This is a genomic window from Lentzea sp. NPDC020367 (assembly GCF_044387305.1).
Taxonomy (GTDB): Bacteria; Actinomycetota; Actinomycetes; order Mycobacteriales; family Pseudonocardiaceae; genus Lentzea.
Genome location: NZ_JBIRVV010000005.1, coordinates 341,647 through 453,660 on the forward strand (window position 1 = coordinate 341,647; position 112,014 = coordinate 453,660).

The window sequence follows — 112,014 nt, forward strand, 5'->3', positions numbered from 1 at the left end:
GCGATCATCGCGCGCTGCCGCATACCGCCGGAGAACTGGTGCGGGTAGTCCGAGACGCGACCCTTGGCGTTCGGGATCTTCACCTGGTCGAGCAGCTCGATGGCGCGTTTGCGGGCGTCCGCCTTGGACATCCCGCGGCGGACCTTGAGCTGCTCCTCGATCTGGAACCCGATGGTGAACACGGGGTTCAGCGCCGAGAGAGCGTCCTGGAAGATCATGGCGATGCCCTCGCCACGCACCTGACGCCGCTCCTCCGCCGACTGGGTCAGCAGGTCCTCACCGCGGAACTTGATCGAACCGTTGGTGATGAACCCCGGCGGCGTGTCCAGGATGCCCATGATCGTCTGGGCGGTCACGGACTTGCCGGAACCGGATTCACCCAGCACAGCAAGGGTTTCGCCCGCCGAGACGTGGTACGAAACGCCGTTGAGCACCTTCGCGACACCGTCGCGGGTGCGGAATTCCACGTGGAGATCCTCGACCTCCAGCAATGGCTGAGTCACAGGATTCCCCTAACGGGACTTGGGGTCGAGGGCGTCGCGCACGGCGTCGCCCAGCATGACGAAGGCCAGCACGGTGATCGTGACGAAGCCCGCGGGGAACAGCAGCATGTGCGGAGCCGACTGGAAGTAGTCGCGCGACTCCGAGATCATCACGCCCCACGACACGACCGGCGGACGCAGGCCGATGCCGAGGAACGCCAGCGTCGCCTCGGCGCCGATGAAGGCACCCAGGGCGATCGTCGCGTACACCAGCACGGGCGCCACGGTGTTCGGCAGCAGGTGCCGGAACACGATCCGCAGCGGGGACGCGCCGAGACCGCGGGCGGCCTTGACGTAGTCCTGCTGCTTCGCCACGAGCGTCGCGGAACGCATGATGCGCATCGCCACCGGCCACGACAGCACGGCGATCGAGAGCACCACCTGCGTGATGATCTGCACGACGCCGGGGTTCTCCGTGGGCGCGTTGAGCGTCGTCAGGATGACGATCGCGCCGAGCACGAACGGGATGCCGGCGAAGATGTCGCTGAACCGCGAGAGCACCGAGTCGATCCACGTCTTCGCGTAGCCCGCGATGATGCCGACGGTCGAACCGATCAGCACGGTCAGCACGGTCGCGAAGATCCCGACGAGCAGCGACGCGCGGGCGCCGTGCATCGCACGGGCGTAGACGTCGTAGCCCTGCAGGTCGTAGCCGAACCACGCGTCACCGGAGGGTGGCTGCAGCGACTTGTCGAGATCGGCGTGGCGCGGGTCGACCGACGTGAACAGCGTCGGCCAGATCGCCATCAGCACGATGATCGCGATGATCACCAGCGAGATGATGAACGTGGGCTTCGTGCGCAGCTCGCCCCACGCGTCGCTCCAGAGCGAGCGCGGCTTCTTCTGCTTCTGCGACGAGTCGTCGACGTGGCTGAGCTGGTCGACACCTGCCGCCGCGGACGCTTCGAGTCCGGTTCCGCCGGACACGGATCCTGGGTCACTCATAGCGAATCCTCGGGTCGAGAACGGCGTACAGGAGGTCGACGAGCAGGCTCATCAACAGGTAGACGAGCACCAGCAGGGTCACGATGCCCGTGACCATGACGCCTTCCTTCTGCGAGATGCCGCGGAAGATCAGGCCGCCGATGCCGTTGATGTTGAAGACGCCCTCGGTGACGATCGCGCCGCCCATGAGACTGCCGAGGTCGGTGCCGAGGAACGTGATCACCGGGATCAGCGAGTTGCGCAGCAGGTGGATGCCGACGACGCGGGACTGCGGCTGGCCCTTGGCGATCGCGGTGCGCACGTAGTCGGCGCGCCGGTTCTCGACGATGCTCGTGCGGGTCAGCCGGGCGACGTAGGCCATCGAGAGGCTGCCGAGGACGAAGCCGGGCAGGATCAGCTCGCCGAACGTCGGATCGGAGCTGACCGAGGTGTCCATGATGTCGAAGCCCTGCGGGCCGAGGTAGAGCCGCAGCACGAAACCGGTGACGAAGACCGGCAGCGAGATCAGGAACAGGGTCGAGACCAGGACCAGGTTGTCCAGGAAGCCCTGCTTGCGCAGACCGGTGAGGACACCGGCGATGATGCCGATGATCGCCTCGATGATCAGCGCGATGATGCCCATCTTGAGCGTGATCGGCCACGAGGTGGCGATCTGCTCACCGACGGAGACCCCGTTGAAAGTGGTTCCGAAGTCGCCGGTGAGAAGGTTGCCGAGGTACTTGAAGTACTGGATGACCAGCGGGTCGTTGAGGTTGAGCTTCTCGCTCATCTGCGCGATGTAGGTCGGGTCGCACGCCCGCTGGCCGCACTTGCCCGCGAAGGGGTCCTGCGGGATCGCCCAGACCAGGGCGTAGATCAGGAAAGTGGTCCCCAGGAAGACCGGTATCAGCTGCAGCAGACGGCGCAGCACATAGCGACCCATGAGGTCGGCTCCTTGCGTGGTGGGAGGCGTCTGAGCCTGAACACCCCTCCGGCCCCGCGCCCGTGACGCTTGATGGACGCGAGGCCGGAGGGTTACTGCTCAGATGTGTTCGGCTGTCAGCCCTTGACGCGGAACGCCGCGAGCTCGGCGTCACGGGTGAAGGTCAGCTTGGCGGCGAGCAGGTTCTTCGAACGCGCGCCAATGCCCTTCTCGTTCCAGGTCGGGATGGACGGCAGGTCCTTGGCGATCAGCTTGTGCGCTTCCTGGTACTTCTTGATCGCCGCGGCCGAGTCCGCAGTGGCGTCGGCCTCCTTGAGGATCTTGTCGACCTCGGGGCTCGAGTAGTTCGAGTCGTTGGACGAACCACCCGTGCGGTACAGCGGGTTGAGGAAGTTCTCGATCGACGGGTAGTCAGCCGACCAGTCGGAACGGCCCATGCCGGTCAGCTGCTTGCCGTTGACGATCTGGCGGTACGCACCGAAGTTGGTGGCGCCCACGAACTCGCAGTCGATGCCCAGCGCCTGCTTGATGCTGTTGCACGCCGCCTCGAGAGGCTCCTTGCGGCCACCGTCCTGGTTGGACTGGATGGTCAGCTTGCCGGTGAAGCCGGACTCCTGGAGCAGCTGCTTGGCCTTCTCCGGGTTGTACGTGCAGTACTCGCCGCAGACACCCTTCTCGTAGCCCTCGATGCCCGGCGGCACGAAGCCGTCCGCCGGCACGTAGGAGCCCGCGAGCACGGTCTTGGTGATCTGCTCCCGGTTGAGGGCCATCGAGACGGCCTGACGGAGCTTGACGTTCTGGAACGCCGGCACGTACAGCGGGAACGCGATCGCGCTCTGGCCGAGCAGGTTCGCGTTCAGCACCTGGTCACCCAGGTCGGCCTTGTACTTCTCGCCGACCTTGGCCGACGGCGGCAGGGCCTCCATGAAGTCCAGCTTGCCCGCGACCAGGTCCTGGTAGGCGGTCTCCTGGCTGGAGTAGATCTTCACGTCCAAGGTCTTGAAGTGGACCTTGTCCTCGCCCTTGTAGTCGTCGAAGCGGTCGAGCTTGATGAGCGCGTTCGGCGTGCGGGAGACGAACTTCATCGGGCCGTTGCCGATCGGCTTGGCCTCGAAGGCCTTCGGGTCCGCGAAGAACGAGTCCGGAAGCGGCGAGAACGGCGTGTAGCCGATCATCGTCTTGAAGACCGAGTTGGGCGCGCTCAGCGTGACCTTGAACTCGGTGTCGGAGACGACCTCGAGACCGGACATCTTGTCCTTGGTCGGCTCGGCCTTCTCGTCGTCGGGGTGCACGTCGCTGTAGCCCGCGATGGGCGCGAAGAACGTGCCGGCCTGCTGGGCGTTCTTCGCGTAGGCGCCGTAGTTCCAGGCGTCGACGAAGTTCTTCGCCTTCACCGGGGTGCCGTCGTGGAACGTCCAGCCCGACTTGATCTTGATGTCGTAGACCTTGGCGTCGGTCGTCGTGATCGAGTCCGCCATCAGGTTGTAGGTCGAGCCGTCTTCAGCCTTGTAGCCGACCAGACGCGAGTAGAGCGCGTCGACGATCTTGCTGCCGCCCGCCTCGGTCGTAGCGGCCGGCAACAGCTGGTTCTCCGGCTCGGTGCCGTAGATGGACACCGTGCCGTCCGGGTTCTCGTTGCCCGTCGAGGTCGTTCCACCCCCGCCGCCGCACGCAGTAAGCGTCATGGCGAGCGCGGCCGGCAAAGCCACCCACGCAACCCGTGATCGCGACATCAGTCTCTCCCGCCTTTCCCCGGCGCCGCTCCGCAGATATTGCGTGCGCGCGCCTCCCCGGGAGGTCTCGTCCACCTCCCAAAACGTGAGAGGACGTTAACCGGGGCGTCGAGCAGTACGCGCACCGAAATCGGTCACAAAATTGTCACGATCAGCTCAAGCGCACCTTAATTCGGCGCTAGACCAGCGAAAACGCGATGCCGTCGAGGATGTCGTGCTCGCTGCACACGAGCGTGCGAATTCCCGCGCGATTCTCCAGCTCCTCGGCAATCGCACGCAGTACCACCGCTCCACCGCAGATCACATCCACTCGACCGGGGTGCATGGGCCCCAGCGAGGCACGCTCATCATGCGTCATGGAGAGGATACGGTCGGTGATTTCGCGAACATTGTCAAGTGTGATGCGGGAGAGGTGAATATCGTCGCTGTTGTACACCTCCAGCCCCTGGACCAGGGCTGACAATGTCGTAACCGTGCCGGCGACCCCGATCCACGTCTTCGCCTTCTCGACGGGGACGACTTCGAAAGCCTCTTTGACCGCCGCGCGCGCAAACGCTTCCGCTTGTTCGATTTCGTCCTTGTTAGGCGGATCGGAGCGGATGAACCGCTCCGTCAGCCGCACGCAGCCGATGTCCATCGACCTCGCGGCCTCCACCTCGGCGCCCGTGCCGAGGACGAACTCGGTGCTGCCACCACCCAGATCGGTGACGAGGAAGGGTCCCTCGTCCGGGTCCAGATCGGCCACCGCGCCGAGGTAGGACAGCCTTGCCTCCTCGTCCCCGGTGATCACCTCCGCGGGCGCGCCGAGGATCTCCTGGGTCATGCCGAAGAAATCGTCGCGGTTGCTCGCGTCGCGCGTGGCGCTCGTCGCGACCATCCGTGCGACTTCCACGCCCTTGCGCTGCATCGTGCGCGCGTAGTCGAGCAAGGCCTGGCGGGTGCGTTCGATCGCGTCGGGGTGCAGCCGCCCGGTCGCGTCCACGCCCTGCCCGAGCCGGACGATCTTCATCTCGCGATGGACGTCCCGCAGCCACGCCGTGCCGTCCTCGCGCTTGGTCACGTCCGCGATCAGGAGACGGATCGAGTTGGTTCCGCAGTCGATGGCCGCGACCCGCGACATGGGCACTCCTCAGTGGTTCCGATGTTCTTCGGCAAGCATCGCGTACACGAAGCAGTCGGCCCACTCGCCCTTGAAGAACTCGTGGTGCCGGAAGTGCGCCTCCCTGCGCATGCCCAGGCGTTCCATCAGCCGCCACGACGGCTCGTTGCGCACCTCACATTCGGCGATGATCCGATGCAGCCCGAGCCCTTCGAACCCGATCTCGAGCGTCACCTCGGCCGCCTCCCGCGCGTACCCCTTGCCCTGGAACGCGGGGTTGAAGATGTAGCCGACCTCGCCCTGCCGGTGCTCCTCGCTGCGCCAGGTGATGTCGACCTCGCCGATGACGCGGCCGTCGAGCGTGACCGCGATGGCCAGCCACTGGCCCTCCTCGATGATCTCGCCCTGCCCGATCCACTTGGCCAGGTTCTCCGCGGCCTGCGCGCGGGTGTACGGCTCGTCGTGGAGGTAGCGGGTGACCTCGGGCAGGCTCCGGTAGGCGAGTACGTCGTCGAGGTCGCTCGTGCGGAAGGGCCTGAGGACGAGCCGGTCGGTCCTGATCGGGAAGTCAGGCCTGAGCACGGTCGTACTCCTCTTCCAGGAGCGCGTAGACGAAGAGGTCACCCCACTCGCCCTTGAAGATCTCGTTCTGCCGGAAGTGGGCCTCGCGGCGCATGCCCAGGCGTTCCATGAGGCGCCACGAAGGCTCGTTGCGCGGGTCGCACTCGGCGACGATCCGATGCAGGCCGAGGTGCTTGAACCCGAGTTCGAGCATGGTCGCGGCGGCCTCGGAGGCGTAGCCGTGGCCCTGGAAGTCGGGGTTGAGGCTGTAGCCGATCTCGCCCTGCCGGTCCTTCTCGCTGCGCCACTTGAGGACGGCGCTGCCGATGACCCGGTCCGCCTCCGGCAGGTGCACGGCCAGCGCGAGCCGTTGGCCCTCCGCGGTGAGCTCGTTGTCGCTCACCAGCTTGGCCAGCAGGTCCGCGCACTCCTCGCGGCTGGCCGGCTCGTCGTAGAGGTAGCGGAAGACGTCCGGGCGGGAGCGGTAGGCGTAGAAGTCGTCGAGGTCGGTCTCCTCGAAGGGGCGGAGGTGGAGGCGGGCGGTCTTCAGCGGGTAGTCGAGACGCACACCCGCACCATGCCAAGGACCGCCGCCTCACGCCTCACGATTTCAGCGGTGGAGGGACGACAGACGCAGGCGGAAGACGTCCTGTTCGTCCATCACTCCCGACCAGACGCGGGGATCGTCAATGGCGCCCGTGACGCCACCGCCCACCAAGAGGTCACCGGTTCCGTTGAGCGACTGGAGTCCGGTCAGGTCATCCTGGTAGTGCTCACCGTTGATGTAGAAGGCGGCTGTGCCGGTGGTCGCGTCGTACGTCGCCGCGAGGTGCACCCAGGTGTTCGCCTCCGCCGGATAGACGGAGTGCACGATCGCCTCGCCCATTTGAAGACCCCAGCGGTGGACGTCCGGCCGGTAGCTCAGGATGAACGAGCCGTCGCTCGTTCCCAGCACGGTTCCCGCGGTGTCACCGAGTTCGCTGGGCCGCACCCACGCGGACACGGTGAAGGATCGGTCCGTGCGCAGGTCTGCAGGACGTGGAACGGCGACCTGACCCGACGGGTCGAAGCGCGCCCACTTGTCCTCGCTCGTCAGGTACTGGTTCGGGTCGTCGGGGTCGATCGGCGTGCCCGCCCAGGTGACGCCGTCGGACAGCGTGCCGCTCGCGCCCGACACCTCGTCCTTGGTCGTCACGCCCTCGCGCTCGTCGAAGAGGTAACGGGCGCGCGGCACCACGAAGTTGTTGTGCTTGATCGCTTCGGCCGCGCTCAACGCGCGGTCCCACACCTGGACGTGGTCGATCGTCGCCGTCGCCTGACCAGGGCCCAGGACGAACGGGCCGGACGCGTTCGCGAGCGTCGCGGTTGCGGTCCCTTCGAGCTTTCCGTTGACGTACAGGGAAACCTGGCCCGGCTCGTAGGTGCCGAGCAGGTGCGTCCACTCACCGGCCTGCGGCGACGTGGTAGAAGACGCCGTGCCGAACGACCAGCGGCCGTTGGCGTAGCCGAGGGAGAAACCGTTGCCCTGGCCGGCGATGGTGTAGCTGGAGTCCTCGTCATCGAGCTTCACCCAGGCCGACACGGAGAAGGCGCGCGAGGTGTCGATGACCGCGGCGGAGGTCGACGCGAACGAACCCGCGGCGTTGACCTGGCCGTTGTTCGAGTAGCCAGGGCCGAAAGTCGCGCCGTTCAACGTCAGCGCGTGGCCGTGACCGGTGGTGTCGGCCGCGGTCGTGCCGTCGGTCTCGTCGAGGTTCCACGCCGCCACCGGCCTGGAGAGGTCAGCGACCATGAAGAGGTAGGTCGCCACCGGCGAAGGAGTTCCAGCCTGGTCGTACGCACGCACGTAGAGCGCGTTCGGACCGCTCTGCGACGGCGTGACCGGCACGTCCACCGGACCGTTCGCTTCGACCCGGTTGGCGGTCGTGTCGGTGTTCAGCGACCAGCCGTAGCGGACGACGTCCGCCGAACCGTCGGGCGAGAACGTGAAGATGCCCGTACGGCCAGGACTGCCGTGGAAACCGCCGGTCGGGTAGTCGATCGACGAGACCACAGGCTTGTTCGGCGCGACGGGCTCCACCGCGAATGCGGTTCCGGCTGAGCCCATGAGCATCAGGACAGCAGTGAACGCGGGCAGAGCAAAGCTCCGCCCTCTGGCGTTGATCAACTTTTGCTTCCCCCAAGAAGACGGTCCCCGACCCGTGCTGAAGAACTATGGCCGAGCCGGGACCGAAACGGAACACCCTCGCAGGACGGACAGGCCCGGCTGTTCGAACAGGCACCGTTGGGCCCCGCCCGTCGCTGCTCCACCTGCACCAACGCCAGTTCGTCCACCAGCGCACCCGTCCTCTCGTTGTCCCGTCACCTCACAGCTCCTTAACGTCGCTGGGAACACATATGCGGATGCTGTTCACATACGTAGACGAGGTGCTGCGATGAACTGGACGCGACCACGTTCCACTCGGATCGGGAAGGCAGCGGCGGCGCTGGGTGTCACCGCGCTCGCGATCTCGATCACCGCCACCACCGCCGGTTCCGCTCCGCCTCCGACAGCCGTGCGGTTCAGCGCCGCGGCCGACGAGACGGTGACCATCGCGGCCGTCGGCGACATGTGCGGGTCGGCCTGCAACCAGACCGCCGCGCTGGTGACCGCTATGAACCCGACGGCGCTGCTGCTGGCGGGCGATCTCGCCTACAGCACCGGGTCGGCGTCGGAGTTCAAGAACAACTACGACCCGCAGTACGGCAAGTTCAAGAGCAAGACCATCGTGATCCCCGGCAACCACGAGTACGGGACGTCCGGTGCCAAGGGGTACTTCGACTACTTCAACGGTGTCGGGGTCAACGACGGTATGGCCGGTGTGCGGGGCAAGGGCTGGCACAGTCACGACGTCGGGGCGTGGCACGTCGTCGCGTTGAACTCCGAGGTGTCGACCAGCGCTGGGTCCGAGCAGGAGAAGTGGCTGCGGGCCGACCTCGCGGCGAACACGAAGCCCTGCACGATCGCCACCTGGCACAAGCCGCGGTTCACGAACGGCGACCACGGCGACAACACGTCGGTGGCGCCGCTTTTCCAGGCCCTGTACGACTTCAAGGCCGATCTGGTGATCACCGGTCACGACCACAACTACGAGCGGTTTGGTCCTGCGCGGCCCAACGGCACGCGGGATGACGTCAACGGCGTGCGGTCGTTCGTCGTCGGTACCGGCGGTATCAGCTTGCGCAGCATGGGAAGCGGGTCGTCCGGGCCGTCGGAGAAGCAGAACTCGAACACGCACGGCGTGCTGAAGCTCGCCCTGAGCCCGACCGGGTACAAGGCCGATTTCGTTCCCGTCGCCGGGCGGACGTTCACCGACACGACGTCGGGCAACTGCAAGAAGGCCAACCAGCAGCCCGGAATCGGCGTTGCCGTGAATCCCGCTGCGGTGTCGGTGGCCAAGGGCGGTACGGCCACGAGCACCGTGACTGTCAGCAGCCGCAACGGTTTCAGCGGCGCGACGACGTTGACGGCCGCCGGGCTGCCGTCCGGCGTGACCGGCTCGTTCAGCCCCGCGACGGTGACGCCGGCCGCGAACGGGTCTGCCACCTCGACGCTCACGTTGTCCGCGTCCAGCACGGCTTCCGGCAACGGGACGGTCAAAGTCACTGGTACGTCAGGGAGTGTGAGCGGTTCGGCGGATCTCGCGGTCACGGTGGGAGATCCGCCTGCCGGAGGGTTCACCGACAACTTCGAGACCGACAAGGGCTGGACGATCAACCCGTCCGGCACCGACACGGCGACGACGGGCAAGTGGGAGCGCGGTGATCCCGAGCAGACCGCGAACGCGGCGGGCGTGAAGCAGCTCGGGACGACGGTCAGCGGGGTGTCGGCGTTGAGCACCGGCAGGCTCGCGGGCACGGGGTACGGCTCGAACGACCTGGACAACGGCTCCAGTGCGATCCGTTCGCCCGCGTTCACCGTGCCGGGTGGGGCGCCGAAGTTGTCCTTCTCCTACAACGTGGCGCACGACCAGAACTCCGCTGCGGACGACTACCTCCGTGTGCAGGTCGTGGACGGCACGACGGTGACGACCGTCTTCGAGAAGCAGGGCACGGCGAGCGATGTGCTCGGTGCTTGGAAAACGGCGAACGCCGACCTGAGCGCCTTCGCGGGTCGTTCGGTGCGGCTGCTGGTCGAGGCCAGGGACGGTGGTGCGCCGACGCTGTTCGAGGCGCAGGTCGACGACGTCGTCGTGAGCGGCTGACCTCGCGATGTACGTGGCCACGAGCAGGCCCCCGGCTGCCGAACACCGTCGCGGCGCGGTGCCCGCGACGGTGTTCGGGCTGGGTGTCGTCAGTCTGATCACGGACGTCTCCGCCGAGATGGTGACGGCGGTCCTGCCGCTGTACCTCGTGTACGGCGTGGGCGTCGGGTTCCTCCATCTCGGTGCGGTGGAAGGCTTCTACGCCGGATCGACGGCGTTGTTGCGCCTGCTCGGCGGCTACTGGGCCGACCGCCTCGGCCGGCAGAAGACGGTCGCGGCGGTCGGGTACGGGCTCTCCGCCGTGGCCAAGCTCGGCCTGCCCGCGGCGGGCGGTTCGTTCGCCGGGATCGCGGCGGTGCTCGCGGTCGACCGGGCCGGCAAGGGCATCCGCACCGGCCCGCGGGACGCGATGATCACGCTGGCCACCCCTGCCGACCAGCTTGGACGCGCGTTCGGCGTGCACCGCACGATGGACACCGCGGGCGCGATGCTCGGACCACTGGTGGCCGTCGCGTTGCTCGCCGCCTTCACCGGATACGGGCCGGTGTTCGTGAGCAGCTTCTGCCTCGGGCTGATCGGGCTGCTCGTGCTGGTGTTCTTCGTGAACGCCCCCGCGACCGCACCACCGCCCAGGGAACGGGTCTCGGTCCGTCGGGCCCTGGCCGCGGTGTCGGCGGCGGGCCCGCGCCGGGTGTGCCTCGCGGCGGGACTGCTCGGCCTGGTCACCGCCGGCGACATGGTGCTTTACGTTGCGCTGCAACGGCAGGGCGGCCTGCCCGCCGGGGTGCTGCCGTTGCTGCCACTGGGCACGGCGGCGACGTTCCTGCTCGCCGCGACCCCGTTCGGCAGGCTCGCCGACCGGTTCGGCCGGTGGCGGATGTTCCTCGCCGGACACGTCCTGCTGGGCGTGGTCTACCTGCTGGTCGGCCTGAGCACCGGCGGCTGGGCGATCGCGGTGGCGGCGTTGTTGTTGCACGGACTCTTCTACGCAGCGACGGACGGCGTGCTGATGGCACACGTAGGTCCGTTGATCCCCGCCGAACTGCGCTCGACCGGTCTGGCCGCCGTCCAGACCGTGCAGGCGCTGGCTCGCGCGGGCGGTGCGATCGCGGTCGGCGCGGCCCTGCAGTTCGGCAGCCCACAGGTGTCGTTCGGACTCCTGGCCGTGCTGCTCGGCGTGGGCATCGTCGCTGGTCTGAAGCTCGGAGCGGTCCGATGACGGCCCGTTCGAAGCTGGTCGGCGCCGCCCTGATCGTGGTGACGGTCGCGACGGGCGGCGGCTACCTCGGCTGGCAGGCGGCGCACCCCGAAGCGGGCGCGAGCCTCGACCTGGCCCGCGCGGGCTCGCTCGTCTACGTCGAGAACGACGTGGTGCGCCAGGCCGAGGGGGAACGGGAGGTGGGTGTCGGCCCGTCCTGTCAGCGGGCCCACGCGGCCGGCGGCAAGCTGTCCTGCCTGCGGCCCGCCGCCATTCCCGGCGGGTTCGAGGTGGCCGTGTTCGACGCGGAGTTGCGCGAGCAGCAGGTCATCCAGGTGTGGGGAACGCCCAGCCGCACCAGGGTCTCCGCCTCGGGCCGGTGGGTGGCCTGGACGGTGTTCCGCTCGGGCGACTCCTACCTCGCCGACGGCGGCTTCTCCACCACGGCAGGCGCCTACGACCTGCAAACCGGTGCCCACCACGGTTCCCTGGAGGACTTCACGTCCATTGTGGACGGCAAGCGGTTCGAACTGGAGGACCGGAACTTCTGGGGCATCACCATCGCCGCGGACGACCGGACCTTCTACGCCACCATGGCGTCGGGCGGGAAGACCTGGCTCATGCGCGGAGACTTCGAGGCCCAGCGGATGGAGTCGATCCGCGAGAACGTCGAGTGCCCGTCCCTGTCCTCCGACGGCCGCCGCATCGCCTACAAGTTCCGCACCGGTGATCGGTGGCGCCTGCACGTCCTCGACCTGGATGCGGGCACGGACATCGCACTGGCCGAGACAGAACACGTCGACGACCAGCCGGCGTGGCTCGACGACACCACGATCGGTTATGCGCGGCCGGTCGACGGGCGGCCCGTGCTCTTCGCCGTGCCGGCGGACGGGTCCGGGAGCCCGCGTGAGCTGCGGCCGGGCACGTCGCCCTCGATCATCGCGCCGAAGTAGGAGCCTTCACGAGGCCGAGGAACGCCGTCCACGCCTGGTCCGAGACTGGGAGGTGGGCGGCGGGGGCCTTGCTGTCGCGGATGCCGACACCGTGCCCGACTTCGACGCAGTCGCTCACGTTCCCGCTATAGCTGCTCTTCCGCCAGATCGACAAGCGAAACGCCCCCTTGAGCCTCAAGGCTGCTGATCAGTCTCCTCGACTCTTCAGCATCCAACGCGTGCTTGTCGAGCCACTTCAGCACATCGTCGTAGGCATCCAGGCTCTCCTTGTCGTCCAGGAACAAGCCGGTCCGCAAGGCTTCGACCCAGACGGCTGGCTCGTACTTGTTGTACTCCAGCTTGACGAACGGGCCAGCCCCACCAGCATGTGCGCCGATCGCCGCAGGCACGACTCTGATGGTGATGTACGGGCGCACCGCCATCATCAGGATGTGGAGCAACTGGGACCGCATCACGTCCGGGCCGCCGACCTGCAAACGGAGCGCGTTCTCATGGATGTAGAAGAGGAACGCCCGACTGCGGTCGAAGATCACCTGCCGGTCGAGCTTCAACCGGATCAGATCGTCGAAGTCGGACGGCTTGATGATCGCCGAACTCTCCAACTGCGCGCGGATGTAGCCGGCGATCTGAAGGAGGCCCGGCACGTAGGTCAACGACCATGTCGTGATCTTGCTCGCGAGCCGTTCCTGATCGATGAGAGCACGCAGTGGGACCGGCTCTCCGCCTTCGTAGAACTGAAGCCAGCCCTTCTCCCGTGTCTCGCGGTAAAGCGCGACCATGCGGTCGACTTCAGCGTGCGGGACGCGGCAGTAGGAGAGCAGCCGGATCAGGTCGACCTCACTGATGCCGCCCTTGCCGTTCGCCGCGTCTGAGAGCTTTGCTTCCTGCCAGTCCACCAGTTCGGCGAGTCCGCGTTGGGTCATGCCGCTCTGTTCGATGGCGTCGCGGACGCCCTGACCGAACTCCCGGCCCACCACGCTCGAGTTGCGCTTCGGCATGCAGACGAAGCTAGGAGACGGGATCCCCTTCGTCCCAACGTTTCTGCCCGAATCGCCCCGAACGAAGTACGGGTTGGAATCGTTCCAACCCGACACGCCGGGCTAGCTGGGCGTACTCGTGACCAGGCTCTGCGAGATGGGCGCCGACGAGCTGTTGGCGCTGGTGCTGCCGGCGGGGGTCGTGGACGACGTCGTGGCACCGGTGGACGAGTTCTGCTGCGGCGGCGTCGTGGTCGTCGTCGTCGTAGTGGTGGTCGTCGTGGTCGTGGTGGTGGTCGTCGTCGGCGTCGTAGTGGTCGTCGTCGTGCACGTGGACGGCGGCGTCGTGGCCGACGTCGTGGTTGACGTCGTCGTCGAGCTGGTGGTGCTCGTCGTCGTGGTCGGGCAGTTCGGCAGCGTCGTCGTGGTGGTCGTCGTGGTCGTGGTCGTCGGCGGCGTCGTGGTGGGCGGGGTCGTCGGCGTGCCCGGATCCGGGTTGCCCGGCGTCGGGTTCTGCGCGTTGTCCCCGGTGCTCGGGAGGTTCGGCAGGATGTCGACGTTCTCGCTGTACTGCTTGGCCCACTTGAGGACGGTCTCGACGTACGTCGTGGAGTGGTTGTAGCGGAAGACGGCGGCGGCCCGCTCGGCCTGCTTCGTCAGGTCGCCGCCGCCTGCGCAGAGGTAGCGGCCGGCGCCCAGGGCGGCGTCGTAGATGTTGTTCGGGTTGACGTTGCCGTCGTCGTTCAGGTCGCCGCCGAAGCTCGCCCACGTCGAGGGGATGAACTGCATCGGGCCGACCGCGCGGTCCCAGGTGCTGTCGCCGTCGTAACGGCCGGCGTCGGTGTCGCTGATGGCGGCCATGCCGGGGGCGCCGTTGAGGACCGGGCCGAGGATCTTGGGGGTGGCGTCGCCGACGGCGTTCACGCGGCCGCTGTTGGCGTGGTTCGACTCGACCTTGCCGATGCCCGCGAGCAGTGCCCAGTCGAGGTTGCAGCCGGGGACGAGCTCGGCCATCTTGTCCTCGGCGCGGAGGTAGGCCTCGACCATGACGCCGGGGATGTCGTGCACGCCCGGGATGCCGTCGACCAGGCCGCCGTCGTCGAGGTCCAGGCCGCCGTCCTCGAGGTCGGCGAGCAGCGCGGCGCTCAGTTCCTCGGACAGCGGCAGGCGGCCGGACGCGCCGAGCTCCGCCGGGTCGCGGTGCAGCGCGCCGAAGACGTCGGCGGGGCCGAGCGAGACGTTGATGTCGTTGTGCTTCGCGAGGTTGACCCAGTCGACGAGCTTGGTGCCGACGATCATCGCCGGGGCGAGCATCGCAGCCAGCGCAGCGACGGCGAAGCCCTTTTGCCTAGGCGTCAACGCCGACGGTCCGCGCAGTTTGGCCATTGCCACGAATTCTCACCTCTCGTGTGTCATCGCGGCTCGCCGTCCTGCAGTTACGGCGAACGCCCCCGTCGGTGACCTGTTCCACCCTGCCCCACTACGAAGCCTAGGTGTACCCAAGACGGAGTGAAGCGTGCGTTCGGTTCCGTTGACCGTTAACTCGTAGCGCATTCACCCGCGGGCCAGAGTCCCTGCTCGCCCAGAAGCGCCAGCGCCTCGTCCCCCATGGGGTTGACGCCGGGGCCCTTCGCGAGGGCGTGCGCGACGTGCACGTGCAGGCACTTGACCCGGACCGGCATGCCGCCCGCGGTGACCTGGGTGCCCAGCGACTCGATGGCGTCGCGCTCGGCGAGGTACGCCTCGTGCGCGCGCTGGTAGGCGGCGGCCAGATCGGCGTCCACCGCCAGACGCTCCTGCTGCTCCTTCATCAGCCCGCCGCCTTCCAGCGTGCTGACCAGCGAGTTCAGCTTCGGGCAGGTCAGGTAGTACAGCGTCGGGAACGGCGTCCCGTCGGGCAGCCGCGGGTTCGTCTGAACGACGTTCGGGTGCCCGCTGGGGCACCGCGAGGCGATCGCACGTGTCCCGCGCGGCGTGCGGCCGAGCTGCTGAGCGACCGTTTCCAGGTCAGCAGCACTTACTTGTGCGTCACCGATTCCCACAGTTCCTCGTACCAAGACCCTTGTGCCGCCTGCTTGCCCGACGGCCTCTCCGTTTCAGTGTTGCGACTCTCGTCACCCGGCAGTTGCACGATGTAGGGCGTCTCGCCGGGCCGCACCCAGTGCAGCCGCTTGCGCGCCTCGATCTCCACGTACGCCGGGTCTTGCAGTTGCGCTTTGCGCTGTTCCAGTGCGGCGACCGTCTCCCTGAGCTTCTGCTGTTCGGCACCCACGTCGCGCAGCTCGTCGCGCTGCGAGAGGTAGGTCCGCAACGGGACCGCGATGCTCAGCGCCAGTGCGCACAGCACCATCGCGAACATCGCGGCCCGTCGCGTGCCGGTCATGCCGAACGCGCCACCCGTGCCCTCACTGCGCCTCGACGGCGCCTTCGGACGGGGAGGCTTGCGCGCGCGTGCGGGCCTCGCCTCCCGCTCTTCGCGGGGGCGACGGGGACGACGCGCGCGCTCGGCCATTCCTTAAGCCTCTCAGCTCTCCGGGGTGTAGCGCGGGAACGCGAGCTCGCCCGCGTAGCGCGCCGCGTCGCCGAGGCTCTCCTCGATGCGCAGGAGCTGGTTGTACTTCGCGGTGCGCTCACCACGCGCCGGAGCACCGGTCTTGATCTGGCCGGCGCCGGTCGCGACGGCGAGGTCGGCGATGGTCGTGTCCTCGGTCTCGCCCGAGCGGTGCGACATCATCGACTTGTAGCCGTACGACGTGGCCAGCGAGACCGCGTCGAGCGTCTCGGACAGCGTGCCGATCTGGTTGACCTTCACCAGCAGCGCGTTGGCGGCGCGGCGGGAGATGCCCTCCTCCAGGCGCTCCGGGTTCGTGACGAACAGGTCGTCGCCGACGATCTGGACCTTCTCGCCCAGCTCGGCGGTCATCTGGACCCAGCCGTCCCAGTCGTCCTCGGACAGCGGGTCCTCGATGGAGACCATCGGGTAGTCGCGCACGAGCTCGGAGTAGTAGCCGATCATCTGCTCGGCCGACCGCTTGTTGTTCTCGAAGGAGTAGGCGCCGTCCGAGAAGAACTCGGTGGCGGCCACGTCGAGCGCGAGCGCGATGTCGCGACCGGCGCGGTAGCCGGCCTTCTCGATGGCCTCGAGGATGAGGTCGAGCGCGTCGCGGTTGCTGCCGAGGTTCGGCGCGAAGCCGCCCTCGTCACCCAGACCGGTCGCGAGGCCCTTGCTCTTCAGCACGGACTTCAGCGAGTGGTAGACCTCGGTGCCCCAGCGCAGGCCCTCGCGGAACGTCTCCGCGCCGATCGGCGCGATCATGAACTCCTGGATGTCCACGTCGGTGTCGGCGTGCGAGCCACCGTTGAGGATGTTCAGCATCGGCACCGGCAGCACGTGGGCGTTCGGTCCGCCGATGTAGCGGAACAGCTCCAGGCCGCTGCTCGTCGCCGCCGCCTTCGCGACCGCGAGGCTCACGCCGAGGATCGCGTTGGCGCCGAGACGACCCTTGTCCGGCGTGCCGTCCAGGTCCACGAGCTTCTGGTCCACGATGCGCTGCTCGACGGCCTCGATGCCGACCAGCTCGGGCCCGATCTCGTCGAGCACCGCGGTGACCGCGCGCTCGACGCCCTTGCCGCCGTACCGCTTGGCGTCGCCGTCCCGCAGCTCCACCGCCTCGTGCTCACCGGTCGAAGCACCGGACGGAACAGCCGCACGCTCCAGCGTGCCGTCGTCCAGCGCCACCTCGACCTCGACGGTGGGGTTGCCGCGAGAATCCAGGATCTCGCGTGCTCCGACCTGCTCGATGACCGCCACTTGCGCTCCCTGTTTCTCCTGCGTCTCGTCTCGCGACGAGCCTACTTGGGCCAGGTGACCGGCTGGGGCTCGACACCGTCAGATCACAGTGGGCCCTTCACGCCTGTCTACTGAATCGTGCCAGACGCTCTACGTGCTGCCCACCCGCGCTTCAGCCGACCTCGGCCAGAGTCTTCGCGGCACGCCGCACCGCCTCGGGCAGGTGCTGCCTCGCCGTCGACTCCTCGGCGGCCACGACCCGGAGGCCGACGACCAGATCCCCGCGCACGAGGAAGGCCTCGCAGCCCCAGACGGAGATCTCCGTGAGGCTGCTGCAGAACGCGTACGAGCCTTCGACGCCTTCGAGTTCGGGCAGCTCGACATCGGCCTTGACCTCACGCTCCGGCTTGCCGGCCTCGTCGGCCCAGGTCCGGCAGGATCGAGCCTTGTCCCGCACCGTGCCGAGGACGTGCCGCGCATCGGCACCCACCAGCCCGAACACGATCTGGTCGATGATCACGGCCCCCATCCACACCCGTTTGCGCGAGGTCGAGACACCGGAGTCGATCTTCGCGCCCTCGCACACCCGGCTGAGGTCGCCCTTGCCGGCGGTGGGCTCGGCGGTGAGCTTCGGCTTGTCCGACTCGAACCGGCCACCGAGGTCGTCGAAGGTCTGCGGCGGCATCAGGGCCGCTTTCACCTTCACGTCGATCGCCTGCATCAGGTCCGTGGTCGACGCCGTCGACGTGGTCGTCGGTGCGGACGACGAGGGTGCCGGCTCGGCCGGGGATGGTGAACAGCCAGCCAGAAGTCCAGCACAAACAAGCGTGATCGCGTGACGCATCACTTCAGTCCCCCCAGGACGGTGCGTGAGTCGAGCGCTCAGGCTAGACGAGCCGGGACGACCTCCGTGCCGCCTGCAGCACGCAGGCGTGCCAGCAGCACCTCCTGCGCGGGAAGCTCCAACGCGAGCAGTTCGCGCAGACGCGCGTCGTCCGGCAGGACCCAGGTGTTCACGTGGCGACCCTGAGAGGCAGGTGCTTCACGCCGTTCTGGAAGTTCGACCGCAACCGGCTGACCTCCCCGTCCAGCTCCAGCATCCCCGGCAGGTCCAGCACCGCGTCGAACACGGCCCGCATCTGCGTCCGCGCCAGTTGCGCGCCCAAGCAGAAGTGCGGCCCGTGACCGAAGCTCAGGTGATCGGCCTCCCGCCGCCCCACGTCGAACCGGTCCGGCTCGGTGAACACGCGCTCGTCCCGGTTGGCCGAGGAGAACCAGACCACGACCTTGTCCCCCGCCTTGATCTCCTGTCCGGACAACGAGGTGTCCTGGACACACGTGCGGCGGAAGTGCATGACCGGCGTCCACCAGCGCAGCATCTCTTCCACCGCAACGGGAAGCAGTGAACGGTCGGCGCGCAGGCGTTCGTACTCGTGAGGGTGCGAGAGGAGCGCGATCATGCCGCCCGGGATGCCGTTGCGCAGGGTTTCGTTGCCCGCCACGGAGAAGAGCCAGAAGAGGTTCTCGAACTCCTCCAGCGAGATGTCCTCCTGCATGAGGTTGCTCAGGACGTCTTCGGACGGGTGTGCGCGCTTGTATGCGCCCAGGGCGTGCGCGTAGGCGTAGAGGTCGGGCATGCCATCGCGGGCTCGTGGGTCACGGCCGTCTTCGGGGCGCAACGACAACGCTTCCAGTGCCATGTCGGTCATGCCGGCCGTGGAGCTGGACGACAGCGCGTAGTCGGGGTCCTGGAAGCCGATCACGCGGTTGCTCCAGTCGTAGAGCAGCGCTCTGTCCTGGCGCGGAACGCCGAAGACGTCGGCCAGGGTCAGCAGCGGCAGGTCGGCGACGGCGTGGGCGAAGTCGCCGGACAGGCCGGCCACGATCTCGCGGGCGTTCGCGCGGATGCGGTCTTCCAGCCTGGAGACGGCTCGGGGCGTGAAAGCCCTGGTCAGCATGCGACGCAACCGCGAGTGCGAGGGAGGGTCCTGGTTGAGCATCATGCGTTGGACGTACGCCAGGTCGGCGGGCAACGGGTCGCGGATCTGGGTGGCGCCGCGGTGCGAGGAGAAGACAGCGGGCGTTCTCAACACCGTGCGGACGTCCTCGTGGCGGAAGACGGCCCAGAAGTCGTCGATGCGCACCACGTTCTTTTCGCGCAGCCGGGTTAGTGCGTCGTACGGGACTCCCGAGGTATACGTGTCCGGGTCGACGATGAGGTCGGCATCGGTCCTGGGCATAGAACGGATTCTGACGTGCTTCATGTCGAACGTGGTGGAAGCGGGCCGATGCTGGTGCTGCTGCACGGGCTGGGCGCTACCGGCGAGGTGTGGCAGGACGTCGTGAAGGACTGGTCAGGCAGCTGGCTCGTGCCCGATCTGCCCGGTCACGGACGCTCGAGCCGCATCGACCGGTACTCGTTCGGCGCGTTCGCCGCGGCTGTCGCGGACGAGATCCCGCGCGAGCCCGTCACGATCGTCGGGCACTCGCTGGGCGGCGTCGTCGGGCTGACGCTGGCGAGCGGCTGGTTCGGGGTCGAGGTCACCACGTGCGTCGGCGTCGGGATCAAGGTCCAGTGGACCGACGAGGAGCTCGCCAAGGCCTCCGCGCTGGCAGCCAAACCCGGGAAGGTCTTCGCCACCGAGGAGGAAGCCGTCGAGCGGGCGTCCAAGATGGCGGGCGTACCACTGACACACGGCGTGTCCGAAGTGGACGGTGGATGGGCGCCTTCGCTGGACATGAGGGCCTTCGGCGTGGGCCGGCCGGACATGGCCGGGCTGATCATGGCGGCGCAGGCCCACGTCGTGCTGGCGGCGGGTCAGAACGACCCGATGAGCCCTCAGGAGCACCTGCGGGAGCTGGTGCCCGAGCCGGTGGTGTTCCCCGGCGCGGGCCACAACGTGCACGTCGAGTCGCCCTCGTCCCTGCGCACCGTGCTGGCTCAGCTCGCCACGTAGCCGCCGTCGGCCGTGATCACCGAGCCGGTGATGAAGCTGGCCTTGTCGGAGGCCAGGAACAGCACGGCCTCCGCGATCTCCTCCGGCTGGCCGACGCGCTGCAGCGGGAGGTCCTTCGCGATCGAGTCGAACACCTCACCGGCTTCCGCCAGGGCCTTGTCGGTGGCGACCGGGCCGGGCGCCACGGAGTTCACGCGGACGCCGGCGGGGCCGAACTCGATGGCCCACGAGCGGGTCAGCGCGTCCATCGCGGCCTTGGAGGCGTTGTAGACGGACCCGACCGGGGTGCCGACCACGGCCGCGATCGACGAGACGTTGACGATCGAGCCCTTGCCCTTGGCGACCATCGCCGGGGCGAGGGCGGCGGTGAGAAAGTAGGTGCCGCGGACGTTGACGTCGAACACGTTCTGGTAGACGTCGACGGACTGCTCCGGCGTCGGCGAGAACGGGAAGATGCCCGCGTTGTTGACGAGCACGTCGACCTCGCCGACCTCCTCGGCGAGCTTGCGGACGTCGTCGACGCTGGCGACGTCCGAGACGATGAAGTGACCGGTGCCGCCGGCCTGCTCGATCAGCGCGACGGTCTCCTTGCCGAGCTCGGCGCGGCGACCGGAGACGTAGACGGTGGCGCCCGCCTCCGCGAGCTTGACCGCGATGGAGCGGCCGATTCCGGAGGTGGCGCCGGTGACGAGTGCCTTCTTGCCTGCGAGTTCCTTCGTTGACATGTCTACGAACTTGCCGACGCCACATCGTCAGGCCATAAATTCCGAATGAATCAGCTGGTCAGCACGGGTGCGCGCCATCCGAAGTACATCCGCACGAACTGCGGCAGCCGGTACCGGCCGAGCACCAGCGGTTCGATCAGGTGCACGTCGGCGAGCGCCTCCAGCACGAACTCGATCGCGCCGGGCTCGGCGCCGGACATCTCCGCCGCCTCGCACACGTCGATCACGTCCGTCTCGCGGCGCGCGAAGCACCGCAGCATGTGCCGCTCCTGCTCGCCGAGCTGCTGCTCCGCCTTGATCATCGGCGCCAGCACCGCCGTGCAGTCGGACGGGATGGCGTCGCCGAGCTGCGTCTCGCGCTTCATCTGGGCCAGCAGCATCGCGACGGTCCAGTTCGGCCGGCCGGAGAGCTTGCCGCCGAGCACGCGGATGGGGTTCGGCAGGTACGAGACGCGCGCCAGCACCTCGTCCGTGACCCCCGCCTCGGCGTCGGCCCTGGCGGGATCGAGGACCCTGCGGAAGAACTGGTTCGCCTCGGCCTCGGTCAGCCCGGAGAGCTTCACCCACGTCACGCCGGGCAGCTCGTTCCACCGGCGCACGCTCGTGAGGATCATGGCCGAGCCGGGGGTGTGCAGGTCCGCGATCTGGGCGGGGTCGTGGACGTCGTCGACGACGATCAGGAACCGCTTGCCGCGCGCCTTTTCCCGCCACAGCGCGGCTTTGTCGCCGTGGGGGTTCTCGACGCCGACCGCGCGCAGCAGCTCGTTCGCGACGTCCTTGCCCCGCACGAAGATCTGCCCGTCGGGGTAGCCGTGCTTGGCGAGGTGCGCGACGTGGGTGGCCAGCGCCGTCTTGCCGCTGCCGTGCATGCCGGTGATGCCGACGGTCCGCGGAAGGGCCCGGAGTGCCTGCGCGATCTCCTCCGCGCGACCGGTGAAGTCGGGCAGGCCGGGCGGCAACTGCTCCGGCCGGCGCGACAGGTTCAGCTCGCCCCGGAGGATCTGCGCGTGCACCTCGCGCAGCTCAGGGCCGGGTTCGAGGCCGAGTTCGTCGTTGAGCAGGGCGCGCGCCTGGTGGAACTGCTCCAACGCGTCGGCCTGCCTGCCGTCGCGGTAGAGGGCCTGCATCAGCAGGGCGCGCGTCCGTTCCCTGAGCGGGAAGGCGGCGACGTGCTTCTGCAGTTCGAGGATGTTCATCTCGCGTTCGAGCAGGGCTTCGCGGCAGTGCAGCCGTTCGTTGGCGATCCTGGCCCGCTGGGCCTCGAAGTAGGTGCTGCTCAGGCCTTCGAGCGGCTCGTCTCGGCAGTCGTCGAAGAGTTCGGCCCGCAGCGTGTAGCCACCGTCCTTGGACTTCAGGTCCAGCTCGGGGATGGCCTTGCGGATCTTGTACGTGTACGTCCGCAACGCCATGACGGCGCTCGGCGTCGGGTCGTCCCAGACCATGCCGATCAGCTGGTCGTTGCTCAGCCGCATGCCGTTGTTCAGCAGCAACGCCGCCAGCACCGCGCGCTGCTGGCGCGGCCCCAGGTCGATCTCCTCATCATCTCGCCAGGCTCGTACCGGACCCATCAGTGAGAAGTGCAGGCTCATGCAACGTGACAACGCCCGCGGGCATTCCTCGCTTCCCGTCTCACGGGTTGGCGGGCAACGGGCGCGGTTCGATCACCTGCTTCATCACGATCGTCGACGTCAGCCCGCGCACCCCCGGCAGCTTCGCCAGCGTCTCCTCGTACAACCGCTGGTACGACGCGAGGTCCGCGGTGACGACGCGCAGCAGGTAGTCGGGGCTGCCGAAGAGGCGTTGCGCCTCCACCACGTTCGGCACGTCGACGAGCGCGCGGTCGAAGTCGTCCATGGTGTCCAGGCGCAGTTTGGCGAAGACGAGGGCCTCGAAGCCGAACCCGAGGGCGGCCGCGTCCACGACGGCCCGGTAGCCGTGGATGACGCCGTCGCGTTCCAGTTCGCGCAGGCGGCGCTGGCAGCGCGAGATGCTCAGCTGCACGCGCTGGGCGAGGTCGGTGACGGTGATCCGCCCGTCGCGCTGCAGTTCAGCAAGAATTTTGCGGTCCACGGCGTCCATGAGCAAAGAACGCAAACACCTTGCCCGCGAGTTCCCCTAGCTTTTGCTGCATGACCAACCCGTTGCGTCAGCTGACCCTCGACCAACTGCGCACCCGCACCAGCATGAAGTGGCGGTACTACGAGGAGGACGTGCTGCCGCTGTGGGTGGCCGAGATGGACGTCCTGCTCGCCGAACCGGTGGCGCGGGCGATCACCGAGGCGGTCCAGCGCGGCGACACCGGCTATCCCGTCGGCACCGGCTACGCGGAGGCGCTCGCGGAGTTCGCGAAGCAGCGCTGGGGCTGGGCGCCGGAGATCGAGCGGACGAGGATCGTGCCCGACGTGATGATGGGCGTCGTCGAGATGTTCCGGCTGGTCTCCCACCGGGACGCGCCCGTCGTCGTCAACTCCCCCGTCTACCCGCCCTTCTACATGTTCATCGGGTCTCTGGGCCGGTCCGTCGTCGAGGCGCCGCTGGACGCGGACTGGCGGATCGACTTCGGCGCGCTGCGCAGGGCGTTCGAGGAGGCCGGGCGGGGAGCGGTGTACCTGCTGTGCAACCCGCAGAACCCGACCGGCACCGTCCACACCGCCGCCGAACTGAGCGAGGTCGCCGAACTGGCGCGCGAGCACGGCATCCGCGTCGTGGCCGACGAGATCCACGCGCCGATCATGGCCGCGGGCGCGCGGTTCGTGCCGTACCTGAGCGTCGCGGGCGACGGGCTGTCGTTGATGTCGGCGACGAAGGCCTGGAACCTGCCAGGGCTCAAGGCCGCGCTGGCCGTGGCGGGGCCCGAGTCGGCCGACGACCTGGCGCGACTGCCGGAGGAGGTGGCCGACGGGCCCAGCCACCTCGGGGTCATCGCCCACACCGCGGCGCTGCGGGAGGGCGGCGACTGGCTGGACGCGCTGCTGGCCGGGCTCGACGACAACCGGCACCTGCTCGCCGAACTGCTCGCCGAGCACCTCCCGGCCGTCCGGTACACGCCGGCGCAGGGCACCTATCTCGCCTGGCTGGACTGTCGCGCGCTCGGTGACAACCCCGCCAGGACGTTCCTCAAGCGCGGCAAGGTGGCGCTGAACCCGGGGCACTCGTTCGGCACCGGCGGCGCGGGCTTCGTGCGGATGAACCTCGCGACCTCGCCGGAGATCATCACCGAGGCGGTCCTGCGGATGTCCAAGGCGTGGAACGAAACCCTCGCCCCGTAGCGGCGTGGCTGGTAGTGCTGGAGTCCGTGCGGATCAAACCCGGCTTCGCGGCCGCGACGGTGCTGGTCTGGGCGTCCGGCTATCCGGTCGGCGCCCTCGCGGTGGCCGTGGCGCCGCCGTTCCTGATGACCACGATCCGGTTCGCCATCGCCGCCGCGCTGATGGCGGTCGTGGCACTGGTGACGAGCGCGAGCTGGCCGCACGGACGGCAGCTCGTGCACACCTGCGTGGCCGGGTTGCTGGTGCAGGCGTGCCAGTTCTCCGGTGTGTACCTCGGACTGCGGATGGGCGTGCCGGCCTCTGTGACCGCGTTGGTCATCTCGTGCACGCCGGTGCTCACGGCCGTGGTGGCCGCCTGGGTGTTCCGTGTCCGAATAGGACTGAGGCAGGTCGCCGGGCTGGTGCTCGGGGTCGCGGCGGTGCTGGCGGCGTTGTGGGACCGGCTGGGATCGTTCGGGACCGGCGCGGTGTTCACGGTGCTCGGCATGCTCGGGTTCGTCGCGGGTGGCGTGTACCAGCAGAGGTTCTGCCGGGACACGGACTTCCGCAGCGGCAACGCCGTGCAGCACGCGGTGTCGGTGCCGGTCGTCGGGTTGCTGGCGCTGACCGAGAGCTCCCCGGTCACGGACTGGCGGCAGCTCTGGCTGACCCTCGTGTTCCTGGTGCTGGTCAACTCGATGGGCGGCGCGTCGCTGTTCCTGGTCGGGGTGCGCAGGGGCGGCGCGGCGGCGATGACCACGCTGTCCTCTGTGGTCCCGTCCGTCACGGCGTTGATCGCGTGGCCGTTGCTCGGGCAGGTGCCGACGGCCGGAGTCGTGGCCGGACTGGTGCTCGGTTTCGGAGCGTGCTGGCTCGGCACCGCCACTCATTCAGGTCCTGTCGCCCGGACGGCAGTCGAAGAACCGGCGGACGGTAGGTAACGTTGATCGAATGACGGACGGCACCTTCGAAGCGTTTCGGAAGGCCGAGGCGTTGATGGCTCAGCGCAGGCCGCTCGACGCGTTGCGCGAGCTGAAACAGGTGCTGGCCGAAGCCGGGGAGGCGCCGTCGGTGCAGCTGCTGGCCGGCCGGGCCTATCTCGGGTCCGCGCAGCTCAACAGGGCTGAAGAGGCGTTCCGCAAGGTGCTCGACCTCGATCCGAGCGACCACTACGCCCGGTTCGCCCTCGGCAAGACCCTGCAACGGCAGGGCCGCCTCACCGAGGCGCTCGCCCAGTTGCGGATGGCGGTCGCGATGCACCCGTCACCCGAGTACCAGGAAGCGCTCGGCGAGGTCAAAGCCCGGCTGGCCCTGGGGAACTGATCACCGGAACAGGGTGTCGCCCCAGAACCCGCCCTCCTGCACGCCCGGTGGCACCGCGAAGTGCCCGGAACCGGTGTGCTCCACGTACTCCATCATGTCGTCCTTTGTGGACAGCGCCTGCTGCATCGGCACGAACTGCGTGCGCGAGTCCCGGTTGAACGCCACGAAGAACAGCCCGGCGTCGAGGTGCCCGAGCCCGTCGGAGCCGTCGGTGAAGTTGTAGCCGCGGCGCAGGATCCTGGCCCCGTTCAACGACTCCGGTGACGCGAGCCGGATGTGCGCGATCTCGCCGATCAACGGGATGCCGCCGGCGCCCTTGACGTGCAGGTCGGGTTCGTCGAACTCCTTGGCCTGCCCCAGCGGCGCGCCCTCGCCCTTGGTCCGGCCGACGATCTGCTCCTGCTCGACCAGCGAGGTGCGGTCCCAGATCTCGATGTGCATGCGGATCCGGCGCGACACCAGGTACGTGCCGCCGACGAGCCAGTCCGGCCCGTCCTCCTTCGACACCCACACGTGGTTCTTGAGGTGGTCGGTGTCCTCGGCCTTGATGTTGCGGGTGCCGTCCTTGAACCCGAACATGTTGCGCGGCGTCGCCTGGTCCCGCGTCGTCGAGGAGGTGCGGCCGAACCCGAGCTGCGACCAGCGGACCGCGACCCGCCCGAACCCGATGCGCACCAGGTTGCGGATGGCGTGCACGGCGACCTGCGGGTCGTTCGCACAGGCCTGGATGCAGATGTCCCCGTTGCTGCGCGCGGGATCCAGGTCGTCCTGCGGGAACCGCGGCAGGTCGATCAGCCGCTCCGGCCGCTTGTCCTTGAGCCCGAACCTGTCGTCGAACAGCGACGGCCCGAAGCCGATGGTGATCGTCAGCGCGGAGGCGGGCAGGTCGAGGGCCTCGCCGGTGTCCTTGGGCGGCGCCTCGGCGTTGCCACCGACCGCACCGTTCTCCGCTGCCTCCTGACCGGCCGTCATGCGTTCCGCGGCGAGCGTCCACTCCTTGAGCAGGCTGATCAGCTCGTCCCGGTTCTTCGTCTTCACGTCCAGCGCGACGAAGTGCATGTGGTCCTGCGCGGGCGTGGTGATGCCGGCCTGGATGTCTCCCCGGAACGGGACCTTCGCCGCGGAGAGGTTCTCGATCTCAGGTGATCCGGACGCCAGGACACCGGCGGCGGCGCCCGCGCCCGCGAGCGCCACCCCGGCGCCCGCGAACCCGAGCAGCCTGCGGCGGGGAACCCCCGTCACTTGGCCGACACCACTTCCGCCACCTTGCTGACCGGCTCGCCGAGCGCGTCGACGGCCTCGGCCAGCGCCTTGATCTCGTCCTGCGTCAGCTCGGTGTAGAGCTTGAAGCCGTCACCCTTGCGCTGCTTCTCGAGCGCCTCGTCGAGCGCCTTGAACTTCTCGTCCAAAGTGGACACGAGCGCCTTGTCCTTCTGCTCCACCACGGGACGCAGCGCGGCGATCGCGGCCTGCGACCCGTCGACGTTCGCACGGAAGTCCCACAGGTCGGTGTGCGAGTAGCGGTCCTCCTCACCGGTGATCTTGCCGGTGGCGACCTCGTCGAGCAGTTCCTTGGCACCGTTGGCGAGCTGCACGGGCGTCAGCTCGACGGTCTTCGCCTTGGACACGATCTCCTTGACGTCGGTCAGGAGCTGGTCCGCGATCTTGTCCGAGTCGGCCTGCAGACCGGACTCCCACAGGTCCTTCTCGAGGCGGTGGTAGCCGGTGAACGCCATGCCCTCCTCGATGACGTCCTCGCGGCCGTCGATCTTGGGGTCGAGGTCGCCGAAGCTCTCCGCGACGGGCTCGATGCGCTCCCAGTACAGGCGCGACACGGGGAAGAGCACCTTGGCATCGTCGACCTTCTTGGCCTTGACGGCGTTGACGAACTCCTCGGTCTTCACCAGCAGCTGGTCGGCCTGCGAGCTGACGTACCGCGCGTAGCTCTTGGTCGCCTCGGCCAGCAACGCGTTGCCGTCGGTCGACTTCTTGGCGTCACCGGTCACGGTGAAGTCGCCGCGGATGCCGTCGCCCTTCATGCCGGGCTTGCACGCGGTCTGGAACTTGCCGGACTCCGTGACCTCGACGATCAGCTTGCGGGTGAGCCCCGGCCCGATGTTCTCGACCTCGCCGAGGATCCGGTCGCCCTCCGCGTAGAGGTAGAACTCGGTCACCTTGGTGCCCTTGTTGGCCACCTCGAACGTGACGTTGCCGGTGCCCGCCTCGGTCTTGGCGACCTTGCACGCGTCGTCGGTGGCCTCGACCGCGATGCTGCCACTCGCGCCGCTCGTGCCCCCGTTGCTGCTGCACGCCGCCAGCATCGCGAGTGAGCCCAGGATGACTGCTGTCTTGCGCACGGTTTGCTCCAGTAGATGATCAGTTGGCCACGGCGGCGCGACGGCGCGGCCGGATGAGGAACAGGGACAGCACCACCGCCACGTAGCCGACCCACGCGATGGCCTGCAGCACGGACGTCCGTTGCGAGTAGTTGAAGAAGCCCTTGAGCAGCGCCCCGTACCAGGAGTCCTCCGGCAGGGTGTCGCTGATGTCGAACGCCAGCGTGTTCAGCCCGGGCAGGATCGCGGCTTCCTGCAGGTCGTGGATCCCGTAGCTGAGCACGCCCGCCGCCACGAACACGAGCAGCACACCCGTGACGGTGAAGAACTTGCCGAGGTCGAACCGGATCGCCCCTTGGTACAGCAGCGCGGCGATCACGACGGCCACCAAGATCCCGGCCAGGAACCCGAGGAGCGGCTCCGTCGTTCCCCCGCCGGCAGCCTGCACGCTGGAATAGAAGAAGACCGCCGTCTCGAGCCCTTCCCGTCCAACGGACAAAAGGGACACAAGAACGATGGCGAAGGGTCCGATTTTGAGCGCTTCGTCCATTTTGCCGCGCAACTCGACGGCAATCGTCTTGGCCGCGCGCCGCATCCAGAAGATCATTCCGGTGACGAACGCGACCGCAATGATCGACATCGTCCCGCCGAACGCTTCCTGCTGCTCAAACGTCATGCCGGCAGCACTGAACGTGATGACCGCCCCGGCCGCTACGGACAGTGCCACCGCCGTCGCAACACCGACCCAAACCCACTTGAGCGCGTGCCTTCTGTCCGTCTTCACGAGGAATGCGATCAAGATGCTCACCACGAGCGCGGCCTCAAGGCCCTCACGCAGCCCGATCAGCCCATTGGCAAACAGCATCCCGACGCCTCCACAAATTAGGTCGGCCTTATTTAAGGTAAGCCTCACCTGATTGTCTAGACGCCATCAGTGCCGGTTGCGTCACGCTTCACCCCGCCACCTGCTCCAGGAAGCACGTAACCTGGGTGCAATGGTCCCGCCGCCGCCCGTCCAGGAACCCGCCCGCCGCAACCGCTCCGGCAACATCTTCGGCCGCATCGTCCTGGTGCTGCTGCTGATGGTCGTAGTAGCCGCGGGCGCCTGGGGCCTGGGCGCGCTGAACCGCAAAGGCGCGGCCCCGCTGGGCCCGCCCCCGTTCCTGGTCCCCATCCAGCAGGTGGAACCAGGCGCAGCGGCCCCGGGCAACGCAGCCTCCCCAGGAACCACCCAAACAGCCAACCCACTGGCCGAATGGGCAACCCGAGTAGCGTCGAAAACCGACATCCCGGTCCGAGCCGTACACGCCTACGCGGCAGCGGACCTGACGATGCAACAGGAGTTCCCGGCCTGCCGAATCAGCTGGGCGACCCTCGCGGGCATCGGCCGAATCGAGTCGCACCACGGCAACATCAACGGCGCCCGCCTGCAGGAGAACGGCCTACCGTCCCGCCCGATCATCGGCATCCCTCTAGACGGCGCCCCAGGCGTAAAGGCGATCAAGGACACCGACGGCGGCCGCCTGGACGGCGACACCACGTGGGACCGAGCCGTGGGCCCGATGCAGTTCATCCCGGGCACCTGGAACCGCTGGGCAAAACGAGCAGCGGGCGACGGCCTACCGGCAGACCCGCAGAACATCGACGACGCGGCCCTGACCGCAGCCCGCTACCTGTGCGGAGGCGGCGCCCGCGACCTGGGCACGGGCCAGGGCTGGTGGGCAGCCGTGCTGGCGTACAACAACTCCGTGGAGTACGGCCAGAACGTGTTCAGCGGGGCAGACGCCTACGCACGGGCAAGCGTCCCGCAGTAGCCCACGGGCAGGCTCACGCAGGGGTCCCCTTGGGTTGAGGATCCCCCGCGACCCAACTTAGCCGCGAGGTCTGACAGTCCCGCGATGCCGAAGTAGCGGGTCAGGCAGGCGGACGGGTGGCGCGAGGCCGGGCAGGCGGATGAGGATGAGGGCGGACAGCCCAAGCGCGCGGTCACGGCAAGCGCCCACTCGTCCGCGACGCCGAAGGCGAGCCGTCCTTACCGTGCGGTCTGGGTGGGGTGGCTTCGTCACGAGTCGTGCCATAGCTCTTGCTGCATCAGGGAAGGGGTGTCAAGCGGGCACGCTTTTCGCCCGCTTGACACCCCTTCCCTGATGTGGCCCGCTCTTGGTACGGCTCGTGACGAAGCCACCCCACCAACGCGCCCCTCAAAGCAACGCGCCTCCGCCCAACGCAACAGGCGTGCCATCTACCTACGCATGGCGTGGACCCCGGCTTTTGATCAGATTGGCGGGGTCTGGGGCGGAGCCCCAGGAATCAGCGCACGGCGACGCCCGCAAGGTGACCCACCTACGAACTCGAAACAGGAAGCCGCCAACGCAACCGGGGGACGACCCACAAAACCGACGCGAAGAAACAGGGGGAGGCTGAGGCCGGGCGGAAAACGGCCTCAGCCCCACCCTCAAACCCCTGCCAAGGGCGCGGAGGACGTGGCCAGTTCCTCAGCAGGGAAACCCGTTTCCTCCGAAGGAGGGACCTCAGACCGATCACAAGGAGGCTCAACAGGCGAAGCAACAGGCGAGGTGACAACAGGCGGAACAGGATCCTCAGCCCGAGGCGTGGAAGGCGGAACCTCAGCAGGCGGAGCCGTGGACCCAGGCGGCACAACCACCGGAGTCTCCACCACAGGCGGAGGCTGAACACTGGACACAGTGGACGGAACCGAAGTCGTGACCACAGGCGGCGAAGCCGCCCCAGAAGACGACGGCGAAGCCGGCTCTTCTTCTTCAGGCGACTCAGGCCCCTCAGGCGAGTCAGGCTCATTCCGCCCAGTAGCAGCAGGCTTAGCACCAGAAACCCGAACAGTCTCAGTAACCGTAGCCCCGACAACCCGAGTCTGAGTGGCAAGCCGAGCCGCCCGAACCTCCCGAGCCGCCCCCTCCACCACCACAGTCTCCGTAACGGTGGCCAGCGAATCCCCGGTCTCAAAGGGCTCAGTCCACCACTGAGAAGCAGAAGGCCGAGCAGGCGGAGGCGCGGCCAACGGCGCGTCCTCAGGCGACCCCGTCAAGGCGATCAACGCGAACATGCCGCCCAGTGCCAGGAACGGCACGACGACCACGGCCCCGAAGCACCCACGGCCACTGCGCGGCTCTTCACGGTGACTCATCTCCAGCACACCCCCGAACGGTGAGAACTGTTCCATCTGGTTGATCGTCCACATGGAACAGTCCGTCACAGTTCTTTAGTCACACGATGGGGTGTTCAGCCCAGCGGCGGCAACTCCGGAGCGTGAGCGGCAGGGGAAGATGAAAGGGTTTCCAGAGCCAACGAAACGGCCTTTTCCAGCTGCGGGTCGCGGCCGGAAACACGGTCGGACGGCGTCATGACCACCTCGATGTCCGGGTCGACACCGTAGTTCTCCACGGCCCACCCATGGCCCTTGAAGTAGGACGCGTACCTCGGTTGGGTGACCATCGTGCCGTCGACCAGCGTGTACAGCATGTCGATACCGATGACACCGCCCCAGGTACGCACCCCCACAACGGGCCCGATGCCGAGCTCCTTGATGGCCACGTTGACGATGTCGCCGTCCGATCCGGCGTACTCGTCGGCCACCGCCACCACAGGACCACGAGGCGCGTCCTGCGGATAGGACTCGGACGCCGTGTAGCCGCGGGCGACAGACCAGCCGATGACCTTGCGGCCGAGCTTCTCGATCACCAACTGCGAGGTGTGCCCGCCGCCGTTCTCACGAACGTCCAGGACAAGCGCCTCACGAGCCAGCTCGACCCGCAGATCGCGGTGCAGCTGAGCCCAGCCGGCGCCCATCATGTCCGGCACGTGCAGGTAGCCCACACGGCCACCGGACTGCGCGTGCGTGAACGCACGACGGTTGGCGACCCAGTCGTGATACCGCAGAGGTTCCTCATCAGCCAGAGGCACCACCACGACCCGACGCAGCTCGCCACCACCACCGGGACGCACGGTCAGCTCCACGGGCTTCCCAGCCGTGCCGACCAGCAACGCCCCAGGCCCGGCCAACCCGACCGGACGCCCGTCCACGGCCACAAGAGCATCACCAGCGCGCACGGCCACCCCTGGCGCGCACAAAGGCGAGCGAGCGTGCGGGTCGGACGTCTCGCCGGGGATCACGCGCTCGACGATCCAGTCAGAACCAGAACGCCGCAGATCCGCGCCCAGCAGGCCCTGCCGGCGCGAGGCGGGGACGTGCGGCGACGAACCCCAGACGTAGGCGTGCGAGGTGCCGAGTTCGCCCTGCACCTCCCACAGCAGGTCGACCAGGTCGTCGTGGCTGCCCACCTCGGCCACCAGCGGCCGGTAGCGGTCCAGTTCGCCCTGCCAGTCGACGCCGCCCATGTCGGTGCGCCAGAAGTGGTCGCGCATGAGCCGCCCGTTCTCGGCGTACATCTGCGCCCACTCCAGCGCGGGATCGACGACGACGCGCACGCGGGCGAGGTCGATCTCCACGTAGTCGGCCGAGTCCTCGTCGGCCTTGCTGTCGGACGGCACGACCCGCAGGTCACCGCGGTCCTCGACGACCATCCGCTTGCCGTCGCCGGACACCGCGAACGCGTCCGCGCTGTCCGCCAGGCACTCGGTCTTCTGCTTGGTGAAGTCGTAGCGCTCCAGCACGGTGCGCGGCGGGCGGGCGTCGGGCGACGCCAGGTTGTCCCCCAGCACGCCGAGCAACGGCCGGCGCAGCCACAGCAGACCGCCGCGAGCCGCCTTCAACGACAGGTAGTCGGCGGCGGCGACGGGCACCGGCACCACTCGGTCGGCGAGGCCTTCGAGGTCGACCTTCGTGACCGAGGCCTTCTCGTCGTCGTCCTCGGAGTCCTTGTCCTCGTCGCCGACCGGGCGGCCGCCGTGCATCGGGGCGAACGGCGACGGCGTCGTGGCGGCCAGCGGCACGAGGTGCGGGCGGCAGCCGGTCGGGAACGACAGGTCGAACACGTGCGCGTCGTAGACCGGGTCGAACGTCCGGATCGACAGGAACGCCAGGTACTTGCCGTCCTCGGTGAAGGTCGGCGCGAAGTCGGCGAACCGCAGCGGCGTCACGTCCACAACGGACAGATCCGCCGCGTTCACCATCTTGATGTGCCGCAACGGAGTCGGTCCGGGATGCGACCACGCGAGCCACGCGGAGTCCGGCGAGAAGGCGAGATGCGTGATGTGCGCGTTCGCACCGCTGACGACCTCGCGCACCTCACCGGAAGCGATGTCCACCAACAACAAACGGCCGTCGTGCGTGGCAACGGCGACGCGCGAACCGTCCGGCGCGGCGGCCAGGGACATGACGCGACCCAAAGCACCAGAGGCAAGACGGCGCGCGGTGTTGCCCGGCTCGACCCCGCCGACGGGCGCGACCTCCAGGGCCTCCTCGCCCTCGACGTCGGTCACCCACACCACGTGATCGGTCTCGCCGAGCACCTTCGGCAGCCGCGCGCGGACGTCGGAACGGTCGGCCAGCACGCGCACCGGTCCGTCGCGATGCGTCACCCAGTGCACGGAGCCGCGGACCTCGACGGCCGAGGCGCGGCCGGTGTGGTCGACGCTGAAGGACTCGATGTTGCCGGAAGCCTTGACGTGCCGGGGTTGCAGGCCGGTGCGGGGGCCGCCGAGCTTGATGTCGAGCTTGCGCAGTTCCGACAACCCGTCGAGCAGCCACAGCTCGCCCGCCTGGTGGAAGATCACCCGCGAGCCGTCGGTGGAAGCGTTGCGGGCGTAGAACTCCCCGGAGGTGTGGCGCTGCAGGTCGGTGCCGTCCGGCAGCACCGAGAACACGCTGCCGACGCCGTCGTGGTCGGAGATGAACGCGATCCGCCCGTCGACCCACATCGGGTTCGCCAGCGACGACTGCAGACCGGACAGCACCCGGACGAAGTCGCCGGACCCTTCGGTGTCCACCCAGAGCTTGCCCGCGGTGCCACCGCGGTACCGCTTCCACCACGCCGGTTCCTGCATGTAGCTGGACGACGTGACGACCTGGCCGTCCGGGCCGAACGACACGTCGTTGACCCACCCGTACGGCAGCACCTCGGCAGGTCCGCCGTCCAGCGGAACGGCGTGCGCCTGCTTGCGGTGCCGCGACATCTGACCCGTGGCGGACACGGCGAGCACTCGCCCGTCCGGCGTCCACCCGGACACGGCCGTACGGGCCACGCCCCAGTGCGTCAACCGGCGTGCGGGGCCACCGTCCACAGGAGCCACGCGCACTTCCGGGGCGCCGTCGATCCAGCTGGCCCAGGCCAACTGCGTGCCGTCGGGCGAAAACCGCGGCGTGCGCGCCGGTACCTGGTCAGCGGACGCGCGCCAGGCCCTTCCTCCGTCGACGGGCGCGAGCCACACGTCGTCCTCGGCCACGAACGTCACCAAGTCACCGCGCAGATGCGGATACCGAAGGTAAGTCACGAGATCGACGTTAGCCCACGCTCACCGTTTCAGGAGGGCAAAAAACGCCGCCAGTCCTCAGCCGCAAGAGAAACTAGACCTTCGGCCCGCGCCTTGGCCTCCGCCTCGCGAACGTTCGCGGCGAAACGGCGGCAGACCTGGCGGAGTTCCGTCTCCGGGTCCTCACCGGCGAGCTTGGACAAAGCGGTCACGGCGAACAAGGTCGTGCCCGTGTCGTCGCCCTCGGGCAGCAGGTCGACGGGGAAGCCGGCGCGTTTGGTGCGCTGCACCAGTTTCGCGGCCAGCGCGACGGCCGGCTGGCCCAGCGCGACACCGTCCACACTGGACTCGCGCTGCTTCTCGGCCTGCTTGAGCTCCTCCCAGCGGTGCTGCTGCGAGGTCGCGTCGTGCACGGCCGGGTCGTTGCCCTCGAAGACGTGCGGATGCCGTCCGACGAGCTTCGCGACCAGTTCGGACGCGACGGCGTCGATGTCGAACGGGTCCTCGGGGTCCTCGGCGGCGACGCGGGCGTGGAACAGCACCTGCAGGAGCACGTCACCGAGCTCCTCGCGCATCGACGCGCGGTCGCCGTCCTCGATCGCCTCCAGCAGTTCGAAGGTCTCCTCGACGAGGTACTGGCGCAACGAGTCGTGGTCCTGTTCGGCGTCCCACGGACATCCGCCCGGCGACCGCAGCCGGTGCATCACCGCGGCCGCGTCGAGCAGTGCGGCACCCAACGGCTCCGGCGTCGTGATCACGGTCGCGTCCGGGTACTGAGAGGCGTTGGTCGTGATCACCACCGCGCCGTCCTCCACGACGGCGGGCGCGGGACCGTCGACGCCGAGCGAGGACCAGAACTCCAGCGGCACGCCCTCGCCCGCGTAGACGGCCTTGGCCGTGCGCAACGCGGGCAGGGCGGCGGCGGGCAGTACCGCGTCGAGCCGCTCGCTCAGGACGACGACGGTGATCAAGACTTGTTCTTGGTCGAGCTCACACCGACGAAGCCGGCGCGCTCGCCGGGGTTGCCGACGATCTGCGCGTTGGTCGGGTCCCACACGCCGTAGCGGGGGTTGACCTCGATGTTCAGGTCCGCGGTGAGGAACTGCGCGATCCGCAGGCCGAAGGCGGCGAGCAGCTGCGGGTCGATGCGCTCGATCAGGTCGTCCTCGCCGGGCGTCGGCGAGACCTTGTTGCGCTCCTTGACCAGCGCGACCATCCAGCTGGACTGCTGCTCGTCGGCGGGGAAGGCGACGACGGTGCCGGGCTTCACGCCCCACAGCATCGTGTGCACCAGCGACGGGTTCTCGGTGACGCGGACCTTCTGGTTCGTCGCCGAGGCCTGCTGGCCGCTGGTGGTGCGCGGCGCTTCCTGCACGAACTTCGACATCTTCGAGGAGTCCGCGGTGACCTCGGCGGCCTTCTCCTTGGCCTCCTTCGGGTCCTGGACCTGGAAGAAGTCGATGACGACCTCGAGCGTGGAGAGGTTGCGGCGGGCGAGCTCACCCATCACCAGCACGTCGCGCTGACGGCGGTAGATCGTGGTCTCGTCCTGCTCGCTCTGCTTGGCGGCGGCCTCGGGGCCGCCCTTCTCCTTGATCGCGTCGAACACCTTGGTCTCGTCGACCGTGATGTTCTCCAGCTGACCGGCCCGCTCGGCGATCTTGTGGTTGATCTCGTCGGCCAGCACCAGCTTCGAGACCTGGTCGAGCTTGCCCTGGTCCTGCATCTGCTGGGCCGCGGGCTCCTTCTTGAGCACCTTCACGGTCCGGTCCTGGACGGTCTGCAGACCGATCGCCTGGTCCCCGACGATGGCGGCCGAGGTGGCCTTCGCGGGCCCGGTCGCGCATCCGGTGGCGAACAGCGCCACAGCCACACCGACCAGCGAGAAACGCTTCAGAACAGTGCTCACGAGGATCTACCCTCTCACGCCTTGGTGACCGGGGTCACGGGAGTCCCCACGAGTGAGTCGAGGAACGCACCGCACCAGTTCAACAGCTCCTGGTCGCGCAGCTGCGGTGCACCCATCCGGCCGCCCGCCGCTCCCTCCGTCGGCCTAGGCACGGTGACCGTCCCCATGGCCTGCTTGTAGACGGCCTTCGGGAACAGCCGCCGCAGCCTGACCAGCTGCGAGTCGAGCAGCTCGAGCTTCGCGAACCGCAGGTTCTGGCCCATCGCGATCACCTCGGTGACCCCGTGACGACGGCAGGCGTGGCGCAGGCGGGCCACGCCGAGCAGGCGCTCGACCGGTTCCGGCGGCGTGCCGTAGCGGTCCTTGAGCTCGTCCCAGACGGACGTCAGCGCGGCCTCGTCGGACGCGCCCGCGATCTTGCGGTACGCCTCCAGCCGCAGCCGCTCGCCCGGCACGTACTCGTGCGGGATGTGCGCGTCGACCGGGAGGTCGACGCGGACCTCCGCCAGGTCCTCCTCGACCTCGCCGCCGTCCGCTCCCGCGTGCTTGCGGAACGCCTCGACGGCCTCGCCGACCAGCCGGATGTAGAGGTCGAAGCCGACGCCCGCGATGTGACCGGACTGCTCGGCGCCGAGGATGTTGCCGGCGCCGCGGATCTCCAGGTCCTTCATCGCGACGGCCATGCCGGCGCCCAGCTCGGTGTTCTGCGCGATCGTCGCGAGCCGGTCGTGCGCGTGCTCGGTCAGCGGGGTCTCGGCCGGGTACAGGAAGTACGAGTACCCGCGCTCGCGGCCACGGCCGACCCGGCCGCGCAGCTGGTGCAGCTGGGCCAGGCCGAGCAGGTCGCCGCGCTCGACGATCAGGGTGTTGGCGTTGGAGATGTCCAGGCCGGTCTCGACGATCGTCGTGCAGACGAGCACGTCGTACTCGCGTTCCCAGAAACCCTGGATGAGGTGTTCGAGCTTGTCCTCGTTCATCTGGCCGTGCCCGGTCACGACCCTGGCCTCGGGCACCAGCTCGCGGATGCGCTTGGCGGCCTTCTCGATCGTCGAGACCCGGTTGTGCACGTAGAAGACCTGGCCGTCGCGCATCAGCTCGCGCCGGATGGCCGCGCCGACCTGCTTGTCGTCGTACGCACCGACGTAGGTGAGGATCGGGTGCCGTTCCTCCGGCGGGGTCAGGATCGTGGACATCTCGCGGATGCCGGCGAGCGACATCTCCAGCGTGCGCGGGATCGGCGTCGCGGACATCGTCAGCACGTCGACGTGCGTGCGCAACGCCTTGATGTGCTCCTTGTGCTCCACACCGAAGCGCTGCTCCTCGTCGACGATCACGAGGCCCAGGTCCTTGTACCGCACGGTCTTCTGCAGCAACCGGTGCGTGCCGATCACGATGTCGACCTCGCCGTCCGCGAGACCGGCGATCGTCTGCGCGGACTCCTGCGGGTCGGTGAAGCGGCTCAGTCCCTTGACGACCACCGGGAACTGGCGCATGCGTTCGGCGAACGTGTTGAGGTGCTGCTGGGCGAGCAGCGTCGTCGGCACCAGCACGACGACCTGCTTGCCGTCCTGCACCGCCTTGAACGCCGCGCGGACCGCGATCTCCGTCTTGCCGTAGCCGACGTCGCCGCAGATGACGCGGTCCATCGGCACGGACCGTTCCATGTCGGCCTTGACCTCGTCGATCGCGGCCATCTGGTCCTGCGTCTCGGTGAACGCGAACGCGTCCTCCAGCTCGCGCTGCCAGGGCGTGTCACTGGCGAAGGCGTGGCCGGGGGCGCTCTGCCGGGCCGCGTAGAGCTGCACGAGCTCGGCCGCGATCTGCTTGACCGCCTTGCGCGCCTTGGACTTCGTGTTCTTCCAGTCGCTGCCGCCGAGCTTGTTCAGCGTCGGCAGCTCACCGCCGACGTACCGGCTGACCTCGTCGAGCTGGTCGGTCGGCACGAACAGCCGGTCGCCGGGCTGGCCGCGCTTGCTGCTGGCGTACTCGAGGACCAGGTACTCGCGGGTGGCGCCGGCGACCGTCCGCTGGACCATCTCCACGTACTTGCCGATGCCGTGCTGCTCGTGCACCACGAAGTCGCCGGACCTGAGCGCCAGCGGGTCGACCGCGTTGCGCCGCTTGGACGGCATCCGGCGCATGTCCTTCGTGGACGTACCGCCGCGGCCGCCGGTCAGGTCGGTCTCGGTGAGCACCACCAGCGCGAGGTCCGGCAGCACGAACCCGTCCTCGAGCGCGCCGCGCACGACCGTGACGGTGCCCGCTTTCGGTGCCGCGTCGAGGGATTCGACGCAGACGGCCGAGACTTCGGCTTCCTTCAGCCGTTCGACGGCGCGCTGCGCGGTACCGGCGCCGGGCACGACCAGCACGGCCGCGCCACCCGTCGCCGTGTGCGCCTTGAGGTCCGCGAACGCGCGCTCGACGTCGCCCTGGTAGGCCTCGACCGGCTTGACGTCGAGGTGCACGACGTCGCTCGCGTCGGTGGTCAGCTGGCTGAGCGTCCACCACGGACGGTCGTTCGCCTTGGCGTGCTCGGAGATCTCGCCGATGCCCTGGTACCCGCTGCGGCCGAGGTCGATCGGCGCCTTGCCACCGGCGGCCGCCGCCATCCAGGACGCCTCGAGGAACTCCTGCCCGGTGCGGACCAGGTCGGCCGCGCGGGCCCGGATCTTCTCCGGGTCGTTGAGCAGGACGTGGGTGCCCTTCTCGACCACGTCCGTGAGCAGCTGCAGCTCGCCGGGGCACAGCGCCGGGATGAGCGCCTCCATGCCCTCGACCGCGATGCCGCCCGAGATCTTCTCCAGCATCTCCGCGAGGTGCGCGTCGGACCGGTGCTCCTCGGCCAGCTCGGCCGCGCGGTGCCGCACGTCGTCGGTCAGCAGCAGCTCACGGCACGGCGGCGCGACGAAGTCGGTGACCTCGACCGGCAGCGAACGCTGGTCCTGCACCGAGAACGGCCGGATCTCGCTGACCTCGTCGCCCCAGAACTCGACGCGGAACGGGTGCTCGGCGGTCGGCGGGAAGAGGTCGAGGATGCCGCCGCGGGTCGCGTACTCGCCGCGCTTCTCGACCATGTCGACGCGGGTGTAGGCGTTCTCGGCCAGGCGCGTGATCAGCTCGGCGAAGTCCTGCTCCTCGCCGACCTTCAGGTGCACGGGCTTGAGGTCGCCCAGGCCCGGCGCCATCGGCTGGATGAGGCTGCGGACCGTCGTGACGAGGACCCGCAACGGGTTGCCCTCGGGATGCTTGAGGCGGCGGAGGATCTGCAGGCGCGCACCGACCGTGTCCGCGCGCGGGCTCAGGCGTTCGTGCGGCAGCGTCTCCCAGCTGGGGAAGAACGCGACCTTGTCCGCGCCGATCAGGTCCTTGAGGACGTTCGTCAGCTCTTCGGCCTCCCTGCCCGTGGCGGTCACGGCCAGCACCGGCCGGACCGTGGACAGCGCGGCGGTGACGAGCGGGCGGGCGGCCAGCGGACCGTCCAGCTCCAGCTCGGGGACACCGGCGGAGTCGATCAACGTGCGGAGGGCTTTGTCGGGCAGGACACCATCGAGCAGGCCGAGCAGCGGCATGTGAGAAACCCCGGTCGAGTGCGGAATGGGCGCACGAACACCGAACGCCGGACAGACCCCTGCCTGGGACGAGGGGTCTCACCATCCACCTTAGCTCGTTCCGCGACCCCTTATCGGGTGGCTCGAGCGCGCCCCCAGCAGGCACGCTGTGCGCGTGTCAACGAAAGAGATCAGGGCTGACTACGACGATCAGTCCATCGTGGTCTACCAGGCCTATTCACCGGCCATCGCCGACCCGGCCGTGGCGGCGCAACGGTTCGTGCCGCCGTTCAAGGCGGAGCGGATGACGTGGATCAAGCCGTCGTTCCTCTGGATGATGTATCGCTGCGGGTACGCCCGGAAGGAGGGCCAGGAACGCGTCCTGGCCGTGCGGATCACCCGCGCGGGGTTCGATTGGGCGGTCGCCAACGCGGTCAGCAGCAGGATCAGCGGCAAGCCGTCGGTGCGCGTGCAGTGGGACCCGGAGCGCGGGCTGAACCACGAAGCGTTGGAGCACCGCTCCATCCAGATCGGACTGACGCGTGAGGCCTCGGCCATGTACGTCAACGAATGGACGTTGGGCATCACCGACGTGACGGCCCTTGCGCGCGAGATCCACGACAAGGTGCGTGCGGGAGATCTGGACGGAGCGTGCGCGTTGCTGCCCGTTGAACGGCCTTACGGAACCTCCACGGCACAAATCGCATAGTTAGGACATGCGCGCACTCGTGGCTACTGGGTTGGTGCTGGTCGTCGCGGCGTGCTCGTCGCCGGAACCTGGCGGCAACGCGCCGTCGAAGGCTCCCGCACCGGCCGGGCTCAAGGTCGAGGAGGTCGCGGGCGGCCTCCAGCACGCCTGGGACGTCGGGTTCCTGCCCGGCGGCTCCGTGCTCGTCACCGAACGGCCCGGCACCATGAAGCTCGTCAGGAACGGCCAGGTCACGCCCGTCGACATCGACCTCGACGACATCCAGGTGCGCGGCGAGGGCGGGCTGATGGGCCTGGTGATCCACCCCGACGACCAGCGCTTCACCGTTTGCTACAACACGTCCAAGGACGTGCGACTGGTGACGTTCCGGCTCGACGACGCCAAGGCCACGAAGGTCAAGGACCTGGTCACCGGCATGCCGTCGAACTCCAGCGGACGCCACTCCGGCTGCCGGCCGACGCTGGCGCCGGACGGCTCGATGTTCGTCGCGACCGGCGACATCGCGCAGGCCCGCAACCCGCAGGACAAGACCAGTCTCGGCGGCAAGGTGCTGCGGATCGACCCGGAGACGGGCGAGGGCGCGGCCGGCAACCCGTTCATCACCTCGGCGAACGCCAACGAGCGCCGCGTCTACACCTACGGGCACCGCAACGTGCAGGGCGTGGTGTTCCGGCCGGGCGGCGACCAGATCTTCTCCAGCGAGCACGGACCGGACGTCGACGACGAGGTCAACCTGCTGCGGAAGGGCGCCAACTTCGGCTGGGACCCGTCCAAGGGCGGCACGCAGAACAGGTACGACGAGAGCGTGCCGATGACCGACCTGCAACGGTTCCCGGACGCGGTGCCCGCGGTGTGGTCTTCCGGGTCGCCGACCGAGGCGATCTGCCAGGCGGCGTTCTGGAACGGCAAGCTCGCGATCACCGCGCTCAAGGGCTCGAAGCTGCTGCTCTTCACGCTCGACGCCGCCGGCAAGGTGCAGAACGTGAGCATCCCCGACGAGCTGAACGACAAGTACGGCCGCCTGCGCGCCGCCCGCACCGCGCCGGACGGGTCGCTCTACCTCACGTCGTCGAACGGCACTGACGACAAGCTGCTCAGGCTCACCGGGACCGCATAGGGAACAACTCGCCCGAGCCGTTCGACCCCTCGACGAACGGCTCGGACGCAGGCTCCACTGGGAACCATCGCTCAGCCGTACCCGGACCGTTTCACGTTTCGCCCCTTATTAGGCGCCATGCACTAACGCGGGGCCACTCATGCGTGCAGATGCACTAAGAGCAGCAGCTCAGGAACGGCTGCGCAGCTTCGGCTTGTGCTCCATCGCGGACAGCCCGTTCCACGCGAGGTTGACCAGGTGCGCCGCCACCTCGTCCTTCTTGGGCTTGCGCGCCTCCAGCCACCACTGGCCGGTCAGCGCGACCATCCCGACCAGCGCCTGCGCGTACAGCGCGGCGAGCTTGCGGTCGTAGCCCTGCTTGGCGAAGTGCAGCCCGAGGACGTGCTCGACCTGCGACGCGATGTCGTTGAGCAGCGACGAGAACGTGCCGGAGGACGACGCGACGGGCGAGTCGCGCACCAGGATGCGGAACCCGTCCGTCGAGCCCTCGATGTAGTCGAGCAACGCGCAGGCGGCCTGTTCGAGCAGCTCACGCGGGTGCGAGCCGCCGTCGAGGGCCGTGATGATCTGGTCCATCAGGCGCTGCATCTCGCGGTCGACGACGACGGCGTAGATGCCTTCCTTGCCGCCGAAGTGCTCGTAGACGACGGGCTTCGACACGCTGGCGCGGAGGGCGATCTCCTCGATCGACGTCGCGTCGAAGCCCTTCTCGGCGAACAGGGCGCGGGAGACGTCCAGGAGCTGCTCTCGGCGTTCCTTGCCCGTCATCCTGACCCTGACCATGCGAATCAGCCTACGAGGCTCACTTCTTCGCGGTGATCCTGGCCAGCCGCTGTTCACTCGGCCAGCGCACGTTCGTCGCCCAGCCGAGTTTCTCGAACACCCAGATCAGGCGGGCCGAGATGTCGATCTGGCCGCGCTTCACGCCGTGCCGCGCGGAGGTCGGGTCGGCGTGGTGCAGGTTGTGCCACGACTCGCCGAAGCTCAGGATCGCGAGCGCCCAGACGTTGGCGGAGCGGTCGCGGGCGGCGAACGGGCGGTCGCCGACCATGTGGCAGATCGAGTTGATCGACCACGTCAGGTGGTGCAGGAACGCGACGCGGACGAAGCCGCCCCAGAAGAGCGCGGTCACGCCACCCCAGACCGACCACGTGAGCAGGCCGCCCAGCACCCCCGGCGTCGCCAGCGAGATCGTCGTCCACAGCACGAAGTGCCTGTCGACCCACACGATGTCCTTGTCGGCCAGCAGGTCCGGGGCGAAGCGCGCGTGGTTGGTCTTGTCGCGTTCGAACAACCAGCCCATGTGCGCGTGCCAGAAGCCCTTGGCCAGCGCCACGGGGCCGCTGCCGAACAGCCACGGCGAGTGCGGGTCGCCCTCGCGGTCGGAGAAGGCGTGGTGGCGGCGGTGGTCGGCGACCCAGTCGATCACCGGGCCCTGCAACGCCATCGAGCCGGCGATCGCGAGCGCGATCTTCAGCGGGCGCTTGGCCTTGAACGAGCCGTGCGTGAAGTACCGGTGGTAGCCGATCGTCACGCCGAGGCCGGAGAGGTAGTAGAAGCCGACGAAGAGGGCCACGTCGACCCAGCCGAGGCCCCAGCCCCACGCGAACGGGACGGCGGCCAGCAGGGCGATGAGGGGAACGATGACGAACACGTACACGCCGAACTGCTCGGCGTTGCTCCGTCGTTTTCCGAACAGCGGCTTGGGGCCCTGGTCCGTGGACTGGTTGATCGTCGTCGTCATGCGCGAACCTCTGGGGGTGAGAGGGCGGACGTACCTACGCGACCGTAACTTACGGAAGCGTAGGTTAGGGCCCCCTGCTTTCGCCATACCCCGCTTGGAAAAGTCTCGGACAGTTCTCAGGATCAGCACGCTGTGTCGCCTGGAATCGAGACCTCGACCCGGCATCATCGGAAGATGGCCAGACGCAAGATCATCCGGATCGCCGTGACCTCGTTGCTCGTCGTGCTCGTGCTGGTCACAGCGGCTCTGGGCGTCGTCGGCTGGTACTACAGCGGTGAGCTGCTCATACCCGACAGGTGGGCGGGGCGGTACCCGGACACGGCGCTGGGCGAGGACGACAGGTCCGTCGTGCTGGCCGAGTCGGTGTCGAGCGTGCAGCCGGGCACCCTCGGCCTGATCTGGCCAGGCGGCCAGGCCAAGATCGGCGAGATCACGAGCCAGAAGAACGGGCGCGTCGAACGGCCGTTGCTGGACGGCAACGCGCCCCCGGACGGCACGAAGGTGCGCATCGAGACCGCCCTCTACGAGGGCAACCCGAAGACCGCGCTCGGACTGGTCTACAGCGACGTCGCGGTGCCCACCGAACTCGGCGACATGCCGGCGTGGCTGGTGCCCGCCGCGAACAACGACACCTGGGTCATCAACGTCCACGGACGGGGCGCGAAGCGCGAGGAGGGCCTGCGCGTGGTCCCCCAGTTGCACGCCGCCGGCCTGCCCGTCCTGATGATCACCTACCGCAACGACGAGGGCTCTCCCGCGTCCCCCGACGGCCTCTACCACCTGGGCGACACCGAGTGGCACGACGTCGAGGCCGCCATCAGGTACGCGCAGGGGCAGGGCGCGAAGAAGGTCGTCCTGTACGGCTGGTCGATGGGCGGCGCGATCGTCGGCCAGACGCTGGCCCGGTCCGGTCTCGCGGCGGCCGTCAGCGGCGTGGTGCTCGACTCCCCCGTCACGAACTGGACGCAGACGCTGAACCTCCAGGCCCAGAACCGGGGCGTGCCGACGTGGCTCACGCCCGTGGCCGAGCTGGTGTCCGGCTGGCGCGCCGACATCGACTTCGACCGGTTCGACCTGGTCCGCAACCCGCCCGCGCTCAAGCCGCCGACGCTGCTGTTCCACGGCTCCGCGGACGAGACGGTGCCGGCCCAGTCCTCCCGCGACCTGGCGACGGCGGCGAGCGGGCTCGGCTGGCCGCTGCAGTACGTCGAGATCCCTGGCGCCGACCACACGTCGGGGTGGAATGTGGCGACGGACACGTATCGGGGTGCTCTCGGCGACTTTCTGACCAGGTCAGTCGGCGCCAAGCCGTGATCTTGAACTGAGCCGAGCGAGTGGTGGTTGGACAAGAAGAGGACCACTCGTGACAACATGTGCCCTGAGCGGACGCGAGTTCGCTCATTCCGCCATGGTGTAAAGGCAGCACCTCTGATTTTGGTTCAGATGGTCCAGGTTCGAATCCTGGTGGCGGAGCTGGGCACGAGTCAGTGTGGTCTTTGGGAGGTGCGAAGCTGCCCGAGGAAACGGTCGACGAGCAGGGCAACGTGGGCCACCGCCATCACGAGATGTCCGACGCGTGGCTGGTTGGTCGCGCGTCCGAACTCGTCGCCGTGGCCCAGAGCAGCCACCTCGCCGCACAGCTCGACGCGGCCTCCGAGATCGACCACATCCTCGCCGAGGCGCAGGGTCGTGGTGAGCCCCGCATCGTCGCGCAGCTGCTCAGAGCCGCCGCCGTGGTCAGGCTGGTCACGCCGGGGCTCGTCGACATGTCCGACCCGCAGCTCGACGAGATGCTCGCCCACTGCCGCCGCCACGGCCTGATCGTGCTGGAGGCGGACGCGCGGGCGTTGCGCGGCCGCCGGTTCCTGCTGGGCAACGCCGAGGACAAGGCGCTGACCGAGATCGCGTCGGCGCTCGCGATGATGCTCGACGAGGAACCCGAGGTCGACCCGGTCTTCGACAAGCGGATCTGGGACCAGCTGCTCGCCACGACGCTGCAGGACATCGCGCTCGTGCTGACCCAGCTCGGCGTCTACGAGATGGCGGACGACGTGCTGGCGGGCGCGAACAACGCGTTGCGCGAGAGCGGCCAGCCGCACCAGATCTACGTGCACCTGGTGAACCGCGCCCGGCTGCGGATCGGCTGGGGCCTGCGGCTCGAACGGGTGAACCTGCACGACGCCGCGCACGAGCAGTTCAAGGTCGCCTCCGGGCTCGCCGAGGCCGCCGAGGTGCCGTTCCGGCAGTCGCTGCACCCCGGCAGGCGCGACATGGACGCCGCCGAGCAGGTGCCGATCCTCGGTGCCGCCCACGCGCTCACGAACCCCAAGGAAGGCCACCTCGACCGGCTGTGGTCGTTGCGCGGCCTGTCGATGTACGCGCGGGAACTGATCATCGTCGCGATCGCGCTGGCCCGGTGCCTGGTCGAGGCGAACCGGCTCGACGACGCCCTCAAGGTGCTCGACGACACGCGCACGCAGATGGAACACGACACGTCCGAACCGTCGCTGGTGCTGTCGCTGGAGCGCGAGTACGCGCACATGTGCGGACCGCACACGACGTCGGCGTTGCAGGCCTACAACGCGGCCCTGGAGCTGGAGTTGTGGCAGATGCGGGAGTCCCGCGTGGCCACGTTGCAGACGCGCCGTGAGCACGAACGGCTGACGCGCGCGCACGGTCAGATAGCGCAGCAGGCGTTGCAGGACCCGTTGACCGGACTGCCGAACCGCCGCGCGCTCGACGACAAGATGGGCGAGCTCATCGCCGGTCAGGTCGATCCGTTCTCGATCGCGCTGGTCGACCTCGACGGCTTCAAGGGCGTGAACGACCGGCATTCACATGCCGAGGGTGATGATGTTCTTCGGGTGATTGCCAGCACACTCCGGCAGGCCCTGCGGGGTGACGACATGGTGGCCCGCTACGGCGGCGACGAGTTCGTCGTGCTGCTGCCGGGGGCCCCTCTGCACGCCGCGGAAGCGGCACTCGGCCGGGCCGTGGATGCCGTGGCAGGCTTGCCAATCGACCTCTCCCGGGGCGTGACGCTGTCGGTCGGCGTCATCTCGCTGCGCCCCCGCGAATCCGCCAACCAGGCCCTGTCAAGGGCGGACTCGGCGATGTACGTGGCGAAGCGTCAAGGTGGCTGCCAGGTTGCGGCCGTGGCCGGGGAGCCGTCCGCGGAGGCTTAGGCTGGTCCGCGGACTTCGAAACACCCAGCCTGTTAGGGAGAGCATTGATGCTCGAGGGCCCTGTCAGCACGGTCGTGCTCGCCGCCGGGGAAGGCACCCGCATGCGGTCGTCCACGCCCAAGGTGCTGCATCGGATCGCCGGACGCTCACTCGTCGAACACGCGGTGCGCGCGGCGGCCGGCACAGATCCCGACCACCTGGCCGTTGTCGTCGGTCATGGCCGTGAAGCCGTCACCGAGCATCTGGACACCCTCGCCGGTGCGCTGGGCCGCAAGGTCACCGTCGCGGTGCAGGCCGAGCAGAAGGGCACCGGGCACGCCGTCTCGTGCGGCCTGGCCGAGCTGCCGGACGACCTGGGCGGCACGGTGATCGTCAGCTACGGCGACGTGCCGCTGCTCGACACCCAGACGTTCACCGCGCTGCTGGCCGAGCACTCCTCGGCGGGCAACGCGGTCACCGTGCTCACCGCCGTGCTGGAGACCCCCACCGGGTACGGCCGGATCGTGCGCGACGCCGACGGCACCGTGCAGCGGATCGTGGAGCAGAAGGACGCCTCCGAGGCCGAGCAGCTGATCACCGAGATCAACTCCGGCGTCTACGCGTTCGACGCGGCGGTGCTGCGCGACGGCCTCTCGCGGTTGTCCACCGACAACGCGCAGGGCGAGCTCTACCTGACCGACGTCCTGGGCATCGCCCGCGGCGACGGCCTGCGCGTCGGCGCGCTGATCGCGTCCGACCCGTGGCTGGTCGAGGGCATCAACGACCGCGTGCAGCTCTCGGCCGTCGGCGCCGAGATGAACCGCCGCATCGTCGAGGGCCTCATGCGCTCCGGCGTGACCGTCGTCGACCCCGCCTCGGTGTGGGTGGACGCGGACGTGCAGGTCGGCCAGGACGCGCTGATCGAGCCGAACGTGCAGCTCCGCGCGGGCACGGTGATCGGCTCGCGTGCCGTGGTCGGCCCGGACACCACGCTCTCCGGCGTGACCGTCGGCGCCGGCGCGTCCGTCGTGCGCACTCACGGCAGCGACTCGGTGATCGGCGACAACGCGTCCGTCGGCCCGTTCGCCTACCTGCGCCCCGGCACGTCGCTGGGCGTGAAGGGCAAGATCGGCACGTTCGTCGAGACCAAGAACTCGCAGATCGGCGCCGGTTCGAAGGTCCCCCACCTGTCCTACATCGGCGACGCCACGATCGGCGACCACAGCAACATCGGCGCGGCTTCGGTCACCGTCAACTACGACGGCGTGAACAAGCACCGCACGATCGTCGGATCCCACTGCCGCACCGGTTCGGACAACATGTTCGTAGCGCCGGTGACCGTGGGCGACGGCGCGTACACCGGCGCGGGCACCGTCCTGCGCCGCAACGTCCCGCCGGGCGCGCTCGCCGTGTCCGGAGGCCCGCAGCGCAACCTCGAAGGCTGGGTCCTCAGCCGTCGTGAGGGCACCGCCGCCGCCCAGGCAGCGGCAGAGGCCCTGGCGAAGCAGAATGCCGACGAGAACACAGAGGAGGGTCGCTGACCGTGAACCCGCAGATGCCCGGCACACCGAAGAAGAACCTGATGCTCTTCGGCGGGCGTGCCTACCCGGAGTTGACGGAAGAGGTCTCGAAGCACCTCAACGTCACGGTGACCCCCCAGTCGGCCTACGACTTCGCGAACGGCGAGATCTTCGTCCGCTTCGAGGAGTCCGTGCGCGGCTGTGACGCCTTCGTCATCCAGTCGCACACCGCGCCCATCAACCAGTGGCTGATGGAACAGCTGATCATGGTCGACGCCCTGAAGCGCGCCAGCGCCAAGCGCATCACCGTGATCATGCCGTTCTACCCGTACAGCCGTCAGGACAAGAAGCACCGCGGCCGCGAACCGATCTCGGCCCGCCTGGTCGCAGACCTGTTCAAGACCGCAGGCGCCGACCGCCTCGTCTCCGTCGACCTGCACACGGCCCAGATCCAGGGCTTCTTCGACGGCCCGGTGGACCACCTGTGGGCCATGCCCCTCCTGGCGGACCACATCCGCGGCAAGTACGCGGGCCACGAGATCACCGTCGTCTCCCCCGACTCTGGCCGCACCAAGCTGGCCGAGAAGTGGGCGGACACCCTCGGCGGCACCCCGATCGCGTTCATCCACAAGACCCGCGACCCGCTCCGCCCGAACGAGGTCGTCTCGAACCGCGTCGTCGGCAAGGTCGAGGGTCGCCTCTGCATCGTGATCGACGACATGGTCGACACCGGCGGCACCATCGCAGGCGCGGTGAAGCAGCTCCTCAACGAGGGCGCCTCCGACGTGGTGATCGCAGCCACGCACGGCATCCTCTCGGGCCCCGCAACCCAACGCCTGCAGGACTCGGGCGCCCGCGAGGTCGTGTTCACCGACACGCTGCCGATCCCGGCGGAGAAGCGCTTCCCGAACATGACCGTGCTCTCGATCGCACCACTGCTCGCACGCGTGATCCAGGAAGTGTTCGAAGACGGCTCGGTGACGTCACTGTTCGACGGCAACGCCTGACCCAGGCCAAGCACCACGGAGGGGCCTCCCGCAGTCCACAGGACGCGGGAGGCCCTTTCGCTTTCCGCGAAGCCGAAGGCGAGCCGTCCTTACCGAACGGGCTGGGCGGTGGGGTCCCGTCACGAGTCGCGCCACAGCTCTTGCTGCATCTGGAAGGGGAGGTCAAGTCGACACGCTTTTCGTCGACTTGACCTCCCCTTCCAGATGTGGCCCGCTCTTGGTGCGGCTCGTGACGGGACCCCACCGCCAACGCAACTCTCTACCCAACCGGCGGCCGCCCAACGCAACAGGCGTGCCATCTACCCGCGTGTGGCGCTATCCCCCGATCAGATTGCCGGGGGTCTGGGGGCAGAGCCCCCAGGGGAAGCACGCAACGCAAGCTGGCCGCCCGCAAGGTGACCCACCCGCCCGGTCGCCGCCCCCAAGGTCGCCGCCCGCAAGCCAACCACCCGACAAGCCCGCGGAACGCAAAACGGGCGCGCACCCCGAAAAGGGGTACACGCCCGTTCAAGCACTGCAAGGCAAAACGCCAGCCCCCAAGGGGGCAAGGATCACTTGACGGTGATCTTGGCGCCCGCAGCCTCGAGCTTCTCCTTGGCGGCGTCGGCAACATCCTTCGCCACGCCCTCGAGGATCGCCTTCGGAGCGGACTCGACGAGCTCCTTGGCCTCCTTCAGGCCCAGGCCCGAGACGACCTCGCGGACGACCTTGATGACCTGGATCTTCTTGTCGCCGGCGGACTCGAGGACGACGTTGAAGTCCGTCTGCTCCTCGGCCTCTTCGGCGGCGGCCGCGGGGCCGGCGGCGGCAACGGCGACGGGCGCCGCGGCGGTGACCTCGAAGGTCGTCTCGAACTGCTTCACGAACTCGGACAGCTCGAGGAGGGTCATCTCCTTGAACGCGTCGAGCAGCTCTTCGGTGCTGAGCTTCGCCATGATCGGCGGTCCTTTCTAATCTCCCGCGCGAAAGCGTCGGGCGTGTCTTTGGGTGATCAGCTTTCGGCGGGAGCGTCGGCTTCGGCGGCGGGAGCCGCGGCGGCCTTCTTCTCCTGCAGGGCAGCAGCCAGGCGAGCGACCTGGGAAGCCGGGGCGTTGAACAGACCCGCAGCCTTGGCCAGGTTGCCCTTCATCGCGCCCGCGAGCTTCGCGAGCAGCACCTCACGGGTTTCGAGGTCCGCGATAGCGGTGACCTCGTCGACCGAGAGCGGGCGGCCATCCATGTAGCCGCCCTTGATGATCAGGGCCTTGTTGTCCTTCGCGAAGTCGCGGATCGCCTTGGCGGCGTCGACGGGCTCGCCCTCGACGAACGCGATGGCGGTCGGACCGGACAGAAGGGCCTCGAGGCCCTCCACACCGGCGTCCGCAGCAGCGAGCTTGACGAGCGTGTTCTTCGCGACGGTGTACTTGGTGCCCGCGCCGAGAGCGCGACGCAGCGTGGTGAGCTGCGCCATGGAGAGGCCACGGTACTCAGTGACAACCGCTGCCGAGCTGGTGCGGAACGAATCCGCGAGCTCAGCGACCGCCGTAACCTTCGTGGGCTTCGCCATGATCGCCTCCTCTCTGGGCTGGGTTAGACCCCTGGTGAGAAGGCTCCGAAACAACAAAAACGCCCTCGCGCACAAGCAGCACGGGGCGTCGCAAGACTGACCTCGTCCTCCCTGCGCGGGCCGCCCGTGTTGCAACGGGGCCTTCGCTCTCCCTGGGGAGAACACCTGCGGTCTTCGGTAGAACCAGGCAAAACAGTACTCGACTGTGTACCGCGGTTCCAAATCGGCATGATGTGACCTGTGACCGACGAGCCCGGCAAGGACCTCGCGCCCCGCCAGCCGCAGCCGCCCACTCCACCGGTGGATCCGGAGCAGATGCGGCAGTTCCAGGAGTTCCAACGCTTTCAGGAGTACCAGCGCTACCAGGAGGCGACGGGCCAGGCACCCCAGGCCCCGAAGCAGCCCGGCGGCAAGCGCTGGTGGCTCGTCGTGCTCGGCAGCGGTCTCTTCTGGCGCGCGCTCTTCTTCCTGCTCGTCGTCTTCTCCGCGGTTTGGGCCTACAACCACTTCTTCGGCGTCGACGACCCCGGCGACATCGCCCAGGACAGCGGCGGCGTCACCGGCGCGGCGCAGGGCCTGTCCGCACCGGCCGGCCTGCAGGGCACCGTCGGCATGTTCTACAAGCACGTGTCGTTCGCCGACACGACCCGCGCCTGCACGCTCTTCCTGCGCGACGACACCCGCCAGAAGTTCGCGAACGCTTACGGCGCAAGCGATTGCGCCGCGGCGGTCAAGACCCTGAAGACGCAGGTCACCAGTGTCGACAAGTACCAGCAGGTGATGTTCCCGCCGGACATGCTCAAGACCCCGACCACCACCAAGGTCACCATCGACTCCTGCGCACTGACCGTCGAGGGCGGCCCGCGCCTCGGCACGTTCGTCGTGGAGAAGATCAACGCGGGCTGGGTCATCACCGACTGGACGCCCAGCGCCTGCGGCTAGAACGACTCGACGGCGCGGGCGAGGCTCTCCTTCCCGCGCCCTTCGGCGACCTGCCGATCGACCAACGACTTGACCGCGTCGAGCGCCGCGAACGGCACCCCCTGCGCCCCAGCCGCGCGGGTCAGCGTGGCCAGCCCCGACTGGTTCATCGCCAGGCTCGACTCCCCGCCGGCGTAACTCCCGCCGTCGATCTCCCCCGCGAACGTGGTCAGGGCGGGCTGGAGATCGGTCAGCCACGACAACAACATCGGCGTGAGCTCACCGACCTCGATCCCGTTGGCCCGCGCCAGCGCGGCCGCGTGCAGGAACCCGCCGAGCAGCCCGTACATCCCGGACAGGATCGCCACGTCGTAACCGGAGGCACGACCGGCGTCCTCCCCGAGGAACGTGACCTTTCCCAGCAGCGCCAACGACTTCCGCCACCGCTCGTGCGCCACCGCGGATCCGCTGTAGATGATCGACGACGCCTCGGTGCCGATCGTCTGGGGCACCGCGTACGCCGCGCCGTGCAGGTACTCGGCCCCGTTCGCCGCGGCCCACCGAGCCAGCTCACGAGCGTCATCAGGAGTGCCGGAGGTGAGGTTCACCAACGCCTTCCCGCGCACGTCCACGCCACTCAGAACCTGTTGTGCCGCTTGATGATCCAGCACGGCGACGACCACGAGCCCGCTCTCCGCCACCGCGTCCGCAGCGGTGCTCGTGACGGTCGCGGCAAGTCCCTCCGCCTTCGCGGCAGACCGATTCCAGACCGAGACGCGGTGACCCTCACCCGCGAAGGTCTCCGCCAGCGCGCGTCCAAGATTGCCCAGCCCCAGCACGGTGATCGCTTCAGAAGTCATGAATCCAGCTTCGCCGCGTGTGATCAACTCGACCAGTGACCGGAATGACCCCTATCACCAAATTCCTGCCATAGGCTGGATCCCATGAGTGCCGGCTCCGTCGCCCTGATCGTGCCCAGCGACTTCGGCGTGCCCGACCTCTACGAGCTGGGCATCCCCGCCGCCGTCTTCGGCACGCCGCAACCCGACCTCGCCGACCCCTGGTACGAGTTGTGGTTGTGCGGCACCGGTTCCAGCACGCGAGGCACCGGTCCCGGGTTCACCCTGCACACCACCCACAGCCTCGATGACGTCGTGCACGCGGACACCGTCTTTGTGTCGTGGGTGCCGGAAGAGGTGATCGAGGACAACGCACCCGTGCCACCAGAACTGGTCTCCGCGCTGCGCAAGGCTCACGACAACGGCGCGCGGATCGTCTCCCAATGCGTTGGGGCGTACGCACTCGCCGCGGCCGGCCTGCTCGACGGCCGCAGGGCGACCGCGCACTGGATGCACACCGCGCTGCTGGCCGAGCGCCATCCGAAGATCGAGGTCGACGACTCGGTGCTCTACGTCGACGAGGGCGACGTGCTGACCAGCGCGGGCATGACCGCCGGGCTCGACCTCTGCCTGCACCTGGTGCGCCAGGACCTGGGCGCCCACGTCGCCGACCAACTGGCACGCCGGATGATCGTGCCGGGGCACCGCCCGGGAAACCGGAGCCAGGTCATCGACCTGTCGGTCCCGCCGGACAACAGCGAAAGCCTGGAATCGGCGCTCGACTGGGCGCGCACCCGTCTCGACGAACCGCTGACCATCGACGACCTGGCACGCAGAGCCGCGATGAGCCCGCGGACCTTCTACCGCAAACTCCAGGCCGCGACCGGCACGACGCCGTTGCAGTGGCTGCTCAACGAACGCGTCGCGCGGGCGCAGGCGTTGCTGGAGTCCACCGGCCTGTCCGTGGAGAAGATCGCGGGCCTGAGCGGCATCGGCACGGCCAACAACCTCCGCCACCACTTCCTCAAGCTGGTGGGGAAGTCCCCGAGCGACTACCGGCAGACGTTCCAGCGCTGAGACAGCAGAAAGGCCCCCGGCGAACCGGGGGCCTTTCTCAGCTAGCTAAAAGAACCGGGGAGGCTCAGGCCTCGTCCACCAGCATGTTGCGGGTGCGGTTCGGGTCGACCGGGATGCCGGGGCCCATCGTCGTCGAGACGACGACCTTCTTGACGTACCGGCCCTTGGCCGCGGACGGCTTCGCACGGAGGATCTCGTCCAGCGCGGCCGCGTAGTTCTCGACCAGCTTCTCGGAGTCGAACGAGACCTTGCCGATGACGAAGTGCAGGTTGGCCTGCTTGTCAACGCGGAAGTTGATCTTTCCGCCCTTGATCTCGTTGACGGCCTTCGCGACCTCGGGGGTCACGGTGCCGGTCTTCGGGTTCGGCATCAGGCCACGCGGGCCCAGGATGCGGGCGATGCGACCGACCTTCGCCATCTGGTCGGGGGTCGCGATCGCGGCGTCGAAGTCGAGCCACCCACCCTGGATGCGCTCGATCAGGTCCTCGGAGCCAACGGCGTCCGCACCGGCGGCCTCGGCCTCAGCGGCCTTGTCACCGGTTGCGAAGACGATCACGCGGGCGGTCTTGCCCGTACCGTGCGGCAGATTCACGGTGCCGCGGACCATCTGGTCGGCCTTGCGAGGGTCGACGCCGAGGCAGATCGCAACCTCGACGGTCGCGTCCAGCTTCACCTTGGACGTTTCCTTGGCGAGCTTGGCGGCCTCGAGCGGCGAGTACAGCCGCTCCCGGTCCACCAGCTCTGATGCGGCCTTGTAGGCCTTGCTGCGCTTCATAACTCTGTCCTTCGTGGATCAGTTCGTGGTGAATGAGCCGCGCTCGGCTCTCCCACGCTTGCTAGAAAAGAGGGTGTGGTCAGCCTTCGACCGTGATGCCCATGGAACGGGCGGTGCCGGCGATGATCTTCGCGGCCTGGTCGATGTCGTTCGCGTTCAGGTCGACCATCTTGACCTGGGCGATGCTGCGCACCTGCTCCATGGTCACCTTGGCGACCTTGACGCGGTGGGGCTCGCCCGATCCCTTGTCGACACCAGCGGCGGCGAGGATGAGTCGCGCGGCCGGCGGGGTCTTCAGCTTGAAGTCGAACGAGCGGTCTTCGTACACGGAGATCTCAACCGGCACGACCTGACCGCGCTGCGACTCGGTCGCGGCGTTGTAGGCCTTGCAGAACTCCATGATGTTGACGCCGTGCTGACCCAGCGCGGGACCAACGGGAGGCGCCGGGTTGGCGGCACCAGCCTTGATCTGCAGCTTGATGATCGCTGACAGCTTCTTCTTCTTGGGAGGCATTGTCCGTACTTCCTGTTATTGCAGTGTCCGCGCGCGGCTCTGCCAGCCGCAGCGTGGCCGATCGGTCATCCGGTGAAGGAAGACCGCTCAGATCTTGGAGACCTGGCTGAACGACAGCTCGACCGGCGTCTCCCGGCCGAAGATCGACACCAGGACCTTCAGCTTCTGGCCGTCCGCGTTGACCTCGCTGATGGTGGCGGGCAGCGTGGCGAACGGGCCGTCCATGACGGTGACCGACTCGCCGACCTCGAAGTCGACCTCGATGGTCGGCTTCGACACGGTGGTGGAGGCGGCCTTCTTGCCCTCGGCCGGCTTCTGCTCCTGCTGCGGGAGCAGGAACTTCAGCACCTCGTCGATCGTGAGGGGCGAGGGCTTCGAGGTGGCTCCGACGAACCCGGTGACGCCCGGCGTGTTGCGGACGGCGCTCCAGGACGCGTCGGTGAGCTCCATGCGGACCAGGATGTAGCCGGGCAGCACCTTGCGCTGCACCAGCTTGCGCTGGCCGTTCTTGATCTCGGTGACCTCTTCGGTCGGCACCTCGACCTGGAAGATGTAGTCCTCCATGTCGAGCGTGTGGATACGAGTCTCGAGGTTCGCCTTGACCTTGTTCTCGTAGCCCGCGTACGAGTGCACGACGTACCAGTCGCCGGGCGCGCGGCGCAGGGCCTGGCGCAGCTCTTCGGCGGGGTCCTCGGGCTCTTCGTCGATCGGCGTCTCGTCGATCGCGAGAACGTCGGCGTCTTCCTCGGAGTCGTCAGACTCGTCGGTCGCGTCCGCGGTGTCAGTGTCCTCGGAGTCCACAGCCTCCGACTCGACCGTCTCGTCCGCCGCGGTGTCCTCGGACACCTCGTCGTCGATGAGGTCGGTCTTCTCCTGGGCGTCGACGCCGTTATCGGAGGTCACTGTGGATCTCGCTTCCTGATTGCAGCGGCAGCTGTGCGGCGCTTAGCCGAACAGCTCGAAAACAGCCGCGCCGAAGCCGAGGTCGAGAGCCCACACCAGCGCAACCATGAAGACCACGAACACCAGCACGACGCCGGTGTAGGTGACGAGCTGCTTGCGCGTCGGCCAGATCACCTTGCGGAGTTCGCTGACGACCTCGCGGAGGTAGCGGAAGCCTCGCCCGATCAGCGAGGGACGCTTCTCCTGCCCTTCACGGGTCTTGGTCGGGCGACCCTTCTTCGCGTCCTCGTCCGACTCCTCGGACTTGGCGACGCTCTTCTTCGACTCAGCGCTGCTGCCGTCCTTGCGGGCGGCCGGGCGGGAGGAGGCACGACGTTCACGTCGCGCCGCAGCAGTGGACGGCCGGACAGCGCCTTCGCGCTCCTCCGGCTGGTCCTGCTCGCGGCCCTCGCTCATGCCGTGCCTCCACTCCACCCATGACGCGCTTCGACAGCAGGGGCGACAGGACTTGAACCTGCAACCTGCGGTTTTGGAGACCGCTGCTCTGCCAGTTGAGCTACACCCCTTTGAGATCCCGGATGGGGATCCCCTGGCCAAGCAGGAAGTGTACGGGAGCCTGTCCCGTCCATTCCAACCAGACCGCTCAAGCACTTGCCGAGCGGCCTGTCGCACAGCCTACCCACACGGCACCGGAGAAGACGAATCAGGGTCGTTCAACTGAGGTACCGGCGAGACCCGAATCTCCCTTGAGCACCGCAAACACCACCGGACCCGATCGCCCGGTGGTGTTCTTGATCACAAGATCAAGCGACGCGCACGCGGGCGAAAGCGCCTGTCAACACCGACTTGCCCTCAAAAGCCGCGGTGATGTTGACCTTCACAGTTCCGTCCTCGAAGTCCTTGGTGACCTTCGCGGTGACCTCGACCAGCGCACCCTCGTCGTCGTTGGGCACCACGACGGGCCTGCCGAAGCGGCAGCCGTACTCGACGATCGCACCGGGATCGCCGATCCACTCCGCGACGATCCGCGAGGCCACGGCCATGGTCAGCATGCCGTGCGCGATCACGTCCGGCAGGCCGACGTCCTTGGCGGTCTTCTCGTTCCAGTGGATGGGGTTGAAATCCAGCGAGGCGCCCGCGTAGCGGACCAGGTCGTCGCGCTTGAGGCGCACGGACAGCGCCGGCAGTTCGGTTCCGACTTCGACGGTCACGCGTCTTCTCCCCTCACGACGAGCATCGACCTGGCGGTGGTGACGGGCTCGCCGTCCACCGTGGTGATCTCGGTCCGCACGGTCACCATGTCGTTGCCCATGCGGGACGTGATGGCGTCGATGTGCGCCGTGCTGACGAGCTGGTCGCCCGCGGTGATGGCGCGGTGGTGCGTGAAGTTCTGGTCGCCGTGCACGACGCGGCTGTAATCGAGCTTCAGCTCCGGGTCGAACATGACGGTCTCGTTCGTCTTCATCGACACGACGATCGCGAACGTCGGCGGCGCGATGACGTCCTTGTGCCCCAACGCCTTCGCGGCTTCCGCGTCGAGGTAGGCCGGGCTGGTCGCGCCGATCGCCTCGGCGAACTCGCGGATCTTCTCGCGGCTCACGTCGTACGGCTGCGACGGCGGATAACTACGTCCGATGAAAACGGGGTCGAGAGGCACCGAGTGAGCCTATATGCGACGAGGCCCGCCCCACGGATGTGGGACGGGCCTCGTCGAAGAGTGGCTACGCGCTCAGCGGGTTTCCTTGTGCGCGCGGTGCGTCTTGCAGTTCGGGCAGAACTTCTTGATCTCCAGGCGGTCCGGGTCGTTGCGCCGGTTCTTCCTGGTGATGTAGTTCCGGTGCTTGCACTCCTCGCACGCGAGGGTGATCTTCGGGCGTACGTCGGTTGCAGCCACGGTCCTTGCCTTCCTGAGAGCACACGAACCCCGAACACTCCAGTGCGGGCTTACCGCCTGGCGGGGGTGGGCAGCGAAGTTGCCACCCAGAGATCTTGCTGAGTAGCGGTGGCCGGACTTGAACCGGCGACACAGCGATTATGAGCCGCTTGCTCTACCAACTGAGCTACACCGCTTTACACAACTCAGGCCGCAGCGCTCAGCACTGCGGCCAGTTGTGGAGCCCCTTTACGGAATCGAACCGTAGACCTTCTCCTTACCATGGAGACGCTCTGCCGACTGAGCTAAAGGGGCTTGCTCTTTCGTTCTTGCCGAGCGAGGAGAACTCTACAACACCGGTCCAGCAAGAACGAAATCCGGGGGTGCCTTTAGTGCACCAGCGTGAGCACCGTCTCATCGCGAGCACCCCTGACCTGCACCGTTCGGGCGCGCAGCCAGGCCTCGAAGCGATCTTCGGACAGCGGCCTGGAGATCAGGTAGCCCTGGGCCACGTCGCAACCCATGCCCACCAACTGATCCCGTGCGGCGTCGTCCTCCACGCCCTCCGCCACGACCACGAGGCCGAGCGAGTGCCCGAGCTCCACGATCGACCGGACCACGGCCATGTCGCCGAGATCCGTGCCCATTCCGAGCACGAACGACTTGTCGATCTTCACCTCGTCGACCGGCAGCTGGCGCAGGTACGCGAGCGACGAATAGCCCGTGCCGAAGTCGTCGACCGCCAGCACGACACCGATCGCGTGCAGGCGCCGCAGCACCGGCAGAGCGCGCTCAGGATCGGCCATGACGCCCGACTCGGTGAGTTCGAAGGTCAACAGGCCCGACGGCACGTCGTGGCGCTCCAGCGCGGCCTCGACGCGGTTCGGGAAGTCCTCGTCGCCCAGCGTGCGAACCGACAGGTTGACCGCGATGGACATCCGCAGCCCGCGGTCGAGCCAGCGGCGCACGCGTTCAAGAGCCCGATCCATCACGAAGTCCGTCAGCACGTCTACGAGACCGGTGGCCTCGACGGCGGGCACGAACTCGTCCGGGTCGACGCGGCCGAACTCCGGATGTGTCCAGCGCACCAACGCTTCCGCGCCCACGACCTGGCGTGACGGCAGGGCGACCTTCGGCTGGTAGTGCACCGAGATCTGGCCGGTCTCGACGGCCTGGCGGAACTGCGTGACGAGCTGGAAGCGGCGCAGGAACAGGTGGCCCATCGACGGCGCGTAGGCCTTCACCGGCGTGCCCTCGGACGTCGCGCGCACGGCGACATCAGCGCGTTGCAGCAACGCGTCGGGGTCCGGGTCCTCGGTCTCGGAGTCCGCCTTGGACGCGTACCCCACGACCGCGGAGGCCTCGACGGTCAGCCGGTCGACGGGATACGGCACGGAAAGCCCTGCCCGCAAGCGTTCCGCGGTCTCGTGGGCGGTGGCTGCACGCTCGTCGTCGAGGTACGCGGCGAACGCGCCACCCTCCAGGCGAGCCAGCGGCACGTCGGCTCCGAGAGCGTCGCGCAGCCGGCGTCCGGCGGCGACGACCATCCGGTTGCCCCAGGCCTGGCCCAGCGCGTCAGAGACGGTCGACAGGATGTCGAGGTCGATGCGCAACACGACACCGCTGGTGGACTCGCGCAACGGCTCCGCGCACGCCTCGCGGAAGCCCGGCCGGTTCAGCAGGCCGGTCAGCGGGTCGTGGTAGGCGTCGTGGCGCAGACGAGCGAGCAGGCGGCGGTTGTCGACGGCCGTCGCGAGGTGTGAGGCGAGGGTGCGCAGCAGCTGGATGTCGGCCTTGCCGAAACCACGCCAGCGGGACAGCCGGTCGTGGGCCTCGACGGCACCGAGGAGCTGGGTCGCGCCGCGCAACGGTACGACGAGCGCTTCCTGCGCGTCGCGGCGCAGCAAAGCCTCCGTGACGTCCTCGGTCGCGTCGGCCACGCGGTAGTAGCGGACGTGCGTGCCCGGCAGTTGCAGCACCGGGTCTTCGCGGACGGCACGCGGGTCCGTCGCGGTCATCTCGTCGGGCAGCGGTTCGCCGGCGACGAGGGTGATCATGGCTTCCTGCGGGTCGGTGCGCAGGCGCAGCACGACCCTGTTGGCGTTGAGCTGCTCGCGGATGCGTTCCGCGATGAGCTGCCACTCGTCCTCTTCGACGCCCGTGGTGAGGTCGTCGTCGGGCTGGCGCGGGCCGGTGCCGTGCTGTCCCGACCTCGCGACACGGAGGCTGACCTCGCTCAGCGCCTCCAGGTCGCGCTGTTCGCGCAGCAGTCCGGAGTAGGCGAGGTAGGTGGCCACGATGCCCGCGAGCACCAGGATGATGAGGACGCCGCCCCACTCGGTGGTGGCGACGATCTGGTAGCCGACGAGGCCGATCGAGGTGTTCAGCAGCGCCACGACCAGCGTCTGCAGCACGAGACGCAGGCTGTTGCCGACGCGCATCGACTTGCCCATGAGACGCAACGCGCAGAGGCCCAGCACGCTCGCGAGGAGCGGCACGGTGATGGTTCCGACGAACGCGCCCGCCCAGAACGGACCGCCGGCGCCGATCATCCGGTTCACGGCCTCGGCGGCGGCGAACGCCACGGAGATCTCCATGAACATGAGGCCCGCGTTGTAGACGGCCCTGTCGAGGATCCGCCTGCCGAGCAACGTGCCCACCCCGGCGACCACGTGCGCGGCGAGAACGATCTCGAACGGCGCTACCAGCAGGCCCAGGACCAGCGGGATCTCGGTGAAGGAGATCGTCCACGCGACGCCGCTGCGGACGTCGACGTTGATCGCGAGCTGTTCCGCCAGCAGAAAGCCGACGACGAGTAGAGGGCCGATCCAGAACAGGGAGGTCGTCTCCCTCTCCGGCAGCCAGACAGCGACCATGCCCGCGCAGACGACGCCTGCCACCAGGAGGGTGACGGCGAACGCGCTGAACGCGCGGTTGGTCGACTTGGCCGACCAGGCGGCCGAGTCCGACACGGGGGCCGACGCTCGGTCGGACATCCAGCCTCCTCGTCGGCCTGGGTGGGGGAACCTCTAGGCGTGACTGAGGGGTCCCGCACTTGGCGATCAGGACCCCTCCAGGGGCACCAATGTACCCCGCTCGGGGGACGAAATGGCAGGTCGAGCACGTCTAGTGACATCGATTCACCCAGACGTGGCTACTCGACGAGGTGCCCCCGGAGCACTGTCACGGCCTGCCCCGAGAGCAGTACGCGATCTTGCGCGAGGGTCGCCCTGACGAACCCTCCGCGGGGCGAGGCCTGCTCCGCCAGCAGGTCAGCCCGCTTGAGCCGAGGCACCCAATAGGACGCAAGGGTGCAGTGGGCCGATCCGGTGACGGGGTCCTCCGGGACGCCGACGCCCGGATAGAAGCACCGGCTGACGATGTCCGCGTCGCCGTCGCCGGCGGCCGTCACGATTACTCCGCGTGACGATATTTGTGCCAGTCCTTGGACATCAGGTCGCACGGAACGGACTTCCGCGGCACTCCCCAACTCGATCAGGAAGTCGAAGCGCCCGCGCGACACGGACTTGATCGTCGCATGTGGCAGCGCTTCCGCTAGACCGATTGGCGGGTCAGTCAACTCTGGTGGGTCCGCGGGGAAGTCCATCCGTATCCACCCGTCGTCATTTGTGCATGTGAGCACCCCGCTACGCGTGGTGAACGCCTGCTCTCCGCCCAGGACGTGCGCGGTGGCGAGGGTGGCGTGCCCGCAGAGGTCCACCTCGACCTCGGGCGTGAACCAGCGGAGGTGGTTGTCCGGGGTGACGAAGGCCGTCTCGGCGTGCTTCATCTCGGCGGCGACCTGCTGCATCCACGCGTCGTCGCGCGGTTCGGTGAGGAGCACGACCCCCGCGGGGTTGCCCGCGAAGGGCCGGTCGGTGAACGAATCCACGACGAAGATCTCCACAGCCCGACCCTGCCATGCTCAGATGGGGCGTGACCGAGACCTTCTCCTACCGCGAGACAGATCCGGACTCCCTCCTCCTCACCTGGGGCGCCCGGCGCACGCACAGCCTGACCTGGCAGCCCGGCTGCGACCTGCCGGCGTTGCTCGACGAGTGGGAGCCCCGGCTCACCGGCCTGGACGACCCGGAGACCCTGGCGATCGTGACCGTGCCGAGCCACGAGACCGCGGCGGCGCTGCCGTTGATCCACCACGGCTTCGCGCCGCTCACGGTGATCGCCGAACGGCTCGCCGGACGTGCCCCCGCGGCGCGACCGTCCACTGTGCTCGTCCGCCCCGCGACTTCGGCCGATCTGGACGTCGCCGTCGAACTGAACATGCACACCGTCCGGTACGACGCGGCGTTCGGTCTGGTCACCGAACGCGCCAACACCGCGGAGCACCTGCGGACCGCGCTGGCCGAGGTGCTCGGCCGCGACCACGAGGCGATGTGGCTCGCCGTCCAGGACGACACGCCCGTCGGCATGATCTACGTCGACATGCCGCAGGACGCGGGGTGGGTGGAGCGGTTCGCCTCAACGCGCCCGTTCGCGTACCTCGGGCATCTCGGCGTCCGGCCGGACGTGCGGGGCAGCGGGGCGGGCAGCGCTCTCGCGGCGCACGCGCACGCCGTTCTGGACACCGCCGGCGTGGCGTCGACGCTGCTCCACCACGCTCTGCCGAACCCGCGCTCGACGCCGTTCTGGTACTCGAACGGCTACCGGCCGCGCTGGACGACCTGGGCTCGCCGCCCCGCGTTGCGCTCTTCTTCCGGCGTGTCTTCGCAACCCGAACGGCCTAGTGGGACATGATCTACCCGTTCACACAAGCGAAGAACCCAAACGAACCCGTACTTGTGGAACGAATCCGGCCTCTATATCGACAAAGGGGTTAGCGGATTCGAACACTCCTGGGGGGTCGAGATGGAACTCAGCGGAAGAGCGAGAGCGATGCTGCGGGCTGTCGCCGCGGGACGCGCCGAGGTCACAGGCGGGGTCGAACCCGATCTGTACGTCGACGGACTGCCCTGCTGCGACCAGATGGCGACGCACGACCTCATGCACGCGGGACTGCTGCGCCCTTCGCAGCCAACGAGCTTCGGCCTTCGCGTCTGCGCGGAACTGACCGACGACGGCCGGGCGGCACTCGCCGCGATCTGATCGGCGTGTTGATCGCCCGGTGATCGAACATCTGTTCGACATGGGGTATGCTCCGCGCTGAAGCCGGCACGCAAGAGAGAGGAAGCTCTTGCGCGCCGGCTTCAACTTCCTTCAGGCGACCTTCTGCTGCGTAGCGACGTTCATGCGGTTCCACAGGTTGATCGCGCCGATGGCGATCACGAGGCCCGCGAGCTCCTCCTCGCTGTAGTGCTTGGCGGCCTCGTTCCACACTTCGTCGCTCACGTGCACGTGGGTGATCTGCTCGGCGAGCGCGAACCCGGCCTTCTCGGCGTCGCTGTAGTACGGCACGTCCCGCCACCCCGCGACGGCGTAGACCTTCTCGTCCGCCACGTTCGCCTGGCGCAGCAGCTTGGTGTGGTAGTCGATGCACATGCCGCAGCCGTTCATGATGCTGACCCGCAGGCAGATCAACTCGACGTAGTCCCCGTCCAGACCCGTCCTCGCCGCGGCTTCCGACAGGTCCAGCAGCGCCTTCATCGCGCCGGGCACGGACGTGATCGGGTTGGCGATCCTCATCTTCGTTCTCCTTCGTCGTCTTCTGCCCTCTCGACCCGGCGAACGACGAAGGTGTGACAGGTTGCCCGAAGATTTCTAGGCGCTGATCCCCTGGCCGAGTCCGCCGTCGACCGCGAACTCCGCACCCGTGGTGAACGTGGCCTCGAACGCCAGGAACAGCACGGCGCTCGCCACCTCGTCCATCGAGCCGTGACGCTTGAGCGGCGTGATGCGATCGCCCTCCTCCTTGAACTGCTGGAGGATCTCGTCCGGCACGCCCGTGACGCCCATCGACGGGGTGTCGATGAAACCGGGGCTGACGACGTTGACCCGGACGTTCCGCGGCGCCAGCTCCGCCGCGAGCCCGCGCGCGAACGCCCGCACCGCCGCCTTCGCGCCCGCGTAGACGCTCAGGCCCGGCGACCCCAGGACCGTCGCGACGCTCGTCGTGAAGACGATCGAGCCGCCGTCCTTGATCAGGGGCGCCAGGTGCTGGGCGGTGAAGAACGCGCCCTTGGTGTTCACGTCGAACGTGCGGTCGTAGTCGGCCTCGGTGGTCTCGGCGAACGGCGTGAGGGTGGAGAAACCGACGTTGACGAACAGCAGGTCGATGTCCTTCAGCCGTTGCGCGACTTCGGTTCTGAGCCCGGCGATGTCGTTGAGGTCCGCCGCGTCCGACGCGATGGCGTGGGCTTTCAGGCCCTCTGCCTTGTCGGTCGTGCGGCCGGTCAGCACGACCTCGACGCCGTTCTCGATCAGCATCTCGACCGTCGCACGCCCCATGCCGTGCGTGCCGCCCGTGACGACGGCCTTCTTGCCCAGGTACTTCACTTCCGGATCTCCTCGATGACGCTCGCGATGCTGTGCGCGCCGTGGCCGTTGCTCTGAGCGCGTTCGAACAGGTCGTGCAGGGCCTGCGGAATGGTGGTGTCGAGGCCTTGCTCGCTGTTGGCCTCGGTGAGCAGCCGCAGACCGGACACGTTGATGTCCAGCGCGGACACGTCGGTCTCGTAGTTCCTGCTCTGCGTCACCGCCCCCATCTCGGGCAGGAACGTGGCCACCGTGGCGAGCCAGTCGGTGGCGAGCGGCGTGAACTTCCCTGGCGCGATGCCCGCGCTGCCGACCAGCGCGAGGGCCTGCAGGTAGCCGCCGAACACCGACCACATGACGCCGAGCAACGCCAGGTCGTACAGCGCGGCCAGGCCGGCGTCCTCGCCGAGGTGAACGGGTTCGCCGAAGGCTTGGAGCACGTGGTGGTTCTCATTGCCGCTGAACAGGATCCGCGCTTGTCCCGTACCGATCTGCTGCGGCACGGCCATGATCACGCCGTCGACGTACTCGACCCCGTTGGCCTTCGCCCACTGCGCGGTGGCACGAGCCTGCTCAGGCGTACCGGACGTCAGGCTGACCAGCGTCTTGATCTCGTTGGTGAGCAACGGCTGCTGAACGTCGTAAGTGGACAGACACGTGACGACGACGTCGCTCTTGAACGCTTCTTGTGGTGTCGTGGCTCTTTTGGCGCCTGCCGGCGTCGGCTTGTCCCCAGACCTGTTCCACACGGTCACTTCGCAGCCCTCTTCGACGAGGGCCTTCGCCAGCGCGCTGCCCATCCGGCCCAGGCCGAGCACGCTCACGGTTTTCTTGATCCCCATGCCGTGAATGCTCGTTCCAGCACTGACTGGACGACAAGTACCTACTATTTTGTCAGGTACCCACTTTTTGGTAAGGATCCTGGATGAAGCCTCGGCAGTACGCCTGCGGTCTCGACGCGGCGATCGACGTGATCGGCGGCCGCTGGAAGGCACTGATCCTCTGGGCGCTGCACCACGGCCCCGTGCGCACCGGCGAACTGCGCCGATCCGTGTCGGGCATCAGCGAGAAGATGCTCATCCAGGTGCTGCGCGAGATGGAAGCCGACGAGATCGTGCACCGCGAGGTGTTCCACGAGGTACCGCCCCGCGTCGAGTACTCACTGACGCCACTGGGCGTGCGCCTGAACGAGGCGCTGCTCGCTTTGGGCGACTGGGGCGAGGAGAACATGCAGGCGATCGCACGCCGCCGAGGCGTCGAGCCGGCTCCTAGGCATTGAGCAGCAGGCGCTCGGCCCAGTGCGGCAGCTCATAACCACGGGCCGCAGCAGCCTCCCGCACCCGAATCCGCAGCGGTCCGGGCAGGCGGGCGACGTCCATCCGTTGCTTGATGCGGCTCTTGTCCACCAACAGGATGCGAGCCGCGCCCGCGTCGTGGCGTTCGTCGGCCTGATCGCTTTGGAGGGCTGCGACGATCTCCGCGATCGGCACGTCGCGCAGGACCAGTCCGGGAACGTCCTCGTACGGCGGCGATTTCGCCTGGCTACCGATACCGGCCGCGCACCACGCCAGCAACTGCAGGACGCCGGTCACGGGCTCGACGCTCCGCATCCGTTCGCGGGCCTCGACCACGTGCTTGGAGTCGGCGGCCATCTCCCAGTGGCCGACAAGATCCCCGGCCATCTCCTGCAGCGCGGGCGGCATCGCCGCCTCCCATGCCAGCCACTCCGGCCGCTCCCTGCCGCTCCGCAAGGGGTTCGCCATGCCGTGTTCGTCCAGCCAACGCAACAACAGGCCGTCCGGAAGGCTCGCAAAGCCGTAGTACCCGTGCCAGTCGATCGCGCTGCTGCCGTGCAGAACGACCTCAGTGAGGCGCTCGCCCAGCACGCCGAAGAACTCGAACCGCACCTGGCCGGCGCACGCACACACGGCACCCGGCAACGATTCCACCGCCATGGCCGCACGCAGGCCGTCGAGCACACCTGGACGCGTCAGGTCGACGACGATCTCGCCATACCAGTCGATCTCGCGGACCCGGACGCTCGCCGCGGTGCGCAGCACGTCGTCCAGCGCCGAGAACGTCACCGGTCGAGATAGACGACAGTGGCGTCGTCAGAAATCTTCTTGCGAGGCCAATCGACGGCCTTGGCGTCTTCCTTTTCGACCGCGCGCATTCTGCGGATGAGGTCGTCGGGCCCGTTAGCCGCCATCAGTTCGAGCGCCTGTCGCCAATCGAAGAGATTGAACAGGTCGACCGCACGAGCAGCCCCGTCGGACAGGACCGCAACGCGCCGAACGTCCGACAACGGCACCTCACCGGTGAGCGCGTGCTCGACGTCATCAGCCTTCGCACCGGCCGTGCGCTTCGTCTGCGTATCGCTGACCACGAGCAACTCGCTCTTGGTGTCGACCACGACCGTGGCATCCCCAAGCACGAGGTACCGCAGCACGTCACCCTTGGTCTGCACCATCGCGATCGCCACGCTCGGCGAGTCCGGATGATCGAGGTCGCACGTACCGGAGTGCAGCTCAGCGGCCTGCGCGATCGCTTCCTTCAGCGCCACGACCGGCTCGAGGTGGGCAAAGCGCAAGATCTCCGCGGACAACTGGTCGGCGAACCAGCCGACCCCGTGCTCACACCCGGTCTCGGGCTTCGCCGTCACGCCGTCGAGCACGGCGAGCAGGTTCGGGCCGACGAGCGCGCGGTCCTCGCTCGGTGCCGTTGTCCGGCCGGCTTCGGTAGCCATCTGCGTGCGCACTGAGATCCCCCTCGGTCCGAACGACGGTACGACGATGGGCCCCTGACCAGTCCGGTCAGAGGCCCATCGATCATGCGTGGCGGGTAGAGGATTCGAACCTCTGTAGCTTTCGCGACGGATTTACAGACCTCCGCACCCACCACGCTTGACCTGGTTCTATAGAGCCTACAGGCACGGTTTCGGCACCGGTTCGGCAAGGGTGGACTCATAGGTAGGCCGTCGCCGCAGCAGGCACAGCGACCTGCGCAGCTCCTTTGCACGCGCACTTCAGGGAAGGAGGCAAGCAGTCGCACAGACCGCGTGCTCCAGGCGCCGCGTCCATTTTCATGTCCGCGTCAACCCACCTAAACCGTGCGCAGTTATAGCTGTCCTCGTGAGAGGCGGGCCTGCTGCCGTCTTGCTACGCGCGCTGGTGACTGGAACACCTCATGCAGAATCTCGCCCATCAGACCAAGGATCTCCTCTGATTCCTCGTCCGTCACGGGCTGCACGAAGTCGCCATGCGCCATCTCGTTCCCCAGATGACGGATCTCGTGAGCTGCTTCCGTGATGTGGGCACGCAGCAGGCCTTGAGCCTGCATCTGATCGATCTTGGCAACGAGCTGCCCTGTAGTGATGCCCTTTTCCTTGGCCGTAGCCTCAACCACTGATCGCGCCAACTGAACCGCAGCTCGGTGCGCTCCAATGCTGTGACACTGATGTGCTTCAGACGCGGCTGCCGCGATGTGCTCCGGCACATCGTCGAAGGGCTTCGGCTGGCCCTTTGCAGGCACCCATCGCAGATGCTCGCTCATGCGTTCCATGAAGCCGTGGTAGTCACGACCAGCTGATGCCCCACGAGAGTCGTGGACGAGTCCTATATTGAAGTGTTTGCACTCGTCGCAGGTGTAGACACCCATGAGCAGGACACCGTCCCCGACTCGCTCAGGGATCACACCTGCTTGCCCCCAGGGCGTCATGTGAGCCCTGGTCTCGCACCATCCACACGTCGTAACTGCCACGCAGGAAGCGTACGGCTCGCGACCGCTTCCGAGTTAGGATTTTCGCGCGCACAATCGGCCCGCGACCAGCTGCCCTGCCAACCGTGCCACATGAGCCCTCGGCAGGGCGGCACATCCTACAGCGGCAATATGGTTCTGACGTGCAGTAACGCTTACCTATGGCTGCGGAGGCACTCATGGTACGAGTGCTATCCCACCTGCCCACCATGGAGACTGACCTGCGATTCCTGGCGGATAGGCTGCGGGATTGGGGTGCCCCTGTCCGTCAAAGCCCTCCGCAGTATCCGCCCGCCCGCCCCGACGCGGGCATTCTTCAGCTGCCTCACCATAGCGACCCACCGAGGGGTCCTCAAATGAAAAGAACCCTCAATTTTCACTTCGAGCAGGTCGACTATTTTCATTGCCGCTACTTCTTCTCCACAAGCGACGCGAAAGGCTCATAAATCGCGGAATTGACGTCTTTGGTGGCATCAACAATACCGCGATAGCTCAACAGAGCGTTCTCCACAGTAGGCCGATTCCTCAAGCCGCCAACACCTTTTAGCGGATCGGTCAGAAGACTCGGCGCCAGCTTGAGCATCGCAGACGCGACAGGTTGCCAGACGATCATGGCTTCAGCAACGGTATAGCTATTGGAGAACTTAAGTGCGTAGCGGTCAGTCACGGCGTAATTGAGCAATTCCTCCATTGCATTACTTACCGCAGAGACCGCCAAGAATATAGACCCGCGAAGACTGAACCACGCAACCAGGCTCTTTTCTGCCGAAGTTCGACTGTCCTCGGCTTTTGTTCCTAGTTTAATTTTGTATTGCTCAACTGTTTTAAGCAGGCTGTAGACAAACATGATGTGACGAGCATCTGTTCGCTCAGGAAAAGTTGCGCCGTAAACGCTGTCAGACTCCCAGATCTGCCCCTTCTCATGGTAAGCGACTTCAGGCCTGCCATGAAACGCCGCCAAAGCTTGCGCAGCAACGCTGGCAGAGATCTGGTTTTCCCCAGGGCGTCGAATTACATCTTCAGCGCCACCACGGCGACCTCCGCTATAACCTGCGACACCTAGCTTTTCAAACTCTTTTACCAATCGAGTCTGAATACGATCGTTGCTTCGGAAATCTGAAGCTTCAGTTGGATTCTGCCGGTTATTATACCGAATAATTTCTCGAACAGTTGCCGCATCTTCGCATTTGATAAATCGCGCCATAAGGCGCCCGTCTGACACGGAGGAAGACTTGGCCGACCCTAGTGCGCCGGTCGTCTGAGCACCATTCACGATAGCCAGGCCAGTTATTTCCACAACATCCGAAGAAGGCTGCTCGAATTTATGAACGATAGCCGTTATTCCGTTATTGTATGCCCAGAAGCGGGCTGGAGTTTTCTCAGCAGTCTCCTGGATTCCATTATTAATATTGTTTTGTGATTTACGACTTCCGAGATAGCCCCTGATATTCGCAGAGAAGAGCCTATCTTGATGCACGCTAAACACGTCACGCAGCCACTGAGCTGGGACGCTAGTACAGACCGCGCTCCATGTGTCACCACTCTCGACAAACGAGCCCGCCACTTCTATTTGAAATTTGTCAGTCACCAAGATAGGCGTCTGAGATCCCTTGTACCTATCTTCCAGAGTCTCTTGCCCCAACTCTTTTCCTATAAAGTTGACAGAACGGCCAGGATGGCGGCTTGCAACGATCCCATGAGCGGCAGTTGCAACCGCGGCAAGCTCGTCACGTATCTGGCTACTTTCGGGAAGATTGTGAACAAACCAGATCTCTACACCATCAATGGCGTCGTCGTCCAACGCATCATGTAGTTCACGCCACGCACTCTGGAGTCGCATCGGCACGTCGCTCACTTGCTGCGCGCCAAAAAGCCAGTTTACAGCCTGGTGCAATGAGGCTGCTTTACCTTGTGGCGCCTGAACTTTCGAATCTGGAGATCCGCTTTCATAACCCTGCACTAGCACAACTGACCTAGAATCACGGTCAACATAAATTACATCGCAAGACTTATCATCTGGACCGTCCGTAAGCGCTGTCGCGGCAACACTATGGATATCTTCGATATCCAAACTCATCTGCAAGGCGAAGAGCGCTCGCTTGGCAGAGCCGTACTGATCGAGATCGGTGCGCTCAGCAAGCGCCACTTGAAGTGCAGTCGTCACGTGATCCCCTCCGGTCGAACGTCATTTACACCAAGGCGCAACGCAGAACAACCAGACACGCTGCGCAAGCGAAGACCGCGCCTCATCACCTGCGCTTATAGGAGCTGCAGCAGGCGGAGCAATCGCAAGCCGTGCGCAAGCAGGACATGTTTGGCGCAACCGGCCGACGCTAAGCTGACGGGTGACATCCTCGCTGGACGCGACCCTCGGTTGGCCGTCTGGAAGCGTCGGCGAGGACATACCCGGCGATGAGGTGGACCTATGGTGACCTCGGGTTTTCCCGATCCTGCGCACACCACGATCGGGCAGCGCATCAAGTGGGCGCGAGACCGTGCCGGCATGTCGCGCCCAGTCCTCGGCGGCCTGGTCGACAGGAGCGCGGAGTGGGTCAAGGCAGTCGAGAACGGCCGACTGCAAGCCCCACGCCTGGCAATGCTGCTCCGCATCGCGCACGCACTCGGTGTGCAGGACCTAGCTGACCTCACCGGCAACGGCCTTGCGGTGCCGGTTTCCGTATTCGCTGGCGAGAAGCACGTAGCGTTAGCCGCGGTGCAGGCCGCGTTGACCGACTATCACCTGACCAGCGACGCCCGTCCACCGAACGTCGCGCACCTTGCTGTGCGCCTGGACCAAGCGTGGCAAGTGCGGCACGCGAGTCCAGATCACCGCACACAGCTCGGCCTGCTCCTCCCCGACCTGATCCGGGACGCTCAGCGCGCCGTACGCGTCATCCGTGGTGAGGAACGCCGTGACGCACGCCGCGTGCTCGCCGGGGTGTACCGACTCGCCGACTTCTACTGCGCGTACCAGCCAGCCGCGGAACTGGTGTGGCTCGTCGCAGACCGGGCCATGCACGAAGCGCTGGAAGCCGACGACCCACTCGCGATCGCCGGAGGCGCGTGGGCGAAGGTCCAGGCGTTGCGCGATGTCGGCCGTTGGGACGAGGCGCTGGACGTGGCGGCGTTCGGTACCCGCGAACTTGAGCCTTACCTAGACAACGGCGACGAGTGGCGAGGTATGTGGGGCGCGCTGAAGGTCGAGGTTGCGTACGTCCACGCTCGCCGCGGTCGGCACGGCCAAGCCTGGGAGTCGTGGGAACTCGCGGACCGCATCGCACAGGAGCTCCCGATCGGCTACCGGCACACGCAGTCGTCGTTCAGCCGTCCCGTGATGTCCGCGCACGCAACAACGCTCGGTGTGGAGCTGCGGCGTCCTGCGGAGGCACTGCGCGCAGCTGACCAGATCGACCCGGACACCATCGTTTCGGTGCCGCGCCGGGCCCGGCACCTGATCGAAGTTGCCCGTGCTCACGACCAGCATGGCGAGCGGCACGCGGTGTGGGCGCTGCTCAACCACTCGGAGCGCACTGCCCCCGAGACGATCAAGTACAACGGGTTCGCGCGGGAGATGCTGATCGGCCTGCGCAGCAACCCGCCGGCCGGACTACGGCAGGACGTTCACGACCTGTGCGAGCGAGTCGGTATCGCAGCTTGACCTGATCAGGTGGGGGTACAGGTTGTACCCCTTGGCATGTTGGAACGGTTCTACGTTCCAAGCATGTGTTCGGTCAGCAATGCTTGTGGCGCAACGGTGGGCGGGGCATGAGCCCGCTCACCGACGCCGAGGCGGTAAAGCTCTTTCCCAGCCTCCAGTACCTGATCCTCATCCGCGAAGCGGACTGGATCTTCCTGCCGATCGACGATCCCGGCGATCCCAACGCGGTGCTCGACGGTGCCAGGGTCTGGCCGGCTGGTTGGCGGGACTGCATCCGTGTTCGCGACGAGAGTGATGCGCTCGGCCTACGCATCCGCGTCATCACCGGACAGCCTGCCGAGATCGTGTGGGAGCGAAGCGGCACTCTCGCCGATGTCGTCTTCAAACTGCTGGAGCTCCCAGAACCTGGCACCCGCCTCGCACCGACGCTGGTCGTCGGCAAAGCGCAGAAGCTTTGGACGCCGTGACCGGGATGGACCTCACTCAAGCCGGTCGCATCGTCGCGCCCTATGTCACCGCAAGCACCGCCGAGCAGGACTTGAAGTGCAGCCTGGTCGTGCGGCCCGGCGGCCTGGGAATCGGCTACGGCCATGAGCTTCCTGGCGATCGCGACGCTCTTGGTGTCCTGTGGCAGAAAGTCTCTGAACGGCCGAAGGAAGGCAAACCGGAGTTCGGCAGAGTGCACCCGACGCGGCAACGGCAGGCGATGAACGAGCTTCTGTGTCAGGTCTGCGCGGGACCGGCCGACCGAACGCCGGATGGTGTTCTGTGGCTGCTGCGGGACCACCGGGAGGATTGGCCCCGCTGGCCGGAAGGCATGGCCTCGGTGGAGCCGCCCATCTGTGTTCGATGCGTTGCGATCTCGCTGCGGCGATGCCCGGCGCTTCAGCGCGGTGCTGTCGCAATACGCGTTCGAGAGTTCGCGGCTGTGGGTGTCTGGGGCACGGTCTATCGGCCAGGCACGTTCGCGCCCGTTCCGGCTGAAGCTGCCCAGCTTGCCTACGGTGATCCGAAGACTCGGTGGATGGTCGCCGTGGCGTTGATCCGTGAACTGCGGGATTGCAGCTTCGTCCCGTTTGACGAGCTGCGCGACACGACAGGCGCGGGATAACGGCGATGGCGAAAGACTTCCGGGCCACCGCGCTCGAACGCGCTATAGGGCGACAGCTCGCCGGATGGCGCGACGAGCGAGGGTTGAGCCTCACTGAGGCCGGCCAGCGGGTGGGCTTCAGCAGCGCCAAGCTGTCCATGATGGAAAACGCGGTGCAGCCTTCGCCGCCCGTGGACATCATGGCGCTCGGGTACGTCTACAAGACGCCCACTCCAGAATGGCAGGCCGTGGTGCTGCGGGCACAGCACGCGGAGCAAAGGCGCAGGCAAGGAAGCAATGTCGGCCTCAACTTCGATCCGGCGGCGGACTTCGTGAATCTCGTGTTCGAGGCGACGGTGTTTCGTGCGTTCACGACGGATCTCGTTCCCGCCGTCTTCCAACTCTCCGGCTACACGAACGCCGTCATGCAGGACGACCCCGTACGCACCGCACGGCTGGCGATGGTGCGTGAGGCGTGGGCGACACGGCTGACCGGCAAAGATCCGCTCACAGTCCAGGCGGTGTTCCCGGAAGCCGTGTTGAGGCAGGTGATCGGCGGGCCGCGAGTGATGAAAGCGCAGTTGCTGCACCTGATGGAGATCAGCGAGCATCCGACGGTGAGCGTGCAGGTAGTACCGCGCGGTGCTAGGGCCTACCCGGCCGCAGGATCCCCGTTCACGTTGCTCGGGTTCCCACACCGCCAACACAACGACGTGGCGTACCTGGAGACGTTCATCAAAGGCGAGTACGTCGAGGACCTGGGGCTGACTGAGCAGTTCGCGCAACGGTTCACAGGACTGCAGAAAGTCGCGCTCGACCCCGACGAGTCGCTGGAACTCATCGCCGAGGCAGCCGCGGAGCTGTAGTCAGCGGCGGAGCAGCTCGTCCATCGTGTCCGCGGCGACCACGCACCTGAAGCCCGTGTCGTCATCCTTCATGGTGGCGTTCGCGTCGTTGAAGGACGACGGAGTCGATCGGTTGAACGGGCTCGTCCAGGCGCCGCCCTTGAGCTCGTGGCGCCCCGGCTTCGTCTCGGTCGAGCACCACTCCCAGACGTTCCCGCACATGTCGTACACGCCGTACGGGCTCACGCCGCTCTGGTAGCAGTCGCGTGGAGTGGTCAGTCCGACGCCGTTTTCGCGCACGTTGCACTTGGCAGGCGTCGGCTGGTCACCCCACGGGTAGACCGTGCCGCGCGTTCCTCGCGCAGCCTTCTCCCACTGCTGGCTCGTCGGCAGCGACTTCCCCGCCCAGGCCGCGTAGGCACTCGCGTCGTTCCAGGTCACAAAGACCACCGGGTGGTCTCGGATCTCGGCAGGGCACTGTCCGTCCGGCCAGTGGTACGGAGGCTCGTGTCCAGTCGCGGCAACGAACCGCGCATAGTCCTCATTGGACACAGGGAACACGTCGATGTAGTAGCCCGGTATCCACGCGGGGGTGTTGCTGGGGCCGCTGAGAAAGACGCTTCCCTCGACCATGAGCATCGCACTGCCGTCGGTCGGGTGGTGGACCTGGCCGCTGCCGATCGGCTCGACCGGTACGTCCTGCTCCCCCGCCCGAACCACGGAGTCGCCTACCAGGAAGGTGAAGCGCGCGTGCGTGTCAGGGTCGCTGCGGGTGAGGCAGGTGTCCAGCGCCGCCTGGTTCACGGGCCGAGGCTGGATGTTCTCGCGGCCGGCCTCCCACTTCGAGACCATGCGCTCACTCACACCGAGATGAGCTGCGAACTCTCGAAGGCTCATGCGCATTGCATCGCGTAGGGCGCGAACTTCCACGCCGGTCCAGCGTTGCACGGTCGGCATTGCACACTCCCCCTTGGAGACCCTCCAAGGGAGCCTAGCGGGCCGAAAGCGCTGCCTATACCGGTTCCGCCGGAATGTCGGCATACAGCTCCCCCAACTCCTTCAGAACGGGGTGCGTGTCCGATGCCCACTGCGTCGAGTCGACCGATGCCACCGCTCGAACACCGGTCGCAGCGTTGGTAGCGAAGGCTGCATCCATGCTCGGGAGGTCAGACAGCGTCAGCGGCTCCGTCACAATCTGCTCGTCCAATTCCTGGTTGAGCAGAGTCATAGTGACACCCGCAAGCCACGGCGACCGTGGCCAAATGACGCGGCCCTCACGAACAAAACCGATATTCGATGTAGCAACTTCGGAAATCGTGCCGTCAGGATTGAGAAATAGGGCGTCGTCATAACCCTCTCGCTGCGCGGCCCGACGACGCTGCATGGTCCCCCAGAGGCCGATGTGCTTCACCGACGGCATGTCCCTCTGATACGCGGCAGCCTGAAGCCGCCACGGCGCTGGAGATCCACTCGGCGCCTGGCGGTGCGTGACGAGCACATGAGGGTTCGCGTCATGCCCGATGGTCCCCAGGTCCAAAGCAGGATCGAAGACCGTGACGCGCACGACAACACGGCCACCTGCGTGTTCACCGAGGGCCTTCCGCACGTAGCCGCGGACCCGCTCTGTGTCGAGGTCTTGATCAAAAAGCTGTCGGCAGTCGCGAGACAGCCGTCCCATGTGCAACGACAGTCCCCGCACTTCACCGTTTTCAGCCAGCATTGAGGTGAAGTGCCCGTAGTTCGTGAGGGCAAGCGCCTTCATCTGATCGAGGGTGGCGGGGACGCCATTCAGGTCCATACCCCCAGGCTGCCACCCCGTAGGCGGATCCAAAAGGCGAGCGCGCCGAAGTTCGGTGAAAGTTCAGTGCTGGAAGTTCAGTGGAAGTTCGGCGTTGAGGTACTACTTGGGCAGTTCTCGTGTGGCGCAGATCGCATCAAGCTTGGCGCACACCGAACAACCACCGAGAACGGAGCACCGAGATGGCCAGGAAACAGACGATGATGCCGCTTCCAACCGGCGGCGGAACCGGTCGACGTGCAGTGCTCACCTTGGCGGCCTTGGCCGTGCTCGCCCTGGTGATTCGAGACCCGGCCGGCGCAGCGGTCATCGCTCGCCAGTTGGCAACGTGGGGCGGGGCGGCGCTGGACGGCGTGGTCGCCTTCTTCCGCGCGCTGTCGTGAGTCCAGGGCCAGCTGTTCAGCTCTTCGACATGCGGTCGACCTTCGCACTCAAGCCTTCGAGGCCGGCGCGCAACTCTGCAACCTCGCCTCGGAGAGCTTGAACCTCGTCGTGCAGGTCACGCGACGCATCGCCATCCGGCGCCGGACGGCCAGCGGCAACATCCCCAAGGTGATCAGCCTTCCAGCCGAGCGCCGTGGACACGGCTGCAAGCGTGGTCGCGGACCGCGACGCGTCCGCACCCTGCTGCATGAGGCGGAGGGTCGCCGTACTCACCTTCGAGCGCTCTGACAGCTCCTTCTGCGACAGCCCCAGTTGCTCCATTCGGGTGTTAATCGCGTCGGCCACGGCCTGCCAGTTCTTCGCCATTCAGACCTCCGCCTAGCGCCAGTACCAGCGCAAATTCTAGCGCAACACACCCCAAAGCCGCACCAAGCAGCCCTGCCATCTTCACGCGATCGCTTGTTCTAGCGCTTGTTCTAGCGCTAGCGTCGGCGCATCGCCTTCGAAAGGAACTCGATGAACACCACCAGCAACTACCCCGACGGCATCACCGCCGAGGCTGTCACCAGCATCGTCAAGGAGCTGTCCGACGAGATCGGCTCTCCCTTCGCACCGACCGCGGCACTGATGGACGGTTCGGCGATCGCAAGGCGAAACGCCCGGATGTTGGCGCGTGCCGCTGCGGGGGTCTCGCCGAAGTACGGCATCTCGCTGGCGCAGGCCGCGCAGGAAGCAACGACGCCGATTCGGGCTGTTCCTACCGCCACGACGCCGACGCCCGTGCGGGGCAAGAAGCACAAGGGCCGCCGGGCTCGCCGCAAGGAACTGCGTGGCCAGGTCATCAACCGAGGCACCGGAACCGAGGCCGCCTAGTTGCCCCGGACCGGCGGACTCCCGCCAAGAAGTCACCACCGGTCCGGGTTCTCGCACCGCCATCCGATCTTGCAACCAGAAGGGGCACCCAAGTGTCCACCACGATCAACGCCCGGTCTTCGGGCTCCGAACCCACGATCTGCGAGCTTCTCGCCACCTGGCAGGAGACCGCGCCACCGATGACCGCCCCGGACGTCGAGGCCGCAGCGTGGTTCGAACGATCCGTGCACCTGCTCGCACCGATCACGGGGAACCCGGCGCACCCGCAGCACGCCGAGGCGTGCGCGCTCGCTGCGGAGAACTCCCACGACGCGCTCGCGCTGCGCGAGTCCGCACGTTCGAAGGGAGCGATGCGCTGATGGACGAGCCAATGTTGTTGCTGCTGCTGGGTTCTGGCGTCGCGTTCGTGTTCGCCGTGCTGCTGTGGAAGCTGCTGGTCACCACGCTCGGCATCGCCTCCATGCAGTGGGCCGTGATCACGGGCCTTCCGGACGAGCCCGTGGCGCAGGTTCTGGCCTTTGGGATTCCCGCGCTGCTGGCCGCGTTCGCACTCCTCTACGTCCCGCGCATCGCAGCCCGTGGCGCTGCGCACTCAATCACTCGCGTTCGTCTGAAGGGAGTTCGCCGATGACCAGCGCTTACCCCGTGCGCCTGGAGGAGTTGATCCCGCGAGTGCGCTCGCTGGCGGAGGAGTCCGGAGAGAAGCCGTCCATCCGCAGCGTGGCGGGGACGTTCAACGTCGGTGCGAAGAAGGCACGTGCCGCGCTCGTCGCGCTCGGCTACATCGACGGGAGCGAGCACGGTGCGACGAGCGAACGCCGGTTGCAGTCTGTCCCCGCGGTTGCAGACGTGGTCGCGGACGCACGAGAAGACCACGACGACGTAGCAGAGAAGGTTGCAGAGCCGCACGTCAACACGGTCGTAGACGCACCGATGTCGGCCCCGAAGTCGGCGAGCCGAGAGAACTCTCCACGAGTCCGCGCACAGGTCCGGCGGTGGCCGATCGTCCTCATCGCGCTCGGTGCGTTCGTCTCGATCTGGGGCGGCTGGGTCGAGTTGGGCAAGCTCACCGGCTTCGGTGAGATCACCCCGCTTCCCGGCATCGCGGACAACTGGACGATCAACTCCGCAATCACGCTGCCGCTCGGCATGGAGGCCTACGCGGCGCTCGCGTTGCAGGTGTGGTTGTCCGGTCGCACCCGATCTGACAAGGCGCGCTCGTTCGCCAAGTGGTCCGCGCTCGGTGCGCTCGTCCTCGGTGCGGGTGGCCAGGTCGCCTACCACCTGATGAAGGCCGCGGGCATGGCCGTTGCTCCGTGGCAGATCACCACCGTCGTGTCGTGCCTGCCCGTGGTCGTCCTCGGGTTCGGTGCGGCGCTGGTTCACCTGATGACCGACAAGCCAGAGGAGGTGCGCTCATGAACAGCCCCGACACGCGGCCCGACCGCACCAACGATGCGGGCGCAATCGTCTACGACCTGAACGCTCGCCGGGCGGCAGCCGGCACCGAACTCGAACCGCAGTACGTGATGGAGGGCGTTCTCCTCACCGACGAGGAGAACGCCGCACTTGACCGCCGCATCGAGCGGGGCGGTGGCATCGCACGGGTACGGCAGGCTCACGCCACGGTCGTGCGCACCGTGCAGGTGGTGCGTCAGCACGAGCCGACCGTCAAGGCCACCCGGACCGTGCTCAGCAACTCCCTGTACGTCGTCCAGGGCTTCGAGTCCTGGGCACGGCGGATGTGGGACGCGGGCACGTTCGGCGTGTACCGCCGCCAGGTCAAGGCCGCCGAGGCGATGGGCGATCGAGAAGCGTTGCAGGAGTGGACGGAGCGCAAGGAACTCGCGCAGGAACGCCGTCACCGTCGGCTGATGGACCTGCCCGGCATGGCCGCCGGGCTCGCCAGGGTCACCGCGGGATCAGTCGCGGCCCTGCTGGTGATGCTGCTGGTGGTCTCGACTTTGGTTCAGGTCACCGACACCGGCCGGTTCCTCGCAGTGTGGGAAGGAGTCCTGGACGCAACCGGCTGGTTCATCACCGCCGTGACGGTGGTGTGGACACCGTTCGTGCTCAGCCTGCCCGCTCTGGTCTTGCTCGGGGCATGGCGTGAGGGCCGCCGCCAGGGCACGGCTCCGGGCTGGCTGGCGACCGCGGCTGATGCCGATGCGGACGTCACGATCGATGAGACGACGATCGCGCGTGCGTTGGAGGCGCTGCGGATTCCGCAGATCACCGCGTACATCAAGCAGGGCTTGCCGTTGCAGTACATCACCACCGCTCGCAAGGACGGGCGCGGAACTCACGCAGTGCTTCGGCTCCCGGCCGGCGTCACCGCCGAGAAGATCGCTCGCCGCCGTGGTGACCTGGCCACCGGTCTGCACCGGCTGTCCAAAGAGGTATGGCCGACCACCGGCAGCGAAGCCGGAATTCTCGATCTGTGGGTGGCGGACAAGGGCGCGCTTGCCGAAGGTGCTGGTGCGTACCCGTTGCTGCGCGAAGGAAGCGTGGACATCTTCAAGGGTGTCCCGTTCGGACGGACGTTGCGTGGCGAGCCGATCACCGCTCCGGTGTTGGAGCGCAACACGATCGGCGGCGGCATGCCTGGCCAGGGCAAGTCATCGGCGGCCCGGTGCGTGATGGCTGGCGCTGCGCTGGACCCGACCGCAGAACTTCGGATCTGGGTTCCTGACGCGAACTTCGACTTCGAAGCGTTCAAGCCGCGGTGCTCGCGCTACGTCATGGGCGCCGAGGACGAGAAGATCGCCGAGATCCTGGAGCACCTGCGAGAGCTGCACGACGAGGTGCAGACCCGCGGTGAACTGCTCATCAAGCACGAAGAACCAGCGGTGACGCGCAAGCTGGCCAGCGCCGGAATTGGCCTGCACCCGATTGTTGCGCTGCTGGAAGAGGCGCACGTGGCGATCCAGCACGCCGTCTACGGAGCCGAGATCGCCCGGCTGCTGGTGGACATCGTCAGGCTCGGGCGCAAGCGCGCCATCCACCTGTTCCTGTCGACGCAGGCACCGACGAAGGACAGCATGCCGCGCGACGTCACCCGCAACTGCTCCAACGGAATCGCGTTTGCTGTCGGTGATCACGTCGCCAACGACGCCCTTCTCGGCCAGGGCGCGTACGCGGCCGGCCACCGGGCGACGGAGCTGATTCCCGGCACTGACAAGGGAACCGCCGTGGTCAAGGGCTTCAGCGGGGAACGCTCGGAAATCGTGCAGGTCTACTTCCTGGACGTCTCCCGCAACAACGATCAGGTCACCCCGATCATCGCGCGGTCGCTGGCCGCGATCGAGTCTGTTGGACGAGGTCTGCCCGGTACTGCCGTGGCGGCTCCGGCGATCGAGCTCAACCGCGACCTGCTCGAAGACCTCGACGCGGTGATGGGAGAGGAGCCCATCAGGGTTGCGGACCTGCCCGCGCTCCTGGCGCAGCACGCGCCGCGCTGGACGCCGTACCGCTCGCTCACCGGCAAGGCGCTGCGTGACCAGCTCGCCGAACTCGGCGTGAAGGTGCCGTCCACGAAGAACACCTACCCCGTCGATCCCGTCACCATCCGTGATGCTCTCGCTCGTCAGGCGACGGCTGACCTGGACGACGAGAGCTAGTTCCGAGGTAGGCCGGGTTAGGTCGCTGGAAGACACGCAGGACCACTCCGAACCCCCTGGCCAGGCATCACTGCCCCCGACCTAACCCGGCTAACCAGCTAACTCATCGCAGCTCAGCAACGGTGTCGCCCCACCTAACCCAGGTAGTTAGAAACCTAACCCGGACTCGGCGACCTAACCCGACCTGTTCTCGGCTTGCCAGCTCTCAGCACGGCTCGTTCTCGGTGTCCGTGCTGTCCCTGCACGCCCAACCACTGTCACTCAGAGCAACCTGGAGATGCGACGTCATGACCAGCCGCCGCACGTTCCTCACCGATCCCAGCGACGTCCACGCGTTCAACCGACGACCGCTGCGAGACCCGTCCGTCGTCCGCGCATGGTGTGAGCCGATGCTCCGGCCGGCATGGGACGCGATGCGTCCCGGCGACTCCATGCCGCTGGCAGGAAGCCCGAAGTGGGAAGCGCTCAACGACGACGACCCGCGCAAGCTCGCCGCTGTCCTTCACGCAGCGCTTGCACACCTCGATGAGTCCACACCGCACGCAATCGCCGCTCGCTTCGCTCACGAAATCGCAGCGCAGCACCACGAAGAACAGTTGCTGCTGAAGGAGACGGCCATCGCCGTGTCAGCCGCGATGTCCAGTGCAGGCGCGCTGAACCAGTACCTGCCGTTCTGCACGCTCGCGGCTCGTCGCACTACCTACGCGACGTCACCCCTGACTGCGGATGAGATCCGCCGCCGCGCCTCCCGTTCGTGGGGGCTCGCCGACCACCCCAGCACACGCAAGCGGGCCGCGTGAACGAGCTGCACCACCACGAGATCGAAAGGAGGGACATCGCGTGAGCGCCTTCATCAACACCCTGGCGGACATCGACAACGTGATCGGAGACGCCGACACGGACACGACCGCCACCACCACGGCTGCCGTGATGACCTGCCACACCTGCGGCAAGCCGCTCACCGAGTCCGTGTCCGACGACTTCTGTGACGAGCCCTGCCAAACCAGGTGGTTGGCGTCCCTCGCGGAGTCGAGCCCGCAGGACGGTGGCCAGTCGCCCGACGAGGACCAGCCCGAGGCCGCGCCGTTGACGCCGGTCGCATCCTGGCTCGGTGCGCCGCCCGGTGTGGTGTCGCGCCCCGGCCACGAACTGTTGGACGCGGTGACGGCGTTCCTGAACCGCTTCCTGCGGTTTCCCAGCGAGCACTGCGCGCCGGTCGTGGCGCTCTGGTTCGCTCACACCCATCTCGCGGACCGGCTCTACGTCACGCCGCGGCTGATCCTGTCGTCTGCTGAACCCGGCAGCGGCAAGACCCGCGTGCTGGAGATCGGGCAATACCTCGTTCACAAGCCCGAGATGACCATCTCCATGACCACGGCGGCCATCTTCCGTCTGCTGCTGGACGGCCCGGTCACGCTGATGTTCGACGAGATCGACGCCGTCTTCAGCACCCGAGGAGGCAACAACGAAGACCTGCGCGGACTGCTCAACGCCGGATACAAGCGGTCCGCCACGATCGCCCGCTGCGTCGGTGACGCGAAGTCCATGAACGTTCAGCGCTTCCCCGTCTATGCGCCCGTGGCGCTCGCGGGGATTGCCGGACACATGCCCGCCACCATCACCAGCCGCGCCGTCACGATCCACATGCGCAAAGCCGCGTACGGCGACGATCCCGAGGAGTTCTTGGAAGAGGACGTCGAACTCGAAGCTGCACCGTTGCGGGCCGAACTCGCCGCTTGGGCTGACACCGTTGCAGACCAGGTCGCCACGGCCCGGCCTGAACGCCCGGACGGCGTCCGCAACCGCGCAGCCGAGATCTGGCGTCCGTTGCTCGCGCTCGCCGAAGCTGCGGGCGGTGACTGGCCGGCCGCAGCTCGCGCGGCCTGCACGCACTTCGTCATCGACACCGCCACGAGTCAGGAGGAGTCCACTGGCGTCCAGCTCCTGGCCGCCTTGCGCGACCTCTTCACCCAGCACGGCACGGACCGGATGCGCACGGCCGATATCCTGAGCGCCCTGCACGCGCTCGAAGAGGCACAGTGGTCCGACATGGGCGATGGCAAAGTCCTTAACCCGCAAGGGCTTGCGCGCGAACTCAAGCGTTACGACGTCAAGCCGGTCGTGTTCGAACCGCTCAACCCCGGTGAGAAGGCCGGCCGCGGCTACGTCGCTTTCACGACCAACGGCGCTCAGGCCCAAACCGGGCTCGCCGACGCATGGCGGCGCTACCTGCCGCCTGCGCCTCCCGCGCAGGCGTAAGACCCGTAAGGGCCGTAAGGAACCAGGTCACAGCGTCGTCAGGGTGTAAGCGGCTTACGTCTCGAACCGTAAGCCGAGTCCGCCAACACAGCAGCGGCTTACGCATCGGAACGTAAGCGGCTTGCACCCCTGCGCGCCTTCAACCAGGCGACTTACGGCTCTTACGGCACTTACGCCGCTATAGACATCCCCGAATCTGAGGCAATGCCGCACGCCCCGGTCTCCGTGGGCTCGCCATCTGCCGTTGCTCATCGTTCCAACAACACGCGGAGGTGGCGTGGTCATGCGCCGACGTGAACTGCTGACGGTTGCCGAGTTCTGCAAGGAGTTCAAGATTTCCCGCTCGACGCTCTACGAGTGGATTGCGAAGCAAGCGGCACCGAAGTTCTCGCGGTTGCCCAACGGGCAGCTGCGCTTCGACCGGAGCGACGTGGACGACTGGTTCAACGGCTGTGGGGTGGCGGCATGAAGACAAGCTTCAACGTCCGGATCTACACCACCGATGTCTACAAGGGCACGCGAACCACGACGTACTGGGTTCGTTGGGCCGTCGAGAAGAAGAAGTTCAAGGAGAAGTTCAAGACTTCCGCTTTGGCCGACAGCTTCCGCTCGGAACTCGTCATCGCATCGCGCAAGGGTGAGGCGTTCTGCGTTGAGACGGGTAGCCCGATGTCGAAGCTGCGCGAGGAAACCGCGGACAAAACCGTGATGTCCTGGTTCGACCTCGTCGCGAAGTTCGTGGACATGAAGTGGGACGACGCCGCGCCTACACACCGCAAGTCCATTGCGGACGCGCTCGCGCCGATCACCGAGGCAATGATCTCGACCGACCGCGCACGTCCCCGACACAAGGTGCTCCGCCGGGCGATTCGCATTCACTGCAACAAGGAACGCCGTAACCAGGAGCACCCGAGCGACGTGGCGGCGGCGCTCGGGTGGTTGGCGCAAAACACGCGCCAGGTGTCCGAACTTGTGGACGCCGATTTCCTGCGGAAGGTGGTCAGCGCGTTCGAACGGAAGCTCGATGGACAGCGCGCCGCGTACGACACCATCCGACTGCGGCGGACGACGTTCGGCAGCATCTTGGCCTACGCCCACGAGATGAACGTGTTGTCCGAGAACCCCTGGAAGGAGGTGAAGGTCAAGAAGCACAAGGCGGTGGCCCAGGAGGTTGACCGTCGTTGTGTGGCGAACCCGATTCAGTTCCGCACGGTGCTACGCGAGGTGGCCGGCATTGGGCGCACGGGTGCCAAGTTGGTGGCGTTCTTCGCGCTGATGTTCTTCGCGGCGCTCCGGCCCGAGGAGGCTTCCAACCTCAGGCTCTACAACCTGCGGCTGCCGCCGAAGGTATGGAACGAGGAGGCGCAGCGTTGGGAGGTCCATGAGTGGGGCGTGATCGACCTTGAGGGTGCGGCTCCTGAGGTAGGTAGCGAGTGGACGGACAGCGGTAAGCGGCACGAGGAGCGCGAGCTCAAGCATCGTCACAAGGGCTTCGGCAGGCCGGTCCCGATGTGTCCGGAGTTGGCTCTCTACCTCTACGAGCACATCGAGAGGTTCGGCATCGGGCCGCGCGGGCTGCTGTTCGTCGCTGAGCGGGGTGGGCGCATTGGCAGCTCGACCTACGGGCGGATCTGGGATCTCGCCCGCAAGATCGCGTTTGCCGAGGAAGTAGCGGCTGGCCCGCTCTCAAAGCGACCGTACGACCTCCGCCACGCGTGCGTGACGTTCTGGCTCAACATGGTCAAAGAACCAAAGAGAGTTGCTGAATGGGCAGGGCACAGCTTGCAGGTACTGCTACGCGAGTACGCAAAGTGTATCGATGGAGGTGAACAAGAAGCTCTTCGGAGCATACAAGAGGGACTGAGCGGGCCGGCGATGGCATTCAGGGCAGCGTGACCGCCTTACTCAATACAGAAATGAGTCAAGAAGATAGACCAGGAGCAGCAGCGCTGCGCGCGTCAATGAGGAGCAGATCTAGCATCCCTGCACGCTACTCTTCCTCCGGCGGCGCAGCCACATCATCATCCGGACGCAAGAACTCTTTAATGACTTCCGGGAGACGGCTGTCAAATCGAGCTCCATCAAAGAATGGGGCGCTATTAAAAACAACTTGATCAAACTCGGCGAGCTCAAGAAACTCCGCTTCATAAAACATTGTGAGGTTTCCAAACTGCACCTGACTAAATTTGGCGCGATGAAGAAAGTGCGTGCCCTTGAAGTATGCGAAACTGAGAAATCGAGAAGACTCGAAGGTCGCCATGCGTTTGAACGTGGTCGAACCGAAGCCAGCGTATCCGCTGAATTTTACCCTCTCAAACCAGGCAATGTCGCTAAACTGCGCGTCCCCGAACTCGACAAAGTCACCAAAGGAAGAATCAGTGAATGCAGCCGTACCACTAAACCGAGCATCGCCGAACCTGACCGTGCGAGCTGAGACACCCATGAAATCTAGATCAATTAGGACTGCGCCAGTGAGATCAATATCGATGCCTGGCCAGAACGTATCGATCGGATTTCTCCTATTATCGACACAGCGCAAGTTGAGCGCCAGAATACGCTGAGCAGTGACGCGAACTTCGCGCTCTTGGACTCGCTCACGATACACGTCGAGAATTGAAGTCTCAGCGTCATCGCCTGGAGATTTCCCAGGTATTGTGTATGGCATGCGCAGATAGGCGCACAATACGTTGACGATGGTTTGACGCTGGTGCGGGTTGTCTTGAGCAAGGCGTTCGAGAGCGTAGAGTCCGCCGAGCCGGACTGGTGCTTTGTCAGAGCCGAGTTGCTCCACGGCTTTGGTGTAGAGGTCGGTGATGCGCCGTTCCCGAGAGTCGGCCTCGGTGTGGTCTTGGTCGCGATCCTTCTGCGCAAGTGCGATGGCAGCTTGAGCGAGGGCAATCTCGGCGGCCCTCTGGCGTCGCCAGGAGAGGTAGAGGGCAAGAGCTCCTCCGCCACCCAGGCCGATGCTCAGTCCAGTGCGCAAGGCGTCTAGGCGCGCAGCGACAAGTTTGTCCCCGTTGAGTCCGGCCGTCCCTGCCCACCACAAGGCCACCACTACCACGGCAGTTACCAGGATGAGGCCGCCGACAATCGCAATCACTCTCGCAGTCGAAGGCGGCTGCATCGGTGGTGCAGGCACAGTTCCAGGCAAGGGCATTCCAGGAGTTGGCACTTCGCTCACCGAGGGAGATGTACTCACACATGCTCATCACTTCAACAGGCTCTGGCGCTACATGGAGGCCACGCGAAGGGATCTCCCTGCCACGAGGGGTAGGCCCCTCACTCTTACAGCTCTACACCGCAGGTGCCCCGGGCCGAATCGGGTAGGCGAAGCTTCCTCATTCGAGCCACCTCCAGCCACACAGAGGAGACCCCAGTCCTGGTGGCATCAACTGGACCAGCTGCACGTCACAGCGACAAGACTAGGAGCCCGCAAACTTCGGCACGTATTCGGCACAGACACCAGCAACCGGCCGGATCGAGCCGTACGCAGCCGGACAGCACGACGAAGGCCCTGTGACCAGAACTTCCTGCTCACAGGGCCTTCAGTACTGCTGTGGCGGGTAGAGGATTCGAACCTCTGTAGCTTTCGCGACGGATTTACAGTCCGCTCCCATTGGCCGCTCGGGCAACCCGCCCCACACCGCCGTAACGGTGCGGGCAGAACAATACATAACCCCTTCGGGACGCCCCAAATCGGGGTACCCCAGTAGCATCGACGCTGGCTGTGAACCCCGAGATCGTTGAGGAGTGAAGTCGTGGCGGACCCGTCGTTCGACGTGGTGAGCAAGGTGGACCGGCAGGAGGTCGACAACGCGCTCAACCAGGCCTCCAAGGAGCTGAGCACGCGCTTCGACTTCCGCGGGACCAACACCACAGTGGCCTGGGCCGGCGAGGAGGCGATCACCTTCTCCTCCGAGACCGAGGAGCGCTGCAAGGCGGCGGTCGACGTCTTCCAGGAGAAGCTGGTGAAGCGCAACATCTCGATGAAGGCGTTCGAGGTGGGCGAGCCCGCGGTGTCCGGAAAGGTGTTCAAGGTCACGGGAAACCTCGTGCAGGGCATCACGTCCGAGAAGGCCAAGGAGATCGCCAAGAAGATCCGCGACGAGGCGCCCAAGGGCGTTCAGGCGCAGATCCAGGGCGACCAGTTGCGGGTGTCCGGCAAGAAGAAGGACCACCTGCAGGACGTCATCGCTCTGCTGAAGGGCTCTGACTTCGGCATCGCCATCCAGTTCACCAACTACCGGTGAAGGGCATCGTCCTCGCCGGTGGCAGTGGGACGCGCCTGCACCCGATCACGCAGGCCGTCTCCAAGCAGTTGCTGCCGGTGTACGACAAGCCGATGATCTACTACCCGCTGTCGGTGCTCATGCTGGCCGGCATCCGGGAGGTGCTGATCATCAGCACGCCCACCGACCTGCCGCAGTTCCGGCGGCTGCTCGGCGACGGTTCCCAGTGGGGCATGAGCTTCTCCTACGCGGAGCAGGCCGCGCCGAACGGGCTCGCGGAGGCGTTCATCATCGGCGCCGACTTCGTCGGTGGCGACGACGTGGCGCTGGTGCTGGGCGACAACATCTTCTACGGCCAGGGTTTCTCCACCACGCTGCAGCAGCACGCGTCCTCTTTGGACGGCTGCGTGCTGTTCGGCTACCAGGTGAAGGACCCCGAGCGGTACGGCGTGGGTGAGGTCGACGCGACGGGCAAGCTGTTGTCCATCGAGGAGAAGCCCGCCAGGCCGAAGTCGAACCGGGCGATCACCGGGCTCTACTTCTACGACAACGGCGTGGTCGACATCGCGCGGAACCTCAAGCCGTCACCGCGTGGCGAGCTGGAGATCACCGACGTCAACCTCGCGTACCTGAACGAGGGCCGGGCGCAACTCGTGGACCTGAGCCGCGGGTTCGCGTGGCTCGACACCGGCACGCACGACTCGCTGCTCGAGGCCGGGCAGTTCGTGCAGGTGCTGGAACACCGGACCGGCGTGCGCATCGCGTGTCCCGAGGAGATCGCGCTGCGCATGGGCTTCATCTCCGCCGACGAGTGCTACGCGCTCGGCGAGAAGCTCGGCAAGTCCGGGTACGGCGAGTACCTCATGGCCGTGGCGAAGGCAGGGCGTTAGCGCCGGGCCATCTCTTCGAGCCTGCGGATGCGGTCGGCGATCGGCGGGTGGGTCGAGAACCACTTCGCGAACTGCTCCCCCGTGCGGAACGGGTTCGCGATCATCAGGTGGCTCTGCGACACCACCTCCGGCTCCGGTGCGAGCGGCGCCGCCCGCGTCCCCAGCTCGATCTTGCGCAACGCGCTCGCGAGCGACAGCGGGTCGCCGGTGAGTTCCGAACCTGCCTGGTCCGCCTGGAACTCGCGAGAGCGGCTCACGGCCAGGCGCACGACGGTCGCCGCGATCGGGCCGAGCAGCGCGATCAGCAGCAGGCCGAGCGGGCCAGGTCCGTCGTCGTCGCCGTCACCGCCGAAGATGCTCGCGAACAGCGCCAGGTTCGCGAGCATCGTGATCACACCGGCCAGCGCGCCGGCCACGCAGCTGATCAGGATGTCGCGGTTGTAGACGTGCGCGAGTTCGTGGCCGAGCACGGCGCGCAGTTCGCGTTCGTCGAGCAGGTCCAGGATGCCCGTGGTGCAGCACACGGCGGCGTTGCGCGGGTTGCGGCCCGTCGCGAACGCGTTCGGCGCGGCGGTCGGGCTCAGGAAGAGCCTGGGCATGGGCTGGCGCGCCTTCTGCGACAGCTCCCGCACGATCGCGTAAAGCACTGGTTGCTCCACCTGCGACACAGGTACCGCCCGCATCGCGCGCAGCGCGAGCTTGTCCGAGTTGAAGTACGCGTAGGCGTTCACGCCCAAGGCCAACAGCAGGCCGATGACCAGTGCGGTCCGGCCGAACAGGCTGCTGATCAGCACGATCAGCGCGCTCATCCCGCCGAGCAGCACGGCCGTCTTCAACCCGTTGAAGTGCTTGTGCACGGTTTTCGCCTCCGGGTTTTACGTCCTACCCCTCAACGAACCGGGCCGTCGTCCAGTTCCTGTCGCCGTTTCCGGCGCGGCCTCCGCAGCGGGGTCGAGCCGGGGCGGCGGTGGCACCTTCTCGACCCAGGTGGACAGGACGTCCCGTTCGTGGACGAGCTCCGCGACGGCACCCTCGCCGTCGATCGAGCCCGTGCCCGGATAGCCGAACTCCGGCGCCCAGTGCAGGGCGTCGAACGGGCAGACCTCGACGCAGATGCCGCAGTACAGACACTGGCCGTAGTCGATCGCGAACCGGTCGAGCACGTTGCGGCTGCGCGGGCGGGCGCTGCCGGGCTGCTCCTCGACCTCGGTGTGCGACGTGATGTGGATGCACCAGTCGGGACACTCGCGCGCGCAGATCATGCAGACCGTGCAGTTCGCCTCCAACAGCGCGATGACGCCCCTGGTGCGCGGCGGAAGGTTCGTCACGACGTGCTCTCCTCTTCGCGGCGCGGACCCCAGGACGGGTCAGGAACGCCAGGTGGTGCGGTGCGGCGGCGGCTCGGTGCGCTCGTGTTGTCCTCGCCCGGTTCGAGGGCGCCCGGCCAGGGACGCACGACTCGTGAAGCCAGCACGAAGTCCTTGCGCAGCGGGTGGCCCTGGAAGCTCTCGGGCAGCAGCAGGTGTTCGGGCTCGCCGTCGACGGCGATGCCGAACATCTCCGCAGCCTCGCGTTCGTGCCAGAGGGCGCCCTTCCAGAGGTGGGCGACGCTCGGCACCGCGTCGGTCTCCGCGATCTCGGTCCGCAGCATCACACCCTCGCGCGTCTGCGGATTGATGACGTGCAGGAACACCGCGTGGCGCTGACCCGCGGCACCCGGCCGGCCCGCGTCCTCGACGCCGAGCCAGTCGAACATCACGAAGCCCTGCTCGTGGTGAGCTGTGGCCGTGGTGAGCCAGTCGGCGAGCTCCACGTGGTGGACGGTCTGACCGAACGCGGTCTTCGGGGTGGTCACGCGTTCACCAGTCCATGCAGCGCCTTGAGGCCTTCGAGCAGCGCTTCCGGCCGCGGCGGGCAGCCGGGAACGGCGACGTGGACGGGCAGGGCCTGGTCGATCCCCTTGGTGACGCTGTAGGAATCCCAGTAGGGGCCGCCGGTGTTGCTGCAGGCGCCCACGGAGATCACGTAACGGGGTTCGGGCATGGCCTCGTAACTGCGGAGGACAGCAGGCAACATGACGTCCGTGACGGTGCCGGAGACAACGAGAACGTGCGCCTCGCCCGCGCCGTCGACCGGCGTGACGCCGAGGTCGGGAAGGCGGTCGAGAGCTGCCATCACTTCGACTCCGCAGCAGGCGAGTCCGAGTTCGAGCACGGTGACCTGGTAGGTGGTACCCCAGTCCAGGCGAGCGGAAGCCGTCACAACTGGCGAGGGTAATACTTGGGGGCCCACCGGCTTGCGCTGGCGGACCCCCACCCCCCAATGATTCCCCCCGGAATCGGCTCCCACGCGTGGTCGCCGCGGATAGTTTTGTACACCCGCGCTATAAGTGTCCAGGGATTTGCCGACAGGATCTGCAGATAATTTGTCGGCGAAATGTGGTCAAGTTCAGTTCAACTGATCAGTAGAACATCAGAGAGGGTCTCGATGTCCGGCTCGTCCCAGTTGGTGCTTCCGACCAGCACCTCGCTGCACCGTTTGCTGAACATGCCCGGTGCTCTACTGGATACCACGATGGACCAGCTCAGGACCCTGCTGACCGTGCACGAGACCCGTTCGGCCCTACGCGCCGCGAGGGCGTTGGGACGCGAGCAGTCGAGTGTGCAGAAGCAGCTCGACACGTTGAACAGGAACTTCCTGGAACTGTGCGGCGAAGCGCTCGTGGTGAAGCAGGGACGCGGAAAGGACGTGCTGTTCACGCCGACTGGTGAGTCGCTCGTCGAATTGGCGCGAGAGACGCTCGCGGAGTGGCTCGACGGAATTCACGAGTGCCGCCGCAAGCTCGGCACGACCGTCACCGTGGGCACGACGCGATACATGCTGGACACGCTCGCGAAGGCGTGGCACCACGTGTCGGACGAGTTCCGCGAACGCGACGTGGACCTCAAGGTCGTGCACATCCGCACCAAGGACATCTGGACGAAGCTGGAGACGCGCGAGGTCGACGTCGTGTGCGGCAGCGTCGTGACGCGGGCCGGCGCGGGCTGGGAGCGGCCGGAGTTCGACGTGATCGAGTGGCGGCGCGGCGGCCTCGCGTTGCTGACGAACCTGCCGGAGACGGTTGTCGGCGACCGCGTGCGGGTACCTCAGCTGAGGTCGGTCCCGTTGGTCGTGCCGGGGGCGGGGCTGATCGCGGAGTTCCTGCGGGGCTGGTTCGGGCCGGACTACCGGCAGGGGCTCGACATCGCGGCCGAGATCGACGAGATCCAGTACGGCATCTCGCTGCTGCGCTCCAACCTCGTCCAGGGAGCCATGATCGTGACGTCTGGTTTGGGCGTGGTGGCGTCGAACAACGAACTCCGGGAGGGAGGCGGCCTCCGGGTCGTCGAGCTCGCAGATGACTCAATGGAGCGGCTTGTGGGCGTTTTCGCCCGAACGGACGAACTGGCGAAGCATCCGGCGGACCATCCGCTGAACCTGCTGTGGTCGGCCTTCAAAGCAGAAGCGCCCCGGCCGTAGCCGAGGCGCTCTGCTGTTTCCTGCCTACTTCTTCGCGGGTGTCATGGCGTCGTGCTCAGGCCTGCGTTGCTCGACGTTGGGACGATGCTGGGCTTTGGCCATCTTGGCCAGCCAACTCGTCGCCTCCGAGCGGATCTTCTCCAGCTCGTCGTCGCGTGCCTGTTGCTCGTTCATCGGCCACTCCCTGCGTTCGGGGATCGCGTTCGATGGGAGCACTACCGGGCGTGTGCCCGCTAGGGCCGCCATGCTTGTGGGTGAACCTGATTGACAGCATCGTCCGCCGATAGGTTTTACGCACCCCGACACGGCGTGTTTGGCTTCTTTAGTACCCCCGGTACCCGCCACCGAGGCCCATGCTGACCAGACCCGGGTGGTTGTGGAAGCCGCCGTAGCGCGCGTAGGTGTAGCGAACGCCCGCGATGATGTTGTCGACCGGCGCGAGGATGTTGTCGTAGCCGGCCAGCTTGTAGGCGTTGAACGTCGGGTCGATGCACTGCATCAGACCCTTGGACGGCGTGCCCCTCATCGCGTTGGAGTCCCAGTTGTTGACGGCGTTGGGGTTGCCGTTCGACTCCTTCATGATGATCGTGTAGATCTCGTCGACGCTGTTGTTGTCGATGTTGGTGCCGTTGGCCTGCAGGACCTTGATGGCGTCCTTGATCCAGCCCTCGACCTCGCGCTGCTTGGCGGGCTTGCGCATCTCGATCTGGCGCTCGGCCTCGGCCTTGGCGGCGGCCTCACGCTGGGCGTGCGCGTCCGCGGCGGCCTTGGTGGCCTGCTCGAAGGTCTGCTGCGCGTACATCTGCTGGAACTGCAGAAGGCGGCCGACCTGGTTGCCCGGGTTGACGTCGTGCACCGTCTGGATCGTCTTGGCCTGCTGGTCGGGGAGAGCACCCAGCTCGGCAGCGCCCGCGGCGAGTTCCGTCGAGGAACCGCTGGTGGCGGCGTTGGCGATGGCTGCGGTGCCGGCGGCGACACCAGCGGCGACGAGGATCGCGCTCACCCGGTGAGCGAGCGGGACCTTGTCGTCCTCGACGCGGTGAGCGCCGGGCTTGACTTCTTGCATGGGCACGACCGTGTACACGGTTCGGCCATCGGCTTTGCTGTGCCGGGCCAAGGGGGAGCCTCCTGCGTCGGGGAGCTTGGTCTCCGGCAAACCCGGGCGGGGGTTTCCGGGGGACTTTGGACCCTTGGTGCTGTGGTTCCTGTGTCCTGCCGGTGACCAAACCGTTATCGGCGGGCGAGAACGTAACCTCGCGTCACGAGCGCAGGCAAGCTTGAGCGCCCGATGGGTGACTCTCGTCACGTTTCCGATTGGGTTGGGCTATCCGTTGCTGACAGACAGTCAACGAGCCTTGTGAGTCCTGCGTAAGTTCATCGTTGCCTCCTGACGAACTGGCGGAGCTGTCTGTTAGTTCGCTGCTAGCCCGGCTCTCGTTATGGGTTACGTCCACGACCACGCGATCGAGTGATGCGGTCACGCTTCGTGGTTTTTTCGGGGTGCGGGGTGCTGACCTGCGTGGACTTGATCGCTGGACAGCGTTTTTCTGGCTCTGGAGAGGGGTACGGAGGGGCGGCGTTTTCGGTTCACCCGATGTTGTGGGTTAACTGAAAAGTCCGCTGACGTCGATCGACTGCGAGGGCGGCCGCCAGAACACGTCGACCTCGAGCCAGTGCGCGGTGGCCTCTGCGAAGTGATCTCGGAGCGCCTCGAAACACGGGCTCGCACCCCTGGGCAGCTGCAACGACTTGCCCGAGAGGTCGGCGTAAACGTCGTACGTCCGCAGTCGCGGATCGACGACAACCGTCCGGCTCGTCGGATCGACCGCGATCATGCCCTTGTCGAACAGCTTGTGGATGTCGGCGCGAAGCATCGCGCCTTCCTCGGGGTCGTGGCGTTGATGCGTGGCGAACGCCCTCAGGTGAGCAGCCTCGAGCGCCGATTCTGGGGCTGGTCCCGTGACCAGACATACCGGGCCGTACCGCTCCAGCAGGGCTTTCCTGAACCCAGGTTGACCAATTCGCACGAGCCCAGATCGCCTGGTCACTCCACCTGTGATGGGCCTCGACGAGGGTGCTCCCGCGACTGGGTCAGGAGGTAGGGGCATGCCCACGCTGGAGAGAAACGCCTCAACGCCGGCCAGATCGAGCTTTCTGATCGCGTTCTGCTTGGACTTCGTCAAGGCGAGGTCTTCGAGCTGGCCGGCGTTCAGCGCGTTGGTGAGCGGTTGCCAGGTGCCTTGGTAGATCGCGCTGAACCTCGTTACGCGCTCCATGCTGACGTGGGCCTCTTCGAACGACCGGAGGCAGCCTTCGCGCCGACACATGTACCTCGGCGTGACGTTCTTTCGCTCGTTGAAGCGCGTCTTCAGGCAGTAGGGGCACCGCAACCGCTTCTTGTCGACGTTCTCCTCGACGTCGATCCGCTCGATCTTGGCCACCCCGCGCGAACCCTCGTTGGTGCGGAGCACCACCAGGTCGCCCTCGCGCACGTTCAGGTGGTTCGGCACTCCTGAGTCGTACCGGTAACACGAGTCGATGACGTCGTCATAGCCCTCATTACCAGCGAACCTGCGCTCGCCTTCCGCAACGAGAAAGGACCATGCCTGCATTCGCCACCACCTCCAGTTCGTTTGGGTGTCAGCGTCGTTCACCATCGCGGTGCGGTGCCACCGAGTTACTGCTGACGCCGCTGCTCCAGCGCCTTGAGGACCCAGTCCGGGCTGTCGCCGGGACTGTCGTTGAACGCGATCGCGGCCTCCGGTTGGTGCCAGTGCACGAGGTTGACCACGACCTGGAAGAGCTCCAGCAGACCCGGTCCCTTGCGGATGCCGCCACCGACCAGGACGCAGTCGTACTTCCTGGTCTGGAGCCTCTCGACGAGCTTGGCCTGGGCGCGGCCGTCCAGTTCCTCGAAGTCGATGAGGAAGAGGTCCTCGGTGAGGCCGAGTTCGGCGAACGCCCTGCTGCCCTGCTCGATGCCGGCGGCGACGGGCGCGGGGTCGAAGCCGGGGATGGTGTGGGGATCGAAGCCGATCACGAGGATGTTGGGCACGCGTCCGAAGTTACTGCGGCCACCAGATGCCGGCCACGAGCTGTTCCAGGAGCTCCAAGACGTTCGCCCGGTCGAAGGGCAGGTCGGCGATCAGGTGCGACGCCTCCCGCACCTCGCACTCCGTTTGGAGGACGTCCAAAGGGATCCCGGTCTCCTGGGCGATGAGGCCGAGCACCGCGTGCAGGTGCGGGCCGCTGAACCTGGCCAGGAAGAACCAGTCGTCGAGCGGGTCGCCGAAGCGGGCCCACTCGAAGTCCAGCAGCGCGGTCAGCTCGGTGCCGTTCGCGAGCCAGTTGCCCCAGTGGCAGTCCGCGTGGACCGGGACGGTGTTCCGCACCTGCTCTGGCGCGCGTGCCGCGATCGCTTTCAAGCCGTCTCGCACGTTCGGCGGGATTTCGAGTTTCTCGGTCTGGGCGACGAGCGCGTCCCTGCCGGCGAAGCCGCCGTGGTCCAGGACCTCGGCCAGGATCCGCCCAGCCGGTTCCGGAGGCGTCCAGGCGTGCAGGGCGTTGAGTCGTTCGATTGCCTGCCGGGCCAGATCGAGCGCGGCCCGTTCGCTGGTGTTGGGGAGGTCCATGCCTGGCGCGGCGCCGGGGACGCGGGTGTAGCAGGCGTAGCGGACGTCGTGCCGCTGCCCGCTCGCCAGCAGCGGAGCCGTCAGCCCCGGCGGCAGGTGCGGCGCGAGTGCGATCTCCCGTTCCAGCCGTGAGTGGTCGTCTGCGGCGATGAGCTTCACCACGACGTCGGCACCCACGTACACATGGTGCGAACGGCTGCTCACCGGCGTGAACGGACCGGGATCACGGCCGAGGGCCGACGTGGCGATGGCGCGAGCGTCCATGCGGCCAAGGCTTTCATCCGGCGCGAAATCGGTGCGACAGCCCGCACAGGCCTGTTTACGGTCGTCGCATGCGCGAAGGCCTCACGTGGCGATCTCTCACCCGCTCCGACGCACAAACGTCGGCCGACCTCCTCAACGCCATGGAGACCGCCGACAGGATCGGCGAGAACTACACGGCGGAGGACACCCTCACCGAGCTGGTCGACCCGTACGCGGACCTGGAACGCGCGAGCCTCGCGGCCTTCGACGGCGACCTCATGGTCGGCTACATGAAGATCCAGTACCGGGCCGCACCCGAGGAGGTGCACCGCGTCTCCCTCGACGGCGGCGTACACCCCCGCTATCGCCGTCAGGGCGTCGGCACGCGGCTCGTGCGGGCTGGAATTGAGGCAGCGCACGTCCTGCACGCGCTGCATCACCCGACGCTGAAGCTCGCGATCAACGTCCACAAGGCCGAGCACATCGCGGGCCTGCCCGAACTCCTGCGCTCCCACGGCTTCACCCCGGTCCGCTACTACCAGCGCATGGAGCACTTGCTCCACGACGTGGGCACGCCTGACGGGTTGCGGATCGAGCCGTGGTCGGAGGCGACCGACGAGGAGTTCCGGCTCGTGCGGAACGAGGCGTACCGCGATAACTGGGGCTCCGTGCCGATGCCCGTGGAGCTATGGAAGAACAAGGTCACCAATCAGACGTTCCGGCCCTCGGTCAGCTTTCTGCGGCGCGATGCCGGCGGGGCCGCGGCCGGCGTGCTGGTGACGATGAACTGGGAGGCCGACACGGAGGCCACCGGTGTCCGCGACGCGCACTTCATGGTGATCGGGACGCTGCCGGAGCACCGGAAGCAGGGGGTCGCGAGTGCGTCGGTCGGGCACGCGCTGCGGGCCGCCGTCGACCAGGGGTACGACCGGGCGATGCTTAGCGTGGACTCGGCGAACTCTTCTGGGGCGTTCGGGATCTTCGAGAAGGCCGGATTCGCGGCGACGATGCGGTACGTGCGGTGGGCGTTGGAGGCCTGAGGGCGAGATCCGGCGTTGCCGCTCATTTCGGGTCGTCGGAGTGCCACGGGTAGACGAAGAGTTCCGGGCGCAGGCCCCACTCTCCCAGAGCCGTGGTCAGTTCCAGCTCGCCGACGACGGTCGCGGCTTTGATCAGGACTGCCCCGATGTCGTAGTCGTAGCCGTCGAGGCGCTCGGCCTCGTAGTCCCAGTGCTGCAGTGTGAAAGTGCGGGCTTGGTCGGCTCGTTTCCATCCTTGGCTGGCGGCCGCGGTGTCTGCCGGAGTGCGGTGAGGCCTGATGTCGACGAATGCGCGACGGCCTGACCGGGAAGCCGGCACCTCGGTGACCAGTCGCTGCCCGAGCCGCAACGCGGTCAACCTGTCGGTGGGCCACTCCCACCTGCCGCTGGTTGCAGGAGATTCCGCGCTCACGAGGTGAGCACAGCACGTGACATCGCAGCTCACAACGTCGTTTCGAGGCCAGGTGAGCGCAGCTACGTCACCCGAAAGAGGAAATCTATGCTCGCGGAGGTAGACATCCTCTTCCAGGCGTGTGTAGTGTTCTCCTCGTTGGACGAGAGATAACATTGCACGGGAGATGACGAACTACCCGTGAGATGTGCGCAAGACGGTCAGATGTGCCGGAGTCGCAGGTGTAGGGCTCCAGGCAGGTGACCAAGGGCGGTCGGTCAGCAGTGCGCAAGACCGGACCGACGGCCGCGTGATCAGCAAGTGCAGTGCGCAGTTGAAGTACGAGTTGCAGGTGCAGGACGGTCAGATGTGCCGGAGCCGATCAGTGGAAGGGGTTCTGGCAGGTGACCAAGGGTTGTCGGTGAGGTGAGTCCGGCATGTGCATGAGGTCCGGTGCCGACAGCCACGTGAGAAGAGAAAAGTCAGTAATCAGAGGAGAAGGGAAGGGTTGCACACCATCGGATCGCCCGCCTTCGGCTGAACTCGGCCGGACGGGTACCGCGGTTCCATCAGATTGGAAGGTGGTCTTCGGTTACGCACACGCGATCCCCGCAGCGCCCGCTTCGAGTACTGGGCATGCGGACAGAGGATGCCGATCTCACGGTCGGCTAGGTGGAAGTGAAACCCAACAACCCTGGGGCCCCGGTGCTACGGCATCGGGGCCCCTCGTGATGCGGAGGCGCGATGACCCCAGGCACCAACGAATCTGCGAACAACGAACCGCAGACCACAGCCGAGAAGTTCGACGACGAGCACTACCCCGCCTACTCGATGGGCCGGGCCGCGGAACTGCTCGGCACGTCGGCGAACTTCCTGCGCAGCTTGGACGAGGCGAAGCTCATCGAGCCGCAGCGCTCGGCCGGCGGCCACCGGCGGTACAGCCGTTACCAGCTGCGTCTGGCCGCCCGTGTGCGTGCGATGGTCGACCAGGGCACGGGATTGGATGCGGCGTGCCGCATCGTCACCCTGGAAGACCAGCTTCAGGAAGCTCAGGCGCTCAACGCCAAGCTCACTCCCCCGCCACCGCCCGACGAGCCGTACCCGCCGCTGCAAAGCGTGTGACTCGGCCGAGAATCGGGACGTTGACGCGAGAGTTCAGCGGAACGCTCCCACGCGACTGATCTGCGCTGACGAAAGCCGAGTGCTTTCACCGAGCGCAGATCCAGCCCGCGAACCTGTCAGCCCCGGAGTTCCATCGTGCGGAGCTTCAGCCTGTTAAGGGACACGCTCCTGAACTGCAGTGGGAGCTTCTGCCGATCATGATCGGCAGAAGCCGTTCCACACATGTTCCATAGTTCGCGCCTCGACTCGCAGATAGATACTTCGGGCCCTCTAGGACGTTCGCAGGCGTAACGAGATCCTCAGCCAGCCTTCTTCCGGTCGCCGTACACCCTGCAGCGCTGGCGCTCGCGTCACCTTGTGCCGGCTCGCTCCAGCAGGTCCACCAGAGACAAAGTGGTATCACCGCCAACAAGATCGATAGCAAGCTCCGCTCGCGCCGCCAGGTCTAAGGGATTCGTACTCGATTCGAAGAAGTGATGGGCGATCCGATCGAGCCCGGCCCCTACCAATGGTGCGGCTGTTCTGAGCGCGGCCTCCAGAACAACACTCGATGTGGAACCACCATGCAACACCATGTTGCGCGCCCGGTAGAGGCGACGCAGAGCAATGGTTACGGCTTCGGAGATCTCGTTCAGGATGCGTTTAGGGTCGTTCGTGCACTCCAGCACACGTTCTGCAGCAGCAAGATCGTTGTACCGCGTGAGGCCAGCGAAGTTGAGGTTTCCCAACTTGTTGGCCTCGATCTCAGCCAGCATCACCTGGGCACGTTCCCGGTTCGTGTCACAACTCGTCGCGCGACGCACTAGGTCATCACCTGGACCAGTCGCCTTGTGTCGATACACCAACGTCGTCAACTCCGCGCGCGGCCAAGAACAGGCGATGATCTTCGCGAGCCGATCGGCTGCGATTGCCTTGCCGCTGCGTTCCTCTTCGGAGGGATCGCCTGGGTGCGCCAGTAGTGACTCCACCGCAGCCCATGCGCCCGCGACGGCTGGCCCTGGAGCACCGGATTGGTTGATCGGCGCAGCAAGTTCGAGCGCGTCATCTATAGGACTGCGCTGACCGTTGGCGTCGTAGAGGTGGTTCATGTGCACTAGCGCAAGGACGTCCGCACTGCGGGCTCTCCCTGCAAGAGCCAACGGCTCAGAGTGGCCAGCTACCCAAAGCTGAGGCAGTGCAGTTAGACCACCTCGGTTTTTACGAATGAACTGCGAACGGGCCAGGAGTCGCTCGTACACCTGCCGCGCCTTCTCTGCCGCAGCGTAGGAGTCACGCGCGCTAATCTTGTACTCAAACCCACCACCAGAACGCACTCCGCTTGAGTCATGGCCATGCGTTTTAAGCCAGTCGACTACTGCTCCTCTATGGAGCCACCCTGAGGTCTGCTCCGCAACGGCGCGATTGGGGATCGTGTCCAACGCGAGCAGCACAGTAAACTCTCGCGTCGGCTGACGGGCCAGGTCAGAGGCTGCGACGATGATGTCGTTGATGGTTGCGTGGCTTCTGCTGAAGCCGGCAATCCAGCTGGTCAGAAACTCTGCGGTGTACCCCAGGTCAAGCAGGTGGGACGCCATCGTGCGGGCGAGCCGTTCAGGCTTGCACTCCTTGCCAGCTTGCAGTGCTGCGGACCACCGGTCGAGATAGTCGACGCGGGCGTGGTCGATCAACTGCCGCAGACGTCTGTGCCCTGGGCTGGGATCAGCAAGTTGGCTGGACTCAAGCAACGCCACCAACTCACGTCGTAGGTTCTTGTCTCCCATGCCGTGATCTGGACCGACCAGTCGTTTGAGCTGGCGACGATGCCAGTCCATTGCACTGGGAGCGATGACCTTGCGTGGTTGCCAGATCCCGACCTCGTAGAGCTCCTCAAGTGCGAGGATCGAGCCGACATCCCATAGCCGCCTGGTCCAGAGGATGCCCTCAGCCCTGAAGTAGTCGTTGAGACGAGCGATGACGTGCTGACGGTAAGCGGCAGCGTCCACTGTTTGCACCGAGTCACTCCAGGGGGCTATCCTGGCTACAGGCTTGAGGGAGGTACCCGCCGGAGACGGCTCCTACCTCCCTTTTTTCTTGTCCAGACTCGGTCACCCTACGCGCAAGCAGCTCTTGCCATGCCGCAACGGCCGAAGGTCTGAGCGAGGCTCGCTGCCATAGTCGCGTGCGAGCCCCGCCGTAGAGCAGGTCCCATGCCAGCGAGGAGTGCACCTCGACGTGGCTTTGGAGGGCTAGCTACTCAAAGAGCACCGTAGACCTGCAGCTCATAGACACACAAACCGCAAATCCGCGCCTGGCGAGTCGCGACCACGGCAGTCACAGTGACCCTTACGTTTGCGCATCGAGCGCTACCCTTGCGAAGCTAGACAGAGACCTACGCTTGCGCATCGCCTACCAGGGCGTTTGCGGTAGGAACTATGAAGGACTCATAGTGCATAGGATGACGGGTATGGCGGGCAAGGATGCGAGCGAGGCGCAAGCGACGCCAGTTGCTGCCGAGGCAAAGCTGGGCGGCAGCGCAGAGGGTGCTGCGAGGGAGTTCGCAGCCAAGCTGGGGGCCAAGCGCCGAGGAGCCGGGGCCCCGGTGCGGAACTACTTCACCGCCGACGACCGTGAAGGCGTTAAGCCTCCGATGGCGCAGTTGCTCAGCAGTGCGAGCAGCGGAGGCGGCGGCCGAGGTGGCCAGTTGCGCCTCAAGCTGTACCTGTCACTGCTGTGGGTATGCGCCGCTGCTCCATACGAGGCCGTTCGCCCAGCTCGCGCGTGGGCAGCACTGCTAGGACTCGACGACCCCGGCGGTCGAGGCACTCGCCGAGTGCAGGAGACGATGCGCGAGCTACAAGAGCGCAACCTCGTGCGGCTGCGCGACCGCGGCGGGCTACCCAGCGGCATAACAGTGCTCAGCGACTTCGGCACCGGAGCCGACTACGAACCGCCTTCGGAGACCTACAACCGCCTCAAACTCAGAGGTGCCGCTGACGAACTGCTTGGGGTTCACCGCTACTTCCGTGTGCCCTCAAGCCTGTGGACAAGCGGACTGATCACGCGACTGAGCGGACCGGGTCTAGCGATGCTGCTTGTCCTGCGGTGCGAGCAGCAGAGCAAGGACGCTGTTCCGGTCTGGTTCTCGCCGGCCCGCGCAGCCAACCGCTTTGGCCTAGCAGAGAGCACTCGCCGGCTTGGCCTTGAGCAACTGCGCAACGAGGGCTTGGTCGTCACGAGCGTTCACCGTCTCAGCGAGACCGGCGACTTCATCGACGTCTACAGACAGCGGAAGGTTCACGCCCTGGACCTCAGCAGACTCGCTCCTTCCGGGGAGCCGCGGTCTGAAGCACTAAGCAGCATGCTTCTGCCTGCACCTGCAGCAACGCCCAGATGACCGCGAACTCGGCACATGCAATGCCTAGGTAACCCGGCCAAGGCCCAGAGACGGGCCGCGGTCGCGCCACCAAGCAGTTCCACACTGGCCACGGCATCGACACGCCCACCAACCAAGGCGAGCAGGGCGATCACTGGTGTACAGTCCGCTTCTAGATTCGCGCCCTCCAATGAGGCGCAGGATCTATAACCGCAGGAGGCGTGATGACTACCAACTCGTCTGGATCGTCCGACTACCGCGGCCGCCTGCGGCAGCTGGGCATGGATGCCGACCAATTGAAAGAGGCCCTAGGAGCCAGCAACCAGGAACGCGGACGCTGCGACCTTGACCACTGCTCCAAGAGCGCCCCCGGCTACTACGCATACAACGGCATGCTGTCAAGCATGAGCCGCCAGATGTCTGCGGACGGCTGGGAACGACACGACCCCATGAGCATGCCGTTGATGATCAACCACGACACTCGCACGGTCGCCGGTGTCACGAGTGGCGATCAATACACCGGCTTGATCATCCCCGGAGAGCGCCCAACCACGCGCAACCCAAAGGGTGAACTAACTCGCGCATTGATCAAGCGTAATCGTGATCGCAACGAGACCGCACTGATCGAGATCTCCGAATTCTCGCCAACAAAAGAACTTCTCGACAGAATCTCTGAGTACAATTTCTGGCTCGTCCTAGTCTACTTCGACAAGGACTCAAGCCTAATTCGCTGCGAAGTCTCGAAGCCAATAACGGCGAACTCCAAGGGGCATCCACAAAGCTGGGAGCAGCGAATCATTCTTCCGCCCTACGACATCGGCCCCATCGACTTGGGCGACGACGACCCCAATGATGGATTTGACCCAATCGACATCCCCCTTACTCGACGCTAGAACACGAAATGGTGAGTCCAATTGTTTACCCCATCAAGGCTTGCGCTGGCGCGTAAAAGACGGGGACTCACTCTCGTAGACCTGGCGCGTCAAGTCGACTTGACAGCTCAAAGCTTGTCCAACATGGAATGCGGCAGACAGGAACCATCTGCCGCGAACCTACGCCGCCTTACAACCGTGCTCGGCTTTCCAATCTCGTTTTTTGGCGAGCCAGATATAGACGAGCTAACAGCGGTTCAGGTGAGTTTCCGCGCGCGAACCAAGATGCCGGCGCGGGCACGAGAGGCCGTACTTAGCGCTGCACGGCTCGTCGTCGAAGTGCACAGCTGGATTGACTCCCAGTTCAAGCTTCCCGACGTCGACATACCTACGCTCGATCGAACAATGGCACCAGAGGTTGCAGCCGAGCATGTTCGCGCACGGTGGAACCTTGGAAACCTCTCACCCATCGCGAACATGGTGCACCTTCTTGAATCACGAGGAGTCACCGTCTATTCAATCCCACCAGAGTACGCAGATATTGACGCCTTTTCCTTCTGGTGGCGCGGCAGGCCTTTTGTCATTCTCAACACAATGAAGAGCGCCGAGCGAGGACGGTTCGATGCAGCCCACGAACTCGCGCACCTCGTCCTACATAAAGACAACGTTGGCACTGAGGACGTTAGAGCAATGGAGAAGGAAGCGAACATGTTCGCCGCTACCCTCTTGATGCCGACAGCCAGCATTAATCGACACTGCCCAAAGAACCCTACAACCGATCAAATTATTCGACTTAAGCACCAATGGAAAGTCGCCGCACTGGCCCTTACCTATCGCCTACACGAGGTTGGCCAGCTCACCGACTGGAACTACAGAAGAAGCGTCATCGAACTCGGGCGCATGGGATACAAGACAGCCGAGCCGGGCGGCGCGAGCCGCGAAACTTCTCAACTTCTGCAGAAGGTATTGAATTCGCTACGCGGATCTCGCGTTTCGTTCTCAGATCTAAGCCGGAAACTTCATCTAACAACAGATGAACTTAATGGCTACCTCTTCCGACTCGCACTAACGCCCGTGACCGGTTCGGGGTCGAGCGCAAGCAAACGAACCCAATCAACAGGGCTCCGACTCGTGTCAAATGACGAGAAAACTGCGATATCGAAATAGCATCACCAGGTTGACCCTTCCTTGGTCAGACCGCAGCAAAGCACTGGAGCGGCCAGTCTGCCCGATCCAGTGTCCCGGCCGCAGTTAGCACCAGGGCTGGGGTGTCAAGAGTGGCCACAGGCCATCGCGCAGCGACGCGAAGCGCTCTTGATGCCGCTGACCTGGTGTTAAACGATCAGGGGACAAGTGGGCCGGGAAACCAAAGTGGACAGCTATCCCCGGAAGACACCACTCCTGCGGCATCTGTGGGGCCGGTCGGTCGCTGTCCCATCCGGTCGGGGTAGGCCCTGCCTTAGGTCGCCGGGCGCGGGTGGGTGGCCGAAGGCCGGGCCCCGCCCGCTTGCCCGAGCGACAAAGAGATGGGGCCGTGAAGCCCCTGCCGGATGGGATCGGTCAGCGCGACCGAGCGGCCCCGCAGGGGCCGCCTTGATGAAGAAAAGAAACTCTGAACGCCGCTGCTCTAAGCGTTGATCAACCGCACCAGATGCGCCGTATCCGTCAGGTCGGCAAGGACGTTGACAGCTCCGGCGACCTGTAGGTCTTCGACGTTACTTCGTCCCGTCGCTACAGCGATGACCCGAACGCCTGAGGTCGAGGCTGCGGCCACGTCCTGCGGAGTGTCACCGATGAGGAACGTGTCGTCTGGGCTGAACTGGATGTCGAGCTGTTGGGCCGCACGCTCCCTGGCGATTGACACGAGCTCCGCCCGATCGGCGTGGTCGTCACCGTACGAACTCGTCTCCAGATCGAGGAACTGTTCCAGCCCGAGCGCGACCAGCTTGGTACGCGCAACGGCCCGGAGGTTCCCGGTCAGCACACCCTGGTGGACGGTCGGCTCACTCTCCAGTGCAGCCAGGGCCTCCCGTGCACCCGGAAGCACTCGGGCTCGCGCCGCAAACTCATCTCGGCCCGCCTCGTAGCTGTCGATGAGCGCGTTCACGAGCTTTCCGATCGCTGTATCGGTCGGCTCGACCCCGTGCAGCTTCAAGGTCTCGGCGATGATGTCCAGCTCGGTCCTGCCGCTCACGTCGGCAAGCTGTTGGAAAGGCCGGCCGATCGCCACCGGAACCGCTCGCTCGTACATCTCCCGCCCCATGCCGCGGGACTGAAGCAACGTGTGGTCGATGTCCCAGAGCACGAGCCGCCGCGGCTCGTTCGGCGCGATCATGCTTCGAGTCTGTCACTCGGTTGGGGTCTCGCGCTGGGGCGTAGCATCAGTGCAGGTCAACGCTTCGCAGGGGTGGGGATGGACGAACAGCTCGCAGCCACGATCGGCGAACGGGTGCGTCTGCGCTGCCTGGCGTCGCGCTTGCCCAAGACCGTGATTGCTGGGCTGGCGGGCATCACGCCGGACTACCTCTATCAGATCGAACGCGGGCTCAAGCTCCCCACGGTCACCGTGCTGAAGCAGCTCGCCGAAGTGCTGAACGTGTCGGCGGACGAGTTGTTGAGCTCCTCCCCGAAGCGCGGGGCGTCAACTCGGCCTGGAGCAGCTGGCGACGCGTTGTATCGGGCATTTACCAGGCCGCTTCCGCCGGACGCTGTGGCTTTCGATGTGAAAGCGTTGCAGCGCAACATCTTTGGTGCGTGGCAGACCTGGCAGACGTCGGCCACCCGATACAGCGAACTCACCCCGGACCTCCCCGCACTCGTGGTCGAGACCGAGCAGGCCTTGCGCAACACCGCGAACAGCTCCGCGGCTGATCGGCGCGAAGTTCAGTTCTGCGCTGCTGACCTTTACGCCTTGCTGCGCAGCGTCGCCAAAAGGCTTGGCCGGGTGGATGTTTCGCTGCTTGCGGCGGACCGCGCCATTCGTGCTGGCGAGAACGCGGACGATCCGCTGCGGCTCGCGATGGCCCAGTGGAACCTTGCACAGGTTCTCCTTGCCGACGGTGAAGCTGAAGGCGCTGAAGACGTCGCGATGCAGGCGGCAGAAGCCCTGTCACCGCAGGCCTCCGAAGACCTGGACGCCGTCGCGCTCCGCGGTGCGCTCCTGCTCGTCGGCTCTATCGCTGCTGCGCGTCAAGGCAATGTCTGGCAGGCACGGGAGCGTGTCCAGGTCGTTGAGCCGTTGGCAAAGCTGACGGGCGAACGGAACACGATGTGGACGGTGTTCGGTCCGACCAACGTCGCCATGCACGCGGTAAGCGTTGAGGTCGAGGCCGGCGCAGCTGCGGACGGGCTGCGCCTTGCGGAGCGGATCGACCACGACCGGTCCCCCTCGATCGAGCGACGCGTGGCGTTCCTCCTCGACCAGGCCAAGGGCCAGGTGCAGCGTCGTGACTTCGGAAGTGCGCTGGTCATGCTCTCCGCTACCGAGCGCGAAGCTCCCGAGGACTTGAAGCATCGGCCGGCCGCGCACAAGTTGTTGGAGACCCTTGTCCAGCGGGCTCGGCGATCGGTTGCGACGGAAGCCGCGCGGCTGGCAACTCGGGTCGGCGCACCTCTCTGAGCAGCAGCGCTGCCGGTCGGGCCTAGCTGACAGCTCGGGTTGCCGACCTGTTCTCGATCTAGCGTCGCGGCTGGCGCCTGAGAACCGACTTGCTCGGTTGGCTGGTTGAAACGGATCAGCTCCCCCGATCTCAGGCGCCTCCCACAGCTTCCCGCGGCGAGGAGTGCGCACCGATGTTGTCGCCCGAGGACGTCGACCTGGTCGCGACCTTCCGGAAGATCACCGGCCTGATGCCGGGCGTCTCCTTCGACATCCTCATGGGGACTCTGACGCCAGAGCGCGAAAAGGAGTTCGGTGAGATCCTCATCGAACTCGGAGAATCGCTCCGCCGCCGCGCAGAACGTCGCGGTCTTTCCGCCGACTCGATGCCGCAGGACGAGACCAAGATCCTGTCCAAGCGGATGGAACGCGTCATCGACGCGTCCGCCGTGACCATCGTTGATGCATCGAGGAAACCGTGACGGTCTACATCCGCCCGTCGATGGCTGAACGTTCGATTGGCCGTAACCTCTGGAAGTGGCGCGACGAAACCGGCATGAGCCTTGCTGAAGCTTGCGCGGGAGCCGGATTCTCTACGGCCAATCTCAGCATGATGGAGAACGCACTAAGGCCCTTCGATCCACTGAACATCATGATCCTGGGTCGCGTTTACAACATCCCGAACGAAGTCTGGAAACGGCAAGTTCGACGCGCCGAAGCCGCCGCGAGGGAACGCAGGCAGGCCAGAACCAGGCAGTCTGCTTACGACCTGGACGCCACTGAGGACCTGATCGAGTCACATCTCGATGCAACCTCGATCTGCGCGTATGGCGCTGACGCTATCCCGCATCTTCTTCAAACCAGCAAGTACAGCGCAGCTCTTTCGCAGCCAGAAGTTCGGTCGCGTACGAATTTAGGCGCAAGCCTGATTAAGGCCCTTGCCACCGATGGGTCTTCGAACCCAACGGTGGACGTAGTCGTCACCATGCAGGCGATTCGCCGGATGGTCGGAAGTGTCGAAATCACGAACGCAGCACTAGCCCAACTGGTATCCCTGTCAGAACTTGATTACTTCACGATTCAGCTCCTGAGCGACGATGAGCACTCGGAAATACTGCCTCAAAGCTCCTACTGCCACCTCGAATTTCCCCACGATCAACACGACGATGTCGTTTATCTAGAGGAGGCCGGACGCGGTCGATACATCGAGGACTCGACCGCCTGCCAGCTGATCCAAAGCGGATTCAAGGCACTGCAACTCCGCGCCCTCTCCCCTGCCGACTCGGTTGAAGCAATCGCCGAGGCAGCAAGCACCCTACGGACGCGCCCGTCTCGCAAGACCTCGACCAGGACGACGCGAGCGAGGAAACCCAGCACCGCCGCACCAAAAGGAAGCTAGCCACGATGGAACAGACTCCAATCACGCCTCGGAGCTGCGAACTCGGTGACGAATTGCGAACCCTCCGCGCCAAGTTCTCAAATGGTCATGAGTTCGCCTCGCTGCTTGACTGGGACCCGAGCAAGGTGTCCAACATCGAACGCGGGAAAGTGCGTCCCACTGATCTTGACCTAGCTCAATACTTGACGGCATGTGGCAAGGGCCGCGGCCGGGTGGCCGAGTTCAGCGACTTCTACCGAACCGCGTTCGACCTCTACTTTGCTCAAGCAGCGAGCAACTTCAAGACGATCTGCTTTGCTGAGGCGTCTGCATCTACGATCACCGGCTTCGGCAACGCGACTCTCCCTGTTCTCCTACGCACCACCGAGTACACGGAGAAGCTACTGATCCAACGTGGCGCAACTCCGGAGCAAATCAAGGACGCTGTCAGGTCGCAGCAAGAGCGTCAACGCGTCCTCGGCTCGGCTTACCAACCAGAAGTACTGTTCTACGTAACCGAAAGATCGTTGGTCGCCCCACTCGACGAAGCGCGAGGCCGGATGGATCAGCTCGAACTGCTCAAGAGGAATTCGCGGTTCGTTCGAGTCATCCCTGACGGCGAGAGAACCCCGTTCTCAACCGAGTTCACCGTCTACGAACACAAGAAGGTTCCTGCAACGGCGTTCGTTGACTGTGAGTTCGCCAAAGTCTTCGTGCAGGATGCGACAGCAGTTGCCCAATGCCGCGCGTTCTTGGCCGCCCTGGACACAATTTCGCTGAGCCAGGCCGATTCAAAGGAACTTCTCAGTCGGCTGCTCACCGAAGACTACGTTGCGGTCATCAAGACAGCGACGGAAGAGCGGCCGAGCACTGATTGAGTCCGGTCCTGGGCGGGAACCTCGAACCTGGCGGCCCAATTACCGAACCTCTAGCGTGAGCACGGTGCACAACGTGGTTGAAGCGGACATCCCGGACGGGCCTTTCAGCTCGCGCCTTGCTTCAGCGGTCCTCAGGGAGGCGTCCGCCCACATCGGAATCGACTCGACCGACGCACGCTTGATGCGCCTGGGCGAGAACGCCCTGTTCCACCTCGCGCGTTCAGGGGTCGTCGTTCGCATCGCGCGGAGTGCCGACCGCTGGGACGACGCGGTCAAGGAAGTGGCGGTTTCGACCTGGCTGGAGGAGAGCGGCGTACCTGCCGTCCGGCTGCACGCGGTCAACCAGCCAATCTTGATTTCGGGCTACCCGGTGACGTTCTGGCGCTACATCGACGGACGCAACGGCAACCGCGGGGACGTCGGCGACCTGGGCCGATTGCTGCTGAGGCTGCACCAGACGTCGCCCCCGACGACGTTCGAGCTGCCCGCGCAAGACATCTTCGTGCACGTCGAGTCGCGCATCGAGTCTTCTGACGTGCCGGACGCTGACAAGCGCTTCCTGTTGGACAGGGTCACGGAGCTTCGAGACGAGATCAGCGGTCTCAAGTTCCAGCTGGAACCCACGTCGACGCACGGGGACGCACACGTCCAGAACCTGATGGTCAGCGACGGCGCCGCGCTGCTCATCGACTTCGAGCGCTTCTCCAAGGGTCAACCCGAGTGGGACTTGGCCATGACGGCGACCGAGTGCCTGTCGGCTGGCTGGTGGACCGCGGACGAGTACCGCGAGTTCTGCGAGGCCTACGGGCACGACGTCACCAGCTGGGAGGGATTCCGCGTCTTGCAGTCCACGCACGAGATCAAGATGACCACGTGGATCATGCAGAACGTTGACGAGTCAGCAGAGATCGCCGCTGAGTACGCCACGCGGATCGAAACGATGCGGTCCGGCCGCGCAACGACTCCGTGGCGGCCCTTCTAAGCCACCCTGGTCAGCAGGACTGCGGTTCCGAGATCAATCTCCGGGTAGTGCCGCATCACGCGCTCCACGAACAGCCGCGTGCGGGGGTCCTTCGCATGCAGCGTCGCGAGCTGCGCGTGGAAGTCGGTGAGATAGCGGACGTACCTGCTGGATTGCAGCGGGCCGGCCAGGTCCACCGCGTCGACCGCCAGGTCCACGGCTTCCTCAAGGTCGCCGTTCGTGAGCGCACCCGCGGCCGAGACCATGCCGATGAACGCGCGGGTCCGCGGCGGGGTGTCGTGCGGTGCGATGGCTCGGGCCGCGTACAGGCGGGCCTTCTCCGGCTGGATGAGGTCGCGGAATCCGTGGGCGGCTTCGCCCGCCAACTCCTCCGCGTTGAAGTAGCTGATCCACGGTGGTTCGTCGTCCGGGACGTGCTGGCTGAAAAACCGCTCCGCCTCGTGCATCACTCGGGCGAACTCACGCGCCTGGCCGCTGCTCGCCAACGCCCTTGCCTCCATCGCGAGGAACATCGAGGTAACCGCCGGAGTTGCCTTCGCGATGGTCGAGCCCTGCGCCGCACGCGCGAACTGGACGGCGTCGTTGAAGCGGCCGAGGTAGTTCGCCTGGTGGCTGAGGTTCGCCAACAACCGTCCACCTAGGACGTGGTCCTGCGCTTCGCGAGCAAGCCGTAGTCCCTGGACGAAGTACCGCTGTGCCGCACCGTGGCGGCCGGCGTCGTACGCGCTCCACCCGAGCAGTTGCGCGACTTCCGCGGCTGCGCTGAACAGGTCGCGCCGTTCCGGCCCGTTGTGGGCGCCCTGCAGAAGGGGCGTGATCTCGGTCTTGAAGTAGAAGAGCAGCATCTTCCGGACGTGTCCGCCGCCGTACTTGAAGTCGAGATCCATCAGGTTGGCGGCCGTCGCGCGGATCGCCGATGCTGCCGCTCCCCCTCCTCGGCGGAGCTCGTCCGCGTCCGCCACGTGCAGGGAGTCGCCGAACATGTAGCCCGTGATGATGCCGGGCGTGGCCTCGTGCGCCCACTGAGAACGCACCAACGCTGGCTGGTCTTCGAGATCAGCCGCGGTGAGCTGGCTCATCAGGTCAACAGCAGCGTCCGCGCTCGGCGGGTACTCGGCGCCGTGCCCTGTCGCGTCTGGACCGACGGCCTGAATTCCGCCGTTGAAGCCGATCTCCGCGAGGTCGACGCGCCGGCCGAGCTTGGCGCCGAGAGCAAGCGCGATGTAGTTCTGAGTTGCCGCTTTCGGCCGCGTTCCGTCGAGCCAACGACGCACAGACACGTGGTCGGCTGCAACGGTTTGACCGTCGCGATTGGCGAGTTCTCGTACTCGTGCGGCAAGCCCCTTGTTGCTCATGTCGGCTTCCGGCATCACCGCAGCTAGGAGCTTGTTCGGTTCGCTGTTTCCGGTCAAATGATCACCGTGTCTGCACGCCGTGCACCTCCCGTGCACCCCTTCCGTGCATCAATGCACCCCCTTGAGCACACTGCAATGCACCCCCTCACCTGCCGTTCTATGTCTACATGAACGGAACACCGGATGAGTTGGAATTCATCAGCCTCAGGCTGCGTCAGTTGCAGTTCGCCATAACGAGGGTCACTGAGAAGGTGGAACAGATCGAACGTCGTCGGCGGCTTCGAGCTGCTCGACACGCTCAGTCAGATGCAAGACCGCCGCCTGCAATTGATCAAGCTGGCGAATGACCGTCTCGATCGTGACCGGGCTTCGATCCTCGGCCGGCGGTTCTTGAACGAAGACGCCTACGGCTGGTTGCGAGACCACCCAGCCCTCGGTCTCAAGGATCTGCACAGCCTTCTGCGCGGTCCCGAGCGCAACGCCGTGTTGCTCGGCGAGTTTGCGGTGACCGAGTAGACGGGCGCCCGCTTCCAGGGCTCCGGACCGGATGTCCCTCTTCACCGCTTCGACAACCCGCTGGTACGCAGCTAGTCCTGGCTGGTCACTCACAACATCAGACTAACTTTGATCGCCCTCACTGACATAGGTCACCCGATTGGACTGTGCCATCCGATACATACTGCTCTATATTGGTATGCATCAGCTACTCGCCACTGGAGGTACGACATGGCTCTGAACGACATCCCCGTGATCCTGACCCACTACAAGCTCCTGGTCACCGAAGCGCCTTGCGTGAAGATGCGCGAACTCGACGGCGGCCAGCTCGTTCCCGTGGTCGACCGCAACACGAACGAAGAGCAGTTCGTCGTGGTGCTGTTCGCCAAGGCTCGCCCCTCTGAGGGTCGCCGCAAGACGAAGGGCGAGGAGATCCGCGTCAACCTCCCCGGTGACCCCGGCGCAGGGTTCGAGGAAGGCGACTACGTCGAGCTGATCAACCCCGTGATCAACACGTACGAGATGCGCGGGGAGGACGGCAAGATCACCGCCTCCGGTCTGTGGTTCAAGGCGGACGGCCTCACCCCTGCGGCGCGCATCGTGTCCGCTCCCGCGGCTTAGTCCCGCAAGCCCTGCCCGGTAGGCCGGTAGCCCGCTTCGAGTCGGGCCAGGGCACTCACATTTGTTCTTTGAGAATTACACAGTGAGTCGAACCATGCCTAAATCCCGAGCATTTCGTGTGCTCCGGGAGATTCGGTGAATCCAGGTACGCCTTCGTTCCTGGGTTTGCCGTGCCTCCCGAAAGGAATTTCAGCATGAATGAGCGCTTGTACCCGATCGAACTTGCTGATCCGGACGGCGATGACCCGCGCTTCACGTTCGGCCTCGTTCATGAGGTTGGCGAAGTCCTTACGAAGCACGGCTTTCCGGGCGTCGGCGAGAGCTGGCGCGATCACCTGGAGTTGCAGCAAGCGTTGTACCGCTTCATCTACGTCGGCGACTTGAGGACTGAGAGGTTGGCCAGTTGATCCAAGAGATGTTGAACGACCGTGCCCAACAGCGGTACGGCTCGTTCGTCGGCGCGATGGACTTCGTAGAGGAGTTGTTGGTACCGCTGGAAAAGCTCATCAACCGGATGAGCGTGAAGCCCGGCAAGGCCGGTGGCTGGCGGGTCGCGACACCCGACGAACTCAAGGGCTACCTGCGGACCGTGCGGAACGACCTCAGTGCGCTGCGGGAGCAAGCCAAGCGGCACGAGATCAATTTGAAGGCCAAGGAGTGGGGAGCCTGATCGATGTCTCACCAGCTCGACAACGCCGTGTCCAACCTGGACCAGGCGATGAAGCAACTCCGCACGGCAATGGACGGCATCCCGGTTCGCCGTGAGGGCTTCACGGACCTGCGGCGCCGGTTCGTCCGCTCGGTCAGCGTCCTGACCACGGAGGCGTCCTACGCCCGCGGGCAACTGCCCAACAACTGAATCCGCACTGATCAACGCGGCGGCCGATCTTCGACACGTTCGAGGGTCGGCCGTCGCGCTTCCCTGAGGAGTACTGCAATGGGTTGGAAGTGGAACGCAAGCAAGCGCGTCGTGGCCGCCGAGTTCCGCGCGGCACGATGGCTGGCCAGGAACCCGGAATGGATGCTCGCCCCGTCCGCTGTCGCGGCCGGCGCCTGCACGCTTGGTCCGAGCGTTACCGGCTACGTCCTCGGTGGCGCAGCTGGCGCGACCGGGCTTTGGTACCGGGGCCACCCGGACTCGTTCGACACCTTGGCCGCGCCCACACTGCGGGCGTGGCAGCGGCGGTGGTTCGGGGCCTACGTCGGTGGGCGCTGGCGGGACCTGATGGACGTGCACAAGCTGACAACCGAGCACCGCCGGAAGAAGGTTACGAACTACCCGCGCGTGGTGCGTGTCCGGTCGTACTCGCCGTCTATCGACACCGTGTTGGTGAAGCTGGCCAAGGGCCAGTCACCGATGCACTTCGCTCGCCAGGCCGAAGAGCTGGCGCACGCGATGGAGGCGGAGCGCGTCGCTATCGAGCTGGTGAAGCCCGGTTATGTGGCGCTCGTCGTCCAGAGGAACGAACCGTTCACGGAGATCATCCCGGCGCCGGACATGCCTGAGCACTCCGAAGATGTGGACCTGCGGGCGGTGCTGCTGGGTGAGGACGAGTACGGCGGCGACTGGACCGAACC

General features: G+C 66.5%; 116 protein-coding genes, 5 tRNA genes and 1 pseudogene (2 of these 122 cut by a window edge). 52 read left to right on the forward strand and 70 right to left on the reverse strand.

What is annotated here, in order from left to right:
• The 8 genes from ACH413_RS23355 to ACH413_RS23390 form a co-directional block, all read right to left on the reverse strand.
• Positions 1-503: the 5' portion of an ABC transporter ATP-binding protein gene (locus ACH413_RS23355; protein WP_360038096.1), read on the reverse strand. 484 nt of this gene lie to the left of the window's left edge; only the first 503 of its 987 coding nucleotides appear in the window; its start codon is at positions 501-503; its stop codon lies off the left edge, out of view.
• A gap of 9 nt (positions 504-512) precedes the next feature.
• On the reverse strand, positions 513-1,487 hold the full coding sequence (locus ACH413_RS23360; RefSeq protein WP_360038099.1) for an ABC transporter permease: 975 nt from the start codon (positions 1,485-1,487) through the stop codon (positions 513-515).
• Entirely contained in the window at positions 1,480-2,409 is a 930-nt protein-coding gene (locus tag ACH413_RS23365) for an ABC transporter permease (protein ID WP_360038102.1), read from the reverse strand. The genes ACH413_RS23360 and ACH413_RS23365 overlap by 8 nt, the downstream gene beginning before the upstream one ends.
• A 116-nt stretch (positions 2,410-2,525) precedes the next feature.
• Positions 2,526-4,142 carry an ABC transporter substrate-binding protein gene (locus ACH413_RS23370; RefSeq protein WP_360038105.1) on the reverse strand — a complete coding sequence of 539 codons (1,617 nt, stop codon included), beginning with the start codon at positions 4,140-4,142 and terminating at the stop codon, positions 2,526-2,528.
• A 178-nt stretch (positions 4,143-4,320) separates the two neighbouring features.
• Positions 4,321-5,262 carry a Ppx/GppA phosphatase family protein gene (locus ACH413_RS23375; protein ID WP_360038108.1) on the reverse strand — a complete coding sequence of 314 codons (942 nt, stop codon included), beginning with the start codon at positions 5,260-5,262 and terminating at the stop codon, positions 4,321-4,323.
• Positions 5,263-5,271: 9 nt separating this feature from the next.
• Positions 5,272-5,823 carry a GNAT family protein gene (locus tag ACH413_RS23380; protein ID WP_360038111.1) on the reverse strand — a complete coding sequence of 184 codons (552 nt, stop codon included), beginning with the start codon at positions 5,821-5,823 and terminating at the stop codon, positions 5,272-5,274.
• Complete coding sequence (locus tag ACH413_RS23385; protein WP_360038114.1) at positions 5,810-6,370, reverse strand: GNAT family protein; 561 nt, start codon at positions 6,368-6,370, stop codon at positions 5,810-5,812. The genes ACH413_RS23380 and ACH413_RS23385 overlap by 14 nt, the downstream gene beginning before the upstream one ends.
• A 42-nt stretch (positions 6,371-6,412) precedes the next feature.
• The gene (locus tag ACH413_RS23390; protein ID WP_360038117.1) at positions 6,413-7,909 is read right to left on the reverse strand and encodes a LamG domain-containing protein; all 1,497 of its coding nucleotides are present in this window, start codon (positions 7,907-7,909) and stop codon (positions 6,413-6,415) included.
• A gap of 328 nt (positions 7,910-8,237) precedes the next feature.
• Here ACH413_RS23390 and ACH413_RS23395 point away from each other — a divergent pair, with 328 nt between their 5' ends.
• The 3 genes from ACH413_RS23395 to ACH413_RS23405 are packed head-to-tail and all read left to right on the forward strand — an operon-like array spanning position 8,238 to position 12,197.
• A complete protein-coding gene (locus ACH413_RS23395; RefSeq protein ID WP_360038120.1) occupies positions 8,238-10,046 on the forward strand; it encodes a metallophosphoesterase in 1,809 nt (602 codons plus the stop codon).
• A 7-nt stretch (positions 10,047-10,053) separates the two neighbouring features.
• Positions 10,054-11,265 carry an MFS transporter gene (locus tag ACH413_RS23400; RefSeq protein ID WP_360038123.1) on the forward strand — a complete coding sequence of 404 codons (1,212 nt, stop codon included), beginning with the start codon at positions 10,054-10,056 and terminating at the stop codon, positions 11,263-11,265.
• Positions 11,262-12,197: a hypothetical protein gene (locus tag ACH413_RS23405; RefSeq protein WP_360038126.1), complete on the forward strand. Its 936-nt coding sequence runs from the start codon at positions 11,262-11,264 to the stop codon at positions 12,195-12,197. The genes ACH413_RS23400 and ACH413_RS23405 overlap by 4 nt, the downstream gene beginning before the upstream one ends.
• On the opposite strand, the gene ACH413_RS23410 is transcribed toward ACH413_RS23405, so the two are convergent.
• The 9 genes from ACH413_RS23410 to ACH413_RS23450 all read right to left on the reverse strand — a co-directional run bounded on the left by ACH413_RS23410 (position 12,181) and on the right by ACH413_RS23450 (position 19,204).
• Complete coding sequence (locus ACH413_RS23410; protein ID WP_360038129.1) at positions 12,181-12,315, reverse strand: DUF397 domain-containing protein; 135 nt, start codon at positions 12,313-12,315, stop codon at positions 12,181-12,183. The genes ACH413_RS23405 and ACH413_RS23410 overlap by 17 nt on opposite strands.
• Before the next feature lie 7 nt (positions 12,316-12,322).
• Positions 12,323-13,195, reverse strand: a complete 873-nt coding sequence (locus ACH413_RS23415) for a helix-turn-helix transcriptional regulator (protein ID WP_360038132.1) — start codon at positions 13,193-13,195, stop codon at positions 12,323-12,325.
• 102 nt (positions 13,196-13,297) lie between these two features.
• Positions 13,298-14,560 (reverse strand): lytic transglycosylase domain-containing protein, encoded by a 1,263-nt coding sequence (locus tag ACH413_RS23420; RefSeq protein WP_396425152.1) that lies wholly within the window; start codon positions 14,558-14,560, stop codon positions 13,298-13,300.
• 152 nt (positions 14,561-14,712) lie between these two features.
• Positions 14,713-15,216, reverse strand: coding sequence for a DUF501 domain-containing protein (locus tag ACH413_RS23425; RefSeq protein WP_360038137.1), 504 nt, complete (start codon positions 15,214-15,216; stop codon positions 14,713-14,715).
• The gene (locus ACH413_RS23430; RefSeq protein ID WP_245822315.1) at positions 15,192-15,686 is read right to left on the reverse strand and encodes a septum formation initiator family protein; all 495 of its coding nucleotides are present in this window, start codon (positions 15,684-15,686) and stop codon (positions 15,192-15,194) included. The genes ACH413_RS23425 and ACH413_RS23430 overlap by 25 nt, the downstream gene beginning before the upstream one ends.
• A gap of 12 nt (positions 15,687-15,698) precedes the next feature.
• Positions 15,699-16,985, reverse strand: coding sequence for a phosphopyruvate hydratase (gene eno / locus ACH413_RS23435; RefSeq protein ID WP_360038140.1), 1,287 nt, complete (start codon positions 16,983-16,985; stop codon positions 15,699-15,701).
• Between the two features lie 151 nt (positions 16,986-17,136).
• Positions 17,137-17,685: a hypothetical protein gene (locus ACH413_RS23440; protein ID WP_360038143.1), complete on the reverse strand. Its 549-nt coding sequence runs from the start codon at positions 17,683-17,685 to the stop codon at positions 17,137-17,139.
• 161 nt (positions 17,686-17,846) lie between these two features.
• Positions 17,847-17,981 (reverse strand): hypothetical protein, encoded by a 135-nt coding sequence (locus ACH413_RS23445; RefSeq protein WP_360038146.1) that lies wholly within the window; start codon positions 17,979-17,981, stop codon positions 17,847-17,849.
• Complete coding sequence (locus ACH413_RS23450; protein WP_360038149.1) at positions 17,978-19,204, reverse strand: cytochrome P450; 1,227 nt, start codon at positions 19,202-19,204, stop codon at positions 17,978-17,980. Before ACH413_RS23450 ends, ACH413_RS23445 begins: the two co-directional genes overlap by 4 nt.
• Before the next feature lie 15 nt (positions 19,205-19,219).
• On the opposite strand from ACH413_RS23450, the gene ACH413_RS23455 reads away from it, so the two are divergent.
• A complete protein-coding gene (locus ACH413_RS23455; protein WP_360038152.1) occupies positions 19,220-19,921 on the forward strand; it encodes an alpha/beta hydrolase in 702 nt (233 codons plus the stop codon).
• On the opposite strand, the gene ACH413_RS23460 is transcribed toward ACH413_RS23455, so the two are convergent.
• From ACH413_RS23460 to ACH413_RS23470, 3 genes are all read right to left on the reverse strand, one after another.
• Positions 19,906-20,646, reverse strand: a complete 741-nt coding sequence (locus ACH413_RS23460; RefSeq protein WP_360038155.1) for an SDR family oxidoreductase — start codon at positions 20,644-20,646, stop codon at positions 19,906-19,908. The two genes, ACH413_RS23455 and ACH413_RS23460, sit on opposite strands and share 16 nt — an antisense overlap.
• Positions 20,647-20,696: 50 nt before the next feature.
• Positions 20,697-22,214, reverse strand: coding sequence for a BTAD domain-containing putative transcriptional regulator (locus ACH413_RS23465; RefSeq protein WP_360038158.1), 1,518 nt, complete (start codon positions 22,212-22,214; stop codon positions 20,697-20,699).
• A gap of 61 nt (positions 22,215-22,275) precedes the next feature.
• Positions 22,276-22,725: an Lrp/AsnC family transcriptional regulator gene (locus tag ACH413_RS23470; protein ID WP_093602714.1), complete on the reverse strand. Its 450-nt coding sequence runs from the start codon at positions 22,723-22,725 to the stop codon at positions 22,276-22,278.
• 50 nt (positions 22,726-22,775) lie between these two features.
• On the opposite strand from ACH413_RS23470, the gene ACH413_RS23475 reads away from it, so the two are divergent.
• Genes ACH413_RS23475 through ACH413_RS23485 form a run of 3 tightly spaced genes read left to right on the forward strand, consistent with a single transcriptional unit; the run spans position 22,776 to position 25,217 of the window.
• Positions 22,776-23,915, forward strand: a complete 1,140-nt coding sequence (locus ACH413_RS23475; RefSeq protein ID WP_360038161.1) for a MalY/PatB family protein — start codon at positions 22,776-22,778, stop codon at positions 23,913-23,915.
• The gene (locus ACH413_RS23480) at positions 23,891-24,835 is read left to right on the forward strand and encodes a DMT family transporter (protein ID WP_360038164.1); all 945 of its coding nucleotides are present in this window, start codon (positions 23,891-23,893) and stop codon (positions 24,833-24,835) included. Before ACH413_RS23475 ends, ACH413_RS23480 begins: the two co-directional genes overlap by 25 nt.
• Positions 24,836-24,845: 10 nt before the next feature.
• Complete coding sequence (locus ACH413_RS23485; protein WP_093602720.1) at positions 24,846-25,217, forward strand: tetratricopeptide repeat protein; 372 nt, start codon at positions 24,846-24,848, stop codon at positions 25,215-25,217.
• On the opposite strand, the gene efeB is transcribed toward ACH413_RS23485, so the two are convergent.
• The 3 genes from efeB to efeU are packed head-to-tail and all read right to left on the reverse strand — an operon-like array spanning position 25,218 to position 28,418.
• Entirely contained in the window at positions 25,218-26,459 is a 1,242-nt protein-coding gene (gene efeB / locus ACH413_RS23490; RefSeq protein WP_360038168.1) for an iron uptake transporter deferrochelatase/peroxidase subunit, read from the reverse strand.
• Entirely contained in the window at positions 26,456-27,538 is a 1,083-nt protein-coding gene (efeO, locus tag ACH413_RS23495; RefSeq protein WP_360038208.1) for an iron uptake system protein EfeO, read from the reverse strand. The genes efeB and efeO overlap by 4 nt, the downstream gene beginning before the upstream one ends.
• Positions 27,539-27,593: 55 nt before the next feature.
• The gene (gene efeU, locus ACH413_RS23500) at positions 27,594-28,418 is read right to left on the reverse strand and encodes an iron uptake transporter permease EfeU (protein WP_360038171.1); all 825 of its coding nucleotides are present in this window, start codon (positions 28,416-28,418) and stop codon (positions 27,594-27,596) included.
• A 130-nt stretch (positions 28,419-28,548) separates the two neighbouring features.
• Between efeU and ACH413_RS23505 the strand changes: the two genes are divergently transcribed.
• On the forward strand, positions 28,549-29,367 hold the full coding sequence (locus ACH413_RS23505; protein WP_360038174.1) for a lytic murein transglycosylase: 819 nt from the start codon (positions 28,549-28,551) through the stop codon (positions 29,365-29,367).
• A gap of 1,444 nt (positions 29,368-30,811) precedes the next feature.
• Here the strand turns inward: ACH413_RS23505 and ACH413_RS23510 are convergent.
• The 4 genes from ACH413_RS23510 to mfd are packed head-to-tail and all read right to left on the reverse strand — an operon-like array spanning position 30,812 to position 39,439.
• Positions 30,812-33,982: a S41 family peptidase gene (locus ACH413_RS23510; RefSeq protein ID WP_360045444.1), complete on the reverse strand. Its 3,171-nt coding sequence runs from the start codon at positions 33,980-33,982 to the stop codon at positions 30,812-30,814.
• A gap of 29 nt (positions 33,983-34,011) precedes the next feature.
• The gene (locus ACH413_RS23515) at positions 34,012-34,932 is read right to left on the reverse strand and encodes a MazG family protein (RefSeq protein ID WP_360045446.1); all 921 of its coding nucleotides are present in this window, start codon (positions 34,930-34,932) and stop codon (positions 34,012-34,014) included.
• A complete protein-coding gene (locus ACH413_RS23520; protein WP_360045448.1) occupies positions 34,929-35,870 on the reverse strand; it encodes a hypothetical protein in 942 nt (313 codons plus the stop codon). The genes ACH413_RS23515 and ACH413_RS23520 overlap by 4 nt, the downstream gene beginning before the upstream one ends.
• 14 nt (positions 35,871-35,884) lie before the next feature.
• Entirely contained in the window at positions 35,885-39,439 is a 3,555-nt protein-coding gene (mfd, locus tag ACH413_RS23525; protein WP_360045450.1) for a transcription-repair coupling factor, read from the reverse strand.
• Between the two features lie 154 nt (positions 39,440-39,593).
• On the opposite strand from mfd, the gene ACH413_RS23530 reads away from it, so the two are divergent.
• Positions 39,594-40,127, forward strand: coding sequence for a DUF4291 domain-containing protein (locus ACH413_RS23530; protein ID WP_360045452.1), 534 nt, complete (start codon positions 39,594-39,596; stop codon positions 40,125-40,127).
• Positions 40,128-40,134: 7 nt separating this feature from the next.
• Positions 40,135-41,244, forward strand: coding sequence for a PQQ-dependent sugar dehydrogenase (locus ACH413_RS23535; protein WP_360045454.1), 1,110 nt, complete (start codon positions 40,135-40,137; stop codon positions 41,242-41,244).
• Between the two features lie 168 nt (positions 41,245-41,412).
• On the opposite strand, the gene ACH413_RS23540 is transcribed toward ACH413_RS23535, so the two are convergent.
• Positions 41,413-42,012: a TetR/AcrR family transcriptional regulator gene (locus ACH413_RS23540; protein WP_360045479.1), complete on the reverse strand. Its 600-nt coding sequence runs from the start codon at positions 42,010-42,012 to the stop codon at positions 41,413-41,415.
• A gap of 34 nt (positions 42,013-42,046) precedes the next feature.
• A complete protein-coding gene (locus tag ACH413_RS23545; protein WP_360045456.1) occupies positions 42,047-42,988 on the reverse strand; it encodes an acyl-CoA desaturase in 942 nt (313 codons plus the stop codon).
• Between the two features lie 174 nt (positions 42,989-43,162).
• Here ACH413_RS23545 and ACH413_RS23550 point away from each other — a divergent pair, with 174 nt between their 5' ends.
• The 5 genes from ACH413_RS23550 to ACH413_RS23570 all read left to right on the forward strand — a co-directional run bounded on the left by ACH413_RS23550 (position 43,163) and on the right by ACH413_RS23570 (position 48,679).
• Positions 43,163-44,302 (forward strand): alpha/beta fold hydrolase, encoded by a 1,140-nt coding sequence (locus ACH413_RS23550; protein WP_360045458.1) that lies wholly within the window; start codon positions 43,163-43,165, stop codon positions 44,300-44,302.
• An 88-nt stretch (positions 44,303-44,390) separates the two neighbouring features.
• Positions 44,391-44,461, forward strand: a tRNA-Gln gene (locus ACH413_RS23555).
• Between the two features lie 23 nt (positions 44,462-44,484).
• The gene (locus ACH413_RS23560; protein WP_360045460.1) at positions 44,485-46,173 is read left to right on the forward strand and encodes a GGDEF domain-containing protein; all 1,689 of its coding nucleotides are present in this window, start codon (positions 44,485-44,487) and stop codon (positions 46,171-46,173) included.
• Positions 46,174-46,220: 47 nt separating this feature from the next.
• Positions 46,221-47,693 carry a bifunctional UDP-N-acetylglucosamine diphosphorylase/glucosamine-1-phosphate N-acetyltransferase GlmU gene (gene glmU / locus ACH413_RS23565; RefSeq protein ID WP_360045462.1) on the forward strand — a complete coding sequence of 491 codons (1,473 nt, stop codon included), beginning with the start codon at positions 46,221-46,223 and terminating at the stop codon, positions 47,691-47,693.
• 14 nt (positions 47,694-47,707) lie between these two features.
• A complete protein-coding gene (locus ACH413_RS23570) occupies positions 47,708-48,679 on the forward strand; it encodes a ribose-phosphate diphosphokinase (protein WP_030482093.1) in 972 nt (323 codons plus the stop codon).
• Between the two features lie 551 nt (positions 48,680-49,230).
• Here the strand turns inward: ACH413_RS23570 and rplL are convergent.
• Together rplL and rplJ are read right to left on the reverse strand one after the other, a co-directional pair.
• On the reverse strand, positions 49,231-49,614 hold the full coding sequence (gene rplL / locus ACH413_RS23575; protein ID WP_360047091.1) for a 50S ribosomal protein L7/L12: 384 nt from the start codon (positions 49,612-49,614) through the stop codon (positions 49,231-49,233).
• Positions 49,615-49,670: 56 nt separating this feature from the next.
• On the reverse strand, positions 49,671-50,225 hold the full coding sequence (gene rplJ / locus ACH413_RS23580; protein ID WP_093606340.1) for a 50S ribosomal protein L10: 555 nt from the start codon (positions 50,223-50,225) through the stop codon (positions 49,671-49,673).
• Between the two features lie 240 nt (positions 50,226-50,465).
• Here rplJ and ACH413_RS23585 point away from each other — a divergent pair, with 240 nt between their 5' ends.
• Positions 50,466-51,167, forward strand: a complete 702-nt coding sequence (locus ACH413_RS23585) for a hypothetical protein (protein WP_360047090.1) — start codon at positions 50,466-50,468, stop codon at positions 51,165-51,167.
• Here the strand turns inward: ACH413_RS23585 and ACH413_RS23590 are convergent.
• Positions 51,164-52,006 (reverse strand): NAD(P)-binding domain-containing protein, encoded by an 843-nt coding sequence (locus ACH413_RS23590; protein ID WP_360047089.1) that lies wholly within the window; start codon positions 52,004-52,006, stop codon positions 51,164-51,166. The genes ACH413_RS23585 and ACH413_RS23590 overlap by 4 nt on opposite strands.
• 84 nt (positions 52,007-52,090) lie before the next feature.
• Between ACH413_RS23590 and ACH413_RS23595 the strand changes: the two genes are divergently transcribed.
• The gene (locus ACH413_RS23595) at positions 52,091-53,062 is read left to right on the forward strand and encodes a helix-turn-helix domain-containing protein (RefSeq protein ID WP_360047088.1); all 972 of its coding nucleotides are present in this window, start codon (positions 52,091-52,093) and stop codon (positions 53,060-53,062) included.
• Positions 53,063-53,126: 64 nt separating this feature from the next.
• On the opposite strand, the gene rplA is transcribed toward ACH413_RS23595, so the two are convergent.
• The 12 genes from rplA to ACH413_RS23655 form a co-directional block, all read right to left on the reverse strand.
• Positions 53,127-53,837 (reverse strand): 50S ribosomal protein L1, encoded by a 711-nt coding sequence (gene rplA, locus ACH413_RS23600; protein WP_360047087.1) that lies wholly within the window; start codon positions 53,835-53,837, stop codon positions 53,127-53,129.
• A gap of 79 nt (positions 53,838-53,916) precedes the next feature.
• The gene (gene rplK / locus ACH413_RS23605; RefSeq protein WP_030478269.1) at positions 53,917-54,351 is read right to left on the reverse strand and encodes a 50S ribosomal protein L11; all 435 of its coding nucleotides are present in this window, start codon (positions 54,349-54,351) and stop codon (positions 53,917-53,919) included.
• A gap of 87 nt (positions 54,352-54,438) precedes the next feature.
• Positions 54,439-55,254 (reverse strand): transcription termination/antitermination protein NusG, encoded by an 816-nt coding sequence (gene nusG / locus ACH413_RS23610; protein ID WP_360047086.1) that lies wholly within the window; start codon positions 55,252-55,254, stop codon positions 54,439-54,441.
• 42 nt (positions 55,255-55,296) lie between these two features.
• The gene (gene secE, locus ACH413_RS23615) at positions 55,297-55,710 is read right to left on the reverse strand and encodes a preprotein translocase subunit SecE (protein ID WP_319976890.1); all 414 of its coding nucleotides are present in this window, start codon (positions 55,708-55,710) and stop codon (positions 55,297-55,299) included.
• Between the two features lie 37 nt (positions 55,711-55,747).
• Positions 55,748-55,820: transfer RNA gene (locus ACH413_RS23620), tRNA-Trp, on the reverse strand.
• A 237-nt stretch (positions 55,821-56,057) separates the two neighbouring features.
• Entirely contained in the window at positions 56,058-56,465 is a 408-nt protein-coding gene (locus ACH413_RS23625; RefSeq protein WP_319976889.1) for a MaoC/PaaZ C-terminal domain-containing protein, read from the reverse strand.
• A complete protein-coding gene (locus ACH413_RS23630; RefSeq protein ID WP_330272310.1) occupies positions 56,462-56,911 on the reverse strand; it encodes a MaoC family dehydratase N-terminal domain-containing protein in 450 nt (149 codons plus the stop codon). The genes ACH413_RS23625 and ACH413_RS23630 overlap by 4 nt, the downstream gene beginning before the upstream one ends.
• A 72-nt stretch (positions 56,912-56,983) precedes the next feature.
• Positions 56,984-57,148 (reverse strand): 50S ribosomal protein L33, encoded by a 165-nt coding sequence (gene rpmG / locus ACH413_RS23635; protein ID WP_015105301.1) that lies wholly within the window; start codon positions 57,146-57,148, stop codon positions 56,984-56,986.
• 103 nt (positions 57,149-57,251) lie between these two features.
• Positions 57,252-57,324, reverse strand: a tRNA-Met gene (locus ACH413_RS23640).
• A gap of 42 nt (positions 57,325-57,366) precedes the next feature.
• Positions 57,367-57,442 (reverse strand) — tRNA-Thr (locus ACH413_RS23645).
• A 74-nt stretch (positions 57,443-57,516) separates the two neighbouring features.
• On the reverse strand, positions 57,517-60,123 hold the full coding sequence (locus ACH413_RS23650; RefSeq protein ID WP_360047085.1) for an EAL domain-containing protein: 2,607 nt from the start codon (positions 60,121-60,123) through the stop codon (positions 57,517-57,519).
• Positions 60,124-60,281: 158 nt separating this feature from the next.
• On the reverse strand, positions 60,282-61,034 hold the full coding sequence (locus ACH413_RS23655; RefSeq protein WP_360047084.1) for a PhzF family phenazine biosynthesis protein: 753 nt from the start codon (positions 61,032-61,034) through the stop codon (positions 60,282-60,284).
• A gap of 29 nt (positions 61,035-61,063) precedes the next feature.
• Here ACH413_RS23655 and ACH413_RS23660 point away from each other — a divergent pair, with 29 nt between their 5' ends.
• A complete protein-coding gene (locus ACH413_RS23660; RefSeq protein WP_360047083.1) occupies positions 61,064-61,882 on the forward strand; it encodes a GNAT family N-acetyltransferase in 819 nt (272 codons plus the stop codon).
• Between the two features lie 138 nt (positions 61,883-62,020).
• Complete coding sequence (locus ACH413_RS23665) at positions 62,021-62,230, forward strand: hypothetical protein (RefSeq protein WP_360047082.1); 210 nt, start codon at positions 62,021-62,023, stop codon at positions 62,228-62,230.
• A 111-nt stretch (positions 62,231-62,341) separates the two neighbouring features.
• Here ACH413_RS23665 and ACH413_RS23670 read toward each other — a convergent pair whose 3' ends face one another.
• From ACH413_RS23670 to ACH413_RS23680, 3 genes are all read right to left on the reverse strand, one after another.
• Positions 62,342-62,767, reverse strand: a complete 426-nt coding sequence (locus ACH413_RS23670) for a carboxymuconolactone decarboxylase family protein (protein ID WP_360047081.1) — start codon at positions 62,765-62,767, stop codon at positions 62,342-62,344.
• A 75-nt stretch (positions 62,768-62,842) separates the two neighbouring features.
• Positions 62,843-63,577: an SDR family oxidoreductase gene (locus ACH413_RS23675; protein ID WP_360047080.1), complete on the reverse strand. Its 735-nt coding sequence runs from the start codon at positions 63,575-63,577 to the stop codon at positions 62,843-62,845.
• Entirely contained in the window at positions 63,574-64,398 is an 825-nt protein-coding gene (locus ACH413_RS23680; RefSeq protein WP_360047079.1) for an NAD(P)-binding domain-containing protein, read from the reverse strand. Before ACH413_RS23680 ends, ACH413_RS23675 begins: the two co-directional genes overlap by 4 nt.
• A gap of 83 nt (positions 64,399-64,481) precedes the next feature.
• On the opposite strand from ACH413_RS23680, the gene ACH413_RS23685 reads away from it, so the two are divergent.
• Positions 64,482-64,835: a helix-turn-helix domain-containing protein gene (locus tag ACH413_RS23685; RefSeq protein ID WP_360047078.1), complete on the forward strand. Its 354-nt coding sequence runs from the start codon at positions 64,482-64,484 to the stop codon at positions 64,833-64,835.
• On the opposite strand, the gene ACH413_RS23690 is transcribed toward ACH413_RS23685, so the two are convergent.
• The 4 genes from ACH413_RS23690 to ACH413_RS23705 all read right to left on the reverse strand — a co-directional run bounded on the left by ACH413_RS23690 (position 64,825) and on the right by ACH413_RS23705 (position 69,476).
• Positions 64,825-65,640 carry a hypothetical protein gene (locus ACH413_RS23690; RefSeq protein WP_360047077.1) on the reverse strand — a complete coding sequence of 272 codons (816 nt, stop codon included), beginning with the start codon at positions 65,638-65,640 and terminating at the stop codon, positions 64,825-64,827. The two genes, ACH413_RS23685 and ACH413_RS23690, sit on opposite strands and share 11 nt — an antisense overlap.
• Entirely contained in the window at positions 65,637-66,302 is a 666-nt protein-coding gene (locus ACH413_RS23695; RefSeq protein ID WP_360047094.1) for a protein phosphatase 2C domain-containing protein, read from the reverse strand. The genes ACH413_RS23690 and ACH413_RS23695 overlap by 4 nt, the downstream gene beginning before the upstream one ends.
• A 371-nt stretch (positions 66,303-66,673) precedes the next feature.
• Positions 66,674-67,108, reverse strand: coding sequence for a DUF4145 domain-containing protein (locus ACH413_RS23700; RefSeq protein WP_360047076.1), 435 nt, complete (start codon positions 67,106-67,108; stop codon positions 66,674-66,676).
• Positions 67,109-67,721: 613 nt separating this feature from the next.
• Positions 67,722-69,476 (reverse strand): AIPR family protein, encoded by a 1,755-nt coding sequence (locus ACH413_RS23705; protein WP_360047075.1) that lies wholly within the window; start codon positions 69,474-69,476, stop codon positions 67,722-67,724.
• A 261-nt stretch (positions 69,477-69,737) separates the two neighbouring features.
• Here ACH413_RS23705 and ACH413_RS23710 point away from each other — a divergent pair, with 261 nt between their 5' ends.
• The 4 genes from ACH413_RS23710 to ACH413_RS23725 all read left to right on the forward strand — a co-directional run bounded on the left by ACH413_RS23710 (position 69,738) and on the right by ACH413_RS23725 (position 72,926).
• Positions 69,738-70,970, forward strand: coding sequence for a helix-turn-helix transcriptional regulator (locus tag ACH413_RS23710; RefSeq protein WP_360047074.1), 1,233 nt, complete (start codon positions 69,738-69,740; stop codon positions 70,968-70,970).
• Between the two features lie 107 nt (positions 70,971-71,077).
• Entirely contained in the window at positions 71,078-71,437 is a 360-nt protein-coding gene (locus ACH413_RS23715) for a hypothetical protein (protein ID WP_360047073.1), read from the forward strand.
• Positions 71,434-72,081 carry a hypothetical protein gene (locus ACH413_RS23720; RefSeq protein WP_360047072.1) on the forward strand — a complete coding sequence of 216 codons (648 nt, stop codon included), beginning with the start codon at positions 71,434-71,436 and terminating at the stop codon, positions 72,079-72,081. Before ACH413_RS23715 ends, ACH413_RS23720 begins: the two co-directional genes overlap by 4 nt.
• Positions 72,082-72,086: 5 nt before the next feature.
• Complete coding sequence (locus ACH413_RS23725) at positions 72,087-72,926, forward strand: helix-turn-helix transcriptional regulator (RefSeq protein WP_360047071.1); 840 nt, start codon at positions 72,087-72,089, stop codon at positions 72,924-72,926.
• Here ACH413_RS23725 and ACH413_RS23730 read toward each other — a convergent pair whose 3' ends face one another.
• Both ACH413_RS23730 and ACH413_RS23735 read right to left on the reverse strand, forming a co-directional pair.
• On the reverse strand, positions 72,927-73,862 hold the full coding sequence (locus ACH413_RS23730; RefSeq protein ID WP_360047070.1) for an SUMF1/EgtB/PvdO family nonheme iron enzyme: 936 nt from the start codon (positions 73,860-73,862) through the stop codon (positions 72,927-72,929).
• 55 nt (positions 73,863-73,917) lie between these two features.
• Positions 73,918-74,703 (reverse strand): aminotransferase class IV family protein, encoded by a 786-nt coding sequence (locus tag ACH413_RS23735; RefSeq protein WP_360047069.1) that lies wholly within the window; start codon positions 74,701-74,703, stop codon positions 73,918-73,920.
• 182 nt (positions 74,704-74,885) lie between these two features.
• Here ACH413_RS23735 and ACH413_RS23740 point away from each other — a divergent pair, with 182 nt between their 5' ends.
• Positions 74,886-75,086: a hypothetical protein gene (locus ACH413_RS23740; protein WP_360047068.1), complete on the forward strand. Its 201-nt coding sequence runs from the start codon at positions 74,886-74,888 to the stop codon at positions 75,084-75,086.
• A 16-nt stretch (positions 75,087-75,102) separates the two neighbouring features.
• On the opposite strand, the gene ACH413_RS23745 is transcribed toward ACH413_RS23740, so the two are convergent.
• Positions 75,103-75,453, reverse strand: coding sequence for a helix-turn-helix transcriptional regulator (locus ACH413_RS23745; protein WP_360047067.1), 351 nt, complete (start codon positions 75,451-75,453; stop codon positions 75,103-75,105).
• Positions 75,454-75,603: 150 nt separating this feature from the next.
• On the opposite strand from ACH413_RS23745, the gene ACH413_RS23750 reads away from it, so the two are divergent.
• From ACH413_RS23750 to ACH413_RS23790, 9 genes are all read left to right on the forward strand, one after another.
• Entirely contained in the window at positions 75,604-75,960 is a 357-nt protein-coding gene (locus tag ACH413_RS23750; RefSeq protein WP_360047066.1) for a hypothetical protein, read from the forward strand.
• Positions 75,961-76,052: 92 nt separating this feature from the next.
• On the forward strand, positions 76,053-76,319 hold the full coding sequence (locus ACH413_RS23755; RefSeq protein ID WP_360047065.1) for a hypothetical protein: 267 nt from the start codon (positions 76,053-76,055) through the stop codon (positions 76,317-76,319).
• On the forward strand, positions 76,319-76,591 hold the full coding sequence (locus ACH413_RS23760; RefSeq protein ID WP_360047064.1) for a hypothetical protein: 273 nt from the start codon (positions 76,319-76,321) through the stop codon (positions 76,589-76,591). Before ACH413_RS23755 ends, ACH413_RS23760 begins: the two co-directional genes overlap by 1 nt.
• Complete coding sequence (locus tag ACH413_RS23765) at positions 76,588-77,382, forward strand: ABC transporter permease (RefSeq protein WP_360047063.1); 795 nt, start codon at positions 76,588-76,590, stop codon at positions 77,380-77,382. Before ACH413_RS23760 ends, ACH413_RS23765 begins: the two co-directional genes overlap by 4 nt.
• Positions 77,379-79,580: a cell division protein FtsK gene (locus tag ACH413_RS23770; RefSeq protein WP_360047062.1), complete on the forward strand. Its 2,202-nt coding sequence runs from the start codon at positions 77,379-77,381 to the stop codon at positions 79,578-79,580. Before ACH413_RS23765 ends, ACH413_RS23770 begins: the two co-directional genes overlap by 4 nt.
• 287 nt (positions 79,581-79,867) lie before the next feature.
• Positions 79,868-80,380, forward strand: coding sequence for a DUF2742 domain-containing protein (locus tag ACH413_RS23775; RefSeq protein WP_360047061.1), 513 nt, complete (start codon positions 79,868-79,870; stop codon positions 80,378-80,380).
• 40 nt (positions 80,381-80,420) lie between these two features.
• A complete protein-coding gene (locus ACH413_RS23780) occupies positions 80,421-81,839 on the forward strand; it encodes a DUF3631 domain-containing protein (protein ID WP_360047060.1) in 1,419 nt (472 codons plus the stop codon).
• Positions 81,840-82,122: 283 nt separating this feature from the next.
• A complete protein-coding gene (locus ACH413_RS23785; RefSeq protein ID WP_360047059.1) occupies positions 82,123-82,308 on the forward strand; it encodes a helix-turn-helix domain-containing protein in 186 nt (61 codons plus the stop codon).
• Positions 82,305-83,735, forward strand: coding sequence for an integrase (locus tag ACH413_RS23790; protein WP_360047058.1), 1,431 nt, complete (start codon positions 82,305-82,307; stop codon positions 83,733-83,735). The genes ACH413_RS23785 and ACH413_RS23790 overlap by 4 nt, the downstream gene beginning before the upstream one ends.
• A 94-nt stretch (positions 83,736-83,829) precedes the next feature.
• Here the strand turns inward: ACH413_RS23790 and ACH413_RS23795 are convergent, their stop codons facing one another.
• Positions 83,830-84,939: a pentapeptide repeat-containing protein gene (locus ACH413_RS23795; protein ID WP_360047057.1), complete on the reverse strand. Its 1,110-nt coding sequence runs from the start codon at positions 84,937-84,939 to the stop codon at positions 83,830-83,832.
• A 457-nt stretch (positions 84,940-85,396) separates the two neighbouring features.
• Positions 85,397-85,477, reverse strand: a tRNA-Tyr gene (locus ACH413_RS23800).
• A 120-nt stretch (positions 85,478-85,597) separates the two neighbouring features.
• Between ACH413_RS23800 and ACH413_RS23805 the strand changes: the two genes are divergently transcribed.
• The gene (locus tag ACH413_RS23805; RefSeq protein WP_360047056.1) at positions 85,598-86,089 is read left to right on the forward strand and encodes a YajQ family cyclic di-GMP-binding protein; all 492 of its coding nucleotides are present in this window, start codon (positions 85,598-85,600) and stop codon (positions 86,087-86,089) included.
• Positions 86,086-86,958, forward strand: coding sequence for a glucose-1-phosphate thymidylyltransferase RfbA (gene rfbA / locus ACH413_RS23810; protein WP_360047055.1), 873 nt, complete (start codon positions 86,086-86,088; stop codon positions 86,956-86,958). Before ACH413_RS23805 ends, rfbA begins: the two co-directional genes overlap by 4 nt.
• Here rfbA and htpX read toward each other — a convergent pair.
• Genes htpX through ACH413_RS23830 form a run of 4 tightly spaced genes read right to left on the reverse strand, consistent with a single transcriptional unit; the run spans position 86,955 to position 89,220 of the window.
• Positions 86,955-87,815 carry a zinc metalloprotease HtpX gene (gene htpX / locus ACH413_RS23815; RefSeq protein WP_360047054.1) on the reverse strand — a complete coding sequence of 287 codons (861 nt, stop codon included), beginning with the start codon at positions 87,813-87,815 and terminating at the stop codon, positions 86,955-86,957. The genes rfbA and htpX overlap by 4 nt on opposite strands.
• Before the next feature lie 18 nt (positions 87,816-87,833).
• A complete protein-coding gene (locus tag ACH413_RS23820; protein ID WP_360047053.1) occupies positions 87,834-88,286 on the reverse strand; it encodes a 4Fe-4S binding protein in 453 nt (150 codons plus the stop codon).
• Entirely contained in the window at positions 88,283-88,813 is a 531-nt protein-coding gene (locus ACH413_RS23825; RefSeq protein WP_360047052.1) for an NADH-quinone oxidoreductase subunit C, read from the reverse strand. Before ACH413_RS23825 ends, ACH413_RS23820 begins: the two co-directional genes overlap by 4 nt.
• On the reverse strand, positions 88,810-89,220 hold the full coding sequence (locus tag ACH413_RS23830; protein WP_191298138.1) for an NADH-quinone oxidoreductase subunit B: 411 nt from the start codon (positions 89,218-89,220) through the stop codon (positions 88,810-88,812). The genes ACH413_RS23825 and ACH413_RS23830 overlap by 4 nt, the downstream gene beginning before the upstream one ends.
• A gap of 225 nt (positions 89,221-89,445) precedes the next feature.
• On the opposite strand from ACH413_RS23830, the gene ACH413_RS23835 reads away from it, so the two are divergent.
• Positions 89,446-90,477 (forward strand): LysR family transcriptional regulator, encoded by a 1,032-nt coding sequence (locus ACH413_RS23835; protein ID WP_319976871.1) that lies wholly within the window; start codon positions 89,446-89,448, stop codon positions 90,475-90,477.
• 24 nt (positions 90,478-90,501) lie between these two features.
• On the opposite strand, the gene ACH413_RS23840 is transcribed toward ACH413_RS23835, so the two are convergent.
• From ACH413_RS23840 to ACH413_RS23860, 5 genes and pseudogenes are all read right to left on the reverse strand, one after another.
• Positions 90,502-90,651 (reverse strand): hypothetical protein, encoded by a 150-nt coding sequence (locus tag ACH413_RS23840; RefSeq protein ID WP_157512956.1) that lies wholly within the window; start codon positions 90,649-90,651, stop codon positions 90,502-90,504.
• Between the two features lie 148 nt (positions 90,652-90,799).
• Positions 90,800-91,150 (reverse strand): annotated as a pseudogene (locus ACH413_RS23845) (transglycosylase SLT domain-containing protein); the annotation flags it as partial.
• A 931-nt stretch (positions 91,151-92,081) separates the two neighbouring features.
• Positions 92,082-92,918, reverse strand: a complete 837-nt coding sequence (locus ACH413_RS23850) for an HNH endonuclease (RefSeq protein WP_360047049.1) — start codon at positions 92,916-92,918, stop codon at positions 92,082-92,084.
• 236 nt (positions 92,919-93,154) lie between these two features.
• Positions 93,155-93,532, reverse strand: a complete 378-nt coding sequence (locus ACH413_RS23855; RefSeq protein WP_360047048.1) for a hypothetical protein — start codon at positions 93,530-93,532, stop codon at positions 93,155-93,157.
• A 10-nt stretch (positions 93,533-93,542) separates the two neighbouring features.
• Positions 93,543-94,373: a phosphotransferase gene (locus ACH413_RS23860; protein WP_360047047.1), complete on the reverse strand. Its 831-nt coding sequence runs from the start codon at positions 94,371-94,373 to the stop codon at positions 93,543-93,545.
• Between the two features lie 68 nt (positions 94,374-94,441).
• Between ACH413_RS23860 and ACH413_RS23865 the strand changes: the two genes are divergently transcribed.
• Entirely contained in the window at positions 94,442-95,392 is a 951-nt protein-coding gene (locus tag ACH413_RS23865; protein ID WP_360047046.1) for a GNAT family N-acetyltransferase, read from the forward strand.
• 22 nt (positions 95,393-95,414) lie between these two features.
• Here the strand turns inward: ACH413_RS23865 and ACH413_RS23870 are convergent, their stop codons facing one another.
• Positions 95,415-95,804, reverse strand: coding sequence for a hypothetical protein (locus ACH413_RS23870; RefSeq protein ID WP_360047045.1), 390 nt, complete (start codon positions 95,802-95,804; stop codon positions 95,415-95,417).
• A 723-nt stretch (positions 95,805-96,527) separates the two neighbouring features.
• On the opposite strand from ACH413_RS23870, the gene ACH413_RS23875 reads away from it, so the two are divergent.
• Entirely contained in the window at positions 96,528-96,905 is a 378-nt protein-coding gene (locus ACH413_RS23875) for a MerR family transcriptional regulator (protein WP_360047044.1), read from the forward strand.
• Positions 96,906-97,255: 350 nt separating this feature from the next.
• Here the strand turns inward: ACH413_RS23875 and ACH413_RS23880 are convergent, their stop codons facing one another.
• Positions 97,256-98,887: an integrase gene (locus ACH413_RS23880; protein ID WP_360047043.1), complete on the reverse strand. Its 1,632-nt coding sequence runs from the start codon at positions 98,885-98,887 to the stop codon at positions 97,256-97,258.
• Positions 98,888-99,348: 461 nt separating this feature from the next.
• Here ACH413_RS23880 and ACH413_RS23885 point away from each other — a divergent pair, with 461 nt between their 5' ends.
• From ACH413_RS23885 to ACH413_RS23895, 3 genes are all read left to right on the forward strand, one after another.
• The gene (locus ACH413_RS23885; protein ID WP_360047042.1) at positions 99,349-100,278 is read left to right on the forward strand and encodes a hypothetical protein; all 930 of its coding nucleotides are present in this window, start codon (positions 99,349-99,351) and stop codon (positions 100,276-100,278) included.
• Between the two features lie 203 nt (positions 100,279-100,481).
• Positions 100,482-101,150: a hypothetical protein gene (locus ACH413_RS23890; RefSeq protein WP_360047041.1), complete on the forward strand. Its 669-nt coding sequence runs from the start codon at positions 100,482-100,484 to the stop codon at positions 101,148-101,150.
• Between the two features lie 21 nt (positions 101,151-101,171).
• Positions 101,172-102,296 carry an ImmA/IrrE family metallo-endopeptidase gene (locus tag ACH413_RS23895; RefSeq protein WP_360047040.1) on the forward strand — a complete coding sequence of 375 codons (1,125 nt, stop codon included), beginning with the start codon at positions 101,172-101,174 and terminating at the stop codon, positions 102,294-102,296.
• 460 nt (positions 102,297-102,756) lie between these two features.
• On the opposite strand, the gene ACH413_RS23900 is transcribed toward ACH413_RS23895, so the two are convergent.
• Entirely contained in the window at positions 102,757-103,464 is a 708-nt protein-coding gene (locus ACH413_RS23900) for a haloacid dehalogenase-like hydrolase (protein WP_360047039.1), read from the reverse strand.
• Positions 103,465-103,542: 78 nt separating this feature from the next.
• Between ACH413_RS23900 and ACH413_RS23905 the strand changes: the two genes are divergently transcribed.
• From ACH413_RS23905 to ACH413_RS23925, 5 genes are all read left to right on the forward strand, one after another.
• Entirely contained in the window at positions 103,543-104,748 is a 1,206-nt protein-coding gene (locus tag ACH413_RS23905; RefSeq protein WP_360047038.1) for a helix-turn-helix transcriptional regulator, read from the forward strand.
• A gap of 89 nt (positions 104,749-104,837) precedes the next feature.
• The gene (locus tag ACH413_RS23910; RefSeq protein ID WP_360047037.1) at positions 104,838-105,209 is read left to right on the forward strand and encodes a hypothetical protein; all 372 of its coding nucleotides are present in this window, start codon (positions 104,838-104,840) and stop codon (positions 105,207-105,209) included.
• Positions 105,206-106,126: a Scr1 family TA system antitoxin-like transcriptional regulator gene (locus ACH413_RS23915; protein WP_360047036.1), complete on the forward strand. Its 921-nt coding sequence runs from the start codon at positions 105,206-105,208 to the stop codon at positions 106,124-106,126. Before ACH413_RS23910 ends, ACH413_RS23915 begins: the two co-directional genes overlap by 4 nt.
• A 5-nt stretch (positions 106,127-106,131) precedes the next feature.
• Positions 106,132-106,983, forward strand: coding sequence for a Scr1 family TA system antitoxin-like transcriptional regulator (locus ACH413_RS23920; RefSeq protein ID WP_360047035.1), 852 nt, complete (start codon positions 106,132-106,134; stop codon positions 106,981-106,983).
• Between the two features lie 64 nt (positions 106,984-107,047).
• Positions 107,048-107,965: an aminoglycoside phosphotransferase family protein gene (locus ACH413_RS23925; RefSeq protein WP_360047034.1), complete on the forward strand. Its 918-nt coding sequence runs from the start codon at positions 107,048-107,050 to the stop codon at positions 107,963-107,965.
• Here ACH413_RS23925 and ACH413_RS23930 read toward each other — a convergent pair.
• Together ACH413_RS23930 and ACH413_RS23935 are read right to left on the reverse strand one after the other, a co-directional pair.
• Positions 107,962-109,245: a hypothetical protein gene (locus ACH413_RS23930; RefSeq protein WP_360047033.1), complete on the reverse strand. Its 1,284-nt coding sequence runs from the start codon at positions 109,243-109,245 to the stop codon at positions 107,962-107,964. The two genes, ACH413_RS23925 and ACH413_RS23930, sit on opposite strands and share 4 nt — an antisense overlap.
• Positions 109,246-109,560: 315 nt before the next feature.
• Positions 109,561-109,929, reverse strand: a complete 369-nt coding sequence (locus ACH413_RS23935) for a winged helix-turn-helix domain-containing protein (RefSeq protein ID WP_360047032.1) — start codon at positions 109,927-109,929, stop codon at positions 109,561-109,563.
• A gap of 117 nt (positions 109,930-110,046) precedes the next feature.
• Here ACH413_RS23935 and ACH413_RS23940 point away from each other — a divergent pair, with 117 nt between their 5' ends.
• The 5 genes from ACH413_RS23940 to ACH413_RS23960 form a co-directional block, all read left to right on the forward strand.
• On the forward strand, positions 110,047-110,436 hold the full coding sequence (locus ACH413_RS23940; protein WP_360047031.1) for a hypothetical protein: 390 nt from the start codon (positions 110,047-110,049) through the stop codon (positions 110,434-110,436).
• A 194-nt stretch (positions 110,437-110,630) separates the two neighbouring features.
• A complete protein-coding gene (locus ACH413_RS23945; protein WP_360047030.1) occupies positions 110,631-110,843 on the forward strand; it encodes a hypothetical protein in 213 nt (70 codons plus the stop codon).
• A gap of 8 nt (positions 110,844-110,851) precedes the next feature.
• Positions 110,852-111,106 (forward strand): hypothetical protein, encoded by a 255-nt coding sequence (locus tag ACH413_RS23950; protein WP_360047029.1) that lies wholly within the window; start codon positions 110,852-110,854, stop codon positions 111,104-111,106.
• A 3-nt stretch (positions 111,107-111,109) separates the two neighbouring features.
• Positions 111,110-111,295 carry a hypothetical protein gene (locus ACH413_RS23955; protein WP_253322590.1) on the forward strand — a complete coding sequence of 62 codons (186 nt, stop codon included), beginning with the start codon at positions 111,110-111,112 and terminating at the stop codon, positions 111,293-111,295.
• 78 nt (positions 111,296-111,373) lie between these two features.
• A protein-coding gene (locus ACH413_RS23960; RefSeq protein ID WP_360047028.1) for an FtsK/SpoIIIE domain-containing protein crosses the window boundary here: on the forward strand, positions 111,374-112,014 show its beginning. It continues 730 nt past the right edge of the window; only the first 641 of its 1,371 coding nucleotides appear in the window; it begins with the start codon at positions 111,374-111,376; its stop codon lies off the right edge, out of view.

Coding starts and splice junctions, on each gene's coding strand:
- ACH413_RS23360 (WP_360038099.1), bottom strand. CDS start 1,487: ATGAGTGACCCAGGATCCGTGTCCGGCGGAACCGGACTCGAAGCGTCC.
- ACH413_RS23365 (WP_360038102.1), bottom strand. CDS start 2,409: ATGGGTCGCTATGTGCTGCGCCGTCTGCTGCAGCTGATACCGGTCTTC.
- ACH413_RS23370 (WP_360038105.1), bottom strand. CDS start 4,142: ATGTCGCGATCACGGGTTGCGTGGGTGGCTTTGCCGGCCGCGCTCGCC.
- ACH413_RS23375 (WP_360038108.1), bottom strand. CDS start 5,262: ATGTCGCGGGTCGCGGCCATCGACTGCGGAACCAACTCGATCCGTCTC.
- ACH413_RS23390 (WP_360038117.1), bottom strand. CDS start 7,909: ATGGGCTCAGCCGGAACCGCATTCGCGGTGGAGCCCGTCGCGCCGAAC.
- ACH413_RS23395 (WP_360038120.1), top strand. CDS start 8,238: ATGAACTGGACGCGACCACGTTCCACTCGGATCGGGAAGGCAGCGGCG.
- ACH413_RS23400 (WP_360038123.1), top strand. CDS start 10,054: ATGTACGTGGCCACGAGCAGGCCCCCGGCTGCCGAACACCGTCGCGGC.
- ACH413_RS23405 (WP_360038126.1), top strand. CDS start 11,262: ATGACGGCCCGTTCGAAGCTGGTCGGCGCCGCCCTGATCGTGGTGACG.
- ACH413_RS23415 (WP_360038132.1), bottom strand. CDS start 13,195: ATGCCGAAGCGCAACTCGAGCGTGGTGGGCCGGGAGTTCGGTCAGGGC.
- ACH413_RS23420 (WP_396425152.1), bottom strand. CDS start 14,560: ATGGCCAAACTGCGCGGACCGTCGGCGTTGACGCCTAGGCAAAAGGGC.
- ACH413_RS23430 (WP_245822315.1), bottom strand. CDS start 15,686: ATGGCCGAGCGCGCGCGTCGTCCCCGTCGCCCCCGCGAAGAGCGGGAG.
- ACH413_RS23440 (WP_360038143.1), bottom strand. CDS start 17,685: ATGCAGGCGATCGACGTGAAGGTGAAAGCGGCCCTGATGCCGCCGCAG.
- ACH413_RS23450 (WP_360038149.1), bottom strand. CDS start 19,204: ATGCCCAGGACCGATGCCGACCTCATCGTCGACCCGGACACGTATACC.
- ACH413_RS23460 (WP_360038155.1), bottom strand. CDS start 20,646: ATGTCAACGAAGGAACTCGCAGGCAAGAAGGCACTCGTCACCGGCGCC.
- ACH413_RS23465 (WP_360038158.1), bottom strand. CDS start 22,214: ATGGGTCCGGTACGAGCCTGGCGAGATGATGAGGAGATCGACCTGGGG.
- ACH413_RS23470 (WP_093602714.1), bottom strand. CDS start 22,725: ATGGACGCCGTGGACCGCAAAATTCTTGCTGAACTGCAGCGCGACGGG.
- ACH413_RS23475 (WP_360038161.1), top strand. CDS start 22,776: ATGACCAACCCGTTGCGTCAGCTGACCCTCGACCAACTGCGCACCCGC.
- ACH413_RS23485 (WP_093602720.1), top strand. CDS start 24,846: ATGACGGACGGCACCTTCGAAGCGTTTCGGAAGGCCGAGGCGTTGATG.
- efeO (WP_360038208.1), bottom strand. CDS start 27,538: ATGCTGGCGGCGTGCAGCAGCAACGGGGGCACGAGCGGCGCGAGTGGC.
- efeU (WP_360038171.1), bottom strand. CDS start 28,418: ATGCTGTTTGCCAATGGGCTGATCGGGCTGCGTGAGGGCCTTGAGGCC.
- ACH413_RS23505 (WP_360038174.1), top strand. CDS start 28,549: ATGGTCCCGCCGCCGCCCGTCCAGGAACCCGCCCGCCGCAACCGCTCC.
- mfd (WP_360045450.1), bottom strand. CDS start 39,439: ATGCCGCTGCTCGGCCTGCTCGATGGTGTCCTGCCCGACAAAGCCCTC.
- ACH413_RS23535 (WP_360045454.1), top strand. CDS start 40,135: ATGCGCGCACTCGTGGCTACTGGGTTGGTGCTGGTCGTCGCGGCGTGC.
- ACH413_RS23540 (WP_360045479.1), bottom strand. CDS start 42,012: ATGACGGGCAAGGAACGCCGAGAGCAGCTCCTGGACGTCTCCCGCGCC.
- ACH413_RS23545 (WP_360045456.1), bottom strand. CDS start 42,988: ATGACGACGACGATCAACCAGTCCACGGACCAGGGCCCCAAGCCGCTG.
- ACH413_RS23550 (WP_360045458.1), top strand. CDS start 43,163: ATGGCCAGACGCAAGATCATCCGGATCGCCGTGACCTCGTTGCTCGTC.
- glmU (WP_360045462.1), top strand. CDS start 46,221: ATGCTCGAGGGCCCTGTCAGCACGGTCGTGCTCGCCGCCGGGGAAGGC.
- ACH413_RS23570 (WP_030482093.1), top strand. CDS start 47,708: ATGCCCGGCACACCGAAGAAGAACCTGATGCTCTTCGGCGGGCGTGCC.
- rplL (WP_360047091.1), bottom strand. CDS start 49,614: ATGGCGAAGCTCAGCACCGAAGAGCTGCTCGACGCGTTCAAGGAGATG.
- rplJ (WP_093606340.1), bottom strand. CDS start 50,225: ATGGCGAAGCCCACGAAGGTTACGGCGGTCGCTGAGCTCGCGGATTCG.
- ACH413_RS23590 (WP_360047089.1), bottom strand. CDS start 52,006: ATGACTTCTGAAGCGATCACCGTGCTGGGGCTGGGCAATCTTGGACGC.
- ACH413_RS23595 (WP_360047088.1), top strand. CDS start 52,091: ATGAGTGCCGGCTCCGTCGCCCTGATCGTGCCCAGCGACTTCGGCGTG.
- rplA (WP_360047087.1), bottom strand. CDS start 53,837: ATGAAGCGCAGCAAGGCCTACAAGGCCGCATCAGAGCTGGTGGACCGG.
- rplK (WP_030478269.1), bottom strand. CDS start 54,351: ATGCCTCCCAAGAAGAAGAAGCTGTCAGCGATCATCAAGCTGCAGATC.
- secE (WP_319976890.1), bottom strand. CDS start 55,710: ATGAGCGAGGGCCGCGAGCAGGACCAGCCGGAGGAGCGCGAAGGCGCT.
- ACH413_RS23650 (WP_360047085.1), bottom strand. CDS start 60,123: ATGTCCGACCGAGCGTCGGCCCCCGTGTCGGACTCGGCCGCCTGGTCG.
- ACH413_RS23665 (WP_360047082.1), top strand. CDS start 62,021: ATGCTGCGGGCTGTCGCCGCGGGACGCGCCGAGGTCACAGGCGGGGTC.
- ACH413_RS23670 (WP_360047081.1), bottom strand. CDS start 62,767: ATGAGGATCGCCAACCCGATCACGTCCGTGCCCGGCGCGATGAAGGCG.
- ACH413_RS23680 (WP_360047079.1), bottom strand. CDS start 64,398: ATGGGGATCAAGAAAACCGTGAGCGTGCTCGGCCTGGGCCGGATGGGC.
- ACH413_RS23685 (WP_360047078.1), top strand. CDS start 64,482: ATGAAGCCTCGGCAGTACGCCTGCGGTCTCGACGCGGCGATCGACGTG.
- ACH413_RS23695 (WP_360047094.1), bottom strand. CDS start 66,302: ATGGCTACCGAAGCCGGCCGGACAACGGCACCGAGCGAGGACCGCGCG.
- ACH413_RS23700 (WP_360047076.1), bottom strand. CDS start 67,108: ATGAGCGAGCATCTGCGATGGGTGCCTGCAAAGGGCCAGCCGAAGCCC.
- ACH413_RS23710 (WP_360047074.1), top strand. CDS start 69,738: ATGGTGACCTCGGGTTTTCCCGATCCTGCGCACACCACGATCGGGCAG.
- ACH413_RS23715 (WP_360047073.1), top strand. CDS start 71,078: ATGAGCCCGCTCACCGACGCCGAGGCGGTAAAGCTCTTTCCCAGCCTC.
- ACH413_RS23725 (WP_360047071.1), top strand. CDS start 72,087: ATGGCGAAAGACTTCCGGGCCACCGCGCTCGAACGCGCTATAGGGCGA.
- ACH413_RS23730 (WP_360047070.1), bottom strand. CDS start 73,862: ATGCCGACCGTGCAACGCTGGACCGGCGTGGAAGTTCGCGCCCTACGC.
- ACH413_RS23735 (WP_360047069.1), bottom strand. CDS start 74,703: ATGGACCTGAATGGCGTCCCCGCCACCCTCGATCAGATGAAGGCGCTT.
- ACH413_RS23740 (WP_360047068.1), top strand. CDS start 74,886: ATGGCCAGGAAACAGACGATGATGCCGCTTCCAACCGGCGGCGGAACC.
- ACH413_RS23745 (WP_360047067.1), bottom strand. CDS start 75,453: ATGGCGAAGAACTGGCAGGCCGTGGCCGACGCGATTAACACCCGAATG.
- ACH413_RS23750 (WP_360047066.1), top strand. CDS start 75,604: ATGAACACCACCAGCAACTACCCCGACGGCATCACCGCCGAGGCTGTC.
- ACH413_RS23760 (WP_360047064.1), top strand. CDS start 76,319: ATGGACGAGCCAATGTTGTTGCTGCTGCTGGGTTCTGGCGTCGCGTTC.
- ACH413_RS23765 (WP_360047063.1), top strand. CDS start 76,588: ATGACCAGCGCTTACCCCGTGCGCCTGGAGGAGTTGATCCCGCGAGTG.
- ACH413_RS23770 (WP_360047062.1), top strand. CDS start 77,379: ATGAACAGCCCCGACACGCGGCCCGACCGCACCAACGATGCGGGCGCA.
- ACH413_RS23775 (WP_360047061.1), top strand. CDS start 79,868: ATGACCAGCCGCCGCACGTTCCTCACCGATCCCAGCGACGTCCACGCG.
- ACH413_RS23785 (WP_360047059.1), top strand. CDS start 82,123: ATGCGCCGACGTGAACTGCTGACGGTTGCCGAGTTCTGCAAGGAGTTC.
- ACH413_RS23790 (WP_360047058.1), top strand. CDS start 82,305: ATGAAGACAAGCTTCAACGTCCGGATCTACACCACCGATGTCTACAAG.
- ACH413_RS23835 (WP_319976871.1), top strand. CDS start 89,446: ATGTCCGGCTCGTCCCAGTTGGTGCTTCCGACCAGCACCTCGCTGCAC.
- ACH413_RS23840 (WP_157512956.1), bottom strand. CDS start 90,651: ATGAACGAGCAACAGGCACGCGACGACGAGCTGGAGAAGATCCGCTCG.
- ACH413_RS23860 (WP_360047047.1), bottom strand. CDS start 94,373: ATGGACGCTCGCGCCATCGCCACGTCGGCCCTCGGCCGTGATCCCGGT.
- ACH413_RS23865 (WP_360047046.1), top strand. CDS start 94,442: ATGCGCGAAGGCCTCACGTGGCGATCTCTCACCCGCTCCGACGCACAA.
- ACH413_RS23875 (WP_360047044.1), top strand. CDS start 96,528: ATGACCCCAGGCACCAACGAATCTGCGAACAACGAACCGCAGACCACA.
- ACH413_RS23885 (WP_360047042.1), top strand. CDS start 99,349: ATGGCGGGCAAGGATGCGAGCGAGGCGCAAGCGACGCCAGTTGCTGCC.
- ACH413_RS23890 (WP_360047041.1), top strand. CDS start 100,482: ATGACTACCAACTCGTCTGGATCGTCCGACTACCGCGGCCGCCTGCGG.
- ACH413_RS23900 (WP_360047039.1), bottom strand. CDS start 103,464: ATGATCGCGCCGAACGAGCCGCGGCGGCTCGTGCTCTGGGACATCGAC.
- ACH413_RS23905 (WP_360047038.1), top strand. CDS start 103,543: ATGGACGAACAGCTCGCAGCCACGATCGGCGAACGGGTGCGTCTGCGC.
- ACH413_RS23920 (WP_360047035.1), top strand. CDS start 106,132: ATGGAACAGACTCCAATCACGCCTCGGAGCTGCGAACTCGGTGACGAA.
- ACH413_RS23940 (WP_360047031.1), top strand. CDS start 110,047: ATGGCTCTGAACGACATCCCCGTGATCCTGACCCACTACAAGCTCCTG.
- ACH413_RS23945 (WP_360047030.1), top strand. CDS start 110,631: ATGAATGAGCGCTTGTACCCGATCGAACTTGCTGATCCGGACGGCGAT.
- ACH413_RS23950 (WP_360047029.1), top strand. CDS start 110,852: ATGTTGAACGACCGTGCCCAACAGCGGTACGGCTCGTTCGTCGGCGCG.
- ACH413_RS23955 (WP_253322590.1), top strand. CDS start 111,110: ATGTCTCACCAGCTCGACAACGCCGTGTCCAACCTGGACCAGGCGATG.